The 115,343-nt window shown below is 67.9% G+C and carries 82 protein-coding genes and 2 pseudogenes (1 of these 84 running past the window's edge); 49 read left to right on the top strand and 35 right to left on the bottom strand.

The window, feature by feature from the left end; genetic code table 11:
- Positions 1–484: 484 nt before the first annotated feature.
- The 3 genes from ACYVLQ_RS20610 to ACYVLQ_RS20620 are packed head-to-tail and all read left to right on the top strand — an operon-like array spanning position 485 to position 19,211.
- Positions 485–8,845, top strand: coding sequence for an SDR family NAD(P)-dependent oxidoreductase (locus tag ACYVLQ_RS20610; RefSeq protein WP_460699146.1), 8,361 nt, complete (start codon positions 485–487; stop codon positions 8,843–8,845).
- Complete coding sequence (locus tag ACYVLQ_RS20615; protein WP_460699147.1) at positions 8,845–18,831, top strand: SDR family NAD(P)-dependent oxidoreductase; 9,987 nt, start codon at positions 8,845–8,847, stop codon at positions 18,829–18,831. Before ACYVLQ_RS20610 ends, ACYVLQ_RS20615 begins: the two co-directional genes overlap by 1 nt.
- Positions 18,828–19,211: a nuclear transport factor 2 family protein gene (locus ACYVLQ_RS20620; protein ID WP_460699233.1), complete on the top strand. Its 384-nt coding sequence runs from the start codon at positions 18,828–18,830 to the stop codon at positions 19,209–19,211. Before ACYVLQ_RS20615 ends, ACYVLQ_RS20620 begins: the two co-directional genes overlap by 4 nt.
- A gap of 480 nt (positions 19,212–19,691) precedes the next feature.
- On the opposite strand, the gene ACYVLQ_RS20625 is transcribed toward ACYVLQ_RS20620, so the two are convergent.
- Positions 19,692–20,861 carry a terpene synthase family protein gene (locus ACYVLQ_RS20625; RefSeq protein WP_460699148.1) on the bottom strand — a complete coding sequence of 390 codons (1,170 nt, stop codon included), beginning with the start codon at positions 20,859–20,861 and terminating at the stop codon, positions 19,692–19,694.
- 3 nt (positions 20,862–20,864) lie between these two features.
- Positions 20,865–21,659 carry a squalene/phytoene synthase family protein gene (locus ACYVLQ_RS20630; protein ID WP_460699149.1) on the bottom strand — a complete coding sequence of 265 codons (795 nt, stop codon included), beginning with the start codon at positions 21,657–21,659 and terminating at the stop codon, positions 20,865–20,867.
- An 809-nt stretch (positions 21,660–22,468) separates the two neighbouring features.
- Between ACYVLQ_RS20630 and ACYVLQ_RS20635 the strand changes: the two genes are divergently transcribed.
- Both ACYVLQ_RS20635 and ACYVLQ_RS20640 read left to right on the top strand, forming a co-directional pair.
- Complete coding sequence (locus tag ACYVLQ_RS20635; RefSeq protein ID WP_460699150.1) at positions 22,469–23,905, top strand: hypothetical protein; 1,437 nt, start codon at positions 22,469–22,471, stop codon at positions 23,903–23,905.
- 629 nt (positions 23,906–24,534) lie between these two features.
- Positions 24,535–25,071, top strand: coding sequence for a hypothetical protein (locus ACYVLQ_RS20640; RefSeq protein WP_460699151.1), 537 nt, complete (start codon positions 24,535–24,537; stop codon positions 25,069–25,071).
- A gap of 54 nt (positions 25,072–25,125) precedes the next feature.
- Here ACYVLQ_RS20640 and ACYVLQ_RS20645 read toward each other — a convergent pair whose 3' ends face one another.
- Positions 25,126–25,497, bottom strand: a complete 372-nt coding sequence (locus ACYVLQ_RS20645) for a transcriptional regulator (RefSeq protein WP_460699152.1) — start codon at positions 25,495–25,497, stop codon at positions 25,126–25,128.
- A 445-nt stretch (positions 25,498–25,942) separates the two neighbouring features.
- Between ACYVLQ_RS20645 and ACYVLQ_RS20650 the strand changes: the two genes are divergently transcribed.
- The 9 genes from ACYVLQ_RS20650 to ACYVLQ_RS20690 all read left to right on the top strand — a co-directional run bounded on the left by ACYVLQ_RS20650 (position 25,943) and on the right by ACYVLQ_RS20690 (position 36,703).
- The gene (locus ACYVLQ_RS20650) at positions 25,943–26,281 is read left to right on the top strand and encodes a histone-like nucleoid-structuring protein Lsr2 (protein ID WP_460699153.1); all 339 of its coding nucleotides are present in this window, start codon (positions 25,943–25,945) and stop codon (positions 26,279–26,281) included.
- A 1,106-nt stretch (positions 26,282–27,387) separates the two neighbouring features.
- Positions 27,388–28,062, top strand: a complete 675-nt coding sequence (locus tag ACYVLQ_RS20655; RefSeq protein ID WP_460699154.1) for an FAD-binding oxidoreductase — start codon at positions 27,388–27,390, stop codon at positions 28,060–28,062.
- A gap of 72 nt (positions 28,063–28,134) precedes the next feature.
- The gene (locus ACYVLQ_RS20660; RefSeq protein ID WP_460699155.1) at positions 28,135–28,812 is read left to right on the top strand and encodes a BBE domain-containing protein; all 678 of its coding nucleotides are present in this window, start codon (positions 28,135–28,137) and stop codon (positions 28,810–28,812) included.
- An 822-nt stretch (positions 28,813–29,634) separates the two neighbouring features.
- Positions 29,635–31,026 (top strand): protoporphyrinogen/coproporphyrinogen oxidase, encoded by a 1,392-nt coding sequence (locus tag ACYVLQ_RS20665; protein WP_460699156.1) that lies wholly within the window; start codon positions 29,635–29,637, stop codon positions 31,024–31,026.
- Between the two features lie 136 nt (positions 31,027–31,162).
- Positions 31,163–32,140: a hypothetical protein gene (locus ACYVLQ_RS20670; protein ID WP_460699157.1), complete on the top strand. Its 978-nt coding sequence runs from the start codon at positions 31,163–31,165 to the stop codon at positions 32,138–32,140.
- Positions 32,133–33,035: an SAM-dependent methyltransferase gene (locus ACYVLQ_RS20675; protein WP_460699158.1), complete on the top strand. Its 903-nt coding sequence runs from the start codon at positions 32,133–32,135 to the stop codon at positions 33,033–33,035. The genes ACYVLQ_RS20670 and ACYVLQ_RS20675 overlap by 8 nt, the downstream gene beginning before the upstream one ends.
- A 1-nt stretch (position 33,036) precedes the next feature.
- On the top strand, positions 33,037–34,239 hold the full coding sequence (locus tag ACYVLQ_RS20680) for a cytochrome P450 (protein ID WP_460699159.1): 1,203 nt from the start codon (positions 33,037–33,039) through the stop codon (positions 34,237–34,239).
- Between the two features lie 50 nt (positions 34,240–34,289).
- Positions 34,290–35,975 carry a flavin-containing monooxygenase gene (locus ACYVLQ_RS20685; RefSeq protein WP_460699160.1) on the top strand — a complete coding sequence of 562 codons (1,686 nt, stop codon included), beginning with the start codon at positions 34,290–34,292 and terminating at the stop codon, positions 35,973–35,975.
- Positions 35,954–36,703: an SDR family NAD(P)-dependent oxidoreductase gene (locus ACYVLQ_RS20690; protein ID WP_460699161.1), complete on the top strand. Its 750-nt coding sequence runs from the start codon at positions 35,954–35,956 to the stop codon at positions 36,701–36,703. Before ACYVLQ_RS20685 ends, ACYVLQ_RS20690 begins: the two co-directional genes overlap by 22 nt.
- Before the next feature lie 13 nt (positions 36,704–36,716).
- Here ACYVLQ_RS20690 and ACYVLQ_RS20695 read toward each other — a convergent pair.
- Positions 36,717–37,690 (bottom strand): annotated as a pseudogene (locus tag ACYVLQ_RS20695) (alpha/beta hydrolase).
- A gap of 259 nt (positions 37,691–37,949) precedes the next feature.
- On the opposite strand from ACYVLQ_RS20695, the gene ACYVLQ_RS20700 reads away from it, so the two are divergent.
- The 3 genes from ACYVLQ_RS20700 (at position 37,950) to ACYVLQ_RS20710 (ending at position 44,486) form a co-directional block, all read left to right on the top strand.
- A complete protein-coding gene (locus ACYVLQ_RS20700) occupies positions 37,950–43,076 on the top strand; it encodes a type I polyketide synthase (protein WP_460699162.1) in 5,127 nt (1,708 codons plus the stop codon).
- Position 43,077: 1 nt separating this feature from the next.
- Complete coding sequence (locus tag ACYVLQ_RS20705) at positions 43,078–44,172, top strand: thioester reductase domain-containing protein (RefSeq protein ID WP_460699163.1); 1,095 nt, start codon at positions 43,078–43,080, stop codon at positions 44,170–44,172.
- A 62-nt stretch (positions 44,173–44,234) separates the two neighbouring features.
- The gene (locus ACYVLQ_RS20710; RefSeq protein WP_460699164.1) at positions 44,235–44,486 is read left to right on the top strand and encodes a transposase; all 252 of its coding nucleotides are present in this window, start codon (positions 44,235–44,237) and stop codon (positions 44,484–44,486) included.
- Here ACYVLQ_RS20710 and ACYVLQ_RS20715 read toward each other — a convergent pair whose 3' ends face one another.
- Complete coding sequence (locus tag ACYVLQ_RS20715) at positions 44,487–44,960, bottom strand: DUF3592 domain-containing protein (RefSeq protein WP_460699165.1); 474 nt, start codon at positions 44,958–44,960, stop codon at positions 44,487–44,489. It abuts the gene before it with no gap.
- Between the two features lie 499 nt (positions 44,961–45,459).
- Here ACYVLQ_RS20715 and ACYVLQ_RS20720 point away from each other — a divergent pair, with 499 nt between their 5' ends.
- Complete coding sequence (locus tag ACYVLQ_RS20720) at positions 45,460–46,248, top strand: hypothetical protein (protein ID WP_460699166.1); 789 nt, start codon at positions 45,460–45,462, stop codon at positions 46,246–46,248.
- Here ACYVLQ_RS20720 and ACYVLQ_RS20725 read toward each other — a convergent pair.
- The 6 genes from ACYVLQ_RS20725 to ACYVLQ_RS20750 form a co-directional block, all read right to left on the bottom strand.
- Positions 46,223–46,447: a hypothetical protein gene (locus ACYVLQ_RS20725; protein WP_460699167.1), complete on the bottom strand. Its 225-nt coding sequence runs from the start codon at positions 46,445–46,447 to the stop codon at positions 46,223–46,225. The two genes, ACYVLQ_RS20720 and ACYVLQ_RS20725, sit on opposite strands and share 26 nt — an antisense overlap.
- 15 nt (positions 46,448–46,462) lie before the next feature.
- Positions 46,463–47,317 carry a tetratricopeptide repeat protein gene (locus ACYVLQ_RS20730; RefSeq protein WP_460699168.1) on the bottom strand — a complete coding sequence of 285 codons (855 nt, stop codon included), beginning with the start codon at positions 47,315–47,317 and terminating at the stop codon, positions 46,463–46,465.
- A complete protein-coding gene (locus tag ACYVLQ_RS20735; protein WP_460699169.1) occupies positions 47,314–49,812 on the bottom strand; it encodes an Hsp70 family protein in 2,499 nt (832 codons plus the stop codon). Before ACYVLQ_RS20735 ends, ACYVLQ_RS20730 begins: the two co-directional genes overlap by 4 nt.
- Positions 49,805–50,341 carry a hypothetical protein gene (locus ACYVLQ_RS20740; RefSeq protein WP_460699170.1) on the bottom strand — a complete coding sequence of 179 codons (537 nt, stop codon included), beginning with the start codon at positions 50,339–50,341 and terminating at the stop codon, positions 49,805–49,807. The genes ACYVLQ_RS20735 and ACYVLQ_RS20740 overlap by 8 nt, the downstream gene beginning before the upstream one ends.
- Positions 50,338–52,485 carry a hypothetical protein gene (locus ACYVLQ_RS20745; protein ID WP_460699171.1) on the bottom strand — a complete coding sequence of 716 codons (2,148 nt, stop codon included), beginning with the start codon at positions 52,483–52,485 and terminating at the stop codon, positions 50,338–50,340. Before ACYVLQ_RS20745 ends, ACYVLQ_RS20740 begins: the two co-directional genes overlap by 4 nt.
- Before the next feature lie 111 nt (positions 52,486–52,596).
- The gene (locus ACYVLQ_RS20750; protein WP_460699172.1) at positions 52,597–54,660 is read right to left on the bottom strand and encodes a tetratricopeptide repeat protein; all 2,064 of its coding nucleotides are present in this window, start codon (positions 54,658–54,660) and stop codon (positions 52,597–52,599) included.
- A gap of 391 nt (positions 54,661–55,051) precedes the next feature.
- Here ACYVLQ_RS20750 and ACYVLQ_RS20755 point away from each other — a divergent pair, with 391 nt between their 5' ends.
- From ACYVLQ_RS20755 to ACYVLQ_RS20765, 3 genes are all read left to right on the top strand, one after another.
- Positions 55,052–55,570 carry a type VII secretion system-associated protein gene (locus tag ACYVLQ_RS20755; RefSeq protein ID WP_460699173.1) on the top strand — a complete coding sequence of 173 codons (519 nt, stop codon included), beginning with the start codon at positions 55,052–55,054 and terminating at the stop codon, positions 55,568–55,570.
- Between the two features lie 37 nt (positions 55,571–55,607).
- Positions 55,608–56,531, top strand: coding sequence for a hypothetical protein (locus tag ACYVLQ_RS20760; RefSeq protein WP_460699174.1), 924 nt, complete (start codon positions 55,608–55,610; stop codon positions 56,529–56,531).
- A gap of 234 nt (positions 56,532–56,765) precedes the next feature.
- Positions 56,766–58,022, top strand: coding sequence for a serine/threonine-protein kinase (locus ACYVLQ_RS20765; RefSeq protein WP_460699175.1), 1,257 nt, complete (start codon positions 56,766–56,768; stop codon positions 58,020–58,022).
- 70 nt (positions 58,023–58,092) lie between these two features.
- Here the strand turns inward: ACYVLQ_RS20765 and ACYVLQ_RS20770 are convergent, their stop codons facing one another.
- Positions 58,093–58,458, bottom strand: a complete 366-nt coding sequence (locus ACYVLQ_RS20770) for a MerR family transcriptional regulator (protein WP_460699176.1) — start codon at positions 58,456–58,458, stop codon at positions 58,093–58,095.
- A gap of 144 nt (positions 58,459–58,602) precedes the next feature.
- Between ACYVLQ_RS20770 and ACYVLQ_RS20775 the strand changes: the two genes are divergently transcribed.
- From ACYVLQ_RS20775 to ligA, 5 genes are all read left to right on the top strand, one after another.
- Positions 58,603–59,055: an Hsp20/alpha crystallin family protein gene (locus ACYVLQ_RS20775; RefSeq protein ID WP_460699177.1), complete on the top strand. Its 453-nt coding sequence runs from the start codon at positions 58,603–58,605 to the stop codon at positions 59,053–59,055.
- A gap of 1,276 nt (positions 59,056–60,331) precedes the next feature.
- A complete protein-coding gene (locus ACYVLQ_RS20780; protein ID WP_460699178.1) occupies positions 60,332–62,119 on the top strand; it encodes a hypothetical protein in 1,788 nt (595 codons plus the stop codon).
- A gap of 591 nt (positions 62,120–62,710) precedes the next feature.
- The gene (locus tag ACYVLQ_RS20785) at positions 62,711–63,904 is read left to right on the top strand and encodes a cytochrome P450 family protein (RefSeq protein WP_460699179.1); all 1,194 of its coding nucleotides are present in this window, start codon (positions 62,711–62,713) and stop codon (positions 63,902–63,904) included.
- A gap of 22 nt (positions 63,905–63,926) precedes the next feature.
- On the top strand, positions 63,927–65,486 hold the full coding sequence (locus ACYVLQ_RS20790; protein ID WP_460699180.1) for an MFS transporter: 1,560 nt from the start codon (positions 63,927–63,929) through the stop codon (positions 65,484–65,486).
- A 123-nt stretch (positions 65,487–65,609) separates the two neighbouring features.
- Positions 65,610–67,601: an NAD-dependent DNA ligase LigA gene (ligA, locus tag ACYVLQ_RS20795; protein WP_460699181.1), complete on the top strand. Its 1,992-nt coding sequence runs from the start codon at positions 65,610–65,612 to the stop codon at positions 67,599–67,601.
- A gap of 52 nt (positions 67,602–67,653) precedes the next feature.
- On the opposite strand, the gene aztA is transcribed toward ligA, so the two are convergent.
- Entirely contained in the window at positions 67,654–68,352 is a 699-nt protein-coding gene (gene aztA, locus ACYVLQ_RS20800; RefSeq protein WP_460699182.1) for a zinc ABC transporter ATP-binding protein AztA, read from the bottom strand.
- A gap of 51 nt (positions 68,353–68,403) precedes the next feature.
- On the opposite strand from aztA, the gene aztB reads away from it, so the two are divergent.
- From aztB to ACYVLQ_RS20820, 4 genes are all read left to right on the top strand, one after another.
- A complete protein-coding gene (aztB, locus tag ACYVLQ_RS20805) occupies positions 68,404–70,404 on the top strand; it encodes a zinc ABC transporter permease AztB (protein ID WP_460699183.1) in 2,001 nt (666 codons plus the stop codon).
- Complete coding sequence (aztC, locus tag ACYVLQ_RS20810; protein ID WP_460699184.1) at positions 70,401–71,309, top strand: zinc ABC transporter substrate-binding protein AztC; 909 nt, start codon at positions 70,401–70,403, stop codon at positions 71,307–71,309. Before aztB ends, aztC begins: the two co-directional genes overlap by 4 nt.
- Before the next feature lie 30 nt (positions 71,310–71,339).
- A complete protein-coding gene (gene aztD, locus ACYVLQ_RS20815; protein WP_460699185.1) occupies positions 71,340–72,512 on the top strand; it encodes a zinc metallochaperone AztD in 1,173 nt (390 codons plus the stop codon).
- Between the two features lie 187 nt (positions 72,513–72,699).
- A complete protein-coding gene (locus ACYVLQ_RS20820) occupies positions 72,700–74,073 on the top strand; it encodes a lipase family protein (RefSeq protein ID WP_460699186.1) in 1,374 nt (457 codons plus the stop codon).
- 74 nt (positions 74,074–74,147) lie between these two features.
- Here the strand turns inward: ACYVLQ_RS20820 and ACYVLQ_RS20825 are convergent, their stop codons facing one another.
- From ACYVLQ_RS20825 to ACYVLQ_RS20835, 3 genes are all read right to left on the bottom strand, one after another.
- Entirely contained in the window at positions 74,148–75,140 is a 993-nt protein-coding gene (locus ACYVLQ_RS20825) for a HEAT repeat domain-containing protein (RefSeq protein ID WP_460699187.1), read from the bottom strand.
- Positions 75,134–75,820: a HEAT repeat domain-containing protein gene (locus ACYVLQ_RS20830; RefSeq protein WP_460699188.1), complete on the bottom strand. Its 687-nt coding sequence runs from the start codon at positions 75,818–75,820 to the stop codon at positions 75,134–75,136. Before ACYVLQ_RS20830 ends, ACYVLQ_RS20825 begins: the two co-directional genes overlap by 7 nt.
- A gap of 172 nt (positions 75,821–75,992) precedes the next feature.
- Positions 75,993–76,328 (bottom strand): hypothetical protein, encoded by a 336-nt coding sequence (locus ACYVLQ_RS20835; RefSeq protein ID WP_460699189.1) that lies wholly within the window; start codon positions 76,326–76,328, stop codon positions 75,993–75,995.
- A 618-nt stretch (positions 76,329–76,946) separates the two neighbouring features.
- Here ACYVLQ_RS20835 and ACYVLQ_RS20840 point away from each other — a divergent pair.
- Positions 76,947–77,438 carry a winged helix-turn-helix transcriptional regulator gene (locus ACYVLQ_RS20840; RefSeq protein ID WP_460699190.1) on the top strand — a complete coding sequence of 164 codons (492 nt, stop codon included), beginning with the start codon at positions 76,947–76,949 and terminating at the stop codon, positions 77,436–77,438.
- A gap of 58 nt (positions 77,439–77,496) precedes the next feature.
- Here the strand turns inward: ACYVLQ_RS20840 and ACYVLQ_RS20845 are convergent, their stop codons facing one another.
- Positions 77,497–78,573: a YihY/virulence factor BrkB family protein gene (locus ACYVLQ_RS20845; protein ID WP_460699191.1), complete on the bottom strand. Its 1,077-nt coding sequence runs from the start codon at positions 78,571–78,573 to the stop codon at positions 77,497–77,499.
- 166 nt (positions 78,574–78,739) lie between these two features.
- Here ACYVLQ_RS20845 and ACYVLQ_RS20850 point away from each other — a divergent pair, with 166 nt between their 5' ends.
- Positions 78,740–80,455 carry a DEAD/DEAH box helicase gene (locus ACYVLQ_RS20850; RefSeq protein WP_460699192.1) on the top strand — a complete coding sequence of 572 codons (1,716 nt, stop codon included), beginning with the start codon at positions 78,740–78,742 and terminating at the stop codon, positions 80,453–80,455.
- 22 nt (positions 80,456–80,477) lie between these two features.
- Here the strand turns inward: ACYVLQ_RS20850 and ACYVLQ_RS20855 are convergent, their stop codons facing one another.
- Positions 80,478–81,089 (bottom strand): TetR/AcrR family transcriptional regulator, encoded by a 612-nt coding sequence (locus ACYVLQ_RS20855; protein ID WP_460699193.1) that lies wholly within the window; start codon positions 81,087–81,089, stop codon positions 80,478–80,480.
- Between the two features lie 106 nt (positions 81,090–81,195).
- Between ACYVLQ_RS20855 and ACYVLQ_RS20860 the strand changes: the two genes are divergently transcribed.
- Positions 81,196–81,936, top strand: a complete 741-nt coding sequence (locus ACYVLQ_RS20860) for an SDR family NAD(P)-dependent oxidoreductase (RefSeq protein WP_460699194.1) — start codon at positions 81,196–81,198, stop codon at positions 81,934–81,936.
- A gap of 1 nt (position 81,937) precedes the next feature.
- Here ACYVLQ_RS20860 and ACYVLQ_RS20865 read toward each other — a convergent pair whose 3' ends face one another.
- The 3 genes from ACYVLQ_RS20865 to ACYVLQ_RS20875 are packed head-to-tail and all read right to left on the bottom strand — an operon-like array spanning position 81,938 to position 84,641.
- Positions 81,938–82,195, bottom strand: coding sequence for a helix-turn-helix domain-containing protein (locus ACYVLQ_RS20865; protein ID WP_460699195.1), 258 nt, complete (start codon positions 82,193–82,195; stop codon positions 81,938–81,940).
- 9 nt (positions 82,196–82,204) lie between these two features.
- Positions 82,205–82,759 (bottom strand): hypothetical protein, encoded by a 555-nt coding sequence (locus ACYVLQ_RS20870; RefSeq protein WP_460699196.1) that lies wholly within the window; start codon positions 82,757–82,759, stop codon positions 82,205–82,207.
- Position 82,760: 1 nt separating this feature from the next.
- Positions 82,761–84,641 carry a DEAD/DEAH box helicase gene (locus tag ACYVLQ_RS20875; protein ID WP_460699234.1) on the bottom strand — a complete coding sequence of 627 codons (1,881 nt, stop codon included), beginning with the start codon at positions 84,639–84,641 and terminating at the stop codon, positions 82,761–82,763.
- A gap of 115 nt (positions 84,642–84,756) precedes the next feature.
- Here ACYVLQ_RS20875 and ACYVLQ_RS20880 point away from each other — a divergent pair, with 115 nt between their 5' ends.
- Positions 84,757–85,509: a TetR/AcrR family transcriptional regulator gene (locus ACYVLQ_RS20880; protein ID WP_460699197.1), complete on the top strand. Its 753-nt coding sequence runs from the start codon at positions 84,757–84,759 to the stop codon at positions 85,507–85,509.
- Between the two features lie 100 nt (positions 85,510–85,609).
- Here the strand turns inward: ACYVLQ_RS20880 and ACYVLQ_RS20885 are convergent, their stop codons facing one another.
- Complete coding sequence (locus ACYVLQ_RS20885; protein WP_068028733.1) at positions 85,610–85,804, bottom strand: DUF7455 domain-containing protein; 195 nt, start codon at positions 85,802–85,804, stop codon at positions 85,610–85,612.
- A 374-nt stretch (positions 85,805–86,178) separates the two neighbouring features.
- Here ACYVLQ_RS20885 and ACYVLQ_RS20890 point away from each other — a divergent pair, with 374 nt between their 5' ends.
- From ACYVLQ_RS20890 to ACYVLQ_RS20900, 3 genes are read left to right on the top strand one after another with little or no spacing between them, the layout of a single operon-like run.
- Positions 86,179–86,562, top strand: a complete 384-nt coding sequence (locus ACYVLQ_RS20890; RefSeq protein WP_460699198.1) for a DUF952 domain-containing protein — start codon at positions 86,179–86,181, stop codon at positions 86,560–86,562.
- Between the two features lie 57 nt (positions 86,563–86,619).
- Positions 86,620–87,102: a cation:proton antiporter regulatory subunit gene (locus ACYVLQ_RS20895; protein ID WP_460699199.1), complete on the top strand. Its 483-nt coding sequence runs from the start codon at positions 86,620–86,622 to the stop codon at positions 87,100–87,102.
- 4 nt (positions 87,103–87,106) lie between these two features.
- A complete protein-coding gene (locus ACYVLQ_RS20900; protein ID WP_460699200.1) occupies positions 87,107–88,291 on the top strand; it encodes a cation:proton antiporter in 1,185 nt (394 codons plus the stop codon).
- A 12-nt stretch (positions 88,292–88,303) separates the two neighbouring features.
- Here the strand turns inward: ACYVLQ_RS20900 and ACYVLQ_RS20905 are convergent, their stop codons facing one another.
- The 4 genes from ACYVLQ_RS20905 to ppgK all read right to left on the bottom strand — a co-directional run bounded on the left by ACYVLQ_RS20905 (position 88,304) and on the right by ppgK (position 93,736).
- Positions 88,304–89,065, bottom strand: coding sequence for a rhomboid-like protein (locus ACYVLQ_RS20905; RefSeq protein ID WP_460699201.1), 762 nt, complete (start codon positions 89,063–89,065; stop codon positions 88,304–88,306).
- A gap of 353 nt (positions 89,066–89,418) precedes the next feature.
- Positions 89,419–90,999, bottom strand: coding sequence for a Na+/H+ antiporter (locus ACYVLQ_RS20910; protein ID WP_460699202.1), 1,581 nt, complete (start codon positions 90,997–90,999; stop codon positions 89,419–89,421).
- 412 nt (positions 91,000–91,411) lie between these two features.
- On the bottom strand, positions 91,412–92,794 hold the full coding sequence (locus ACYVLQ_RS20915; protein WP_460699203.1) for an RNA polymerase sigma factor: 1,383 nt from the start codon (positions 92,792–92,794) through the stop codon (positions 91,412–91,414).
- Positions 92,795–92,977: 183 nt separating this feature from the next.
- On the bottom strand, positions 92,978–93,736 hold the full coding sequence (gene ppgK / locus ACYVLQ_RS20920; RefSeq protein WP_460699204.1) for a polyphosphate--glucose phosphotransferase: 759 nt from the start codon (positions 93,734–93,736) through the stop codon (positions 92,978–92,980).
- Between the two features lie 153 nt (positions 93,737–93,889).
- Between ppgK and ACYVLQ_RS20925 the strand changes: the two genes are divergently transcribed.
- Entirely contained in the window at positions 93,890–94,813 is a 924-nt protein-coding gene (locus ACYVLQ_RS20925; RefSeq protein WP_460699205.1) for an inositol monophosphatase family protein, read from the top strand.
- A gap of 276 nt (positions 94,814–95,089) precedes the next feature.
- Here the strand turns inward: ACYVLQ_RS20925 and cei are convergent, their stop codons facing one another.
- Entirely contained in the window at positions 95,090–95,767 is a 678-nt protein-coding gene (cei, locus tag ACYVLQ_RS20930) for an envelope integrity protein Cei (protein WP_460699206.1), read from the bottom strand.
- Positions 95,768–96,236: 469 nt separating this feature from the next.
- Here cei and ACYVLQ_RS20935 point away from each other — a divergent pair, with 469 nt between their 5' ends.
- Positions 96,237–96,539, top strand: a complete 303-nt coding sequence (locus ACYVLQ_RS20935; protein WP_068028760.1) for a DUF4193 domain-containing protein — start codon at positions 96,237–96,239, stop codon at positions 96,537–96,539.
- Positions 96,540–96,683: 144 nt separating this feature from the next.
- Here ACYVLQ_RS20935 and ACYVLQ_RS20940 read toward each other — a convergent pair whose 3' ends face one another.
- Complete coding sequence (locus ACYVLQ_RS20940; protein WP_460699235.1) at positions 96,684–97,175, bottom strand: DUF3093 domain-containing protein; 492 nt, start codon at positions 97,173–97,175, stop codon at positions 96,684–96,686.
- A 190-nt stretch (positions 97,176–97,365) separates the two neighbouring features.
- On the opposite strand from ACYVLQ_RS20940, the gene dut reads away from it, so the two are divergent.
- The gene (gene dut, locus ACYVLQ_RS20945; protein ID WP_460699236.1) at positions 97,366–97,860 is read left to right on the top strand and encodes a dUTP diphosphatase; all 495 of its coding nucleotides are present in this window, start codon (positions 97,366–97,368) and stop codon (positions 97,858–97,860) included.
- A 2-nt stretch (positions 97,861–97,862) separates the two neighbouring features.
- Positions 97,863–98,861, top strand: a pseudogene (locus ACYVLQ_RS20950) (DUF3710 domain-containing protein); the annotation flags it as partial.
- 827 nt (positions 98,862–99,688) lie between these two features.
- On the opposite strand, the gene ACYVLQ_RS20955 reads toward ACYVLQ_RS20950, so the two are convergent.
- Together ACYVLQ_RS20955 and ACYVLQ_RS20960 are read right to left on the bottom strand one after the other, a co-directional pair.
- Positions 99,689–100,129, bottom strand: a complete 441-nt coding sequence (locus ACYVLQ_RS20955; protein WP_460699207.1) for a nuclear transport factor 2 family protein — start codon at positions 100,127–100,129, stop codon at positions 99,689–99,691.
- A gap of 36 nt (positions 100,130–100,165) precedes the next feature.
- On the bottom strand, positions 100,166–100,894 hold the full coding sequence (locus tag ACYVLQ_RS20960) for an alpha/beta fold hydrolase (protein WP_460699208.1): 729 nt from the start codon (positions 100,892–100,894) through the stop codon (positions 100,166–100,168).
- A 367-nt stretch (positions 100,895–101,261) separates the two neighbouring features.
- Here ACYVLQ_RS20960 and ACYVLQ_RS20965 point away from each other — a divergent pair, with 367 nt between their 5' ends.
- The 3 genes from ACYVLQ_RS20965 (at position 101,262) to ACYVLQ_RS20975 (ending at position 103,343) form a co-directional block, all read left to right on the top strand.
- Complete coding sequence (locus ACYVLQ_RS20965; protein WP_246011626.1) at positions 101,262–101,687, top strand: OB-fold nucleic acid binding domain-containing protein; 426 nt, start codon at positions 101,262–101,264, stop codon at positions 101,685–101,687.
- 9 nt (positions 101,688–101,696) lie between these two features.
- Positions 101,697–102,416 carry a DUF3159 domain-containing protein gene (locus ACYVLQ_RS20970; protein ID WP_460699237.1) on the top strand — a complete coding sequence of 240 codons (720 nt, stop codon included), beginning with the start codon at positions 101,697–101,699 and terminating at the stop codon, positions 102,414–102,416.
- Between the two features lie 273 nt (positions 102,417–102,689).
- Positions 102,690–103,343: a sigma-70 family RNA polymerase sigma factor gene (locus ACYVLQ_RS20975; protein WP_460699209.1), complete on the top strand. Its 654-nt coding sequence runs from the start codon at positions 102,690–102,692 to the stop codon at positions 103,341–103,343.
- Between the two features lies 1 nt (position 103,344).
- On the opposite strand, the gene ACYVLQ_RS20980 is transcribed toward ACYVLQ_RS20975, so the two are convergent.
- A complete protein-coding gene (locus ACYVLQ_RS20980) occupies positions 103,345–104,028 on the bottom strand; it encodes a potassium channel family protein (RefSeq protein ID WP_460699210.1) in 684 nt (227 codons plus the stop codon).
- Complete coding sequence (locus ACYVLQ_RS20985) at positions 104,025–104,696, bottom strand: potassium channel family protein (RefSeq protein ID WP_460699211.1); 672 nt, start codon at positions 104,694–104,696, stop codon at positions 104,025–104,027. Before ACYVLQ_RS20985 ends, ACYVLQ_RS20980 begins: the two co-directional genes overlap by 4 nt.
- Positions 104,697–104,935: 239 nt before the next feature.
- Here ACYVLQ_RS20985 and ACYVLQ_RS20990 point away from each other — a divergent pair, with 239 nt between their 5' ends.
- Together ACYVLQ_RS20990 and ACYVLQ_RS20995 are read left to right on the top strand one after the other, a co-directional pair.
- The gene (locus tag ACYVLQ_RS20990; RefSeq protein ID WP_460699212.1) at positions 104,936–106,924 is read left to right on the top strand and encodes an APC family permease; all 1,989 of its coding nucleotides are present in this window, start codon (positions 104,936–104,938) and stop codon (positions 106,922–106,924) included.
- 365 nt (positions 106,925–107,289) lie between these two features.
- Positions 107,290–108,753: a class I SAM-dependent RNA methyltransferase gene (locus ACYVLQ_RS20995; RefSeq protein ID WP_460699213.1), complete on the top strand. Its 1,464-nt coding sequence runs from the start codon at positions 107,290–107,292 to the stop codon at positions 108,751–108,753.
- 47 nt (positions 108,754–108,800) lie between these two features.
- Here ACYVLQ_RS20995 and ACYVLQ_RS21000 read toward each other — a convergent pair whose 3' ends face one another.
- Complete coding sequence (locus ACYVLQ_RS21000) at positions 108,801–109,475, bottom strand: SIMPL domain-containing protein (RefSeq protein WP_460699214.1); 675 nt, start codon at positions 109,473–109,475, stop codon at positions 108,801–108,803.
- A gap of 318 nt (positions 109,476–109,793) precedes the next feature.
- On the opposite strand from ACYVLQ_RS21000, the gene dxs reads away from it, so the two are divergent.
- Together dxs and ACYVLQ_RS21010 are read left to right on the top strand one after the other, a co-directional pair.
- Positions 109,794–111,683 (top strand): 1-deoxy-D-xylulose-5-phosphate synthase, encoded by a 1,890-nt coding sequence (dxs, locus tag ACYVLQ_RS21005; protein ID WP_460699215.1) that lies wholly within the window; start codon positions 109,794–109,796, stop codon positions 111,681–111,683.
- A gap of 252 nt (positions 111,684–111,935) precedes the next feature.
- Positions 111,936–112,739 carry an enoyl-CoA hydratase gene (locus ACYVLQ_RS21010; RefSeq protein ID WP_460699216.1) on the top strand — a complete coding sequence of 268 codons (804 nt, stop codon included), beginning with the start codon at positions 111,936–111,938 and terminating at the stop codon, positions 112,737–112,739.
- A 6-nt stretch (positions 112,740–112,745) separates the two neighbouring features.
- Here ACYVLQ_RS21010 and ACYVLQ_RS21015 read toward each other — a convergent pair whose 3' ends face one another.
- Both ACYVLQ_RS21015 and ACYVLQ_RS21020 read right to left on the bottom strand, forming a co-directional pair.
- Positions 112,746–114,032 (bottom strand): HRDC domain-containing protein, encoded by a 1,287-nt coding sequence (locus ACYVLQ_RS21015; protein ID WP_460699217.1) that lies wholly within the window; start codon positions 114,030–114,032, stop codon positions 112,746–112,748.
- A gap of 22 nt (positions 114,033–114,054) precedes the next feature.
- Entirely contained in the window at positions 114,055–114,606 is a 552-nt protein-coding gene (locus tag ACYVLQ_RS21020) for a DUF3000 domain-containing protein (protein ID WP_068028839.1), read from the bottom strand.
- Between the two features lie 219 nt (positions 114,607–114,825).
- Here ACYVLQ_RS21020 and hemE point away from each other — a divergent pair, with 219 nt between their 5' ends.
- Positions 114,826–115,343, top strand: the beginning of a protein-coding gene (gene hemE / locus ACYVLQ_RS21025) for a uroporphyrinogen decarboxylase (RefSeq protein ID WP_460699218.1). Its footprint extends 559 nt past the window's final position; 518 of the gene's 1,077 nt are visible here — the first part of the coding sequence; its start codon is at positions 114,826–114,828; the stop codon falls past the right edge of the window.

A 115,343-nucleotide genomic window follows, 5' to 3' on the forward strand; every position in this document is an offset into this window, starting at 1 on the left:
ACCGGACGCAACCCGGTCCCATGCTCATGGCAAACCGGTGGTCCCTTCAGGCTGGCAGCCGACATGCCAGATCCAGGGTTCGACCGGAGTTGACACCTCGTTCGACCGCCGCCGACGGGCTGTTCACCGACCATGGTGCTGTCTGCGGTCGATCGCACCGGAGCAACCTTCGTCGATATGCGACGTCGGCATAACAATGATGCGCCGAAAGAGATTCCGTGTATCGAGTGCTTGTCCAATGCTGTTTACAACCGGCTTCGATCCCTTCGTGTCTCGGCTTCCTTCTCCGACGCCGCGACATATCTTCCCCACGGTGTAGAGCCGGCCCAGGTCCCCACTCTTTCGGCACAGCAGGGGATTCAGCTGCGACCACGTGGCCGGCCCTACGGACGGCCCCGTAACCGCGGAGTAGGGCGCCCGTGCGCTGGTGCGGTTTCGATCTCCGGATCAGGGGGGCGGGCCCGAGGAGAGGTGATGATTCACTGTGTGCAGCACCACCATCGCGGTCAGTAGCGCTGACGTCGCGCTGTTCGCCGAAGCCAGCGGCGACCGCAATCCACTGCACTGCGATCCTGCCTACGCGCACGCAACCCCCTTCGGCCGCCCGATAGCGCACGGGGTGCTGGTCTTGCTCGCGGCGCTCGCAACATTGCCGGCAGGTCCCCATCGAATTCGTCGCTTGGAGTGCCGTTTCGACGGCAGCATGAACCCCGATCAGCAGTATGAGACAACACTGCGGGACGACGGCGACCGAGCCACCATACAGGTTCGGGACGGACGTCGTGTGTTGCTCACTGCCGTGGTGTATTACGCCGCCACCGTTGCAGACAACGGAGGCCAGGAACCGGTGGCAGGCGAACCGGAAGACGTGAGCGACATCGGCGCACCTCGTGCACAAGCCGCCGTGGTTCCACTGGCCGAGATCACGACCGGGTGGCGATGCGCGGTCGATTTCCCTTCCGGACATCCGAAACTCGACGAGCTCGGTGCGCGTTGGGATCTCCGCTCTCGCGGGCTCGGCGCGGCGGAACTCGCCGCGCTGGGTTGGTGCAGTTACCTGGTCGGAATGGAACTGCCGGGACGATCGGCGTTGCTGGCGGGGATCGACATCGACTTCGATGTACACGGCGGGCGGTCGGTGCCTGTGTTCCGCGGGCGTGCCGAATGCGCCGGGGTGGATGCGACTTTCCGGATGGTCCGCCTAGCCAGCATCGCAGAGTTCGGCCGTACCCGAGCACACATTCGGCTGCAGGCCCGTGTACGCCACGACGAGATCGATGCTCCGTCGGTGACGATGACTGCCCAGCTGAACGGCACGGGGCCCGTCGTCGGAAACAAGGTGGCTTTGGTGGTCGGGGGCAGCCGAGGACTGGGCGCGGCTGCCGTGCACGCCTTGGCCAGTCGCGGATTCGTCGTCTATGTCGGGTATCGCTACAGCACGCCGGCCGCAGAACGCATGCGTTCGGCATTGGGCGACGGTGCCGAACGGGTCGAACTGCTGCCCGGCGACGCCGCTGATCCGGAGTGGAGTGACAGTGCGGCCGAGCGGATCCGGAGGGAGCACGGAGGCCTTGACGTGCTGGTGCTCAACGCTGTCGAACCTCCCCCTCTGCTGCCGTTGGCCGCGTGTGCCACTGATCGGGCCACCGACTATGTCAGCCGCGCTGTCGCGCTCGCTCAAGCGCCCTTGGCCGCTTTGCTGGACATGGTCGCTGATCGTGCCGGACGGATCATCGCCGTGTCATCCAGTGCCATCACAGATCCGGTGGCAGGATGGGCCCACTACACGGCAGCCAAAGCCGCGGTCGAGGGTCTGGTCCGGTCGGCTGCGATCGAGCGGCCCGAGGCCGGGTATCTGGTTGTCAGACCGCCACGAATGCAGACTGCTCTCACAAGTGCAGCCTCGGACGCCACCAGCGCGCTGCGGCCCGAATCGGTCGCTGCGGCAATCATGGAATGGATCGAGGCCCCATGCGCCCACGGCGAAGTCGCCATCGTCGATACATTCACCGACGCGCTGCGACGGGTAGCCGTTGCTGCGACCTTTACCGCCGACACCGTCGCCGAAGTCGCCCGCGAAAAACTGCTGAGCCTCGACGGCACTGATATTCAACCGGCTTTCGCGCCTTATGGTCAGGTTATCCAGACGCTTCTGGACGCGACCAGCGTGCTGGCTGTCAACCGGCGCGGTATCAACTGGATCCTGCTTCGAGTCGAGGATTGGCTCGCCGATGACAAGCCCGCATCGTCGCGACGCGAAACCGACGACTTCTGCGATGCGGTCGCACAGTTTCAGCGACACGATGGCGATCGCCCGCCGCTGCTTATCCAGATCTGCCCCCCGTCACCTCGAACAACAGTGTCAGCTGAGCGGGCGCGCAACATCGAGGACGCGACCAGCCATGCGGTCGAAAGACTGATGGAGATCAGCGGAGTTCACGTTCTCACGGGGGAATCGTGGTACGGAAGCTACCGGGTCGCCGGAGATTACGATCCGATCCGCGACGAGCTGGCCGGAATTCCGTACTCCCCTGATGTGGTCGACCTGCTGGGCACCGCCGCAGCACGCGCGATCCACGCCCTGGCGTACACACCACGCAAGGTCATGGTGGTCGACGCCGACCACACACTGTGGCAGGGGGCGGTCGGCGAAGACGGCGTCGACGGCGTGACCATCGGCCCCGGCCACATGTATTTGCAGCGACGGATCGCGAGTTGGGCTGCCGAAGGCGTGCTCGTGTGCGTGTGCAGTAAGAACGAACTGGCCGATGTACGCGCGGTGTTCGATCGGGCTGATATGCCACTCGACGCGGATTCGGTCGTCGGATGGCGCGTGAACTGGCTGCCCAAGCCGGAAAACTTGCGGTCCTTGGCCACCGAGCTGAATCTGCACCTGGACAGTTTCGTGTTCGTGGACGACAACGAGGTGGAAGTCGCAGCGGTGCGAGCAGCACTGCCCGAGGTCCTAGCGCTGACCGTGCCTGCCGACGAGTCTCGTCTGCCCGGCTTCGTCGACGATCTGTGGGCCTTCGATCGAATGAAGGTGACCTCCGAGGATCGGCGCCGGGTGGCAATGTACCGCGACGAAGCTCGACGCGCCGCTTACCGCCAGGAGACCATGTCGTTGGAGAGTTTCCTTGCCGGACTGGATCTTCGCGTGACGGTTCGAGATGCCGACGAGCCCGACATCGCCCGCCTCGCACAGTTGAGCGTCCGCACAAATCAATTCACGTTAACCGGACGACGTTACGCCGAACAAGAATTGCGGGACCACCGAGAGGCCGGCGCCACGGTGCTGGCGGTCGAGGTTCGCGACCGGTTCGGTGACTACGGGCTGACCGGTATGATTCTTGCCCACCCTGACGGGGACTCGTTGGTCGTCACCTCGATGGCTCTGAGTTGCCGCGTTCTCGGCCGCGGTGTCGAGGGTCAAGTCCTCGCCGCCCTCCACCGGCGTGCACATGAACTACGCCTGACGCACATCGATTTGCAGGTCCGCCGCACCGCGCGAAACCAGCCCGCGCGGGAGTTCGCGGCAGCGATCGACGCGATCGAACACACTACCACCGGCGGCCTGGTCGTCTATCGCACGGCGGTCGCGGAAACCACGAAAACCTCCACCGCGCAGGAGGATCCGTCGCCGGCGCCAGACGACGACGCGACACTGCAGGCTCTTCGCGAAGTGCTGGCGGTCGTCGGATCGGTGCCCGCCCAGCAACTCACCGCCGATACCCGGCTCGGTGATGTGCTGCACTCGTCGCTGGCGATCGCAGAAGCAACCGCTCAGCTCATCGAGAAGATCGGTCCGGTCCCGAAGACCGTACTGTTCGACAACACAACCATCGGCGCGGCCGCGCAAACTCTCGCCGGAAAACATGCCCAACCCCGCCGGCCGCTCGTACCTGCCGAAACTCCCGCCGCCGCCGACGACCCGATAGCCATCGTAGGCATCGCGGGCCGATATCCCGGGGCAGCCACCGTCGAGGACCTGTGGCCGGTCCTGAGCGAGGGGCGCAGCGCGGTGACGACCCTCCCGCCCGAACGCTGGCAGCACGCCCGCTTCTACGCCCGCAACCCCCAAGCGCATCAGACGAATTCGCGCTGGGCGGGACTGCTGACGGAGATCGACCGGTTCGACCCGGAGACCTTCGAGATCTCACCTCGCGAGGCCGACCAGATGGACCCCCAACAACGGTTGTTTCTCGAAGTTGCCTATGAAGCGGTGCAGAACGCCGGATACAGCCGGCGCAGCGTCGACCGGCGCAGCGGTGTCTACGTCGGCGTCATGGCGCACGACTACGGCACATACCTGAATTCCGGCGCGCTCGTCGGCACGGCGTCGCATCCGTATGCCGAGCACTATCAGGTGGCCAACCGGGTGTCGTACTTTTTGGACCTCACCGGACCGAGCATGGCGGTGGACACCGCCTGTTCGAGCTCCGGCACAGCCCTGGCACTGGCGTGCGAGGCTGTCCGAGCCGGCACCGTACCGATGGCGGTCGCCGGCGGGGTCAACCTCCTGGTGCATCCGGCTCGTTTCGTCCAATACACGCGGATGGGCATGTTGTCGCCGCGCGGCCGCTGCCGTGCCTTCGGCGTCGGCGCCGACGGCATCGTGCTGGGCGAGGGCGTCGGCGCGGTCGTCCTCAAGCGACTGAGCACGGCGTTGGCCGACGGGGACACCGTCCGCGGTGTCATTCGCGGCTGGAAGACGAATTCCGGTGGCCGGACCAACGGGTTCACGGTGCCCAATCCAGCAGCGCAAGCCGCGCTGGTCCGCGATGCGCTGGCACATGCCGGGTGTCCGCCCGACACCATCGGCTACGTGGAAGCGCACGGAACGGGGACTCCCCTCGGCGACCCCATCGAAATCCACGGCCTCGCCGACGCATTCGCCCCGACGGATCCCACGACGCACCGGTGCGCGGTCGGAAGCGTCAAGACCAACATCGGACATCTCGAATCGGCCGCGGCGATCGCTGGTCTCAGCAAGGTGCTGCTGCAGTTCGAGCACGGGATGATCGCCCCCTCTCTGTATGCTCGTCGCGCCAACCCGGACATCGACTTCGCCAGTACTCCCTTCTTCGTCCCGGACCGGCCCCTGCCATTCCCTGACAGCCATCCCCGCCGGGCCGGTTTGAGTTCCTTCGGCGCCGGCGGAGCCAACACGCACTTCGTGGTCGAAGAATTCGTACCACCCCCGGGTGCCCCGCTTCACGCCATCGACACCGAACAGCCGCACCTGTTCGTCATCTCCGCACCGAACGAAGCCTTGCTGAGCCGGTACGCGCGCAGGCTCCGACACCGACTGCGGGAGCATTCCTACGCACTCCGCGACATCGCTTACACGCTGAGATCCGGCCGCGATCCCCGGGCGAGACGTGCGGCTGTCATCGCGGCCGACACCACCGAACTGCTCCCCGCGCTCGACCATCTCGCCACCACGCCCGCAGCCGGCCAGATCATCATCGGGGGATCGAATGATGCGACGCCCCGATCGGAGCACGAACGCGGCCTCGCGGACCTGGCGCAACGCTGGATCGACGGCACCGACATCGACTGGGACGCCGAACTTCCGCGAGAGCACGCCGAGCGCGTGCCGCTTCCCTCCTGCCCGTATCGGCGAACACGCCACTGGCTACCCGACGCGTCGGAAACAGCCGACCAGGTTGCCGCCGCATCGGTGGTCCCGTGGTTGTTGACCGGTGAAGACCAGCACGAGCTACAGCGACGCTGCGGCGAGCTTCTTTCCGAAACCGACCGGGCTACCTCGTTCGACGCCGTGCGGACCGGACATCGCCTCGCCACCACACAACCACGCAGGCATCGTGCCGTAATACTCGGACAGGCACACTCGGACTTCATCCACGACCTGCAAGCCCTGCGATCGGGTGCTTCAACGCCCGGAATCATCCGCGGTGTCGCAGTCGAGGGAGCGACCGCGTTCCTGTTCTCCGGCCAAGGCTCACACCGCACCGGAATGGGACGCGAACTTTACGACGAATTCCCGGACTTCGCCCGGATATTCGACGACATTTGCGCGCAGTTCGATCCTGAACTGGATGTGCCACTGCGAGACGTCGTATTCGCCGACTCTGCCGGCCCCCATGCGGCACTGCTCGAGCAGCAGACATACACACAACCCGCATTGTTCGCCCTCGAGGTCGCTCTGTGCCGTCTCCTGCTGGCCTGGGAGTTGCACCCGCAGTTTCTTATCGGGCACTCGCTGGGCGAGATCGCCGCTGCGCACATCGCGGGGGTCTTCGCACTGCCGGACGCGTGCCGCCTGGTGCTCGGTCGCGGCCGACTCATGCACGCGCTTCCCACGGGCGGCGCGATGCTGGCGGTCCGGGTGCCGGAGGATTCGCTGCCCCCATTGCTGGCGGGACGGGAACACCGTATCGATGTCGCGGCGGTCAACGGCCCGGACGCCGTCGTGTTGTCCGGCGACGACGACGAGATCACCCGTCTCGCCGAAGAACTCGCCGACCACAAGCCGCGGCGGTTACCGGTACCTCTTGCCATGCATTCGGCGCACATCGACCCGATACTGACCGAGTTCGAGCGGATCGCCGCCGAACTTCACTACACGCCACCGCAGATTCCCCTGGTATCCAACGTGACGGGTGAACTGGCCGTCACCGGCGACATCGATACCCCGCAGTACTGGGTCCGCCACGTTCGCCGGACCGTCCGATTCCGGGCCGGCATCGAGACCCTGCACCAACTCGGGGCCACCCGCTACCTCGAACTCGGGCCCGACGGTGTCCTGACCGCGCTGGTTCGCGAGTGCAGGAAACCGACGCCATTGGCAGTACCGGTGTTACGCCGTAACCTGCCCGAACCACAAACATTGCTCACCGCACTGGCTCAGGCCACCGTCGACGGTCACAGCCCAGACTGGTCGAGGATATTCGGCCAATGGTCCCCGCATCAACCGAGCGGGAATGCCAAAACTGCGACCGGCCAGCAATACCGCGTGGAATGGCGGCCATCAACCGTCGAACCCGCGCCACCTCCGGCAGGTCCCACGCTGCTATTGCGCCCTGCTGAATGCGGCAACAACCACGATCTCATCCGAGTCTGCCGCAGCGGGCTGAGGGCCCACGGTGTACAAACCGTCGAACTGGCAATCCGGCAGGACGAGGACCGGGCCGCCATCGCCGAACGACTGACCGCGGTGGCCGCCACGCATCCGGAACCGGCGACCGTGCTGTCGCTGCTATCGATGGCCGACAACGCCGACTCGCCGGGGGACCCATCGGCACCTGCGGTGTCGACGCTGACGACGCTGCAAGCGCTCGGCGACGCAGAGATCGCTGCTCCGGTCTGGTGCGTCACCAGAGGGGCCGTACCGGCCGGCACGTACGGTGCCGAGGACCCCCTTCAAGCTCAGGTATGGGGGCTCGGCCGAACCGCCGCGCTGGAATGGCCGCGCCGGTGGGGTGGCCTCGTCGACGTGACGCCATCACTCGATGAACACGATATCGGGGACCTCCTCGCCGTCGTATCGGGCACCGCCGGTGACGATGAGTGGGCAATCCGCCCGGATGGCATCTTCGTCCGGCGGTTGCTGCCCGTCGATGACGATCGTGACGACGACGGCACCTGGGATATTCGGGGAACCGCGCTGGTCACCGGCGGTACCGGCGCGCTCGGTTCCGCGACGGCCCGGTGGCTGGCAGGCCGCGGCGCCGAGCATCTGGTGCTGGTAAGCCGCCACGGTGGTAACGCGGCGCAGGCCGCCGAATTGAAAGAAGAACTCGGCCGGCTCGGCGTCGCAGTCACGTTCGCCGCATGCGACGTCGCCGACCGTGCGGCCCTGGCCGCTCTGTTGGACTCGATCCCCTCCGAGCCGCCGCTCACCACTATCGTGCATGCTGCTGGACTGGCCGAAGAGTGTGCTCTCGATTCGCTCACCGCCACCGACCTCGCGCGAAATCTGCGCCCCAAGGTGCACGGCGCACTTCACCTACACGACCTGACCCGAGATCGGAATGTGTCCACGTTCGTATTGTTTTCGTCGATCACCGGCGTCTGGGGTGGATCCGGATACGGCGCCTACGCGGCGGCAAACAGCTTCCTGGATGCGTTCGCCGCGGCCCGCCGCGCACACGGAATGCCCGCCACGGCAGTGGCCTGGGGTCCGTGGGACGGTGCCGGTATCAGCGCCTATCCCACTGTCCGGGTCGGATTGGACCGGGCGGGATGGATCCCGATGCCACCAGAATCCGCGCTCGACGCGCTCCAGCGCACCCTTGATCACCACGAGACATCGGCAGTCGTCGCGAATATCGACTGGCACCGCTTCGCGGGACTTCGGGCAGCGATCCGCCCCACTCGGTCGATCGATGAACTCCCGGCGGCACGCGACACCCGTACGAGGGAGGTCCCCTCGCCTTCTGCACCGCCGACGTTGCCGCCGGGTTTCGAGCGGTTGTCCGAACCGGGACAGCAACGCACAGTCCGGGATCTGGTGCGGCGCCAAACGGCTGCGGCTCTCGGCCACCCAGATATCGGAGCGATTCGCCTCGATGTGACCTTCCGGGAGCTCGGCCTGGATTCACCGGCTGCTGTCGAGCTGTGCGATCGGCTCAACACGGCCACCGGGCTGCAGTTGCCGGCATCGACGGTCTTCGACCACCCCACCCCTGCCGACCTGGCCATACATGTGCGGAACCAGTTGTGCCCCGCGTCGGAACCGGAACTGGCACGACCAGAATCGGACATTGCTGGGGATCACCGTGGGATCGACACGATGGATACCGACGATCTCGTGCGCCTGGCGCTCGGCGAGGACCCCACGCCGCCGACCGGGCCGGCATTCGAAGAAAGGGACATGTGATGTCGGATTCACATGATCAGCTCGTCGACGCGCTTCGCATGGCGCTCAAGGATCGACAGCGCCTCGAACACGAGAACCAGCGACTGCTGGACCGGTCTCGGGAGCCCATCGCGATCATCAGCATGGCCTGCAGATTTCCGGGCGGGGTGCAGTCACCGGAGGACCTGTGGCAGGTCGTCAGTGGCCGCCAAGACACCATTTCGCAGTTTCCCACCGATCGCGGCTGGGATTTCGACGCGCTCCGTGGCCGCGACGGCATCGGAAAGGTGACCACACGCGAAGGCGGATTCCTCTGCGACGCAGCTGAATTCGACGCGGACCTGTTCGGTGTCTCGCCGCGCGAGGCGCTGGCGATGGACCCACAGCAGCGGCTGCTGCTGGAAACATCGTGGGAGGTGTTCGAACGAGCAGGCATCATGCCGGCGTCGCTGCGCGGCTCGGCGACAGGAGTCTTCGCCGGGATCTGCTATCAGGACTACGACCCGCGTTCCTCCGAGGAGGTGGACGTCGGCGGCTATGTACTGACCGGTATCTCACCAAGCGTGGCATCGGGCCGTATCGCCTACACATTTGGGTTCGAAGGCCCGGCGGTGACGATCGATACGGCGTGCTCGTCGTCGCTGGTGGCTGTGCATTCGGCCTGTCACGCCCTGCGTGCGCAGGAGTGCACGCTGGCGCTGGCCGGTGGGGCGACGGTGATGGCGACCCCGGGATCGTTCGTGGATTTCGCCCGGCTGGGCGGGTTAGCCGCGGACGGGCGTTGTAAAGCGTTCGGCGCGAGTGCGGACGGCACAGGTTGGGCGGAGGGCGCAGCCCTGATCCTGCTGGCCCGCTGGAGCGACGCGCGCCGGGCAGGATGGCCCGTGGTGGGCCTGATCCGGGGTTCTGCGGTGAACCAGGACGGGGCGAGCAACGGACTCACCGCCCCGCACGGCCCGTCCCAAGAACGGGTGATCCGACAGGCGCTGGCCGATGCCGGGCTGTCGCCGGGCGATATCGATGCTGTAGAGGCGCACGGCACCGGAACGGCCCTGGGAGATCCCATCGAGGCACAAGCGCTGATATCGGTGTACGGACAGGGCCGAACCGCTGCGAATCCGCTGTGGCTGGGATCGGTGAAGTCGAACATCGGACACACGCAAGCTGCGGCAGGTGTTGCGGGGCTGATCAAAATGGTCGAGGCGATGCGGCAGGGAGTGCTGCCACCGACGCTCCACGCCGATCCGCCCTCGGCGCATGTCGACTGGTCGTCAGGGATATCGTTACTCACCGAGCCCCAGCCGTGGGACCGTGGCCCGAGCCGCCGAGCAGGCATATCGGCATTCGGCATCAGTGGCACCAACGCCCATGTGATCGTTGAAGAGCCACCACCCAGCCACGAACCGGCACCACGTACAGCCGACTCCGACCAGCCGATCGCCTTTACCCACCGCGAATCCGGCCGACAGATAGTCCCATGGACCGTCTCCGGCCACACCCGTGCCGCGTTGCGCGCACAAGCGGCACGAGTCCGAGACTGGATGGCGTCCGATGTGCGAAGGCACCCGGGCGAGGTCGCGATATCCCTTGCCACCACCCGAGAGCACCTCGACCACCGCGCCGTCGTGTTCGGCACCCTGTCCGACGACTTCGCAACAAGACTGGACGCACTGAGCGCCGGGAACGAGGCCGCAGGAGTGGTGACCGGGACGGTGCGGCACGGCGACGGCCCGGTTTTCGTGTTCCCCGAACAGTTCCGGCCCGATGACACGCCGGCGTGGACACGGGCGGTCGTCGAGTTGCTCGACGACTCGCCGGTATTCGCTGAATCCATCACCGAATGCGAGGAAGCCCTGGTCGAGCACACCGGCTGGCGGCTCGGAGCGATCCTGCGCGGACACCACGAGGCACCGGGCGCTGCCGAGCCCCGAGTCAACCGACCGCTCGCATGGGCAGTGACAGTGTCGCTGGCGCGGCTGTGGCAAGCCTGCGGAGTACACCCGGCGGGCGTCATCGGCTATCGTCGCGGTGCGATCGCGGCCGCTTGTATCTCCGGCGAGACATCGATCGCTCGAGGCGCACAAGACATTACGGCAGATGACCGATGCGGCGCCGACGAAGCCGAGACCGATCGTTCAAATGATTTCGACGCGGCGATCGCACGATACCTGGACGGGGGCTTCGATACCTTCATCGAATGCTCGCCGTGCCCGGTCCTGTCCGGCGAGATAGCGCAGACCGCCGCCAGTGCCGGTCACGACGCATCCGTCGTCGACATGTCGAAACGACAGGCAGAAGACGGCATCCCGAGTTTTCTCGCAGCAGCCGCCGAAGCGTACACATGTGGAGTCGACATCGACTGGCGGCGCGTCATCGAGCCCGCTCGACGCCTCGAACTGCCAACCTACGCATTTCAACGGAAACGGTATTGGGCGCCCGGCCTGCCACCCAGTGGCCACAGCCGAGCCATCGACACCGGCCATCCTTGGATCGACACGGTCATAGACCTCCCTACGGACGACACCCGGGTCTTGACCGGCCATGTCTCCCTGCGAACCAGCCCCTGGCTGGCCGGCCACACAATCCACGGCGTGCCGCTGTTACCGGCCACGGCCTACATCGATCTCGTGACCGATGCCGCGCGGCGAGTGGGAAGTTCCATGGTCGCGGAACTGACCCTGCACAAGCCATTGATTCTTCCCAATGACGATGAGATCGAACTACAAATCGTGGTCGGCGGCCCCGCGGAAACCGGTCAACGCCCCGTGAGCGTCCACGCCCGGACGACCTCTGGAGCCGACACCCCGCCCTGGACCCGCCACGCCAGCGGCGTCCTCGGCTCCGGCACCTCCGATCCGGATCAGCCGTCCCCCGCCGACTGGGCAGTGGCCTGGCCGCCGCCGGAAACACAGCCGGAGGATGTCGAACAGATCTACGCCACCCTGGCCGGTCAAGGATGTGAATACGGTCCGCTGTTCCGCGGCATTCTTGCCGCTTGGCGCTGCGACGACACCCTGTTCGCCGAAATCACACTGCCCGAAGATGATCGCGGCCACGCACAGTCGTTCGGAATCCATCCCGCCGTCCTCGACGCGGCCCTGCAACTGATCGGAGTGAGCGGACCGGTTTCCATCGCACATTTACCGTTCGCCTGGAACGGCCTGACCCGCACCACAATCCGGACCACCACATTGCGGGCCCGGCTGACGCGCCTCGGAGAACAAAAATTCCGGCTAGACACGACTGACCAGCACGCGGTGCCGGTCCTGTCGGTCGACACATTGTCCGTGCGTCCAGCCGACCCGGCGGCACTCCATCCCACCGGTGCAGAAGCAACGGATACGGACACCGCGGCCATGTATCGGCTGCGGTGGGACCCGATACGGGAAGCCGTCGACGAATCCGTGTTCGCCCGGCGCTGGGTACTGGCGGGCGACCACACCCCCCGGCTCGCAGAGATACTCCGGACGCTGGGTCATCAGGTCGAATTCTGTGCCGCGGCAACGGAACTCGCGACCTCCGCCGCATCAGACACCGCCGCACCCGACGTCGTGATCGTCGACCTGCCCCGAATCGCAGACAGCGTGGCCGACGTCGCGGAACTCGTGCAGGACGAGGCCGCTGCGGTCCTCGAGTTGCTGCAGTCGTGGATCGGCCACAGCCGGCAGCAACACCTGCGGCTCGTCGTTCTCACCCATGGTGCGGTGACCGTCGACACCGATGAGTCGCCGGATCTGGTGCATGCGCCGATCTGGGGAATGGTGCGCTCAGCTCGAGCCGAGCATCCGGGGCGGTTCGTACTCGTGGATCTCGACAACCATGAGGATTCCGTCCGCAGTCTCCCGGCCGCACTGACCGGCGAGCACGAACAGATCGCGATCCGGCGCGGTGATCTCCGAATACCACGACTGGACAGATGCAGCAGTGACGATCTGCTGCCCGTCCCCGCCGACGCACCGCAGTGGCGGCTCGACACCACCCGGCCGGGCACCATCGACAGTCTGCGGTTACTGCCGCACCCAGGCGCCCGGTCCGATCTCGGCGACAACCAGATCAGAGTCGAAGTGCGCGTTGCCGGAATGAATTTTCGTGACGTCATGACCGCCTTGGGCATGATCGGACCCGACGCCGAGATGGGAAGCGAAGCCGCCGGCGTCGTCACCGAGGTAGGCGCTCGAGTTCGTGACCTCGCGCCGGGGGACAGGGTATTCGGTCTGATCCCCCGCGCGTTCGGTCCCGTGGGAGTGACCGACCACCGCATGGTCGCGAAAATTCCGGATGCGTGGACCTACGCCGAGGCCGCCGCCGTTCCCGTCGTCTACATGACCGCCTACTACGGTCTGGTCGACCTGGCAGCCGTACGGCCTGGTCAGCGAGTTCTCGTGCACGCCGCGACCGGCGGAGTCGGAACAGCCGCGGTGCAGTTGGCCGCTCACCTCGGCGCCGAGGTGTATGCCACCGCCAGTCCGGTCAAGTGGGAAATCCTGCGCGAATGGGGCTTCGGCGACGACCGTATCGCCTCCTCGCGCACCCTCGATTTCCGGGAACAGTTCGCGACCGCCACCGCCGGGCAGGGCGTGGATGTCGTTCTCAACTCCTTGACCGCAGACTTCGTCGACGCCTCGCTGGACCTGCTCCCCCGCGGCGGGCATTTTCTCGAACTCGGCAAAACCGATGTGCGGCAGTCCGCCGACGTTGCCCGCGACCGTCCCGGCGTGGACTACCGAGCGTTCGACCTGGCCGATGCCGAGCCGGACCGCATCCGGCAGATCCTCGCCGACCTCATGGCGCTGTTCGATCAGAGAGTCCTGCGCCTGCCGCGGGTGACAACTTGGCCCATCCGACGCTCGCACGAGACATTCCGGCACATGTCGCAGGCCAAGCACATCGGCAAACTCGCGCTCACCCTTCCCACATCCCTCGACGAGCACGGAACCGTGGTTGTCACCGGCGGCACCGGAGGCTTGGGCGGTCTACTCGCTCGCCATCTGATCACCTCGCATGGGGTGCGACACCTGGTCCTGCTGAGCCGCCGCGGCATGCGGGCTCCCGGCGCACCCGCCCTGCGCCAGGAACTGGCCGCGGCGGGCGCTGACGTCCGCATTACCGCATGCGATGCCGCGGATCGCGCCCAGTTGGGATCAGCGCTGGCCGAAATACCCGCCACACACCCGGTGACCGCCGTCGTTCATGCCGCCGGCGTCCTCGAGGACGGAACCCTGACCTCACTGAGTCCCGACGGACTGCGGCGGGTACTGCGCGCCAAGGCCGACGCGGCGTTGAACCTGCACGAAGCGACCATGAGCTGCGACCTGTCGGCATTCGTGCTGTTCTCGTCGGCGGCAGCATCGACCGGCGCCCCTGGGCAGGCGAACTACGCGGCCGCCAACGCATTCCTGGACGCACTGGCCGTTCACCGCCGTGCCCGGCATCTCCCCGCCGTCTCGATCGCCTGGGGTCTCTGGGCCCACACCAGCGCAATGGGGGGTCGGCTGACCGAGCAGGACACCGCGCGGATCGCCCGATCCGGGTACGCGCCGATGTCCGACGCTGAAGGGCTCGCACTGTTCGACGCCGCCCTGGAATACGACGCTCCGCACATCGTCGCTGGGCGAACGACCCGCACGAGTGTTCACCGGCGCCGGCCTGGAATCGCCCGCCCTCGCGCCGTCGCCGGACCACCCACGGACAACCGCACAGCCTCTTCCGGAGCACCCACGCCGACCCAGAAGTCGCCTGGGCAGTCGCCGACAGAGCAGACCTCGGCTCTCTCGGAGTTGATCCGCTCACACATCGCTGTCGTACTCGGCCACCGGTCCACGGTCGACATCGATGAACAACGGACTTTCGACGACCTGGGTTTCGACTCGCTGTCGGCAGTCGAATTTCGCAACGCCCTCAGCGACGAGCTCCGGCTGGAGTTGCCCAGCACGCTCGTGTTCGACTATCCCACGCCTGCCGCCCTGGCACGCCACCTGGCGGCCACGAGAAGCGGCGATGCCTCCGATCGTGAGCAGCCGCCGCCCGAACAGCCCGCAACAGCAACACCAGCACCACCGGTGACGGTTGCGACCTCCGACGACGAGCCCATCGCCGTCATCGGAATGGGCTGTAGGTATCCGGGCGGTATCGAGTCACCCGACGACTTGTGGCAGCTCGTGGCCAACGGCGACGAAGTGGTCAGCGACTTTCCCGCAGACCGCGGATGGGACCTCGGAAATCGGCACACCGACGTTGGGGCGGTGCCCGTCACTCCGCGAGCCGGCGGGTTCCTCCCCGACGCCACCGGATTCGATGCCGAACTATTCGGTATCTCGCCGCGTGAGGCGCTCGCGATGGATCCGCAGCAACGGCTGTTGCTGGAGACCGCGTGGAGCACCTTCGAGCAGGCACGGATCGCCCCACTAGCAGTACGGGGAAGCACGACCGGTGTGTTCGTCGGGATGGGGCTACCGGACTACCCCATGCTTCTCGCTGATGCCGACGATCTCCGCGGCTTCGTCCTGACCGGTACCTCACCGAGTGTGGCCTCCGGGCGCATCGCTTACACGTTCGGACTGGAGGGTCCGGCGATGACAGTTGATACGGCCTGCTCGTCGTCGCTGGTCGCGATCCATCTCGCATGCAGAGCACTCCGCGCCGGAGAATGCTCACTGGCGCTGGCCGGGGGCGCGACGGTGATGTCCACACCGGCCGCCTTCCGCGAGTTCGCACGCTTGGGCGGGCTGGCCGGGGACGGCCGATGCAAGGCCTTCGGTGCCGCCGCCGACGGGACCGGGTGGTCGGAGGGCGCAGGTCTGGTGCTGCTCGCACGCCTCGACGATGCGCGTCGCGATGACCGGCGCGTCCTCGGGCTGATCCGTGGGTCGGCAACGAACCAGGACGGCGCGAGCAATGGGCTCACGGCACCGAACGGCCCCGCTCAAGAGCGCGTCATCCAGCAGGCACTCGCCGACGCCCGGCTGTCGCCCGCCGACATCGACGCGGTGGAGGCCCACGGCACCGGGACCGTGCTCGGTGACCCGATCGAGGCACACGCCCTCATCTCGATCTACGGGACCGACCGTCCCGCGACGCGGCCGCTGTGGCTGGGTTCTGTCAAATCCAATCTCGGCCACACCCAAGCCGCAGCCGGCGTGGCGGGAGCCATCAAGATGCTGCAGGCGATGCGGCACGGCGTACTGCCGCCGACCCTGCACGCGGACCCACCATCCGACCATGTCGATTGGTCGGGCAGAGGTGTCGCTCTCCTGACACGCCCGCAGCCCTGGTCCGCGACAAGGACCGTCCGGCGCGCCGCGGTCTCCTCCTTCGGTGTCAGCGGTACCAATGCACACCTGATACTCGAACAGGCACCACCCGCCCCGCACGATCGCGACCCCGAGGACAAGGATTCCCCCTCGGCGGCTACCCCGGCACCGGTCGCGTGCCTTCTCTCCGGCCGGACGAACCAGGCTCTGCAATCGATCGCCTCAGCTCTCGCCGACCACGTGCGCCGAACACCTGACACCAACGTTATGGACATCGCGTACTCGCTGGCGACGACACGATCGACGCTGCAGCACCGGGCCGTCGTGGTCACCCGTGATCGGGAGCAATTGTTGTCGGGACTCGACGCCGTCGCGACGGACCTGCCGGCCGCCCATGTCGTGACCGGCATGGCGTCGAGACGGCCCCTGGCGTTCATGTTCACTGGGCAGGGCAGCCAGCGGCAGGGAATGGGCCGAGGACTGTACGAGCACTATCCGGTGTTCGCCGGAGCCTTCGATGCCGCGTGCGCCGAACTCGATAGCCGGCTCGGCGATGAACTGGCAGCGCACGGTATCCGTGAAGTAGTCCTCGGGCCATGCGACAGCGACCTCATAAACTCGATCGTTTATGCCCAAGCCGCCATGTTCGCCTTCGAGGTGGCTATGTTCCGGTTGCTGGAGTACTGGGGTATCCGACCCGATTTCATCATCGGGCATTCGATCGGTGAGGTCGCCGGCGCGCACGCCGCAGGCATGTTGTCACTGCCCGACGCCGCTGCGTTGGTAGCCGCACGCTGCCGATGCCTGGCCCGGACCGACCCCGACGCCGCGATGATCGCAGTAGAGGCGACCGAAGACGAAGCACGAGCAGCTATCTCCGGCCAGGAAAGCCTGGCAGACGTCGCAGCGGTCAATTCCCCACGCTCTACAGTGATATCAGGAGCGCACGGCGCCGTCGCGGCGATCGCACGCCAATTCCGAACCCGTGGTCGAAGAACGGCGCACCTGCGGGTCAGTCGCGCCTCCCATTCCCCGCTCATGGCCGACGCCGCTGACCAATTGCGCGCCGCGATCGCTTCACTGACGTTCAAACGACCCGTCATCCCGATTGTCTCCGGCCTCACCGGCGAAATCGCCGAGCCCGACGCTATCGCCAGCCCCGAATACTGGGCACAGCAATTGCGTGGCACCGTCCGATTCGCCGCCGCCGTCGCGACAGCGCGTGCCAATGATGTCGCGACATTCCTCGAACTCGGCCCCGACGCCGTACTCGCCGTGCTGGGTCGAGAAGGATTCCCGGATGAGGCCGTCTTCGCCGCAGGCCAACGGGGCAACGAGAACGAGGCGTCCGACTTGCTGACGGCGGTGAGCCTCGCCCATGTTCGGGGTGTCAGCGTGGACTGGAAGACGGTATTCGCCGACGGCCACCCAAAGGTTGTCGACCTGCCCATCTATCCGTTCCAGCGACGCCGTTTCTGGCCCGGCCGCGCGGCCGCACCGTCCTCACCGGCTCCTAACCTCGACACGCACACGAGGCAAACCAGCACCGACCCGCAGGAAAGCGGCGTCATCGCGCCCCCGTCCGCCTGCCAGCGGCTGATGGAAACACCGGGCCCGGCGCGGCACCAGCGACTCCTCGACATCGTCCGCAGTTGCGCCGCCGCCGTTCTGGGTCACTCGTCCGCGGACGAGATCGGGCCGGAGCAGACCTTCACCGAGCTCGGCGGTACGTCACTGACCCTCACCGAACTGCGAACAGAGCTGGCTTCCAGAACAGGGTTGCCGCTGACCGCCGCCGCAGTGTTCGAGCACCCCACACCACAGGCGCTGGCTCATCACCTCGACACCGCAGCGAATACCGACACCGCGACACCCGAGCTACACGGCCATGTGACCGACAACTTGGGCGGCCAGTTCGAACGAGCGGTCATGAACGGGCATGCCATGGCAGGATTAGACGTCCTGCTCGCCGCAGCCCGACTACGAAGAACGGTCGCCGATACCAGCGACCGACCGACGCCGCCGGATCCGATCCGATTCTCCCACGGCGATACCGCTCCGAAACTCATCTGCATCGACACGTTCGCGCCACTGATCGGCGGTATCGGATACGCGCGATTTGCTGCCACATTCCGGGACCATCGTGAACTGGTCGTCATTCAGCAACCCGGATTCCGGGAAGGTGAGTTGCTTCCAGCCTCCGCGGAGGATCTCGCGGAGATTCTTGCCGACGCAGTCCTCCGCTGCGCCGACAGCGCCGATTTCATCCTCATCGGATACTCCTCCGGCGCCTGGCCCACCGCCGCGACAGCCCACCGCCTCGAAACCATGGGACGAGCACCAACAGGAATCGTGGCCATCGACCATCCCCTCCCCGCACGCATGCGCTCCGCCCTGATGGAGCCGATCATCCGTGGCATGCTGGAACATTGGGGCGATTTCGCCTCGAAGAGTTACCCCAGCATGACGGCCTTCGCCTGGTACATGAATACCTTCGTCGAATGGTCACCCCCTCGGACCGATATTCCTACCCTATTCCTACGGTCGAACGAACCATACCCGCACATGACTACCAGCGAGTGGGACGAATTCAGCCGATACTGGGACGAAATTCACGGAAAAAACCAGACGGTGACACCGATACCGGGAAATCACTTCACCGCAGCCACCGACCACGCCGACCGCACGGCCCGTGCCGTAGCCGACTGGCTGGATCGAACAGAACCGAAAAATAGGGAAGGAAAGTGGATACGATGACCCGAGCGAACAACCTCCAAACAATCAACCAATGGCTGGATCTCTACAACAACGACATCCATCGACTGATCGATGAATTTTATACCGAAGAATTCGTCGTCCTGTGCCCCGGACTACTGGAGATCAAAGACCGCAGGACATTCCACGAAGTCGAACAAAGCGTCCTCGACGCCGCCCCGGACCGGCGTATGCGCATCACCAGAACCATCACCTCGGGCGACGACGTCATCATCGAGGCCGTTTTGTACGGACAGCACGAAGACGGAACCGGCTGGGAGAGCCCGCTCTGCGAGATCTTCACACTCGTCGATGGCAAGGTAGCCCGTGAACACGCCTACATCGACGCGGCAACCTGGCCAGGACTACCCACTTCCACATAGCCTCCCGCTGTGGGTCTCCCCAAAGTTTCCGGCCCGGCGACATGTCGCGCGAGGTTGCCGATCTGCTGCAGGTCAGCAGACCCACGCATTTTCTCGCTGCCATACCGGCACGCGCCCACCGAGCCTTGATACGGGACCTACTGGAGGCCTCCAGCTTCAACGAGGCCATCGGCGCGAAGGCCGTGCCGCCCAGCACTTCCGCCGTGGCGGCCAGATACAGGCGGCCCGGCTCGAGCACGACACCGTCCGGGGGCAGGGCGATCTCGGTGTTCGGGTTGTCGCACCGGGCGTCGAGTTCGGGGCCTGGAAGGATGTTCACGTACCCCAAGCCGTATCCGCAGGAGTTCCGCGAGGACGTGGTCCGGGTCGCTCGTAACCGTGAGGACGGGGTGACGCTGGAGCAGATCGCCGCCGATTTCGGTGTACATCCGGTGACGCTGTCGAAATGGATGCGCCAGGCCGGGGTCGTTCGCTATCGCATCAACGCCGTTTCACAATCAGTCGCGTTGTTTCGTGGTTCGCCGATCGAGTTGAATGTATTGTGCTGGAACAACTCTGGGAGATCGCCGAACCACTGCTGTGTAATGTCACGTAGTCTGCGGGCATTGCCTCATCGCGACGGCTGTGCCCTGCGCGTCCTGTGCCGCGTATGTGGCCGGTCGGCGGGCTGCCCTCGAACAGGAGGTTCTCGTCTCCGTGGTAGCGGGCGGAGGTTTTGCTCCATTCGTAGACGGCTCGGACGAAATCCAGGCAGCCGCGGGCATATCTGTGGACGTGGTCCTGTTGCGCGGTGGGTAGGCCCAGGTGGGTGCCCAGCTCGTCGACCCGGACGGTGAGGTGGGACAGTTCCTGCAGTTTCCGGTTGAGCATTTGTCTTGCCAGAGCGGCGGTTTCGGGGAGCTCACACCCGTGCTGCCGGCCGAGGACGGTGAGGATGTTGAGTTCATCGCGGTCGACGTCCTGGGTGTAGGAGTAGAGGTCGTTGCAGAGGACGGCGAGTTGGCCGGTCACCGAGCGCAGGGTGCGGAAGGGCTGGCAGTGGTAGGCGATGACGGGCAGGTCGAGGCGGTTGCATCGTTCGAGGAGATCGACGGTGATGCGTGTGGCCGCCGGGCCGTCGGCCCGTAGTTGCAGGTAGCGGTCCGCGGTCGGTTCGGGGTCGGTGGTGTGGGCGTGTGCCTCGTCCAGGTGGCCGGCGAAGAAGTGTTCCCAGCTGACCGCGGCACGTGCGGTGAAGGATCGGCTCATGTCCGCGCGCTGCCGTTCCCAGACCTCGGTGAGGGCGACTTCGTGCGCTACGCCGGGGTCGGCGCGACGGGTGCCGTGTAGCACCTCCACGAGGTGGGCGCCCGCTTCTGCCGTGCGGGCCATAGCCTGTCCGCGAGCGCCCTCGAGGAAATCGTCGAACAGCGCGATCACATACAGGGTGTCGCAGGCCAGCACGATGTCGTCGAGTTCGGCGTCGGGTAGTAGTCGTGCCGCGAACTCGGCGATTCCCACCGACGCGTATCTGTCGGCGTGCCGGTCGTCGAGCAGGCGGCGGGAACGTAGCCAGGCCACGTTGCGCCGTTCGACCTCACGATGGTGCGGGCTGATCCGGGCCGGGAACCGAAACGGCTCGGCGTCGATTTGCGGCTGTGGTTCGTGCACGTCCTACCCTTTCGCCTCGATACCGGCCGCCGGAGCGTTGCGGGCCTGCTCGATCTGGGCCCAGGCGATCTCCATGGCGCGGCTGCACCAGATGCGGGCGGGGCTCGGGTCGGGCAGTGCGGCGACCATGTCGTCGGCGACGGCCAGTTCGGTCAGCGTGTAGTCCAGCAGATCGGCGACGGTCCAGCCGGCGGGCCGGAAGTCGACACCGCGTTCGCGATCGACGGCCTGGTCGGCCACGATGTTGGCGGCCTGGCATCCGCGGGCGTAGCTCATCATCGCGGTGCGGTCGACCTGGGTGCCGTCGTGCCAGGCCCACATGTCGCACAGCAGCGTGGCCACGACCCCGGCGACGGAGAACGCGTATTGGTCCAGATCGTCCACATCGCGGATGCGCCAGTTGTGCCGGGACCACACCGCCATCCGGTCGGCCATCGCGATGGCCGCGTCCACGATCCGCGGCGCGATGAACCGCGGCGCCAGCGCACACCAGTGGGCCAACCGCAGCGACACGGCCGGCAGTATCTGCCGGTACGGCGCGAATGCAGTGTCGAGACGGCCGTCGATAGTGCGGGTCTGCAGTGCACAGGACACGTCGGTGAGCAGCCTGTCCTTGACCGGCGCGGTGAGCTCGCCGTGGTCCTCGATCTCGTCGATGCCACGAAACAGCAGATAGAACGAGACCTTCGCCTCCTGCAGCCCCGACGGCATCTGTGTAATGGGCCGGTAGTAGGTGGTGGACCAGCGGCGTACCTCGGTCAGCGCCTCGTCCAAGGTGGGGGTTACAGCGGCGGCCATACATGCCTCCACGACATTGGGTAACAGCACTCGCCGGGTAGCGACGACGTATCAACTCTCACCCCTGCACTCGTGGTAACGACACCGCAGTCAACGCATGAAGGCCATGTACGTGGCGCATACTCGCACCGACTACGGGGCGGGCCACTCCGGCGGCACCTCAAGCGCTCACAGTCGTATCGAGTCCTGTTGCGCGCAAGCAAATTTCAGCACATCGCGCAAGCAGATTTCAGCAAGTAAGAACACCCGCTGGCCCTAGTTAACTCTGCTCTGTTGCCCGCTGTCAGCGTGAGTCATGCGGGGCGCGCATAGGAATCATGCGAGGCAAGCGGCACCGCAACCGCTGGTGCCCCGCAATACTCGGGACCATCAGGGATCGCCCTGCTATGTCCTCAATAGGTGAGATCACAGTGGGCTCGGCAGGGCGACACGATGACCACAAGGCCGAACCTGTCCTGTGTACGTGGTCCGGCAGATGTCGTCGGGGAATCGACGGCCATCCGTCCACCCCGGTCCGGCTATCGGAGGATAAGTTGGCTCAACTCCCCATCGCGGCACACAACGTGGCGCAAAACTCGAAAGGTGAATCCGATACTCCGGTGACGAGACTGCGCGATCTTGTTCACACCCATGTGCAGCCTCCGATGGAGGGTTATCGAGACCGTGAGAGCCAGGCGCTGACGCGCCTACGGCCAGTCGGTGACGCATGCACGCGATTGCGCCTCGACGATATCCTCAGCACCACCTCCGGGCCGGGCTGTCGGCTCGATGAGACCGGTGCCATCCGGCTCCGATCATTGGACGCGGAGTTGACCGGGATTGAGGAGAAATTCCCCGCCGTCGCCACCGATGTCGCGATATGCCGGTCGGCGTGCGAGCTGTTGGAACACGCGTGGATCGGCCGGCGCACGACACGGCCCGATGCGATCGAGGACTGCGGTGAGGCGACCGGGCGAGACCGCGACTGCTCGTGCGCGCTGTGCGCATACCTGCCCACACCCGTGCCGCGCAAACATGGAGACTATCGGTGGCGCAGGAGCCGGGGACGACCGCTGACCGTCAAGACCTGGCCGTACACCAGCGAACTCGACAGTGTGCTGACCGGCGGCTGGGTGTGGACACGGAAGCTGAACGACTCCAACATCAATGCGGCGCTTCGCTTCCGCTACCACGACGACATTCTGATGTTTCCCGAATACAAGCGAGTTATCGCCAACCTCGACTCCACGGCAGCCACCCGGAAAGTCCGAGACGCGCTGTCGGTCGACGAGGGGGTCAACGGGGCTCGCGCACTCGTCGTCGGCCTGTACGCCCGGTACAAGCGGTCGGTCGACGAGCACCGGCTGTCCGAACACACCAGTGGACGAGCCGCCGTATCGCAGCGCAGCCCACTCGACCTGGGCTCCTACACCCTGTTACAGCTGTTGGACAACCTGTTCTGGCACGCCGCGCCGGACAACGAACTGTGGCAAGCCCAGCACCTTGCCCCTCTGGTGCTGTGCCGGGTGCTCGACGATATGGCTGACCCGCGAGCCGACGCGCTGACCGGGGAGATCAGCAACTTCTGGCTGACACAGATGTCGACCCACCACAAGAGCATGCTGGCTGCCAGCGCCATCGCGCAGATCAAGTACGGGTGTATGCCAGAGGCTCACGGCCTGGTGTGGGAGAGCTGGCTGCTGCCGGCCACCATCGTCTGGATGGGCCTAGCCGGTCGCCACTCCGTGTGGTTCGACGGCATTACCCGCACTCTGCCGTCCTCACCGGACTGTCCGCTGTGCGGTCTGCGTCCTAACGCCTGCATCGACCTGCTGACCAGCGGAGTAGGGCTGGAAATCGGTTGCCGGGTCATCGCCGACCGCCTCGGCCGCGCCGCAACACGACTGTCGAACCGATGCCGCGGCGAATTCCCCCAGCTCGCGGCGATGTTCCACACCGAACTGTCCGCGTTCGAAGCCCTGCACGGCCCGTGGCGGGGCAATGTCGACATCGCCTGGCAAATCCTGCGCCGCACCTACCTCGCTGCCGCGGCGGCCTGCCTGCACGGCGGCGCGGGCGCCGAAGCGGTCCAGATCGAGTCCGGTGTCGTCGGGGCCGACCTGTTCTACCTGCTCAACCAGCCGCCCACCTGGACAGAGGACACGGCACTGCTGGCGTTCATGTTCGGCTGCGCACACCCCCACTTCGTGTGGAATGCCCAGGACTACATCCCATCGCGAGTCATCGGCGATTGGGTCGACGGATAACAATCGACGCCCCAACGCTTTTCGGCGGCGTGCCGGTCGAGGAGGATCCGGTGCTGCATGTGCTGGCTGGGGTGTTGGGGTCGGGGGGGTGCTGGCGTCGCTGGTGCGGGAGGAGGGGTACGGGCGTTGTCGGATCCGGTCGGATACGGTCACTGCGTTATCCAATATCACGGCGTCGGCGGCAGCACCGCAGCGAAATTGCGCGCGATGAGAGGCTCGTCGAAGCGAACGATCTCGCATCTGACACGATAGCGCCGCCGGTCGTCAAATGCCGCCGGGACCCGTTGCTCGAAGGCAGTTGTCGCGGATGGTGTTCGCTGTCTGGTCGGGATATTGCGTTCCGTGCGTGTACAGATAGGACGGCCAGGCTGTACGATTCTTGAGGATCATTATGACTGCTGAACCGGGCACCGGAGCGCCATTTTCGTGCCATTTGAACGGAATGCCCGAGACGGATATGGGAGCGTTGGACATGCTGACCCATGATCCCGGCGCACTCCGTGGGCCTTGCGGAACAGGCAGATACTCGGAGGCGGTGTTGGTCAGAGCATTCTCGGCCGCCTCGGCGAGATCGCGGCCGAGACCGGCATTCCCCAGATCTCGCCGCACCGCTACCCGGCGGTGGTCTGATGTATGACGCCGAAGCGAGGTGCGCCGCCGACTTTGCGCGGCTGATCCGCGAGCAGCAACTCGACGATCTCGACGGCTTCCTCGAACCAGTCGAACTTTTCGACGAACCACCGCTCTATTCTCGGTTCGATCAACTGGCTTTCCTCGACGGCCTACCCGTCGAACAGAAAAACCGACTGCTCATCCGCGCCGCAGCCGCACATCTGTACCAGATCGTCGAGCATGGCCGTGAGCACGACTTTTACTGCATGCTCTGCATCCTCGTCGACGTCGACGGCGACGACAGTGGCCTGTTCACCCCGGCGTTCTGGTACACCAACCCCAGTACCCGACCCGATCCCGCAGACCCGCGCGGCATCCTCGACTACCTCATTTTCCATCCGCCCACCAGCCGCTACAGCAAGGTCGTGGCCGACGCCCTCGACCACGACCCTGCCTTCTTGATCCAAGACGACGAAGGAACAGATCCATGGAAGAGACGGGTCTACGTCCGGCTCGGCCGGTACTGGTCCGACACCTACCAAACCCTGCGGTGAGACTCCGAGTGTCCCATCGGTTCCACCGACCACGTGCCTCTTGAACGAATTGCCTCACCATCCGGTGGAACCGAGCTCTTCCGCTCTGCGCAGGTGTAGGGCGGTGGAGTACAGCAGATGCTGGGATTCCGGGGACAATCCGTCAGCGAGTCGCAACAGTCGGCGGAATCTCGGGTCGGAGAATCCGCTGACGATGCGGCCTTGTCCCGCCATCGCCGTCGGGTTGTCGAAGTACGGCGGGGTGACTCCGAAGAATTTCGCCAGTGCCTCGACCAGATCTTCAGAAGCCTCGTCGTCGCCGTGGCGCAACCGTGCCAGCCGATGTGCGGACATCGGGTGCCCTGCGGCGGTGAGCGCCGCCGCGACCTCCTCGTCGCGGAGGACTCGGCCGTTGCTGGCGGCTCTTCCCGCCCACAATTTGGTCAATCTGGCGGCGAACCACCGCACGCGCGAGTCTCGATGCGCCATTCGTCCCCCGAACACGATCAACTACCAAGGCCGACGCGGCCCTACCGCAGTTCAGTTAACCATAAGGTAACTCAACCTGGTTGGACGTCCAACCAGTCGGCATGTTCGATTGGCCATCGAGCGTTGGCACTGTGATGCCTCGATATCGGTGACACGACGTCGAACAGGACAATATTCGCTATCGGAAGTTAGCTGGAGAAGGGGTCAGTCGAGGCGGAATCTATTGGGCCAGAGCCAGTTCGAGGCCGAGCCGGTTCCGCCGCACCGGGCGATCCGGCGCAGGGGGCACGTGCTTGTCCTCTCGGCTCGGCCGCGGCCGCAAATAGACTGAGACACCGAGGAAGCTGCGGTAAATGTGTCAGGGGGAAGTCAGCGATCGTTCACATCTGTGGAGGGAATGTCGGTGGTGCGCAGGGTGACCGTGGAGATGATCGACGATTGCGACGCGGAGTCGGTGGCCGCGGAAACGGTGGCCTTCAGATTGGACGGTGTTGCTTACGAGATCGATCTGTCGGCGGTGAACGCCGACCGATTGCGGGAGCATTTCGCGGAATGGGCTCGGCACGCTCGGAAGGTCCGCGGCAAGTCGAGCGGCAAGAGGAGTGTGGTGGCCCGGTCTGCCGCGGAGAAGCAACAGACCCAGGAGATTCGGGAGTGGGCCCGGAGAAACGGGCATTCGGTGTCGGGTCGTGGCCGTGTGGCGACAGCGATTGTGGAGGAGTATCGGCGGGCGACCGCATAAGCGGGCTACTGCTGCCCGGGGCCCGACTCCGCACCGGACGTTCGCGCTGTCAGCTGCGAGACAGCGACGCTGATCCGGGTGAACAACACAGGGGTATCGAGCGTGAGAGAGGAAGCGCTGATGGCGCCGAGCAAGGCTGTGACGTATATGGTGGCCGATATCGGGGCCCGGTACGGATCGCTGGATGCGTTCTGTGGGCGTTGACGTGGTGACGTCTGCTCAGCTGCGGGCGATTCTCGCGGTATTGCATATCGAGGCCGTGAGTGGGAGCGACAGCCTGGGTTCGCCCGATTCGGGTACCGAACACGCTGAGCTGCTGGGTTTGTTGCACGGAATTGTCAACCGCGAGTTGCGAACAGCGGTTACCACCGCCCCGCTCGGCGAGTCGGTACAACGCTGGATGTCTGCTGCGACGTGTGCCGATCGCGTAACGGGGCATGCGGCGATGTGTGAACAGGCTCAGTTCGATGCGCAATGGTTGCGGCACCAGATCGCCACTTTGACCTCTCGTGGAGAACCGGCGCCGGTGCCCGCTTTGCTGGGTGCCGCCGCGCAGGCTGTCGATGCCGTCACCACGCTGCTGGCATTGGCTCGTCACCCCGCGGCTATGCCAGTGACTCGGCGTGGCAGTCGGCCATCAACGATCTGGCCATCGCCTTCCACTTGGTCAACGACGAGCGCAACTGCACAACCCAGCCGATTCACTAGGTGCGCCGTCACGTCGGATCTGGCTGGGGGAGCCGAGACGGCGGTTCGCACCCGCACCCGGCGGCCCCATCCGAAATCCATCACACGGTCGTCAGTTCCATTGCAGGAAGCGTCTTCCCCGGCACCTGGCTTTCACCTGTACCCTACGTCCTGTCCTTGCGCGGGCCGCTGATCTGGGACCCTGCAGGGGTTTGCTGGGGATCCTCTCGAGCTCGGCAGATCGCTCGAGTTAGGTCTAGGCCACCGAAATCGGCCACACACAACGGTCTGGGGCGTGTATTGATCTATGCCGATGTGGAGACCGTCGTCCGATATTTCCGGACTTCCGAAACCTCCGCTCGGCGAAGGTGTTCTCTCGCTACGATCGACCCTGTACCGAGAATAGGCGGGGGTACACCATGGGCAATCCGGCTCGAAGTCTCGCACGTGTCACCAGGTCGGATCACGCGTTCGGTCGGTTGTGCGGCGGATGGAACGAACGGTTTCACACCAACCCGCTGGAGATCGTCTTTCCCGCAGATGCTCAGCAAGTGTCCATCGCCCTGCTGGATGCCCGCGCTCGAGGCATTCCTGTGCGTCTGCGTTCCGGGGGACACTCGGTCGACGGGTTCTCCGCCGCCGACGACACGATGGTCATCGACCTTCGAGGTCTCGACCACATCGACATCAGCGCCGACGCGGCACACGCCACCATAGGTTCCGGCGCCAGGGTCCAGGCGGTGTACGAGTCTCTGGCGGCGATCGACCGAGTCGTGCCGGGCGGCGTCAGCCACACGGTAGGACTGGGTGGTTTCATCACCGGCGGTGGTCTCGGCGCTTTGGCGCGCTGGCTCGGCGCGATGGCGCACAACGTGTCAGCCCTCGAAATCGTCGATGCCCAAGGCGACATCAGACTGGTCACGCCGAGCGGCGAACCCGATCTGTTCTGGGCCTGCCTCGGCGCCGGAGGAGGAAACTTCGGGATCGTCACCAACTTCACGCTGCGCCTCACACCGCTGGCTACCGCGGTCTCCTACCTCGTGTCATGGCCGTGGGATCAGTTCGAACACATCTACGACACCTGGCAGCGTTAGGCGCCGACCGCCGACACACGACTCACACCGTTCCTGGCCATGTGGCCCCGAACAGCCGCTGATCGCATCGACGTGGGAGGCATCTTTCCCGGCACCGAACAAGAATTGGCGGCCACACTTCGTCCGCTACTCGATCTCGTCCCGCCGCCGACTCAAAGCAGTATTGTGGCAACGACATTTACCACCGCGACGGCAGCTCTGCTGGCGAAGATCGCCGACCGGTCCTTCGACTCCGGCACCAGGGCAGCCACCGCGTCACCGTTCTTCGGCGAACCGCTGTCTGCTGACGCCTTCGCTGCACTGCGTCAATGGCACACCACCACCCCGGGCAACTCGTTTGTGTGGTGTCTGCCCGGCGGGGGAGAACTGGCCATCGCGGCCGATCGCGCAACAACGTCGTTCGCCCACGGCCGCACCGGGCAACTGATGATGATTCGATCGGACTGGACCGATCCACACCACGATGAAGCATGCGTCACCTGGGTGGACGGCCTCTACCGGCAAGTGGCGCCACAAACGAGCGGCGCTTACCTCAACTGGACCAATACCGGCATCGAGTCGCGGCCGCACCTGCTCTACGGCCACAGCTTCCCCAGACTGGTCGAGGTAAAGCACCGCTACGACCCCGACGGCGTATTCGGCTTCGACCATGGCATACCCGGTTCGGTCTCACGAGCGCAGGCGCGACGACTGGAGCTACCCGATTCCACGATCTCGGAGTTACGCGACCGCGGCCGGCTCGTCGAATAGCCCGCATTCCGCTCCATGCAATGCAATTCGCTCCAACGGGTGAGTGCGTGGCTACCGCAACGGGTCACCGCCCACCCAAGATCGGCACAACAGTACGCACCCTCCGGGAGCTTGCAGGGGCGATCTTCGTCTGGTATTCCACCTTGGGTGCAGAGCCCGACTGGGAGATAATTCCACCGGATATCACGTCGGATACGGCTGATGACGAACGGGCGGTGGAATGGATGATGGCGCATGCGAAATTTCCGTTTTTATATGGATGCCAAACTAGATATTCCCATATGGGGATAATAAGAAACTACTTGTAGAGCCCAGCGTATGTCGCGGAGATGGGCCGATATAGGAATTCCGGTGCTGGGGCGAGCGAGTGTTCATGTTCTCGGCCCCAACCGGTATGGGAATAGCCATAGCGACCAACTGGCCGGCGTGCCGGCAGGATCGGAGCGAGTCGGGAGAACAAGACCACATCCGGCACCTTCGCCCGGCGGCCGAGTTCACCGGTCGAGCCGCTCGATCCGATCACAGCAAGGCACCGCGACATCTGGGATTTATACATGTCGCGCATTCAGATTATGCGGGGAGGTGGCTTCCGTGCGGTTGGCAAACCAGTGACGCTGAACGGGTCGTCCCCGGCGATCTCCGGGAACCGATGTTGGGAGAACCCGATGCGCACATCGACGCCGGTACCGGGATCGGTCGAGGGCCGGTACGTCTCTGCAGTTGCGTCGGCGCCGCGGGAGTTCCTGGAGGGCGGCAAATGCCTGCGGCCGTTGTCGTGTCGCTACGGGTGGCCCGCGACCTCCCGTCACCCGGGGCGGCAATATGTTTGAAAACTCATCCAATCCGTACGTCCCGGATGATGCGGCGATTGTCGTGGTGGGGGCGGGGATTGCCGGGTTGTCCGCTGCGTTTCGGTTGCAGCAGGCCGGGTTGCCGGTGGTGGTGTTGGAACGTTCGTCGCGGGTTCGTGTGGGGGGACGCATGGCCAGCATTGATCAGGGTGGCTTTTATATCGACCTGGGCGCCCCACTGCTGGCGATGCGATACGGGCAGATGTTCGGGCTGATCGCCAACCTCGGTGTCTCTGGTCAGGTAGTGGCGGCCGCTGACACGGTGGCGATCGCTCATGGCGGGTCGATAGACCGAGGGCGTACTGGGCGACCGTTGCGTCTGGTGACCGGTGGCTTGCTCGAATCGATCCGGTGGACCGACCGGCTCAGGCTGGCAACCGACTTTGTACGGCGCCAGCGCGCGCTGCATCCGGCAGACATGACGAGTGCGGCACGTTGGGACACGGAGTCACTGGCTCAGTACGCAGACAGACGAGGGCTGCGCTCGAGCACCGTCGAGTGCTTGCTCGACCCTTTGGCGACCATTTTGAGTCTCGACGATCCGGACAGCACCACGGCGGTGACTCCGATGCTGTTTCTGGCCTTTGTGCTGTTCAACGGAGGCCTGTTCACGTCCAGTAAAGGCAGCGGATTCCTGCCGCAGGAACTCGCTGCCCGCCTGCCGGTGAACTACCACAGCGACGTCGTCGACGTGGAACAGCGGCACGACGGTGTCTACGTCACGTATGGCAGCTCAGGTCAGCCGGATCGGGTCCGCCGAGCGCCGGCTGCGGTCCTTGCCGTTCCGCCCCCTTCTGCGGCGGCGATCTGCCCGCAGCTTCCCGCCCCGCTGCGGGATACCTTTGCCGCTACTGCCTATTCGCGGCTTATCCAGGTCACCGTCTGTCTGGACGAGACCACGGTCGAGCGTGCTGTCCTGGTGTGCGTGGCGCGCAGCGACGAGCCCGACCTCGCCGGGTTCGTCCTCCAACACAACCTGGCGGCGCAACGCGTACCGGATGGGTGCGCCATGATCACCGCCTATTTCCGTGGCGACGCATCCAACAGGCTGTGGGGCGACGATAACAAAGCAATCATCGATCGCGCACTGGCAGGGCTTCGCCGAGTACGGATATCGCCCGATGCCGATCAGCACATACTGCAGACGCGAGTCGAGCGGATCTCCCCGGGCGTAGTCCGCCGCCGAGTGGGAGATCTGCGCGCCCTCGCGCAGGTCGCACGCTTCGGCGGCCGACCTGACCGAATCTATCTGGCGGGTGGGGACAACCTGGGCTATTCGTCCACCATCGGCAGCCTGACAAGCGGTCAGCACATCGCGGACCAGATAGTCGCACGCCATCCGGACGGGATTGCGAGGCCGTGAACCGATGACGACTGCCCATGTCGACCGCACCCGACAGACCGTGTGTTCCGCGGCACGGGATGCAAGTAACGCCCGGACACCCCCATTTCTCCCGAGCCCGCCAAGACCCTCAACCCGTGACAAGGATGGTGTTCTCGTGGCCGCAGCCGCATTGTTCGATAGCTCGACGTGGCAGGATCTCCTCGGCCGGACCCGCCGTGCCCACAGGCAGGAGCGGATGAAGCGGCGTTGCTGGATCGGCACGGATGACGAACAGCCCTGGATCAGCCGCGAAGTGGACCGCGAGTGCTTGGAAATGGCCTACGCATTGCTGGCGATCATCTCGCCGGTCACAGCACCCGGACGTGACCGCGAGGCGATGATCGTCTACGGCGCGATGTCTGCCGTATTCGACACCGCGGCAACCAAGATGAAAACATTCACCGGCGAAGATCTTCTGGCGAGAGCATACCGGGGTCGCCCGATCCGGGAGTGGGCGCGGCGGGCAACGGCAAGTCTCGACGAATGGACAAAGAATCTTCTTTTGGAAGGATTCCACCGGCAGATTTCCCAACTCACCGAAAACCGAGTCGAACGCGGAATTGAAAGCAGCCGAGTACGCAGCGAGACGAACGGCAAAGATTACCGCCAATATCTGCGCTGGCGCAATCGCGAAGGCTGGTATTACGGCGGGCTTCTGGCCTGCGCCATCATTTCCGGTGTCGACCTCCGCGACATCCCTCAGCCGTGGATAGAGGAGACCCTGGAGGCGGCCATACTCGCCTTCGACATCCACGGATCGCTGCGGCATGCCTACGAGAAGGAAATCGGGCACACCTTCAACTATTTGCCCGGAACGCAGCACGAAAAAGTCTCCGCGTCGCTGGCCGCGTATTCGGAGATACTCTTCCGAATCCAGGACACCGATGAAATCGCGCCCCACGACAAGGAATATCTGATGCGTTTCATCACGGGCCTCGTCGTGGTCTCCTACGGATGCAGTCGCTACAACAGGACTACGGCCCTGCATATCGCCAGACCCGAAGACGTCGCCATCGCGTGGACCCACATTGACGAGCCCGGCGACTACCGCTACACCTACACCCAGTTGAAAAAGGAGAGGGAAAGTGACTGAAATCACCCTTCTCGAAGAGATCAGCCTGACATCCGAATCGCGTACAACACACAATTCCGAACTTCTGCAGTCATTTTACGAGGTGGCTACGCATCCCTACATCGACAACTGGGGGTACTCCTTTCATCTACCGCCGTTCGCATCGGGCCAGACCCTCGAGCAGGCTTGCGTGGAGCAGGAGCGACAGATCGCCCGGATTTTCCGGCCGGGACAGTCCATTCTCGATATCGGCTGCGGTGTCGGCGGTCCTGCTCGCACCATTGCCGCGATTGTCCCCGGGTTGCATATTACTGCGATAAACATCATCGCAGAGCAGCTCGCGATCGCCGAGCACCTCACGCGAGAGGCTGGGCTCGACTCGCAGATCGACTACGTCGCGGCGAATTTCGCAGCCGACCTTCCGTTCAGCACCGGCGAGTTCGATGGCGCCTACAGCATCGATGCGCTGTGTCACAGCCCCAACAAGGCGGCCACGTACCGTGAGATCCACCGCGTGCTCAAGTCGGGCGCGGTATTTACCGGTACCGACTGGATGTGCTCGGATAACCTGAGCGCTGCCGATTACAGCAGGTGGATCGAGCCGGTATGCCATTTTGCGGCATTACCGGAGATAATCGGGCCGAGCGAGGCCGCCTGGCTGCTTACCGAGGCTGGATTCGCCGTCGAGTCGTGTCGGGATATGGCGGAATTCACGAACCTCGGACCGAATTGGGACTTGTTCGACAATGCCGCGGCTGGAATTGCGAACAGGGCAGACCCGGCGGGCAGGTTCATGTACTACCACTGCACCACCACCGCCGCAGCCGGACGCGTCGGAAAATTCACGATAGGCGCCTGGATCGCTGCCGCTGTAGGCAATGCCGTTCGGCCGGCACGGCCCTCCGGGGAGTCCTGAAATGAACGCTGTCGACGCCAGCGCGTACTTGAGGCTCGATCCCGACGCCCACCGCGACCCACGTCCGCTTTTCGACGCCCTTCTTGCCGAAGGGGGTATTCATAGAGACCTATCCACGGGGTTCTATCTGATTGCCGATCCGCGCACGGTTCGAGCAATCCTGGGAGATCCGGAGATATTTTCGTCGGCTGACGCCTTCAGCCCGGCGCTGACCGAAGCGACCCGAGCGCTCGTTGGCCACCTTACCGAGGAGCAGCGCAAGTACTACGTTTCTCCGGTCGAGTCGATCATGACTAGTGACGGGGCCCTGCATCAACGTCTGCGGAAGGCCGTAACTCCCTTCTTCACAAAAGCGGCGGTAGAACGACGACGCAAAACCCTTCAGAAAAAGGCGGCTGTCATTTTGGCGGCGCTCCCGCGCGAATGCGACTGGGTGCAGGACTTCTGCGTGCCATATACGGTGCGGATAATAGCCGACATTATCGGGGTGCCGGAAACCGAGTTGGACACCATTACCCGATGGGACGCACTTCTGGGTGCACTGGCCACGGGTGCCGAACTGCCCTCCGACGCTCTCGGGACGTATCTCGATTTCACCAAGGAATTCACCGGTTACTTCCTGGAGCAGGCTGGGCGCTTGGCGAACCGGCCTGACGACAGCCTGCTCAGTCACCTCGTCCAACAAGGCGACATGCTCACCGACCACGAGCGCATCCAGTTCCTGTTGATCCTCTTCCCCGCAGGCAGCGCCTCGACGGTCATCCTGCTCACCCACATCGCGGTCCGACTTGCGCAGAATCCCGAGCTGATCGACCAGTTGCGCTGTCAGCCCGACACTGTCGCGTCCTTCGTGGAGGGCTGCGTGGTCGAACGAACGCCATCGGCCAACATCTTCCGCACCACAACCCGAGAAGTCACGTTGTTGAACCGAGTTGTCCCCGCAGGTTCGCACCTACTGTTGGTCCTCGGTGCCGCCAACAAGGCCATCCATGGCCAGGCAGGCCATCTGTCCTTCGGATACGGTGTCCACCGTTGCCTGGGCGCCAGCCTCGCGCGTGCCGAAGGCTGCGCGGCCGTCGAAGAAATCACCCACCATTTCCGGCGTATCAGTTTGGCCCGACCACTGGAAACCCTGCCGGTACGACCGCATCTGCTGATACCTACGCACCCCCATCTGCCCGTCCAACTCGATCGCGCTGGGTAAGGAGGTCAAGGGCCCTACAGGGAGTTGTCGGGGCAGTCTGAATGCATCCAATGGCGTGGTTGGCGTGGTCCGGCATTGCGGCTGACAGCCGAGGACTCGCTCAGGGCTGTCACCCGAACACCGAGCCACTTTCTTGGCTGACGGACCAAGAGGTACTGAACGTGATATCCAATTACAAGCATGGTTTGAGCATTAGCGTTGGGTGGCCCGGCCACTCCAATACCTCACAGTGGGACCAGAGTTCACCCGCCCGACGTCTCAGGGTTGCCGTAATCGGCGCCGGAGTTTCGGGACTGTGTCTGGCCGTCCAGCTCTCGCGAATGACGGAAGTCGACTTCACGGTGTACGAGCGGGCATCCGACATCGGGGGCACGTGGCGTGACAACACCTATCCCGGCCTTACCTGTGACGTGCCAGCGACGCTGTACTCCTATAAATTCGCCCAGGATTCGTCGTGGACTCGGCTGTTCCCGTCCGGCAGCGAGATCCATCGTTACCTGCACAAAGTGTCCGCCACCTACCAGCTCGAATCACACCTGAGATTAGATGCGGAGGTAACCAAGGCGCAATGGGATGGCGCGCAATGGCAGCTGTCGACGACCGACGGTTGCGCGACCGCCGACGTTCTGGTGACGGCCACCGGATTCCTTCGACACCCGGTCGAACCGAATCTCCCCGGCCTCGATACTTTCGAAGGCACGATTGTCCATTCGGCCCGATGGAATGTCGCGGCAGTCCGGTCTGCCCGGCGGGTGGCGGTTATCGGTACTGGCGCGAGTGGCACCCAAATCGTCTCGGCCATGGCCGGGTCGATCGACACCTTGTTCGTATGTCAGCGCACCCCGCAGTGGATCATGCCGATAGCCAATCCACCGACGACCCGTATCCGCCGTGCCCTCGCTCACCGGTGGCCGAAATCCGGTCAAGTGAGCAGACTGTGCTGCCGAATCGTGTTCGAACTACTCACCGGGGCTGCTGCGCTGCGGCCGGGGCCCGCGCGGCTGCTGATCTCGTGCGCCTGCCGAGCCCATCTGCGACTGGCAGTCCACGACCCCGACCTGCGCGACAGGCTGCGCCCCCCGGACAGGATCATGTGCAAGCGGATCCTGGTTTCGAGCAGCTACTACCAGGCACTGCAACGCGATGGCGTCGTTCTCGTCGACCTGCCCATCGCCGAGATCGCTCCCGACGGATTTCGAACAGCCAACGGCACCTTCCATTCTGTCGACACGATCGTCCTGGCCACCGGTTTCGACGGCCGGGCCTTCGTGCGACCGCTGGAGGTAATCGGTTCCGGCGGGAAAGATCTCGCCACTACCTGGACCAATGACTTCAGATCATACCGTTCGGTAGCTGTTCCAGGGTTCCCGAACTTCTTCACATTGATCGGCCCGTACAGCCCGATCGGAAACCAGTCACAGGTGATGACCGCCGAGACGCAAACCCACTACGTCATCAAGTGGATCCGACTTCTCACTCGCACAAAAGACCGAATCGCGGTGATGCCGACCGACCGGGCTACCGACCTTTTCATGGTCGAAACCTACGCTGCCCTTCGTCGGACCGCCTGGGCAAGCGGATGCCGCAGCTGGTACACCGAGGGCGCCCAAACTCCACTGCTGTGGCCCTGGAACCCCCGCCGATTCCGGAGGGCCTTACATCGTCCGGTTCTGGCCGATTTCGAATACACCACCGTTGAGAGGATGACCGAAACATGTCGCTCCACGAACAAGTAGTCATGATCACCGGCGGTGCGTCAGGCATCGGCGCGGCCTGCGTACGCGCCTTTACCGCTTCAGGTGCGCGCGTCGTCAGCGCCGACATCAATATCGACCAAGCCAAGGAAGTCGCGGCCCAGACCGGTCCTTCCGTTCGAGCCGTGCAATTGGATGTCACCGATCCTGCCCAGACCCGTGCCTGTATCGACGAGATCCTCCACATAGAGGGCAAATTGGACATAGCCGTCAACAACGCCGGAATATCGGGCGATCCGGCTCTGCTGCACGAAATAACTCCAGAGCTGTTCCAGCGAGTCGTGAGCGTCAACTTCTTCGGAGCCTTCAACGGAATGCAGGCGCAGGTCCCACCGATGTTGGCCGCGGGCCGCGGCGTGATCATCAACACTGCCTCGATAGCAGGCATCGTCGGCCTGCCGTTCGCGGCCGCCTATACCGCGACCAAGCATGCCGTCATCGGACTGACCCGCAGCGCGGCCGCAGAATATGGCGGGACTGGCCTCCGAGTCCTCGCTGTAGCCCCCGGCGTGATCGACACACCGATCACCGCGCACCTGCCTGCCCAGATCGCCGAACTGCACCTTCAGGCCGCCATCGCGACCCAATCCATCAAGAGGGCAGGCAAACCCGAAGAAGTAGCTTCGCTCATCCACTTCCTCGCCTCACCCGAAGCGTCTTTCATCACCGGCAGCGTGCATCTGGTTGACGGCGGCTACACCACCACGTGACGGGCAACCTGGCTCAGCCCCGTATGAGTGCCGACGCCAAAGCGTGGGTCTGGGCAGCTCGGAACTCCCGAGACACCGCGAGATCCGGACGGATCACGTCGAATCCGTGGAAAGCGCCGTCCACGACGAGCAGGTCACAGGGCGTTCCGGCGGATGTGAGTCGGTTGGCGAAGGCGACGTCCTCGTCATGGAATAGATCGAGGGTGCCGACACCGACCCAGGCGGGAGGTAGGCCGGACAGGTCGGCAACGCGGGCGGGGACTGCAGGTTCCGGGGGCTCGGCGCCGTCCAACGGTCGGCCCAGGTACGACTGCCAGCCGAAGTGGTTGGATCTTTTGTTCCACATCGCACCTTCGACTCGTCGAGGCCTTGCCGCAGCGCGGTGCGGTCGTCGAGCATGGGGTAAGTCAGCAGTTGCAGGGCCGGGCGGAAAGCACCGCGGTCGCGGGCGAGCAACGCCAGAGCGGCGGCCAATCCGCCGCCGGCGCTCGCGCCGCCGACCGCAATACGTGCGGAGTCCACGTCGGCGCGGGAGGCCAACCAGGTCAACGCGGTGTAGCAGTCCTCCAGCGGGACAGGGAACGAATGCTCCGGCGCCAGACGGTAGTCAACCGCTGCCACCAGGATGTCCAGTTCCCGTGCGAAGTGTCGGCACACGTGATCGTCCTGTGCGGCCACGCCGAACACATATCCGCCACCGTGCATCGATAGCAGTCCCGGCCGCTTCCCGGTCACGATTGACGGACGGAATACTCGGGCGGTGACCGGACCAACCTTCTCGACAGTGACATCCTGTGGCACCCGATGTTTCAGTACCGAGGTGAGTGCACGCAATAGTGGCAGGCTACGCCTACCGACGACACTACGTGGCAGCACTCGCGCCGTCGCGCGCAGTTCGTCGTGGAAGTCGCCGGCCCTCATACGAGCGGGTTCCTTCTCTCTCTCGAATCCCGCATGCTGGCAGGGGACAGGTCCGGGTGCGCGCATGCCTGGCCAATTATGCCTGAGCCTGGCTGGCCGGTGTCTGTCCGGTTTGCTGTTTCGAGTGGTTGGAGTCGGACCTCGATGACAGACGACGAGTACAGGCCAGCGCGGCACCTATCGGCGCGAAGATGCGTGGCGCGCATATCCGACATGAGACATGCGACATGGAACGCCGCGAACAGTTTGCGCAAACTGAGGACAACGCCGGGATAAGCGGATTGCGGAAACTGTTGTGCGACAACATGGTGAAGGGTGATCGCTGATGGACGAGCCGATCGCGGTGGTGGGCTTGGGTTGCCGATTCGCCCCGAATGTGGAAACACCGAACGGTTACTGGGCGATGCTTACCGCGGGCCGCGACGGCATTGGTGACGTGCCACTGGCGAGATGGGGAATGGATGCGCCGGCCGATCCGCGGTCCGTGGCCGCCGTCCGGCGCTGCCCGCCGTCCGGTGCCTATATCCAGGATGTGGCGGGATTCGATGCAGCGTTCTTCGGTATCTCTCCGAGAGAGGCAGTGTCTGTGGATCCGCAGCAGCGGATGATGCTGGAGTTGGCGTGGGAGGCGTTGGAGCGAGCCGGGATTCCGCCCACCGACTTGCGCCGCACCGAGACTGGCGTGTTCATGGCGGCGACGTGCCTGGATTACGGAGGGCGACTCATGGCGCACCTACCCGATCTGGAACCCTGGGCCGTCAACGGGAGTCTGGCCTTCGGCATCTCGAACCGAATCTCCTACGCCCTCGATCTGCGCGGGCCGAGCATGACGGTGGATACCGCGTGTGCGGGTTCTTTGACCGCGATTCATCTGGCATGCATGTATTTGTGGCGGGGGGAAGCCTCATCGGCTCTCGCCGGCGGCGTGAATGTCGCCTCGTGGCCCGGCCCGGCAGTCGCCCTGGCGGAGGCGGGTGCGACCGCGGCCGATGGGCGCAGCAAGGCGTTCGACTCGGCAGCCGACGGCTACGGTCGTGGCGATGGCGCGGGTGTCGTCGTGCTGAAACGGCTGTCCGACGCCGAGCGGGACGGAGACCAGATACTGGCACTCGTCCGCGGCAGCGGTGATTTCCATGACGGCACGGGTGCGGGCTTCATGGTGCCGAACGGTGAAGCGCAGGAACATATGTTGCGGCAGGTGTACGCGCGGGCCGGAATCACGCCGGAGTCGGTGTCGTATGTGGAGACGCATGGCACCGGTACCCCGGTGGGCGATCCGATCGAGGCGGAAGCGTTGTCGAGATTCTTCGGCGCAGGTCGGCTGCCACACCGGCCGTGCCTGATCGGTTCGGCCAAACCGAATATCGGGCATCTCGAGGCCGGGGCCGGTGTCGCTGCATTGATCAAGGTGATACTGGCATTGCGGCACCGCCAACTGCCGCCCAGCTTGCATACCGAAATCACACCGGCGGTGGATTGGGCGACTTCGGGATTGCGGTTGGTGCCCGAACTCATGGACTGGCCCGAGCAGGATGGTGCCTTACGTGCCGGAATTTCGGGCTTCGGAGTCGGCGGATCCTTGGCGCATCTCATCGTCGAGCAGCCCACCGTTACCGAAACATGGTCCGCGCCTTCGCTTTCGAATCCGAGGCTGTCGGTCTTTCCGCTGTCGTCGCGCTCCGAGGCGGGTACACGCGAACTGGCCGGCCGCCTGGCCTCGTGGCTCGATGACCATCCGGATGCGCCCACGAATTCAATCGGTGCGACATTGGCGCGACGGCGGTCACATTTGGAACAGCGTGCGGCCGTTGTCGCGAGCGATGCTGCCGGACTCGCCCGGTCCTTACGCGCGTACGCGAATGGGTGCGACGAATTGTCCTCCGCGTGGTGTGCGCCAGTGAGTGGGGAGAACCCCGTATGGGTGTTCTCCGGTCACGGTGCGGAGTGGGAGGGCATGGGGCGCAAGCTACTCGACGACGAGCCCGTGTTCGCGGAGATCATGGACCGGCTGGCACCGATTTATCAGGATGAAATCGACATTTCCCCGCGCGAGGCGATCGCCGACGGCGACTGGACAGCGTTACCGCGCGTCCAGGCCATGATCTTCGCGATGCAGGTCGGTTTGGCCGAGGTATGGGCGGACCACGGTATGAGACCCGGGGCGGTTATCGGTCACTCCCTGGGAGAAATCGCGGCGGCGGTGGTGTCCGGCGCCTTGGAACTGGACGAGGCCGCCCGGTTCGTATGCCGCCGTGGCTCTATCCTCGCATCGGCGGCGGGGCCGGGCGCCATGGCGATGGTCGACATGCCGTTCGCCGAGGCGACTGCGCGTGTGCCCGTCGGAGTGACCGCGGCGATCGCGGCCTCCCCGACGTGGACGGTCGTCTCGGGCGATACCCTGCCCGTCGAGCAAGCGGCTGAGTCGTGGCGGCAAGCCGGGCACGTGGTCCGACGTGTCGACACCACAGTCGCCTTCCATTCCTCGCACATGGACGCCTACCTCCCCGAAATAGTCGCGGCCGGCGAGGAACTGCTGACTCCCCGTCCTACCGTGCTTCCGCTCTACAGCACTGTCACGACCGACCCGCGCTCGGAGGTCGTCCGCGACGGCCGCTATTGGGGTGAGAACACGCGCAATCCCGTCTTGTTCGCGAACGCTGTCGCCGCGGCCGTCGACGACGGCCATCGACTGTTCGTGGAAGTATCCAGCCACCCGATCGTCGCACACTCCATCGAAGAGGTCCTCGACAGCGCGGGAATCACCGACGCGCTGGTCGCACACAGCTTGCGCCGCAACAAACCCGAGCTCGAGATGCTATTGGAAAACCTCGCATCGTTGCATTGTCACGGTGCCGCTGTCGACTGGACGCGGATGTTCTCCGAGGATGCCGTGCTGGACCTGCCCACGATGGCGTGGCAACGTCGGCCGTACTGGCTTACCGCGAAGGCGCCGAACGCGCCGCAGGGTGGGCACAACCCGGACAGCTGCACGTTGGTCGGTGCGCCGGTCACCGTCCACGGGCACGAGCCACTGTGCCTGTGGCAAACGCGGCTCGATTACGAGACCAGGCCTTACCCCGGGCAACACCGGATCCATGGTGTCGAGATCATGCCCGCAGCCGTGTTCCTCGCCTCCTTCATGGCTGTCGGCCGGGCGGAGTCGGCGGATGCCTTGCCCGCCTTGGCAGACGTCGACCTCCGCATGGCGCTGACAGTCGACGATCCACGCGCCGTCCAGATCGTGCTGCAGGACAACGTGGTTCGACTGGCGAGCAGAGCCGCCGCGGAAACCGGCGATGAACTCTGGACGGTCCACGCGAGCGCTCGGATAAGCTCGCGGAGTGGGCATTTCGACGCTGAGACGCGAGATTCAGCCGCGGCCCGCTCCCGTTGCCGGTCAGCCGTCTCCTGGACCGAAATAGAACAAAGCATCCGGCGGCGTGGGCTGGCAGGATACGGTTTTGGTTGGCAGCTCAGGGGGCTGTGGAGTGGGACCGATGAATTCGTCGCGACAATCACCACCGTGGCGGAGCGGACTCCGCCGTTGTCTCGCTGGGCGTCGTTGCTCGACGGCGCACTGACGGTACTGCAGACGCTGAATCCCGACGACGATTCGACGCGCGTTCTAGCCGGAATCGAGTACGTCGGACTGAGCGCTGAGCCGCCGGATACGATCCGGGTCCACGGCACTCTCCGTGCCCCCGATCGGGTCGATATGCGGCTCGTCTCCGCCGATGATGTCCTGCTCGGAGAACTGACCGGTATCCGCCTGGCGGATCTGGAAGGTGACCCGAGCGCACCGAAGGACCCTCGCGACTTTGTGCACCGCCTCGCCTGGCGCCCACGCGCCTCGCCCACCACAACCGATGCGGCAGCCGACGTCGCCCTGATCGGCGATGATCACCGGACACTCGCCGCCCTCCGACAATCCTTCGCCGAGAAGGAGATTCGATGTGTACTCGGGTCGGCACCCGAGATTGCTCTCGAGCAGCGATGCGAAGCTGTCCTGGTCGTGCCATGCGATGCCGGCTCCCTTGCCGCAGCCGCCGAAAGCAACGCCTGGACGTTGATACGCGCGGCGCAAGCCATCACCCGATCGGACACGAAACCGAGGTTGTGGTGTGTGACCCGAGGTGTGCGGACCGGAGTGAACCTGGCGCACGCCGCCTTGTGGGGAGTCGCCCGCATCATCGCCGGCGAACACCCGGAATTCTGGGGTGGGTTGGTCGACGTCGACCCCGACGAGCCCCTCGACCGCATTGTCGACATGGTCGGCAGCGCGTCGGGCGAGGACATCATCGCGGTGACTGCTGACGGGCAGTTCGTTCCGCGTCTGGAATCGGTCACCCAACCGGCCCGTCCAGCGCTGCGATGTGGACCTGACGCCACTTACTTGGTCACCGGGGGCCTCGGGACGCTCGGCCTAAAGACCGCTGGATGGCTCGCGGATCGGGGCGCACGCCGGATAATTCTCGCTGGAAGACACGGGCTACCTTCCCGCAAGGAGTGGGATACGCAAGCGGATGAGACAGTGGCCCGCCGCATAGCGACCGTTCGCGCGCTGGAAGCCAGAGGAGTGACCGTCCGTCCCGTCCAGGTCGACGTCACCGACGCCGACGCACTCGCCACCACGCTAGAAGCACTGGACCTTCCCCCGGTGCGCGGCGTCGTCCACGCCGCGGGCGTCGTCGGCGCCTCGATGCTCATGAACACCTCGCGGTCGATGCTGGCAGAGGTCATGGGGCCCAAGGTGCGTGGCGCATTGGCCCTCGACCACGTTTTCCCCGCCGGCACGCTCGACTTCTTCGTGCAATTCTCATCTGCCGGGCAGTTGGCTCGCATCACCGGGCAAACCGCGTACGCCGCGGCGAACGCGTTCCTCGACACGTTCGCCGCACACCGCCGCGTGGCCGGTTGCCACGGGGCGACCAGCATCGCCTGGACCAGTTGGCTCGGCGACGGTATGTCCGCACATCTCGAGGCGGCGCTGCTCGAGGCCGAGGACCGCGGGTTCGGCACCGTCACCCCCGGCCAGGCCCTGCAAGCCTGGGAGCACGCCGCTCGCTTTCCCGACACTCACCTCGTCGTGACTCCGGTCCTGCCGCTGCGTCCGGGCGCCACCTCGCTACCCGTACGCGACGATTTGTCCGCCGATGTCGTCGCGGCCCATGACGATACGACGATCGACCGCGACTGGCGAGCATTGCCTGACGACGAACGGTTTCCCGCGCTCGTCGCCGACCTGTGCCAGACGATAGCGGCCGAATTCAAAATCGATCCCGACCATCTCGACGTGCATCGCCCACTCGCCGAGGCGGGCTTGGACTCAGTTCTGATCGTGCGAATCAGGACACGCCTCAACCGGGCCTACGGGGTAGAGTTGCCGCCTACGCTGATGTGGGAGCGGCCGACCGTCCACACGCTGGCCACCTACCTGAACGCCCAATCCTGATATGGAAGCCGAAAGTTCACCGCAACAATCGACAATGCTCACCGGCGCCACGGGCTTCGTCGGCATATTCCTTCTGGCCGAGCTCCTGCGACGCCGACCGGGGCGGGTGTACTGCCTGGTACGCGGCGACGACGCCGACCATGTCATGCGCCGCCTCGAGGCGACTTACCGCGCGTACAACCTGCGCCTCGACCGATACCGAGACCGCATCGTGCCGCTCGCGGGAGACCTCGGTAGAGCCCATCTCGGCTTGGGCACACGCGGTTTCGGGAGTCTCCATGCACGGATCGGCGGAATCGTCCACTGCGGGGCCACCGTGAACTGGGGCGCGTCCTACGATGATCTGAAAACGGTCAACGTCGGCGGCACCGAACAAATACTGCAACTCGCAGCACGGGGTCCGAATGTCCTTCCGGTGCACTATATCTCGACAGTCGGCGTGTTCTCCTCCCATGCCTCGTCTTCCGAGGCGGTCACCGAACGCATCGACATCGGTGACAGCGGTCCCCTCGACAACGGCTACGCACGAACTAAATGGGTCGGCGAACACATGGTCGGCAGGGCGCGCCGCCGCGGGCTCCCCGTTGCCATCCACCGCATCAACACCGGCGCCCACAGCATCACCGGTCAATTCAACCGCCGTGACTATCTGGCCATGATCACCAGAGGATGCATCGAAAGCCGCAGTGTCCCCGACAAGTTGGGCTTGCCATTCCAGCCTGCCCCCATCGACTACGTCGCGCAAGCGATCGTCCACCTCGCGATCACCTCGGCAACGGGTACCTACCATCTGGTCAACAAGACGATGACCTGGCCGTGGTATTTCAGCTGCCTACGAGCCCGTGGGTACACCTTCAGAACATTTCCGTTCGAGACTTGGCGGCAACACCTCAAATCCTTCCGAACCGCATCCGCACCGGTGTGTGAACTGGTCGACGTCCTACCGCGCGAAGGGGCCCGCCTCCCCCCGGTCGCCGCGAACCGCACCCGCGACATCCTCGCCGCCGCCGGCATCCACTGCCCGCCACCTACGCCTCAACTCGTCAACACCTTTCTGGACGCACTCGTCGCTACGGGATACATACCGGCCCCCTGATTCGAAGGACTGTAAGAACAACGGTGTAACTCCGAATCAAGGAGTGGCACAAGGACTCTGATGTGAAGGCGCTCGAGGTGACCGATACTGAGATCTGCGCGCATCTGCGCGAGGCTTATGGCGCTGACGTCTCGAAATCGACTATCTCGACGATTACCGACAAGGTGATGGACGGGATGGCCGAGTGGCAGAACCGGCCCCTGGACAGGGATCTGGGGCCACAGGCCCAGGCCCGGCCGCGCAGGCGGCCCCGCGGAGATCGGCGTCGCCCGCATGGAAGTGGCGCTCACTCGACGGGGACTTCGCCGAAGTGATCAACCCCCACCTGGACTGGGTCGCCCGCGCTCGAAACGGCGGAGTAGCCACCAAACGATGAAGGCGCAACCTGCCCCGAACCCGATACTTCCCATGAGTACGGAGTACAACCGATGCGGTTTCTCCTCCGTCCGAGGCTCGTCGAACATCGATTCGTACGGATTGCGCTTCGAGTAGACGACGGTGAGCTGATCGCCGACGGCCGGGTCACCGGTCAAGCGCGTGGTTCGCGTCTGACCGACGTAGCTCTTGCCATTTACGTCGAAATGGTATTTGACGTAAGCAATGGATTGACTTCGGTTGATCTTATAGATCGTCGCACTCGTCCGGGCTGCGTCTCGATAGGGCTGGTTCTCCAGCGTACCGCTCAGTATCAGAATCGATAGAACCAGCGAGAAGCCGACGGCTCCCGCGGCTGCGACGACGGCCGTCCGGGCGATACGTGGACGTTGTAGCCACCAGGCTGAGGTCATTCCTCACCGGCCTTGCGCGCCGGGAGGACGGTTCGCGGCCGACCCGGACGCGCCGCGTGGCTCATTGGGTGTTTGCCCAGCACTCGGCACACCCTCCCGCACTGTGAAATGCCATCGCCTTCATTTATTCTGCTGTCTCCCCGGATGCTTGCGATCGGAGCGGGCTCCAAGTCTAGTCGTGGGTCCGGCAAGCTGAACCATCCGCAGAATGCCACGCCGCGGCCGCTCACTTCGGATGCTCCAGCGCATCGACACCTGGGTGGTGGAGGTATGCACCGGGGCCCAAGGTCTTTTCAAGAGGAGGGCCGCTGACGCGTGCCTGTCCAAAGGAGTCCGCCACGGTTTGTGATCATGGTGGTCCTAACGATGTTCGGCGCGGCCGGGGGCGGCCTACGGTGAGACGCCAGGCCCGTCGACAGGCGCTCCAACGGCTTTCGGGCCGCGCCGCACCGAGTCTCCGCCGTCGGGATCCCTCCTGGCTCCCCTCGACGAAGTGAGCATGATCGTGCAGCCAACGCCCTGGCAGGAGAACAAGTTTCGGCACAGTCCGGTGGCGGCGCACGGCAACGCCGGGCGCGGGAGGCCCGGATTACGCGCCGCGTGGCGGGCCATCCGGTCGGCACTGGCCGGGCAGTGGGGCTACCTTGGCGCCGCGGTGGGAAGCGCGGCCGTACTCGCGTTGCTGTTCGAGCCGTGGTTGATCGCAGGGGGATTCGACGGCAAGGTTCGGATCGACGCCTTCGGTCGCATGGACGCGACCACCCTCTTCATGAACTCCTGGGCGCACTCGCCGCCGGATCTCGCGAGGGTGCACGGGTATTGGGGCATCCTCACCGCCGCCGCCGGTACCCACACGCTTCTCGTCACACTGGTCAATCTGCGGCTCCGTACGGCGCCGCTGGCCCGCCTGGTGACGATTTCCGCCGGGGCGACGTCGGTTTCGGCGCTCACAACCCTGATCTACCTGAACAGCAAGGCTCCCGAGGTCAAGGCCATGGTCGGGTTGAGCGGCGGCCTCGGCGGTCAGATCGGCTGGCTGATGAGCGACTACTTCGGCACCAGTACATACGCACTACCGGGTAGTCAGCGGATGTCCTACGCCAACGCCGGTCTCACGTCATGGGCACTGGCCGCCGCGGTCGTTGCGGTCGCCTCGTCCGCGGCAGCGACGACCCAGTGGATACACGGAGCGCGCGACCGCTCGGACCGATCCTCAGCAGGCCGTGTGCGTCCCAGGTTGCCCTCGCTCACGCCGAGACCGATCAGATCGAGAACGCCTGCCCGGTAGCGCTTTCGATCGCATCGGCGAGGTAGTTCGGGCGCACCTGCCGCGACTTACCCGCCTGGACCAACGGTTGATCGGCCAGCGGCAACAGATCCTCGACCTGATCTCCCGGACTGGTGAGCTGCCGAGAAGGCCGCAGGCCGCCGACGGTTTCGATGTGCGATTCGACGAGGTGATCTCCCGGACCGTCGTGGAGCGGCACCGCGTTCCACTCCCGTTACGGTGTCGGTCTCAGCAGAACTGTGACGGTGCGGTTGCGGGCGGGATCCGGATGCGGTGCGTCGCGTTGGTCGGCACTGGTCAGGGTGAACGCCGTGAGCGGCCGTCCACTGCCCTGGGCGAGGTAGGTGGCGGCGACGGCGGCGCGCTCCCAGGCGACGGTCGAGCCTCCTGTCTGCGGGCCGCCCGCGACGGCGACCGTATGTCCGGTCACCGTGATGCTCACCGGCAGTGCGGCCGTGCGTGATCCGATCTCGGTGAGCAGGTTCGCTGCGGTCGTGGTGATCGCTGTGTCGGATTCGAAGGCGCCGGCGTCGAGGATCGCCTCGACATCGCCGCCGCGGCGATGGGGCGTGACGCCGGCTAGGGTCGTCGCCGCGATGATCGTGTCGAGATCGTGGTCGGTGCGGCTGCCGGGCGCCAGGTCCGGGGCCGGGGCCAAGGCCGCGGAGACGGCGCGGGTCTGCGTCGGCCCGTCCGCGGTGAGTACCCAGGCGCCGGCCGCCGCGACGATGGCGACAGTGACAGCGGCGATGGCCGGGCGTGGTTGTACTCGGGGCCGGATCGACTTGCGGCCCTGGGTGATTCGAGAGATGAGGGCGCGGCCGGTGCGGGCGGGCGCGTGATCGGGTGCCGTGTTCAGCACTCGCGCCCAGCAGCGGTCGGCGGCCGCGAGGTCTCCGTTTTGAGCGTGGATGCGGGCGCGCAGGTCGAGGACGGTGACGTCGGCGGCGGCGTGGTCGTCGAGGCCGTCGAGCAGTTGCGCGGCGTGGTCGAGGTCGCCGTCGCGGGCGGTCGCGGCGGCGCGGTTGATTGTCAGCCGCAGGTTCACCACGGCGTGGGCGGTCGTCATTCGAGGATCCCTATCGAACTGGTGCGGATGTCCGCTGGCAGCAGCTGCCGCAGGCGATGGTTGACCGACATCAGCGCCGGCATGTCACCGCGGTCCGCCGCCCGGCCGCCCTCGCGCAGCAGCGGCCCGGCGGTAGGCGTCGTTCGGAGCCGGTCCTGCAGTGCGTTGAATACCAGCATCGGGAACTCCGGCTGCCGTCGCAGCAGATCGACCAGGAATTCGCCGGCGCGGTCGAGCTGGCGGCGCAGGGCGACCGAATCGCGTGCCCGCGTGGCCTCGTCGGCGCGTGCCCGCAGCTCGGTGTAGGTGCGGCGGTCATCGGTGGTGCCCGTCTGATCGATCAGCGTCGAGATGTCGGCGAGGGTGGTGTCCAGGTCGCGGACGAGTTCGGGGACGGCAAGCGCATCGGCGATGTCGTCGAGCGCGGCGTGCAGGTCTCGGAGCCGGTCCTCGGCGGCGACCGCGGCGGCGGGATCGGCGGCCGCCGCCTCGACCTTGTCCCGCGCAGCGGCGACGGTATTCTCGTCGTCGATTCGACCGCGCACCTGCGCGGCTTGCGACGGCATCCGGGATCGGTCGGGCAGTACGGAGAGTCGTTGTTCGGCCTCGCGCAGCTGATCGAGCAGATCCTGATGCGTGGCCGGGGCGAGCGCGGTGAGATCGATGACGGCCTCGACTTGGAGATCGGCGCCCGGCAGGTCGGCCACGGCGGTGACCATGCCCGACTCGTTCACCTCGAAGGTGACGTCCACCTCGCTGCCCGCGGGCAGATCGACACGGATATCGGCGGAACGGATCTCCAGCACACCCACCCGCCGGTTGCGTTCCCCTCGGCCGCGGTCACCCTCGGCGATCGGGATCCGCAACACGCTGTCGAGATCGGCGCGACGTAGCGCATCGGAGGTCTTGAACGGTTTGTGCACGGTGGCGGGCAGTGTCGCGCCTTTGCGCAGCAGCACCGTGAATCCCTCGTCGGCGCGTTGCACGCCCAGCGAATCGGCGAGACGGACACCGCCGAGCTCCGGACCGGCGCGATGGGTCAGCGTGAACGTGTCCGGTGCGAGCGCACAGGGTGTGCCGGTGGCGTCGGTGAGTTCGATTCGGAACCGCGATGTCCGGTGCGTGTCGAGATCGACCATCGTGCTGAAGGCGCCGTTGTCGTTCAACGGGATTCGCGCCGACCGGAACGGCACCGCCGAGTCGGAGTTGCTCAGCGCCACCGAGTATCCGGGCCAGCCGTCGGCTGCCGTGCCACGCACCCGCCCGGCGATGACCGCGGTCGTGGTGGTCACCGTCGGTTCGTGGGTGAGTTCGAGGACGAAGCTTCCTGCCGTTGCCGCGGGTGTGGCCCGGCGGGGACGCCGGAGGGTGGCGGCGAACAGGGCCGCGCCGCGCGCGACCACGGTGGTCGGGTCCACGCTGAAATCCAGGTCGATACCGAGGCCGTGCCGTGGGTCGGCCAGCCGTTCGCGCAGTCCGGGCGACAGCGTGGTCCCGCCGACCAGCAGGACGCGGTCGATCTGTCCGGCGTGGAGCGCGGCATCGGCGATCGCGGTGCGCGCGAGGTTGATCGCGCGGGTGTAGAACGGCTCGGCGAGCGCGTCGAGTTCGTCTCGCCGCAGAGTGATGTCGAGCATCTCCTCGCGACCGTGGAGTCTGCCGTCGATATTGAGCTCGGCCAGCAGGTCGGTCGAATCATGCTGGGACAGATCTATTTTCGCCTGCTCGGCCAGGGATTTCAGGCTGCCGAAGACGCCGCTGAACCGGCGATCGCCACGATCGAGGTCGCGGAGTCCGAATCGACGCGCCGTGGCCGGGGCGAGGATGTGCTCGACCACCGCCCAATCGATGTCCTTGCCGCCCAGGCTCCGGTCACCGGCATGGGTCAGCACCCGCAGTTCCTCGTCGCTACGGTCCACCACCGCGGCGTCGAAGGTGCCGCCGCCGAAGTCGAAGACCAGCCAGTACCCGCGACCGGTGCCTTCGTTCAGGGCGTAGGCGAACGCGGCCGCGGTCGGTTCCTGTACCAAGGGACAGCCTCGGCCCAGACCGGCGAGTTCGGCCGCGTGCAGAGTGGCGTTGCGCTGGTTGAGGGCGAATGCCGCCGGAACGGTGATCACCGCGACATCCGGTGCGCTTCCTTGTGCGCGAGCGACGTTCTGCCGCAACGTTTTCAGGATCTCCGCCGACAGCTGCTGCGGTGTCATCGTGATCCCGGCTTTGGCGAAATTCCACGAGGCCCCCTCGTAGCCCATCATCTGCTTGAACTCGGCGGCCGTATTCTGCGGATCGGATTCGGCCCGTTTGCGCGCCCGGTCCCCGACGTACACCAGATCGGGGCGCGGAATCCACACCGCCGACGGTGTGACGTCGATGTTCTCGTTGTTCTTGACCACGGCGGCAGCACCGTCCGCCGCGACCGCCACGGCGCTGTTGGTGGTGCCCAGATCGATCCCGACATCGATGGTGTCGCTGCTGGGTGCGGGGTCACTCATGGATTCCTCGATTCGCCTCGGTCGTGCCGGATACTTCCTCCGTCGGGCAGCCGACGATCACCTGCCCGGTCTGGATTCGCCTGTCGCGGAAATAGACTGTGGGACGGACGGTTTGGATAACGGTTTCCGCCCGCAGCGCCTGATCGTCTTGGAACGCGAGCACCTCCAGCGAACGGCCGGGGTGGAACAGGTCGCCGTCATGGTCGTACACCGTCAGCTCGGCGCCGGTCAGCGCCTGTCGGCAGCGGTCCAGGTAACGCCGTGCCTGGCGGGAACGCGCAGCGGCATCCCCGCCGTCCCCGCGCAGTTTGCGCTCGGCACGCCACAGACTCGTCGCGGCCTCGGCGAGGGACCGCTCATCGATGAGCGCGGGCGGCGGCTCCGGGGCAGGCCCGGCGGAACCGATGTCTGCCAGCAGCAGCCGCAGTCGGTCGCGGCCGCGTTCGTCCCACTCCGGCGGTGCGATCCGGAAGGCGCGATGGTAGCGCCGCTGCCGCAGGTCCTGTCCGATTCGACCCAGCCAGCTCACCGCACACCTCCGACAAACGGTTTTCCATCGACACGCCGCGCCAGGCACGTGGCGTACTTGCGCGATCCGGGGTGGTTCCACCAGTCGCCCGCGGGCGAGATCACGTGTAGTTGAAAGTCTTTCGGCACGGACCTGGTTCGGGTGCAGGCGGCACTCGCCGCGTCCTGTGTCGCGGTATCGCCGGGCCAGGGCGTGCCCGGCTCGTACAGCACCGGATAACCCACCACTTCGGCCCAGTGCGCGACATCGCAGTCCACCATGGCGACGTCCTTCACCGAGGCGCTGAACTCACGCTCCTCGGCGACGCAGCTACCCACGGGCGGGTTCAGGGCGATCGAATCGGCGAACAGGCTCATCCGCACATAGGCGGGTAGTCGCCGAGCGGGATCCACCAGTTGCCCGCCGGAGATCGGCGCGTCGTCGCGACGGTGCACAACGCACGTCGCGTAGTTCTCGAAGTGCGTGGCGCCGGTGTTCCACACCCGCGCATCGGGGTCGATGCGCGAACTCTCGAATACCGCCGCGGACAGGCCCTGCGCCGACAACCGCAGCCCGCACTCGAATCGTGCCAGCGCCACGACCTGGTCATCCCCGGGATACGGCGACGGTGACGATGCGAGCTGCGGATACCCGAGCACCTCACCCCAGTGCGGCCGACCGCAATCGGCCACGCGCACCGTCGTCTTCGTCGCCGACCAGTCGGTCTCGGCGCCGATACACCGGCCCACCGCAGCGTTGGCTGACGCGTGCTCCGCCCACACCGTCGCCGTCTCCGGCTCGCTGCCCGCCTGCCACGCCGCCACGACCACCACACCCAGCGTGAAAACCACGCCCGCGATCACCGTAATCAACGCGCGCCGCGCCCCTATCGCCGAGATACTCAGGAGGTAGAGATTCGCGCGCAGGCCCGAGAGCGCGGGCCCGGGAGACGATGATCGCGCCCACCGCTGGCGAAACCGGGCCCACAGCTCCCGCCGCCGCTCGGCCCGCTGACGGCGTTCCTGCTCGATCGCCTCGAATTCCTGCCGCCATTCCGCACGACGCTGCTGCGCTCGCCGTCGGCGTTCGGCGCGTTGCCGCTCGATGAGCCGCCGCGACTCGGCCCGCTGACGCACGGGGGCGAGATTCTGGGTGATGGCGTGCCGGATCTCCGCGTCGACGACCAGTTCGAGGGCAGTCAGCATCCAGCCCTCGGCCCGGTCCAGCAGCGTCTCGTCCTGCCCGTCCAGGACAGCCAGGGCACAGTTGTTGAGTATGACGGCCGTCTGATCGCGCAGGGCCCCCGTCCGGCGGAACCGCTCCGCGGGCACCAGGATCTCCAACCTCCGAAGGTCGTGTGCCATATCCCCCGCACCGGTTGCCGCGGCGGCGAACTCGTTCTCCCGAAGCAGCCCGAACGCCTCGTCCAGCACTGTGTCCAGCCGCCCGTACAGCGGTTCGGTCGCCTGTTCCAGCAGATCGTCCACGACCCGCTCGGGAACCGGCCAGTCCCGGGCGATGCCGATCAGCCGCGCCGGATCCGGTGCCGACAGCGCCAACTCGACAAGCGGTTTCACCAGCGTCGCCGGGACCGTGTCGCGCAGCGCCTCGACCGTCGAATGATCGAGTGCGCGATCGTCCAGCGCGTCGGCGCGATACCGCAGATGCTCCCAGAAATCCGTGCGCCGCAGCGCCTGCCGCCAATGCCGCGCGGCCCTCGACCACAGCTCTGCCACCCGCGCGGCCGGCGCCTCCGGGTCGGCCTCCGCATCCAGCGCGGTGCTGTGCGCGCGGACCGCCGCGTCGTGATCGCGATGAACGCGCGGCGCGCAGCCGCATATCTGTTCCGACCGACCCCACACCCAGAACACCTCATCGGCCAGCCGTCGCCGCGAATCACCCAGGAGCACATCGAATGCCGCGCGCACCTGCGGCTCGTTGACAACCTGCCCGTGCCCGAGATCGATATCGGCACCCGCGGCGACTGCCGCCACCACCAACTGCCGACGCTGCCGCACAGCCGATCGACCGGCATCGGTCGCGACTCCCGTCACCCGGAAAGCATTGCGCCGATACAGATCCGGCCCGGCAACCTCCCGCAGCCGGGTCACCGCCGCGTCCACCACCGATTCCACCTCGCCCGAGGTCGTACCCGCCTGTACCAACCGACAAGCGACAGTACGTACGGATGCCCGGGACCGGTCCCGGACGCCTCGTGCCTCGACAGCTGGATTTCGTGGAGGAAGCCTGGGCCGCCAGCGCCGCCGCGTAAGCGGTCAACCTCGATCGAGTCGAGCCCGGAGCCAATCGGGAATGTGCTGTTCGCTGCGCGGGAACATTTGCATCTCCTGCCGGAAATGGTCCGGGTCGGGTCGATGGTCCCAGTCGGGCTCGTTGTCCCAGTCGTATTCCGCGTTGTACTTACCGTTCACCACGAGGTGAAACTTGATGGCGGTCCACGTTCCCTCCCACGGCGTGTACATATCGCGGCGCAGCTCGCTGAAGAACGAGACCGCCTGCGGAGGTTGCCATTCGATCGACTGACCGTACACGGTGATGATGTTCGCCCGCGTCTCCACGTACTCCCCGACCGACCGGAATTCGACGAACAGCTGCTGCCAATCGATGGGTAACCGGTGCAGCAGATGATCGCGGTAACTGTCGAACACCATTCCGACGAGCTGCACATTCAGCGGTATGTGCTCGGTGATGTCGGAGTCGGTGTGCCGGGACCGCCCCTGCCATTTCGGCAGCCGGTCCAGCAGCCATTCCGGGGTGTACTCGAGTTCGCGCGGGAACGCCTCGAGTTCGTCGATGTAGTGCGCGTCCTCGATGGCGAACGGCCAGTCCGGTTCGTAATCGGTGTTGTACGAACGGAAGAACGGACCGGTGGAGTCGATGAGGAATCTGGCGGACAACCAGGCGCCGCGCTCGGGATCGCGCCGGTAGTGGGCGATCTTGATCGCTTCGAGCAGCGGCGCGAGTCCGGTCGGCGGCGCGAGCGCGGCGGCCGGACCATTGTCGGGGAGTACCGTCAGCGACAGGTCATGGGCCCGCCCGGCCGATCGCGCGATCAGATCTATTCGGCGCCAGCCGGTTTCACCGATCAGGTTGACCAGCCGATTGCCGAGCTGTTGGGTGAGGCCCTCGAGGTCGGTATCCGGGGCGGCCGCACCGCCGTGCGCCGATCGGAGGAGTTGGCGGAGTCGGGCGCGCACCCGTTCCGTCAGGTCGTGCTCGGCGCCGTAGATGCGTTCGGAGTCGACCAGCACGCGCTCGTAAGTGGTTGCGGCGTCATCGATCCGACCGGCGTCTTCGTAGACGCCCGCCAGGCTGTTGCGCATGGCGAGCGGATCGGGATGGTCCGGCCCGGTCAACCGGGTGTACTCCTCGATCGCGGCGGTATGCGACGCGATCGAATCGTCGAATCGTCCGGCCGAGCGGTAGGCACGCGCCAGGGTGTAGCGGACGAGGATGGTGTGCTGGTGCGCCGCGCCGAGTACGCGTTCATGTTCGGCCAGGGCGGTCTCATGGGTGGTGACCGCCTCCGCGATGCGCCCGGCCAATTCGTAGGTGCGCGCGATACGCCGGTGCGTCATAAGCGTGTCGGGGTGGTCGTCCCCGAGTTCTCGACGGCGCATCAGCAGATTGGTTTCGCGCAATGCGAGGGCCTGGGTGTACCGATCGGCCGATTCGTAGGCGTCGGCGAGGAAGTCTCGATAGGCGACCGGGTTGGCGTGAGCGGGACCGAAATATCGTTCCCGAGCGGCGAGGACGGCCTCATCGAGCGGGATCGCGTCATCGACCCGCCCGATCTCCCGATAACAGTTCGCGAGGCACGTGCGGGTCGTGATGGTGAGTTCGTCGCCGGGACCGAGCACGCGTTCACGGCCGGCCAGCGTCGGGACGAAATGCGCTATGGCCCGGTCGATCTCACCGAGAGAGTGATAGGTCTGGGCCAGCTCGTGCCGGATCATCAGAGTGTCCGGATTGTCGGCGCCCTGCGTCTGCTCGGCACCGGCGAACAGCACCTCGTACAGGATCGCGGTGGTGCGATCCGCGGCCGGGTTGGAGAGCGCGGTATCGACGAATTGCTGTGCGGTGTAGAGCAATTCGGAATCCGCCTCGGCGTGGTGTGCGGCGAGGGCGGCAGCCAGGTCGGCGCGGGCGACGGCCGAATCCGGAGCCGCCGCTACCTCCCGCAGCTCGATTCCGGGATAACGCTGATCGATAGCGGCCCGCAAGGCGCCGTAGGCGTCGATTACAGCCGGCGTGGTGGTGCCGGGCTGTCCGGCGGCCCCGGCGGCCACGGCGGTCGTGATGATGTCTATGGGTTGCACGTCTCGGGTTCGAACCTTCCAGCGATAGCGGTCGCAACCGGGAACACTACTCCAGGCCGTTGCCGAAATCTGCGGTCAGCGCCATGACCTGCTGCGACGTCCGCTACGCGGTGAGCCTCTCGGCTACCCGCGCGGTAGGTCGTGACATCGAAGTCGTACCGGGGTAGGGGCTCTTCGGCTTCCTTCACCGACCCGATGAGAACAAGCTGGCTGCCGTGGCGGCGGCAATTCTGCAAACGAACTAAGCAAGAAGGTTCTTTCTGCAATACTATTTGCAACGAGCGGTGGCTGACGTCGCAGACCGAACTCGCCGGACACTCGCGTCCCGACGTGGTCGCCGCTCAGGGCTCGGCAATCGCTACCTGTCGAGCCGCCAGTCCCGGGAGGTCCTATGCACGAGCCGCCGACAGGCATGATCCGGTTGGACAACTGGATGGTCCTGCTCGATCCATCCTGGGTTGCGGCTACACCGCGGGCTCGCCCCGCTCCCGACCTCATCGTCGGGGGATGGCTGCTGGATGACAGCGGGAGCCCCGGCCTCTTCCAGCCGAATCCGACGTACCGACCCCGGGCCGCATCGACACCCACCGACCCGACCGACGCCGTGCTGCGGCTGATCGCGACCGGCGACTCGCTGGCCGAGGAACTGATCGCGTGCGTGCGGGACTCACTGCTGCAGATCGGTTGCGACAGTGCCGGTGTGCCGGTGATCGGGGAGGCGCCCGACGGCGTCGCCTGCGTGCCCGTGGTGACGGCCGAGTTGCACAAGGCCCGTGTCGAGGTGGACCGCTGGCGGACGGTGCCGGGCAGCGAGCTTCCGGCGGTCGTCCCGGTCGGTGCGGATGTTCTTCTCAACCCGGGAGCGCCCGCGCAGTTCCGTCTGGTTACCGATGTGCTGCGCGAAGCCTGATGAGGTTGCGGTGTGCCGACGCACGGAGGCCGGGTAGATGCATGCGGCACTGGGCCGGATCTTTCATCGGATCGATGAACTGGTCGGCCGCGGCACCCGCGCGTTGAGCGATGAACTGACCCGAACCGGACGTGGACTTCGTGCCGCCGTCGACAACAAGGCGTCGGCCGATCAGGTTGCGGGCCGGACGATCTCCCGCGTGAACACCCACCCCGGCGGCCCGTCGGCGCCACCGCCGAGCGGGATGCTCCGCGGCCGCGATTCCTCCGGCAACGACCACGACTTCTCGGCCCGGGACGTGAAGAACGTTCCGCTCCGGGACTCCCGCGGCAGAGCCATCGGAGTGTCTTTCCCGACCAAGGACGCCGACGGCCCAACCGAACCAGGCGACATCGAGACGCTGCGACGTTTCGCCGGCGCGCGCTACCGCTCCAGCGACGAGATCCTGTTCCCCATGCACCGCACCGAGCGCACCGAGCCCTGGATCGTCGGAGAATCCGGACCGGCGCCCTGGTTCGATTCCGGCAACCCGACGCGTGTTCCCGTCTACGTGCACGCGCACGGCAGCGTTGATTCGGTCAGCATCAAAATCAACACCGGGTCCAGGCTCCGACCGAGGTGGATCGAGGTGCAGGTGGACGGCCGGACCTTCGGAAACGTACTCCTCGCCAATCGTCACTTCCATCGGGCAGCACAAGCGAACCCCGAGAGCCCACTGGTCATGCTGACATGTGACGGCGCATTGCCGGGTCCCGGCGACAACCGCAGCCAGCTCGAACAGATCGCCGAACCCCTGCACCAAGCCGGGATGCAGCGTGACGTCTATGGCACCGTCGGCAGCAACGCTGTCGAAACCCTCGACGACATGTCATATCTGGCTGTCGAGGAGTTCCGTGACGCCGCGGGCAACCGGCTCCCCGTACCGCCACTCACGGTCATCCGGCCACCCCCCACCACCTGACCACGGCGTGCACCGTGTCCGCGCGATGACGTTCGGCGAGTCCCGAGTCACCCGCACCCCGTAGGAGCATGCGAGCGTCGCGTCGAATCTCATCTACACCGCACCGATGGTGCTTGATACCGGATGTATTCGCCTCGAACGGGTTTCGAACCTGATGCCGTCTCTGTAGCCGTGGTGCGACTCACTTCGATTTCACAATGAGTGGGATTCGGGTTCCCGCTCTACTATGTCGCGATGTTCGAGCGGGCAACGGGTGCAACGGCTTCGGGGGACGGGAAGTGGCTGGGGCACTACCGGCTGGACAGATTGCTCGGGGTGGGCGGCACGGGCTCGGTCTGGCTGGCGCACGACACCGTGCACGGTCGTGACGTGGCGTTGAAGGTACTGGCCGCGCCGCTCGCGGTCGATGCGACGTATCGGCAGCGGTTCACGCGAGAGGCGCGCATGGCGGCTCAGGCGCGAGGGTCGCACCTGGTACCGATTCACGCGTTCGGTGAAATCGATGGCCGTCTCTATCTGGATATGCAGTACATCGAGGGCGCCTCGGTCGCGGAGCTGCTGCGGCTGCGAGGGCCGATGCCCGCGGCGAGGGCGGTGGATGTCATCGCGCAGACCGCCACCGCTCTCGATGCCGTGCATCGGGCCGGGCTGGTGCATCGCGACGTCAAGCCGTCCAACATCATGGTGGATGGCAGTGGGTTCGTCTACCTGATCGACTTCGGCACCGCCAATCGAGGCGACCAGCCCTCGATCACAGCCACCGGTGATGTGGTCGGCACCATGGCCTATATGGCGCCGGAACGGTTCGACGGGGTCGCCGACGCCCGGTCCGACCAGTACTCACTGGCCTGTGTGCTCGTCGAATGCCTCACGGGGCAAAGGCCTTTCGGCGATATCGATTCCGCCCGGCAGTTGCGTGCGCACCTGTCGGCCGCACCGCCCCGCCCGAGTGCGGCCGATCCGGCCATCCCCGCCGTGCTGGACGATGTCGTGGCGCGCGGCATGGCGAAGGATCCGAGTCGGCGCTGGCCCAGCGCGGGCGAACTGGGCCGCGCCGCCCGCGCCGCCGTCGATGCGCCGCCGGCCGGGACCGCGGTGCCCTCCGGGTCCTCCGCGCTCCGGCGACTACCGGCTCCGGCGGCCGCCACGGTCGCCTTCGGCGCGCTGGCCGCGACGATCGGCGCGATACTGTGGATCGGTGAGCCCACGGGTCCGTCCGGCCCGCCATCGATCGCCGTACCCGTCCCCGCGCCGCGCGAATCCGGCCCCTCGACCACGGCGCCGCCACCGACCGCCGCGGCCGCCGTCCAGGGCGGCGACATCGGTCAGGGGAGCGGCACAGTCGATGCGGCCGCGGATTACCCGGCCGTCGACGACCCGAATCCGCCCGCCCGCCAACCGATCATCGACATCCCGAAACCGGAAGGCAACAAACACGGCAACGGGCACGGCAACGGCGGCCGCGGCAAACCGCCCAAACCACACAAGTAGTGGCGCCCGGGAGCGCGCGAGGTATTGGGTACGGCCTTCGGTTTTCCTGCCTGGCCAGGTCTGCCGAGCCTCAACGGCCCTTTGGCGTCCGGATGTGGTGGCCGCGGAGCCGGTCCCGCTCGGCGGTGAGCGCGGCGTTGGTGTCGCGCAATTCGGTGTTGGCGTCCTCCAGGTCGAGGATGCGCGCGATCGCCGCGAGGTTGATCCCCTGCCCGGCCAGGGCCGCGATCCGCGCCAGGCGAGCCAGGTCGTCGTCGCTGTAGCGGCGGGTGCCGCCCGCGCTGCGGGCCGGAGTGAGCAGACCGTGCTGCTCGTACAGGCGCAGCGAATGCGTTCCCATTCCGGCCAGTTCGGCCGCCACCGATATCCCGTACACCGCCTGCCCCGGGCCGGGCCGGTGGTCGGTCGCGTGGTGGTCGCGTCGATCTGGTGGCATCGATCCCCTCTCTCGTCGTTTCAGATTACCTCGGTGGCATGCTTGCACTCTATTGGGTAGAGTGCTAAAACAAATCTAAGTCAGATGACAGAGGTTATCTGATCCCCTTCGATTGAGAATGGAGTGAGCAGGGAGGTGGCGACCATGTTGATGCGCACCGATCCGTTGCGAGACCTGGATCGCTTGACGCAGCAGGTGTTCGGCACGCCGGCGCGCCCGGTGGTGATGCCCATGGACGCGTGGCGCGAAGGTGACGAGTTCTTCGTGGAGCTCGATCTACCCGGTATCGATCCGGAGTCGCTGGACCTCGATATCGAGCGCAACGTGGTGACCGTGCGGGCGTCGCGCCCGCAGCTGGACCCGGACCGGGCGATGATCGCCGCGGAACGCACCCGCGGCGTGTTCTCCCGTCAGTTGTTCCTGGGGGAGAACCTCGATACCGACGCCATCCGCGCCGACTACCGCGACGGAGTGCTACGCCTGGTCATCCCCGTGGCGGAGAAGGCCAAGCCGCGCAAGATCGAGATCACCCGCCACGACCGGCACCGAGCCCTGGACGAACAGTCCGGCAACGACCGTGAGGCGCTCAACGCCTGAGGCGACCCTGTCGCAGGTCAAGGACCGCAGGCAGAGTCGTGAAAGCGAGGTGATGCCCCCGGCGGACCAGCGAAGACGACACGAAACATGCTCGCACAGAAGAGTTCTCGCGACAATCAGGGGTGGTGGCCGACCACGGCCACCACCCCGCTCAACCCTCGACCACACCACAGCACGATGACGACTGCCACCATCCCACCCGCTGATCACACCCCCGAACCGGACCACTGCAGCGCCTCGCCCGTCGTCCACTGGCCCGTCCCCAGCGGCCTCGAGCATTGGTGGACCGAGGTCATGGACGGCGCCGTCACGCCCCCTCGACTCGGGCCGGGAACCCCGGGCCTCGGATGAGGACTACTTCGACTATTTCAGGAGCACCGGCATACGGTCGTACCCGTTGGCGATGAATCCGGGTGCGGTGCCCAACTCGTCGGCTGCGACGGCGAGTTTCATGTGGGGGAACCGCTCGAAGAGCATGGGCAGCGCCACCTGCGCCTCGAGTCGGGCCAGTGGTGCGCCGGGACAGTGATGGGCACCGTACCCCGAACGCCATGTGGTCCTTGTTCGTTCGTGTCGCTCGGGGGCGCGAGCTGGGCGGATGTGTTCAAATACCAAGGGGGAACAAGGCATTGCCGACTGCCCGGGATGTGTGACCATGAGCCTCGGTGGTGTGGGAATCGATTCGGCGTCGGCCCGTGCCCGCCGATCGATCCGGGCTGCGCCCACTACCACCAAGTCCGAAGCCCGGTGTGAAAACAACCGGATGTCTGGATCGTTCCACATGAACCGAATGCCGGATTGTGCGACACTACAATTCGTGGTCACAGTCGATCGAACGCAACATTGCGACATCGCCGATGTCGCGGATCGGCGCGACCGTACCGTCGGCTCGGTAGCAGGCGCACGCCGCTGCCCGTCCGATTCGAACCGCGCGCCTGCCGCTGCCGAGCATGCAACGGGCGGCCGTGCCGAAGGATCGTCGGACGTGGTCCCGCGATTATCCGAAGGCCTGGATCGGCCCGCGACGACTCCATCCGCATAGCGCGCGGCGTCCGGGAGCGGGCAGAGCAGCGGAACGAACTTCACGCGAAGGTGAGTGGTGCATTGAGCTTTGACAGGTGATCCTCCAGCTCCCTTCGACCTGATCCCCGGCGGTGTCCGCGTCAGCCTGCGGTCACGACGGCGTCCCGGTAGATCGAAGCTGCGCAGCGATGGCCTCGGCATGCCTATCGGGTGACCCAGGCCCGATGGGATCGGAAATGAGTAGGAGGCGGTTATGACCACGCACGGGTACACAGGGGACACATCGCTGGCGGAGGTGCTGCGGCACGGCAACGTGGAGTTCCACCGGCAACTGCAGCAGGTTCTGACCAACCCGGACTTCACCGTCACCGAACAACAGAGTCAGGAACAACGGCGCGAGAACGCCTACGCGCACCTGCGGTATCTGGTCAAGGAGATCGGCAGCACGCGCGATATAGCGACGGATCTGCCCCGCCTGTTCGCGGTCTTCGACTGGTCGGCGGTGCTGGCGACCGACCTGATTCCGCTCATCTCCGGCCACTACAACCTGGCCTCGGGCAGCCTGGCCACCCTGACCGATCCCGACTCCGCCGCACCGTATCTGCACGACCTCGACGACGGGTCCAGCATCGGCGTCATGCTGCTGACCGAGTACGGATGCGGCTCCAACATCCAGTTCATGCAGACCACCGCCACCTGGGACGGGGACGGGTTCGTACTCAACACCCCGAATCCGCGCGCCCGGAAGTTCATGCCCAGCGTCGGCATCCCGGTCGCCCGGGTCTGCGTCATCGGCGCCCGGTACATCGATACGGCGGGCGTCGACCAGGGCGTGCATCTGTTCACGGCGCGGCTGCGCGACACCAACGGCGACCCCGCCCCCGGCGTCACGATCACCCAGCTCGACCATCAGCCGCTGGTCATCATGGACAACTCGGTCATCTCCTTCGACAACCTGCGGGTCGAGCGAAGCGCCTGGCTGAGCAACGATCTCGCCACCATCGACGACGCGGGCGTACTGACCTGGCGCGACGAGAACAGCCGGAAGCGGGCGTTCGCCTCGGCCATCAGCCAGCTGACCGTCGGGCGGTTGGCGCTGTCGTCCTGCCTCAACGCCGCGGCCCGCGCGTCGCTCTACATCGCGCTGAGCTACGCCAGGAAACGGACGGTGCCGCTGACGCCGGTCGACCGGCCGCTGATGTTCGACATCCCGCACGTGCGTGACACCCTGCTCACCGACCTGGCGGGCACCATCGCGCGCACCATCTACGGCAACGCGATCAAGACCGACCTCGCGCACAGCGATCCCACCGAACGCGACACCGTCGTATCGGTCATGCTCGCAAAGCATTTCATCCAGGAGCATGCCCTGGCCGCCGTGACCCATGCCCGCCAGAAGATGGCCGCGCAGGGGATGTTCAGCGCGAACCGGGTCGCTCCCTACATCGGGGTCTGCCACGCGGCCATCACCGGCGAGGGCGACACCTACGTCCTCGGGTCCGTGGCGGGGCGCGTTCTGGCCAAACAGTATGCCGGGATACCGGCGCCCCAGCCCACCCCGCACGATCCGGCCGATCCGGCGGACCGCGCGCGGTTACTGCATGCCCGCGCGCTGACGATCGCGCAGGAAGCGCAGCCGCTGCTGGGTGACCCGGCACTGGAGGCCCGACTGGGGGTCATTCCGGACGCGCTCGACCTCGCGGGGGCCTACTGCGCCGACCAAGCCCTGCGACTGCTCGACCGATACGCCGCCGACCATCCCGAAATCGCCGCTGTGCGTGACGTTTTCGCACTGGATCAGATCAACGAACACGCCACCTGGTACCTCACCCACGGGCTGCTGGACATCCCCGCGGTGCGGGCCGTGCGGCAGCAACTCCGCAGCGGGCTGCTCCCCGAGGCCATCGACCGCCTCGCCGACAACCTGCCGACGCTGCTGGATGCTCTCGGCCTCGATGACGAGATCCTCGCCGCACCGGTACTTTCCGAGGATTTGCCGGGTGCGTGGGACGCACGCTGTCACGATCCGCTCCGGCGCTGACCCTGCCCGGCGCACCGCTCGGCCAGGCCTGCCCTCGATAGGGGCGGGCGGGCCCGGCTCGGGAGGCGCCTGTACATGATCCCCAGGCCGTCGGCGAGGTGCCGACGGCCGGAATTCGCCGGTGCCGGTCGGCTCGTTCGGCCTGCACGCGGCGGTTGCTGGTGGGTATGCTGAGGGCCGTTCGGTCACAGGGAGATCGGCTGTGGTCGAACGGCTTTCACGTACCGTCCGGTTGGTCGGAGTTGAGGGCTCAGCGAGCGTGCCGATCACCCGGCTAGACGCGTCCTGCACCCGAAGGGGGCCACGTGGCGACGACAGGGCTTCCGCCACCGGCGAGCCGGTCGTGCGCCCGCGACGGCCGAGATCGACAGCGGCCCACCGCGGCGAGAGCCTTCGCGCCCGATCAGTCCACTCCCGCTACAACCAGAGTCGGCAACCCATCAGTAACATGCCGCCCAACAGCGTCCCGGCCTGCGCGGGTGACGTATTCAGGCTGGCCACCGGTGGCGTTCGCGTTGGGTACTATGCTGCCGCAACCGATTTCAAGGAGACTACGTGTATCCGCAGCACCCGGGTGCTACTGCCAGTCCAATGCCGTCGAACGAGGGCCCTCGCGTCGCGATCTACAGTGAAGAGTTCGCGGCCGATCCCCATCGGGCATACCGCGAGATGCGCAACAAGTACGGGGCGCTGGTGCCGGTCGAGATGTGGCCGGGAGTCCCGGCAACCCTGGTTGTCAACTACCGAACCGCGGTCCGCATCCTCAACGACCCCGACCACTTCCCCGCCGATCCGAGCAAGTGGCAGCAGAACGCACCGGCCGACATCCCGATCATGCCGATGATCGAGTACCGGCCCAACGCGATTCGCACCAGCGGCGCCGAACACGCGCGCTACCGCGAGACGCTGAACCAGGCATTGGCGGGTATCGACACGTACGCGCTGCCGTCCATGGTGGAGAACACGGCCATTCCCATCATCAACACCTTCTGCAGCGACGGGCACGCCGATGTGCTGAACCAGTACATCCTGCCGGTGGTCTTCTCGGTCTTCTGCCAGGTGCTCGGCTGTCCACCGGAAATCGGTGAGCAGGTCGCCAAGGCCAGTGCCGCGATGTTCGACGGGGTGGACACCGCCACCGTGAACGCGATCATGGGCGACGCGCTGCTCGACCTCACCACGCTGAAACGGGAGCACCCCGCCGACGACATCACCACGCGGCTGGTCCAGCATTCTGCCGGGCTGACCGACGAGGAGATGGTGCATCAGTTGGTGCTGCTGTTCGCGGCCGGTGTGGAACCTCCCACGAACCTCATCGCCAACACCCTGCTGCTGATGCTGACCGATCCTCGCTTCACCGGCGAGGGCAATCGGCTCCCCTTGTCGACGGAGAACGCCCTCGACGAGAGGCTGGCGACCGACCCGCCGATGGCGAACTATTGCATCACCTATCCTCGCCAGCCGATCCTGATCGAGGACGAATGGCTGCCGGCGGATCAGCCGGTGATCATCAGCATGGCCGCGTGCAACACCGATCCCGACATGAACACCGGTGAATTCGTGGAGAGCCGATGGAACCTGACCTACAGCACCGGCGCGCACGCCTGCCCCGCGCACGCCAGGCCGTACGGTCGCATCCTCGCGCGCGACGCGATCGACCAGCTCATGGACCGGCTGCCGGAGATGAAGGTGGCGGGCGATCTGGTATGGCGTCCCGGCCCGTTCCACCGGGCGCTGACGGCGTTGCCGGTGGTGTTCAATCCGGCCGCGCCGTTCACGCTCTGACGCTGACGGCTCCGGTGGATCGGTGAACAACGCACCGGGCACGGCGGCGCGTCCGGGTGTCGCGCTGGCCGTGGTCACGACCGTCCTGTTCGTCACCTTCCTCGACACCACGGTCGTCAGTGTCGCGCTCGGCGATATCCGGCGCGAGCTGGGTACCGACGTGGTGCTGCTGCAGTGGGTGGTGAACGCCTACACCGTGGTCTTCGCCAGTCTCATGCTGGCGGGCGGCTCGCTCGGTGACCGGTGGGGCCGCAAGCGGGTCATGATCGTCGGACTGGTGATCTTCTGCGCCGGATCGGTGATCGCGGCGGTCGCGGGCAGCGTCTCGATGCTCATCGCCGGTCGCGCGATCATGGGCCTGGGGGCGGCCGCGTCGGAACCGGGGACCCTGTCGATATTGCGGCACATCTTCCCGGACGAGCGGGCCCGCGCGCGGGCGGTCGGCGTGTGGGCGGCGGTGTCGGGACTGGCGCTCGCGGCCGGGCCGGTGCTGGGCGGGGTGCTGGTGCACGCGTACGGGTGGCGCTCGATCTTCTGGTTCAACCTGGTGATCGGGGCGGTGGCGCTCGTCGCGGCGCTGTGGTCGGTGCCCGAGAGCGCCGATCCGCCGCGCGGGCCGGTCGACTGGGCCGGATTCGCGCTCGGCGCCGCATTTCTCGGATCGGTGATCTACGCCGCGATCTCCGGCGAGGAACGCGGCTACTCCGCGCCCTCGGTGATCGGGCTGTTCGTGTTCGGCGGTCTGGCGCTCGCCGGTCTGGTCGCCGTGGAGTCGCGGGCCCGCGCGCCCATGGTCGATTTCCGGTATCTGCGGCCGCCCGCAGTGCGGAGCGCGCTGGTGGTCGCCTTCGCCGTGTACTTCGGCGTCTTCTCGATCTTTTTCTTCACGGCGCTGTATCTGCAAGTGATGCAATCGTATTCGGGCGCGCGAACGGCCGCGGTCTTCGCGCCGATGGCCGCCGCGATCACGGTCGGATCGCTGGCCGCGGGGTTCTGGGTGGCGCGCCGGGGTGCGCGCGTGCCGATGGTCATCGGCTGTGTGGTCGGCGCCGTCGGGGTGCTGCTGACTCGTCACGCCCTGTCCGGTCCGCTGCACGACGGACCGCTGGCGGCCGCGATGGCGGTGGCGGGGCTCGGATTCGGAATCGCCGTGGTGCCGTTGACATCCGCCGTACTGTCCGGGGTACCGGCGCAACATTCGGGGATGGCCGCCGCGGTGACGAATACGATGCGCCAGGTCGGCTCGGCGGTCGGTGTGGCCGTGCTCGGGGCGCTGGTGCACGCGTTCCTCACCTCGGATCTGCGGGCGCGGATGGACGAACTGGGGCTGCCGACCACATTGCAGCCCGATGCCGTCGAGGCCGTCGAACGCGGCCGGATTCCGGAGGGCGTCGACATCGGCCCGTATCTGCGATACCTGTCGAAGGTGTCGGAGGTGTTGAACACCGGAAAGGCGGCATTCCTGCACGGCCTGGACGTCGCGCTGCTGGTTTCGGCCGTACTGATCCTGGCCGCGGCCGCGTTCGCCGCGGTCGACGGCGCGTGGCGCCGACCGGGCGCCCGCCCGACAGCCACGCGCTGACGTCGCCGACATCCTGACCTACACCTCACCCTGACGACCGCCGCCCTGGCCGGGCCGTAACGCACAGGGGGAGATCGGCTCTACCGCACCGCGTTGTCGGTGGGTGTCGGTAGCGTCTGTGCTGTGGAAACTGGGGAACGCATCCGGGAACTCGCGGACCGCATCGTGGCGCTGCGCGATGCCTACTATCGGGGCTCGCCGCTGGTAGCCGACGCGGAGTACGACGCGATCGAGGACGAGCTGCGCGGCCTGATCGAGGCGCACCCGGAGCTCGCGCCGGATCCGAATCCGCTGGAGCAGGTCGGCGCGCCCGCCGTGCTGCACGCGCCGATCCGGCACGCGCGCCCGATGCTCTCGCTCGAGAAGGCGACCAAGCCCGAGCAGGTCGCGGCGTTCTTCGACCGCTTTCCCGGCCAGTCCGTGGTGGTGATGCCGAAGCTCGACGGCTTGTCGCTGTCGGTGGTGTTCGAGGAGGGGCGGCTGGCGCGCGCGGTGACCCGGGGCGACGGCACCACCGGCGACGACGTGACGATGCTGGTGCGCGCGCTCGTCGACGGCGTTCCGGAGCGGATCGATGTCCCGGGCCGAGTGGAGGTGCGCGGCGAGGCGGTGATGCTGCGGTCGACCTTCGCCGCCTACAACACCGCGCATCCGGACAAACCGCTGATCAACCCGCGCAACGCGGCCGCGGGCACGCTGCGCGCGAAGGACCCGGCCACGGTGGCCGAGCGCCGGCTGCAGTTCTACGGCTTCGACCTGGACACCTCGGGCGGCGAGGCCGCGGTCGACCTGGAGGAAGGGCTGGCGGCGCTGCGGATCACCGGCGCGCGGATGCGGCACTGCTCCGACGCCGCGCAGGCGCAGGCGGCGATCACCGCGATCGAACAGGGCCGCAACGATCTCGACTACGACCTCGACGGCGCGGTGCTGCGGCTGGCCGACCGCGACGCCTACGCGGCGGCCGGGACACGGTCGAGTTCCCCGCGCGGCGCGCTGGCGTTCAAGTTCGCTGCCGAGGAGAAGACGACGCTGCTGGCCGACGTGGTGTGGGACGTCGGCAAGACGGGCAAGATCGTCCCGGTCGCGTGGCTGGAGCCGGTGTTCGTGGGCGGCACCACGGTCACGCGGGCGACGCTGGCCAACCAGGAAGTGATCCGCGCCCGCGACATCAAGGTCGGCGACACCGTGCTGGTGCGCCGCGCGGGCGATGTGATCCCGTTCGTGGCCGGTGTGCTCGACGCCTCCCGGCGCACGGGGGCCGAGCGCGAGATCGTGCCGCCGACGGCCTGCCCGTCGTGCGGGCACCCGGTGACGGAGCAGGGCAACAGCCGGGAGTTGTTCTGCACCAACGTATCCTGCCCCGCGCAGACGGTGCGCAGGCTGATCCACTGGGCGTCGCGGGCGGCCGCCGATATCGACGCGGTCGGCGGGGTGTGGATCGAACGCCTGGCGGAGGCGGGCATTCTGGAGCATCCGTCGGACTTCTACCGGTTGACCAAGGAGCGGCTGCTCGAGTTCGACCGCATCGGCGAGGTCTCGGCCACCCGCATGATCGACTCGATCGACGCGAGCCGCGGGGTCGGCCTGCGCCGCGCGCTGATCGGCCTGGCCATTCCGATGGCCTCCGACGGCACCGCCGCCCGCCTCGCCCGCGCGGGTTTCGGCTCCCTAGAGGAGATCGCCGAGGCGGGCGAGGAGAAACTCGTCGCGGTGGAGGATATCGGCCCGAAGGTCGCCGCCTCCCTGGCGGCGCATCTCACCCGCCTCCGCCCGGAACTGCAGCGGCTGCGCGAGGCGGGCGTATCCCTGGACGTCCGCGAGGAAGATCTGCCGCCGGTCGTCGCGGCGGGCGCTCCGCTGGCGGGCAAGTCGGTGGTGATCACCGGAGCGATCAGCGATCCGCGTTCCGGCGAGAAGGTGGCGCGCCCGACCTTCCAGCGCCTGTGTGAGAAGGCGGGCGCCACGGCCGCGTCGTCGGTCTCGGCGAACACCGACCTGCTCATCACCGGCGCGGGCGTCGGCGAGAGCAAGCTGACCAAGGCGGAGAAGCTCGGCGTGGAGGTCGTCGACCAGGGCGAGATCTGGAAGCTCCTGATCGACTCCAAGGTCGTCTGACGTCGACGGCGCAGTGTTGCCTCGGAGGGTCGCTGTCGCATTTGTCGCTGCCTCACGGATTCACGCGGACCGATGTCTCGCCGAACAGCACGTCCGCGGGCGCACCCGCGCCGACGAGGCGGCCGGTGTCGAGCTGTAGGCAGTGGTCGGCGCGCAGGGCCTCGCGGTGATCGTGGGTGGCCTGGACGACGGTGACCCCGTCGGCTGTCAGCTCGCGGAGCGTGTGTGAGATCTGTTGCTGGGCTTCGGGATCCAGTCCGGTGGTGGGTTCGTCGAGCAGGAGCAGGTCCGATTGCTGCGCCAGGGCCTGGGCGAGGAGGGCGCGCTGCCGCTGGCCGCCGGAGAGGATGGTGAGTCGGCGGCGGGCCAGGTCCGCGATGCCCATGCGTTCCATGCAGGCCCGCACGATGGCGGTGTCGGCGCGCGTGAGGCGTCGCCAGGGGCCGCGGTGTGCCCAGCGGCCCATCGCGACGGTCTCGCGGACGGTGAGGGGGAGGGTCGCCGGGACCGCGCTGTGCTGGACCACGAAGGCCGGTCGCCGGTCGCTGCCGCGTTCGACGGTTCCGGTCGCCGGGGCCACGACCCCGGCGACGACGCCGAGCAGCGTGGACTTTCCGGACCCGTTGGGGCCGACGATCGCGGTGACCCGACCGGTGGGGATGTCGGTGGTGATCGCGTGCAGCACGGTCCGCGAGTGATACCCGGCCGTGAGCGCGTCGATCCGGACCGCCGGGGTCTTCCGTTCGTGCACTACATCACCTAACTTGTATTGAAAATCATTTCCATTATAAAGTGTGGCGCCATGGATGTCCTGTTTGCCCCGTTCGAGGTGTCTTTCGTGCAGAGAGCGCTGTGGGGCGGGTTGCTGGTGTCCTGCGTGTGCGCGCTGGCCGGTACGTGGGTGGTGGTGCGCGGTATGGCGTTCCTCGGTGACGCGATGGCGCACGGGATGCTGCCGGGGGTGGCGGTGGCCTCGCTGCTCGGCGGCAACCTCCTGGTGGGCGCGGCGTGCAGCGCGGCGGCGATGGCACTGGGTGTCACTGCGCTGCAACGCAATCCGCGGTTCACCGCCGACACCGGGATCGGGTTGGTGTTCGTGGGGATGCTGGCGGCGGGTGTGATCATCGTGTCGCGGTCGCAGTCCTTCGCGGTCGACGTGACCGGGTTCCTGTTCGGCGACGTGTTGGCCATTCGAGACCGGGACCTCGGCTATCTCGCCGTGGCGCTGGCGGTCGCGGTGGTGATCGCCGTGCTGGGGCACCGGGCGTTCCTGGCGCTGGCGTTCGATCCGCGCAAGGCGCACACCCTGGGCCTGCGGCCGCGGTGGGCGCAGGTGGCGCTGCTGGGCCTGCTGACCCTGGCGATCGTCGCGTCCTTCCACGTCGCGGGCACCCTGCTGGTGTTCGGCCTGCTCATCGCGCCACCGGCGGCGGCGACCTACTGGGCCGACCGGGTGCCGGTGATCATGGCGCTGGCGGCGCTGTTCGGCGGGTTCGCGACAGTGGTGGGCCTGCTGGTGTCCTGGCACGCGGGCACCGCGGCGGGCGCGACCATCGTGGCGGTCGCGGTCGCGGTGTTCTTCGCCTCGGCCGCGGCGGCGTGGTTGCGCGACCGGATGCGCATGCCGGGAGCGCACGCGCTGGCGCTGCTGGGCGCCCTGATCGCCGTGCTGCCGCTGGCCGGATGCGGTTCGGACACAGGCGATTCCGCGTCGGTCACGGAGACTCCGCATGGTTACGTGGAAGGCGCGGAGGAAACCGACGCGCCGCAGACCCGGGTGGTGGCCGCCGACGCCGGGGGATCGGTCCGGGTGGTCGATCTGATCGAGGGGGCTGTCACCGACGGCGGCCGGGCCCCGGGCCCGACCGGGATCTCCGGCGACGACCGATTCGCCTATCTCGGGAGCGGCGCGGCGGTGCGGATCGTCGACGGCGGCGCGTGGACCGTGGACCACGGCGACCACATGCACTACTACCGGGCCGCGATCCGCGAGGTCGGCACGCTGGCACGCGGCGGGCTCGTCGCGGCGCACAGCGATCCCGTCGTCACCGCCGTGGTCACCGATTCCGGGACCACCCTGCTGGACCGGGCCGCGCTGGATGCGGGCCGGATCACCGAGCGCGGTGTGACCGGCGACGCCGTCGCGGTGCCCTATGCCGAACATATCGCCGTGGTCGCGAAGGGCACCGGCCGCGCGGAGGTCCGCGACCGGGACGGGGCGGTGGTGGCGCCGCTGACCGAGACATGCGCTGCACCAAGGGGTTCCGCGGTCACCCGGCGCGGGCTGGTTGTCGGCTGCGCAGACGGCGCCATGCTGGTCACCGCTGCCGAAGGGCGGTTCGACGCCGTGAAAATTGCCTATCCGCAACCGGTTTCGGAGCCGGAGCGCGCGATCGAGTTCACGCACCGGCCCGGCAGCACCACGCTCGTCGCGCGGGCCGGTGAGCGCGGCGTCTGGGTGCTCGACATCCGCACGCGCACATGGCGGCTGGTAGAGACGGGTCCGGTGGCCGCGGCCAATACGGCGGGGGAGGGCAGCGTCCTGCTCACCCTGACCCGCGACGGCGTGCTGCACGGCCACGACCCGAATACCGGGGCGCAGACGGCCCGGACACCGCTGCTCGCGGCCCCGGTCCCGGACGGCGCGCCGCCGCCGACGATTCAGATCGACACGGGCCGCGCCTACGTCAACGACGCCGCCGCCCGCGCGGTGTACGAGATCGACTATCGCGACAATCTGCGTCGCGCACGTACTTTCGCCCTCGACATCGCGCCCGACCACATGGTGGAGACGGGCCGATGAGAACCGTGATCCGAGCGTGTATCGCGCTGCTCGTGCTGGCCGTGGCGCCCGCCTGCGCGGACCGCGCCGGCGGCGGACCCGAGATCGTCGTCACCACCAATATTCTCGGCGATGTCACCCGCGCGATCGTCGGGGACACGGCGGAGGTCACGGTGCTGATGCCGCCGAATGCCGATCCGCACCAGTTCGCGATCTCCGCGCAGACCGCCGCGCGCATCGAACGCGCCGCGCTGCTGGTGCACAACGGTCTCGGTCTGGAGGAGGGCGTGCGGCGGCACGTGCACGCCGCCGAAGAGGCCGGGGTGACAACGATTTCCGTCGGCGAGCAGGTGGACCCGATCCGGTTCCGGAGTGCGGAAGGCGGCGCGCCGGATCCGCACTTCTGGACCGATCCCGCGCGCATGCGCCGCGCGGTGGAGGTGATCGGCGCCCGGGTCGCCGGGATCGCCGGGGTCGACGCCGACACCGCGCGGGCCAATACCGCCCGGTACCTGGCGGAGTTGGACCGGCTCGACGGGTGGATGACCGAACAGTTCGCAACGCTGCCCCCGGACCGGCGCAAGCTGGTCACCAACCACCACGTATTCGGTTATCTGGCACAGCGATTCGGATTCGAGGTGATCGGCGCGGTCGTCCCGAGCGGCACCACGCTCGCCTCACCCAGCGCTTCCGACCTGGCCGGGCTGGCCGAAACCGTCCGTGCGGCGGGGGTGCCCGCCGTCTTCGCCGATTCCTCCCAGCCGGACCGCCTGGCCCGCGTCCTGGCCGAGCAGGCCGGCCTGCGGGTGCGGGTCATCGCCCTGTACTCGGAATCGCTCACCGAGCCCGGCGGCGGCGCCCCCACCTACCTCGACATGATGCGCGCCAACGCCGAGGCCATCGTGCGCGGCCTGACGGCGCCCTAGCTCGTCGAACAAACAGAAATGGAGTAGCACATGCGGTTACGTTCCCGCGCGGCCCGATCCCTGGCCGCGTCCGCGATACTGACCTCCGCGGTGGCCCTGAGCGGCTGTGGCGCAGGAGATTCGGATGCGGAGCGACATTCCGACCACGCGGCGATCACCGATCCCGTCGCGGTCACCTACGACGGCGGCATCTATCTGCTGGACGGGAAGTCCCTGGTGATGGCGGACGAGGTGAAACTCGACGGCTTCAACCGCCTCAACCCGGCGGGCGACGACCACCACGTCATGGTGTCCACCAAGGACGGCTTCCAAGTGCTCGACGCCGTGCACGGCGAGCTGACCGACACCGCCTTCCCCGCCGCGAAGCCGGGGCACGTGGTGCGGCACGCCGGGCGCACCGTCCTGTTCGCCGACGGCAGCGGCGAGGTGACCATGTTCGACCCGCACCGGCTCGCGGACGGCACCCCCGAGACCGAGCACTACAAGGCGACCGCGCCGCACCACGGCGTCGCGATCCAGCTGTCGAACGGGGAACTCGTCGTCACCCTCGGCACCGAGGAGAAGCGCACCGGCATCGTCGTGCTGGACCGCGACCGTAAGGAGATCGCGCGCAACGAGGATTGCCCCGGCGTGCACGGCGAATCGACCGCGCAGGGCGAGGCCGTGGTCATCGGCTGCCAGACCGGCGCCCTCGTCTACCGCAACGGCGCCATCACCAAGGTCGCCAGCCCGGATCCGTACGGGCGCATCGGCAACCAGGCCGGTACCGACGCCTCCCCGATCGCGCTAGGCGACTACAAGCGCGACAAGGACGCCGAACTCGAACGGCCGCAAGAGGTCTCGCTGATCGACACCCGCGACGGCAGCCTCCGGCTGGTGCCCCTCGGCACCAGCTACACCTTCCGCTCGCTGGCCCGCGGTCCGCAGGGCGAGGCGCTGGTGCTCGGCACCGACGGTCGCGTCCACGTCATCGACCCGGCGGCCGGGACGGTCACGCGGACCATCCCGGTCATCGGGCCGTGGGAGGAGCCGCTGCGGTGGCAGGATCCGCGGCCGGCGATCTTCGCGCGCGGCAACGACATCTACGTCTCCGACAACGCGACCAAGAAGATCCACCGCCTGGATCTCGCTACCGGCGCCGTCGCCGCCACCGCGACGCTGCCCGAGGCGCCCAACGAACTGAGCGGCATCAGCACGCACTGACACCGAGCGCGTAGCGGGGCGCGCCCCACTCGCTGGCAAAGGTCATAGTCCGGGGCCGTGCTGGTTGTGCACCTGCGGAAACCTCGTCTGCCGGGGTGTCGGATCGGTGTGCGCGGGCTGATACTTCCGGTGCTGGAGCAAGCCCGCTCGGGATTGTCGGGGTGTCGTGAGATCGCTACGCGCAGTTGTGATTCTGGGATTGGTCGGTTGGCTGTTCTGCGGGCAGCAGTTGGCGTGGGCGGACGACCTGCCCGGCGGGCCGTCGCCGATGCAGGACTGGATCGACAGAACCGTTCCGGCGCCGGCGTTTCCGGCCGCGCCGTCACCGCCGTCCGCGGAGCTGCCGCCGGATCTCGCGGCCCTGTGGCGGTCCGTGCTGTCGCCACCGGCGGGTGATCCGCTGTTCGACGCGTGGCCCGTCATGCTGGACCAGCTCAGCCCCGGCGATCTCGTCGAGTGGCGCGATGTGACGGCGACGGCCGCGCCGCTGGCGGCGGTGCCGATCCGGCGGGCGCTGCTGCTGAAGTTCCGGACGACCGCCGCCTCGGGCGTGCCGTCGTTCGGCACGGCGACGCTCGTGATCCCGGCGGCGGAGTGGACCGCTCCCGGAGGGCGGCCGGTGATGGTGAACGCGCTGCCGATCAACGCGCTCGGTCTGCGCTGCACGCCGAGTTACGCGATGGCGCACGGGATTCACAGCAAGTTCAACAGCGGTGACCTGTTCCCGCCGACGACCTGGTGGGGCCTCGGTCGCGGATACGCGGTCCTGATTCCGGACCACGAGGGTCCGTGGATGGCCTATGCCGAGCCGACGGTGGCCGGGCGCGTGGTGCTCGACGCCATCCGCGCCGTGCGGTCGGTGTCGCCGGTCGAGTTCGCGGACAGCCGTTTCGCGGTCGCCGGATATTCGGGCGGGGCGATCGCGTCGTACGCGGCGGCCATGCTGCTCGGCGATTACGCACCCGAGTTGCACGGCGTTCTCGTCGGCGCGGCCACGGGCGGTCTGGTCACCGACTATCGGGCCGTGGCACGCAAATTCGACGGCAATGTGGCGTCAGGCATTCTGCTCGCCGTCTCGCTGGCGATGGCGCGCGAGCATCCGCAGTTGCTCGCGAGCATGAACCATCTCGCGCGGTGGGTGGCGTCCTCGCCCGTGAAGGACACCTGCGGCGACAGCAACGGACCGCTCGGCGTGGTGGGCATCCCGATCGCGATCGCGACGAATACCGCCGATCCCCTCGACAGTCCCGCTGCCGACGAGGTGCTGCGCCGGTCCGACCTGCGGGACCGGACGGCGGGCGCCCCGCTGTTCGTCTACCACGGCGTGCACGACATCTGGATTCCCATCGAGGGCGCTCGGGACCTGTACCGGCAGCAGTGCGCCCGCGGCGTTCCCGCCCTGTACCGCGACGAGCCCGGCGAACACGTGACCGCCGCACTCGCCGGATATCCGGAGCTCATCGGCTGGCTCGACGCCCGCCTGCGCGGGGAGCGGGCGCCGAGCGAATGCCCGCCCGCCGCGACCGAACCCCAGGCCTCGCCGGTCGCCACACCGCGATGAGATCGCCGCTCCGCCAGCCGATCTCGACGATCGCTCGTGCGTGGCCGAATACAGCATTGTGGGCGAGGCGTTGTTCACCCGAGGGCCTGTACCAAGCTCGACGCGAGCAGGGCCACGGCGCGGTCGTCGTCCTCGGTGAGCTTTCGCAGGGTGTCGAGGGCGCGGGTGCCCGGTATTTCGGCGAGTGCCTGGGTCAGTCGTACTCGCGTCGCCGAATCGGCTGTGGGGGAGGCGAGTTCGCCGGTCAGGGCGGTCATGATCCGGTCTGCCCACTCCGCTTCTCGCGCAAGCGTTCCCAGGAGTTCGGCCGCTTCGACGTCGTGGGGGCCGTCCACGACCGTGGCGACGAGGACCGGGACGGCTCGATGAACTCCCCGAGCGCCGAGTGCGAGCGCGGCACGCGTGCGGATCGCCGTGTCCGCGTCGTCGAGGGCGTCGGTGAGCATCGCGGTCGCCTCGTCGCCGGGTAACTCGGCGAGGGCCAGGATCGCGCGGCGCCGGATCTCGGGGTCGTCCGAGCGCAGGCCGGGCGCCAGGCTCGCCGCGGCGTCGCCGCCCGCGCGGGCGAGGGCCCAGCGCAGGGCCCCGGCGACATTCGGATCGGATTCGGTGAGGACGGCCTCAGCGAGCAGTTCGGCGGGCATGTCCTCGGCCGGGCTCAGGACCGCCTGCTGCCGCCGGGCGGCGTGCCGCGAGCCGAGCCCGCGCAGGAGTTCGACCAGGCGCAGCACGCCGGGCCAGCCGGAGGGCTCGGCCGCGCCGACCGCGCGGAGCCGCTCGAGCAGTTCCCGGTCTCGGCGCAGCCGCTGTTCGGTGTCTCGGATCAGGTCGCCGACCAGCGCGGACGGGGTGAACCCGGGATCGTCGAGGGCGCGCCCGATCTGGTTCAGGGACAGTCCCAGCGAGCGCAGGCCCTCGACGTGGAAGATCCGCCGAATGTCGTCGGGGGAGTACTCCCGGTAGCCGCCCACGGTGCGGCCGGTCGGCCGCACCAGCCCGAGGGAGTCGTAGTGCCGGAGCATGCGGGCGCTCACCCCCGAGCGGCGCGCGACCTCACCGATCAGCACTCGGTTGCCTCCTTCCGGTCCGGTCCCAGCGCGGCGGCTCGCTTCGCCGCATCGACGGCGAGACCGAATGCGGCGTCCGGATCGCGCAACAGCCGCTCCGTGGCGTGGGCATGCGCCCGCACGGCCGGGTCGTGGCTGGTCGTCGCCGTCCGCAGCACCCGCTCGACCGGCTCGCCGAGCGCTACGAGGGCACTGCTCAGACTCAGTTGTACCTCCCGGTCACCGCGGCCGAGTTGGGTGGCCAGCTCGGCCGCCAGTGGCGCCCGCTCCGCATCGGGTGCGAGGACGACGGCGGCGCGCCAGGCGCTGCGCGCGACCTCGTCGTCGGAGTCGCGCAGCAGCGACCGCGTGATCGCCGGGTACACGCTGCCGTCCCCGATCTTGGACAGCGTGTGCAGCGCCTGGCTGCGGGCCTGGGCGCGTCCGGACAGCAGTTCCGCCCGCAGTTTCGGCACCGTGATCTGCGCCGGATGCCGGGTCAGCGCCCAGGTGAGCATGTCGCGCACGAAGAAGTCCGGCTCGATCGCGCACCGCTCGATGAGCGCGTCGACGAACCCGGGCTCGGGACGCGTACCGGCCACCAGTGCCGCTTTCAGCCGTGTCGACGAATCACCAGCCGCCAATGCGCGCAGCATCCGCGCCTCGTCCGGGTTGCTGTGTGTCGAATTGATGGGAACCACCTCCGACAACCAGTGAACGCCTTGTCACAGTGACAAGGTCAAGTCGTGGCCGAGACAGCTTCCGCGGCGACGTCGAGGATCCAGGTGATGCCGAAGCGGGGTCTTGCCGCGCGAGCCGAGCCGCCGGCCTCGGCTGATACGACGGGTCGATTCGAGCGGCGACCGCGCGGCGTCAGCTTCCGTCCAGATGGGGTAGTTCGCCGGTCGGCCACCGGGCGTAGGTGTGTTCCGGGGCGATCGTGATCACGTCCGTCACCCGGACCAGATCGGCGGGGATCCGGTTGCCGTCGAAATGGTCGGTGCTGGGGACGATGACCGCGTCGGCGGACAGCGCGGTCACGGTGGCCGCCAACAGGTGTATCGGATCGGCGGTGTGTTCGCCGAAGGTGATCGTTTTGCGCAGGTTGTATCCCAAACGTCGTGCCAGGGCGCGTATTTGGGCTTCGTCCCACTGTTGACGCTGCCGGGATACATCTTTGCGTAGATATCCGAGTGCGTCGAAGGTCATCGGCGTCCGTCCTCGAGTGTGGCTCGCGGGTGGGGATTCCGGCGCATCGCCGGTCGCGCGGCGTGCCGAGGCCGGGGGCGAACGGGGACGGATGCCGTTGCCGCTGGCCGGATATCGGCGTTCGGCGGCGACGGCCGCCGGTGCGTGGAATGCCTGGATCGCTCGAGGCCGGGGCGTGGTGATGGTGAAATCGCCTCCTTCTCGTCGTCGCACACTGCCGCGTGCGGCCGATGACTGCGTGCTGAGTTGCCAAGGCGATCAGCATCTTTCGGGCAAACCCGAGTTTAGGGCGGTGCCCGCGTGGTGGCGACCCCGCGCCGGTGCCCCGAGGCGGCGCCGGTCCCGAAGTGTTTGCTGGCAGACCGGGCGGTGTGAGCCCGGTGGCCGGGGTGATTGCCGGGACGGCGGTGGCGCTCGGAGAAGCGAGGGAGGACACCTACCGGTCAACTGGATCGCCGCTGTGACACCCGCCCGCGGCGATACCGCGCGCGGCCCTGAGCCTCGCCGTTCCCGCGGGCGCGCGGTAGTCGTCGAAACGTCTCGAAGTAGTTGCACCCTGCAATCGGAGCCCTGCCCCGGTAGGTGATAGTAGAGTGCAACTACTTTGGAGGAGGCGTGATGGAACCCCGGTCCGGATGTCCGATCAATGCCGCGGTCGAGGTGCTGGGCGACGCGTGGTCGATGCTGGTGCTGCGCGATGTCATGTTCGGCAACCGGCGCTACTTCCGCGAGCTGCTCAAGGGATCGGAGGAGGGGATCGCCTCCAATATTCTCAGCAGTCGGCTGCGGCGGCTCGTGGCGGCGGGCCTGCTCACCAGGGTCGAGGCCGGACGCGGGCGGCGGGCGGAGTATTCGCTCACCGAGGCGGGCATCGCGACGCTTCCGGTGATGGTGGCGCTGGGCAACTGGGGCCTGGACCACCGCGACGGTACCCGGGAACTGCGGGTGCGCGCCGAACTGCTGCGCGACGGCGGCCCGGAGTTGGTGGAGCGATTCATGGACGAACTGCGCGCGATCCATCTCGGCATCGCGCTACCGGACCCCGACGCGCCGACCGCGAGCGCCCGCCTGCGGGAGGCCTACGAGCAGGCCCTCGACTCGGCCGAGTAGCCGCCCGGCCGGTCCGGACGGCGAAAGTCGTTACCTACCTTGACCTTACGGACGGGCGCTATGACGTGATGCGTAACGGCCGGGGCTCGTCGGACTGCGAAGCGCCCGGCGCTCGGTCCGGCTCGGACGGCGGCTTCTCGTGTCGCTCCGGCGCGTTGCCCCGCAGCTGCCGAGTGAGCCAGCGCCGCATGTGCTCGAACCGGGTGGTGCGGGCGGGCCAGAACTCCTGCACGGTGGCGTTGAACTCGGCCCCCAGGATCACCGCGAAACCGAGGAAGAACGTGAACAGCAGGAACGCGATCGGGGTGGCGAGCGCGCCGTAGCTGATCCCGGTCCGGGTCACCCAGGTGAGGTAGCGCCGCAGCCCGTCGCTGGCGGCCATGAAGAACACACCCGCCACCAGCGCGCCGCCGAACAGCCGGTGCCATGGCAGCGAGCGGTGCAGCGCCAGTTTGTACAGCGTGGTCAGCCCGACGATGAGCAGCAGTCCGGTGCCCGGGTAGTAGAAGCCGTCGAGAAGCCGCAGCCCGGGTTCGCGCCAGCCATCGGGCAGCGCGCGGCCGATCAGCGTCGGGCCCAGCGCGACCAGCGGCAGCACGAATACCGACACCACCAGGAACAGCACGTACAACAGCAGCGCGAAGATGCGCTGCCATACCGGGTGCCGGGCGTCCTGTTGGTTGTGCGCGGCCACGATGGCGTCGACGAACGTCGCCATCGCCGACGATCCGGCCCACAGCGACAGCACGAACCCGACCGACACCACCGCACCGCGCCCGCGCCCGAGCACATCGCCGACTGTCGGGGCGATCAGATCGTCGACCACTGTCGGGCTGAACAGGTTCCGGCTGAAACTGATGATCTTGCCCTCGACGATCTCCACGGTGTCGGGACCGAACCAGCCGCCCACATAGCCCAGGCTGCCGAGCAGTCCGAGCAGCAGCGGCGCCAGCGACAGCGTCTGCCAGAAGGCGGCGGCGGCCGATTTCGCGAAGATCGAGTCGTCCCACGCCTTCACCGAGACGCGGGCGACGAGCTGCCAGATCCGGCGAGCCCCGTACCGGACGCGCACCTGCCCGCCCGCACCCGGACCGGGGGCGGCACTGTCGGCCGGAGGTGGTTCGTGTGCGTTCATCCTGCCTACAGGATTACCTACCGACGCACCGAATACGCGAACGGCCGGAAAACGTGTCGCGCGGTACCGTCCCGGTCGTGGGGGACGTCACACGCGGCGGCCTAATCGCGCGGAAACCCCGCGTCGGATTCGCTTCGTGTCGGTGCGGGTCGCTAATCTCTGTCGAGTGACTTCGGGTGGTGGTGGTTCGTTACGTGCGTGGCAGCGCAGGGCTCTCACCAAGTATCTGACGACGAAGCCACGCGACTTTCTCGCGGTCGCGACGCCGGGCGCCGGTAAGACCACGTTCGCTCTGCGGCTGGCTTCCGAGCTGCTCGCCGACCGCACGGTGGATCAGGTGACGGTGGTCGCGCCCACCGAGCACCTGAAACATCAGTGGTCGGCCGCGGCGTCGCGGTTCGGCATCGCGCTGGACTCCAACTTCTCCAACTCCACCGGCGGCACCTCCGGCGACTATCACGGGGTGGTGGTCACCTACGCGCAGGTCGCCTCGCATCCGTTCAAACACCGCGTCCGCACCGAGAACCGCCGCACCCTGGTGATTCTCGACGAGATCCACCACGCGGGCGACGCCAAGAGCTGGGGCGACGCGACCGCCGAGGCCTTCGACGAGGCCACCCGCCGCCTGGCGCTGACGGGCACGCCGTTCCGCAGCGACGATTCGCAGATCCCGTTCGTCACCTACGAGCCCGACGAGTCCGGATTCCCGCGGTCGCGCGCCGACTACGCCTACGGCTACTCCGAGGCGCTGGCCGACGGCGTTGTGCGGCCGGTGGTGTTTCTCGCCTACTCCGGCGATGCGCACTGGCGCGACAGTGCGGGCGAGGAGTACTCCGCCCGGCTGGGCGAGCCGCTGAGCGTCGAGCAGACGGCACGGGCCTGGCGCACCGCGCTGGACCCGGCGGGCGACTGGATGTCGAAGGTGCTCGGCGCCGCCGACACCCGCCTGCGCCAACTGCGCGCGACCGGCATGCCGGACGCCGGCGGCCTGGTGATCGCCACCGACCAGGAGCGCGCCCGCGACTACGCCGAACTGCTGGAACATATTTCGGGTTCGCGCCCGACAGTGGTGCTGTCGGACGACCCGGGCTCCTCGGAGCGGATCGGCGAGTTCGCGGCGGGCACCGAGCCCTGGATGGTGGCGGTGCGCATGGTGTCCGAAGGCGTGGACGTGCCGCGCCTGGCCGTCGGCGTCTACGCGACCAGTGCCTCGACGCCGCTGTATTTCGCGCAGGCGATCGGCCGGTTCGTGCGTGCCCGCCGCCCCGGGGAGACGGCCAGCGTCTTCCTGCCGTCGGTGCCGGTGCTGCTGGATCTCGCCGCGCAGCTCGAGATTCAGCGCGACCATGTGATCGGCAAGCCGCACCGCGAGCAGAACGGTCTCGACGACGAACTGCTGATCGAGGCGAACAGGCAGGAGGACGAGCCGGGCGAGGAGGAGCGCAAGTTCGTTGCCCTGGCGGCCGATGCCGAACTGGACCAGGTGATCTACGACGGCGACTCCTTCGGCACCGCGACCTTCGCGGGCAGCGACGAGGAGGCCGACTACCTCGGCATCCCGGGCCTGCTGGACGCCGAGCAGATGCGCGCGCTGCTGCGCGACCGCCAGACCCGCCAGGTCCAGGAGCGCAGCGCGGCCGCCGCCGGGGGGTCGGACCCGGGCCCGAGCGTCGCCGCGTCCGCCGAGCGCGTCGCCACCGCCGACCGCCTGAGCGAGCTGCGCCGCGAACTCAACAGCCTGGTCGCCATGCACCACCACCGCACCGGCAAGCCGCACGGCGTCATCCACGGCGAGCTACGCCGCGAATGCGGCGGCCCCCCAACGGCTCTCGCCACCGCCGACCAACTCTCCCAACGCATCAGCGCCCTGCGCCGCATGTAGGCGTCGGGCCTGCTCGGTCGGCTCAGGAGACGGCGGGCTCCCTGGTGGGCCAGGCCGCCAGGGCACGGTCGATCGAAGAACTCAGCTGGGGTAGATCCGCGCCGTCGCGGGCCTGGACGGACAGGCCGAACAGGACGGTGGCGTAGAAGTGGGCGAGTTCGGCGGCGTCGGTGTCGGCGGGCAGGTCGCCCTCGGCGATGCCCCGTTCGATCCGACGGCGGATGTCTTCGGCTGTGCCCCTGCGCTTCTCGATGAGGAAATCGCGGATCGCGGCGTTGCGGGTGGCGTAGGCGGAGCCCGCCAGCACCACCATGCAGCCGCGCGGCGTGGTGCCGTCTACGTAGGCGACGGCATTGTCGCGCAGCATGGCCTCGATGGATTGCCGCGCGGTGGGTTCCTCGCGCAGGGCCCGTTCGGTACGGCTGCCCTCGGTGCACCCGTACAGGCCCACCGCCTCGCGGAACAGCTGCTCCTTGCAACCGAACGCCGCGTACAGGCTGGGGGAGTTGATGCCCATGGCGGCGGTGAGGTCGCTCATCGAGGCGCCCTCGTAGCCGTGCTCCCAGAACACCTCCATGGCGCGCCGCAGGGCGAGCGCGCGGTCGAAGGTGCGGGGTCGTCCGCGTTCAGCCACGATCGCTCCTTTCTGTGTCGATCGTTAAATATACCTATTGACGCGGACGGGCGGCATCTGGTTGAGTCATTTATGTACTGATCGACACAAAATTGGGAGCGCAGAGATGAACGACCTGACCGGGACCGTGGCACTGGTGACCGGAGGCAGCCGCGGCATCGGCGCGGCGATCGCGCGGCGGCTGGCCGCGGCGGGCGCGGATGTGGCGCTGACCTATCGCAGCGGAGAGGAGAACGCGCGCAAGGTGGTGGCCGAGATCGAGGCGCTGGGCCGTCGCGGGCTGGCCGTGCGGGCCGACAGCGCCGACGCGGGGGAGACCACGGCCGCCGTGCGGCGCGTGGCCGAGGAACTGGGCGGTCTCGACATTCTGGTCAACAACGCGGGTATCTTCCCGGCCAAGCCGTTCGAGGAGTTCACCCTCGACGACGTCGACCAGGCGCTGCATATCCACGCGCGGGCGCCGTTCGTCGCCGCGCAGGCCGCGGTGGCGCACATGGGCCAGGGCGGGCGGATCATCAGCATCGGCTCGAACCTGACCGACCGCGCGCTGTTCGGCGGGCTGGCCCTGTACAACCTGAGCAAGTCCGCGCTCAACGGCTTCACCAAAGCCCTTGCGCGCGAGCTGGGTCCGCGGGGAATCACCGTGAACCTGGTGCAGCCGGGCTCCACCGACACCGATATGAACCCCTCCGACGGCGACCACGCCGGGCAGCAGCTGCAGTTCAACCCGCTGGGCCGGTTCGCCGGACCCGACGAGGTCGCCGCGCTGGTGGCCTTCCTCGCCGGCCCGGACGGCCGCGCGGTCAACGGCGCCATCATGACCATCGACAGCGGCATCAACTCCTGAGCTACCGGGCGAAGTACCGGCCCGGCGGCACCCCGACCGCCCGCCGGAAGGCGGCGACGTAGGCGCCGGGCGAGGCGTAGCCGATCCGCTCGGCGATGCGGGCCGCCGGGAGCCCGCTCGCCGGCAGCGGCAGCGAGGCCGCCAGCCGGATCCGAGTTCGCCACTGCCCGAAGGTGATTCCCGTCTCGGCGAGGAACAGCGGGGCGAGCGTGCGCGGGCTGGCGGCGGCATCGGGGGCGAATTGCGAGAGGGCAGACAACCCAGTTCCTTATGTGGGGTGGGCGAAGAAGGTGGCGGGGGTGAGGGTGTTGAGGGGGGTCCAGCGGGGTGGTGGGGCGTCGGTGGCGGTGGGGGGCGTGTCGGTGTCTCGGTAGCCTTGGAGATCCAGTGCGAGCCAAGGGTTTTCGTCGATGCGGCGGGCCAGGGCGTAGCAGGTGGCGAGGAGGTGGAGGCAGCGGGGCTTGCGGGCCGAACAGGAGCAGTCGGTGGAGATCAGGTGCGGGGCGGCGGACCGCCCCGCGGCACGGATCGACTCGTGGACGCTGTCGGCGAGTTCGACCGCATCGGCGGGGATCAGGGCCGCGAGGGCGGTGATCGTGGCGGCGGGCAGTCGTGCGACTTCCAGGCGGGTGACCGAGGCCTGTCCGCCGCGGTGGATGGCCGCGCGCACCACGCCGCCCTCGATCTCGAGCTGGACGCCGTCGTTGCGGGCGATGCTGCGGGCCCGCGGAAGCAGCGGCTCGGGGCGCGACACCCGCAGCGGCTCGGCCAGTCGCACCCAGTCCATACCCCAGGCCGTGTAGCCGAATTCGTTGTCCGCCAAGTCAGTTCCCTCGCTTCCGGCGCAGGATCTCGAGCAGGTGCTCGTCATCGAGGCGGGCCAGCGCGGCCACGCCCGAGCCGGAGCCCGCCGCGTCGGTATCGGTGAGGTCGGCCAGCGCGGACTTGCGGCCGTGCATTCCGGCGATGTGCTCCTCCACGGTCGTGCCGGTGGTGAGGGTGGTGATGGTGACCGGCCGGGTCTGCCCGATCCGATGCGCGCGATCCGAGGCCTGCGCCTCCACCGCCGGATTCCACCAGCGGTCGTAGTGCACGACATCGGCGGCCCGGGTCAGCGTCAGCCCGGTCCCCGCCGCCCGCAGGCTCAGCACCAGCACGGGCGGGCCGCCGGGTTCCTGGAACCGGCGCACGATATCGGCGCGCTCGGCGGTGTTCAGGCCGCCGTGGAAGAACGGCGCCGCCACGCCGAACCGTTCGGCGCAGTGCCGGACCAGCAGTTCGCCGGTGCGCCGGTACTGCGTGAAAATCAGTGTGGGGGAGTCGATATCGAGGTTGTTGGCGAGAATGTCGGCGCAGACGTCGAACTTGCCGGATCGCCCCGCCAGCTCGTCCAGCTCGCCGGTGATCAGGCCGGGATGGTTGCAGACCTGCTTGAGCGCCGTCAGCGCGGCGAGCACCCGGCTGTGCCGCTGCGCGCCGCTGCCGAACCCCTCGGCCTCGGCCTTGTCGAGCATCCGGTCGTAGAGCCGCTGCTGCTCGTCGGTGAGATCGCACACCAGGTCGGTGTGGATCTTCGGCGGCAGCGCGGCCGCCACCTGGATCTTCTTGCGTGCCAGCACGATCGGTTCGAGCGTATCGCGCAGCCGGACCGCGGCCCGCTCGGAACCCTCGTGGATGGGCCGCACGAACCGGCGCCGGAACTGCGCCTTGTGCGTGAAGGCCCGGGGCACGACCAGATTGAGCAGCGCCCACAGCTCGTCGAGGTGATTCTCCACGGGCGTGCCGGTGAGCGCGATGCGGGCGTCCGCCCGCAGTGTCCGCGCCGCGCGCGATACCTGGGTGCGCGGGTTCTTCAGCACCTGCGCCTCGTCGAAAACGGCCGTCGCCCAGTGGTGTTCGGCGGCCTTCTGCCCGTGCCCGCGCAGGGTCGGATATCCGGTCACCACGACCGTTCCCGGTGTGGTGAGGTCGAGATCGCCGCCGCGCCACATGGTCGGGCGCAGGCCCGGGGCGAACCGTTCGATCTCGTGCGCCCAGTTGCCGACCAGCGAGGTCGGGCAGACCACCAGTTGCGGGCCCGTATCGGCCCGGCCCAGGAGGTACCCGATCGCCTGGACGGTCTTGCCCAGGCCCATCTCGTCGGCGAGGACCGCCCCGCCGTGCTGCGCGGCGGTCTCGCGCAGCACGGCGATGCCGCGCGCCTGATAGGGCCGCAGCTCCGCCTCGAGCGTCGTCCGCAGCTCCGCCGCGACGGCCGCGGTCGCCTGGCAGGCCCGCACCGCCCGTTCGGCCGAGACGATCGCGGTGCGTGCGGCATTGGGCACCGCATGTCCGGCCGGTGGCAGATCGCCCAGGCTGTCATGGGCCCGCGCATCCGCTCGCCGAGCCGGTGCGGTGGTGGGAGTTGCTCGTCCGGCCAGGGCGGCATTCTCGGAGTCCGCCGCCGCGCTTCGGGCGGTGGGGGCCGCATCGTCGGCCTCGGCGGTATCGGCGTGCAGAATCGCGCGCCAGGCGAGGACGGATCCGCCCGCATCGGCGATCGGCAGCGACGCGAACCGCTCCGGCTCGGTCAGTGTGCAGTCCACGGTGGTCGCCGCGATCGCGGTGCCGTCCGGTGTCGGGATCGCGAGCGGAATCGGCTCGCTGTCCCCGGGGTCCGGCGCGGGCCCGGGGGCGGAACCGGCCCATGTCCACAGCGCGAACAGGTGCCGGTCCGGTAGATAGGTGGCCTGGGTGGGCAGAGCGGAACCTCCAGATCTACGTACGGTGTACGAGGTGCTATAACTTCGTACATCGTACTGATATTCCCCGAGGAGTGCCATGGTCGAGGATTCGACCGTCGAGCAGGCGAAACGGCTGATGACCCTGCTGTGGCGAGAAGAGTTGCCGCCCCGGCCGGGCGCGCGCGGGCCCAAGCAGACGGTCAGCGTCGACGAGGTGGTTCGCGCCGCGGTCGCGATCGCCGACCGCGACGGGTACGACCGGATCTCCATCCGCGCGGTCGCCGCCGAGCTAGGACTGGGCCCGATGACCCTCTACACCTACGTGCCCAGCAAAGAGGCGCTGATCGTCCTGATGGTGGATGCCGTCGCCGCCGAGGACCCGCCCATCGACCCGGCGCTGCCGGTGCGCGAGCGCATGGCCGCGATCGCCGGGCGGGTGCGCGCCGAGCTGCTCGCCCACCCCTGGCTGCTGGAGGTGCCGCCGTGGCGCCTCGTGCTGGGCCCGGGGCGGATGCGCCGCTACGAGCGCCAGCTGGCGGCGCTGGAGGGCGTCGGGCTGACCGATGTCGAGATGGATCGGGTGATCGCGGCGCTGTCGGAGTTCGCCACGGGCAACGCCCGCATGGCGGTGGCCGCGCGGCGCAGCGCGCGGGAGATGACCGACGCCGTGTGGTGGGAGGTCCACGGCCCCTTGCTGACTCGGGTGATGCCCGCTGCGGACTATCCGCTGTCGGGCCGGGTCGGCGCGGCGGTGAGGGAGAAGTATCAGGCGCCCGGCGATCCGGACGGCGCCTTCGACTACGGGCTGGACCGCTTGCTGACCGGCATCGTGGCCGGGCTGCCCCGCTAGGCGCATCTCCGCATTCGCACGCGGAACGGGCGGCCACCGGGCCGCCCGTTCCGAATGTTCGATTGGAGGGTTCAGTTGTCCATCGGACTGAAGGAGCTGTTCACAGCGCCGGTGCCGACTCCGTGTCGATCACGGCCTCGAGCTCTTTGAGGCGATCCATGTGCTCGTTGGCGTGATGCTGGCAGAAGAGCAACTCGCCACCGCCGGGAAGGGTCGCGCGCACGCGTGCGGCCGCCCCGCAGCGGTCGCAACGGTCGACCGCGGTCAGTGGGGTGCTAGTCAGTGTTCCTGGCATGACTCCTCCGTCCTGGCTCCCGGCGCAGAAGACCGTTCGCCTGGGTGTGGGGCTCGCGGTCCCTTCCGCGAGCTCGCTACCGCTACTTCCCAGCAGTGGTGTATGACTACTCTGTCAGACGTTCGGGACGGGGGCTTTGTTCCCGGAGATGTTTCTTTGTGTTTTCCCTAACATGACCAGGTGTTTCGCCGAAAGCGAACAGCCGGTCAGCGCGGGGCGAAGCGTAGCAACCACTTCCGTGAACAGGCCGATCCAGTTGTCTATCGGGAGACTACCCCGCGGCACCGACAATCACACTCCGCTTACGGCAAACTCCGAGGCCACCGGCCTGCCCGCGGGCGCGGTTGCGGGCCCGCGGCGGATAGGGTCGAGCGATGGACGACGACGATGCCCGAAAGGCCAAGGCGGACACGCTGGTTCACATGTGCACCCGCGCGGAGTGGCAGGTCGCCCGGGCAACGGGCCAGCGCCGCCCGCTCTCGCTGGACGAGGCCGGGTTCGTGCACCTGTCCACGCCGCGGCAGGTGCACCTGCCCGCCAACCGCCTGTTCGCCGGTCGCCGGGATCTGGTGCTGCTGTGGCTCGATCCGGATCTGCTGGCCGCCCCCGTGCGCTGGGAGCCCGGCGTTCCCGGCGATCCCGAATCCATGCTGTTCCCACATCTGTACGGGCCGTTGTCGTTCGCGGCCGTGACGGCGGTCACCGACTACCGGCCGGGTCCCGACGGTGCGTTCGACGAGCCTTTGCCGCCCGTCTGAAGGCCCGGGTCCCCGCCTTCATTCGGTCACGGCGCGCCGGCCGCCTAGGCTGGACATGTGAACGTCGACGTGACAGCGCTGCCCGGGATCGGGGTACGCAAGGACTTCGAGGTGCGATCGGGTCGCCGGGTCGGTGTCGTCGCCCACCGTGACGGCGGCCTGGACCTGATCATCTCCAAGTCCGACGACCCGGACGCCTGCGCCGCCCAGGTCCCGCTCACCACCGACGAGGCGGCGGCCCTGGCGAATCTGCTCGGCGCGCCGCAGTTGGTGGAGAAGCTCAACGCCGACCACCGGGATATGCCGGGCATAGTGACGCGGCAGCTGCCGATCGGCGAGCGGTCACCGTATCAGGGCCGCATGCTGGGCGAGACGCGGATGCGCACGCGCACCAAGGCCTCGATCGTCGCGGCGATGCGGGCCGGGCAGGTGCATCCGTCACCGGGTCCCGACTTCGTGCTGGCCACCGGCGACGTGCTGGTCGTCGTCGGCACTCCCGACGGGCTGGACTCGGCCCTGGCGATCCTGACCGACGGGTGAGGCGGTGGGCTCCACCGCATTAGCTCTGGTTCAACTCGGTTCGATCTTGTTCGCCCTGGGCGTGCTCGGCCGGGTGGCCGGTCGTTTCGGGATGTCGCCGATTCCGCTGTATCTGCTGGGCGGCCTGGCCTTCGGCCAGGGCGGTGTGATCAAGCTCGAGTCCGCCACGGAGTTCGGCCATATCGCCGGGGAGATCGGCGTGGTGCTGCTGCTGTTGCTGCTGGGTCTCGAGTACACCGCGGCGGAACTCGTGACCGGGATGCGCCGCTCCTGGCTGGCCGGTCTGCTCGATATCGTCGCCAACGCGACCCCGGGGGTGGTGGTGGCGCTGCTGCTGGGCTGGGGGCTGGTCGGCGCGGTGACGATGGGCGGGGTCACCTATATCTCCTCGTCCGGAATCGCGGCGAAGGTGCTCAACGACCTCGGGCGGCTGGGCAACCGCGAAACGCCGGTGGTGCTGTCGATCCTGGTGTTCGAGGATCTGGCGATGGCGGTGTATCTGCCCATTCTCACCACCCTGCTGGCCGGGCTCGGCTATCTGGCCGGGCTGCGTTCCCTGGCCGTCGCCATGCTGGCGATCACCTGTGTACTGGTGGTGGCGCTGCGCTACGGCCGGTACGTCTCGGCGATCGTGGACTCGGCGGACAAAGAGGTGTTCCTGCTCAAGTTGCTGGGTGCGGCCCTGCTGGTGGCCGGGATCGCCTCGGCGCTGCACGTCTCGGCCGCCGTCGGGGCGTTCCTGCTGGGCATCGCGATCTCCGGCTCCACCGCCCAGAGCGCGGCCAAGCTGCTGGAACCGCTGCGCGACCTGTTCGCGGCGATCTTCTTCGTGGCCTTCGGGCTCAACACCGATCCGCAGGCCATCCCGCCGGTGCTGGGCTGGGCGGTGGTGCTGGCGGTGGTGACCGTGCTGACCAAGATCGGCACCGGCTGGTACGCGGCACAGCGGCAGGGCATCCGGCGGATGGGTCGTGCCCGCGCCGGGGCCGCGCTGGTCGCCCGCGGCGAATTCTCCATCGTCATCGCGGGTTTGGCGGTGACCATGGGCGCGGTCGACGGCGACCTGGCCGCGCTCGCGTCGGCCTACGTACTGCTGATGGCCATACTCGGCCCGGTCGCGGCGCGTGTGGTCGAACCCGCGGTGCGGTTGGTGCAGCGCGCACGGCGACCCGCGCCCGCCAACGGCTGAGGGGGGCGCTCATCATCCGGGCGCCCGGGTGGTAGCGGCAGACCGCGCCCGTCGCTCCAGCCGCAGCGAAACGCCCAAAGCTATTGTGCCGACCAGGAATCCGAGCAGGACGGCGGTCAGGTGGCCGTAGTCGGTGAAGGTGCGGCCGTGCCAGGCCGCCAGCCCGGACCAGGCGAGCAGCCCGCCCGCCCACGCCAGCCGCGCGCCGCCGGGCAGATGGAAGGTGAGGGCGGCGAGGATCGCCGAGAAGCCGTAGGACGCACCGACATCCGACACCACCGCCACCTTCAGCGGGAGCAGCCCGTGGTCGACGGCATAGGCGATGCCGGTGACCGTGAGCAGCGTCGCGCCGACGTGGCCGATGGCGAACACCAGCACCCAGCGCACCGTGCCCAGCCAGCGTTCGGCGAAGGCCATCGCGGTCAGGAAGCCGAGCACGATCGCCCACGGGAACCCGCCCTCGGTCCAGAACGCGGACGCCACCAGCACCTGCACCGGATCGCGCTGCATATTGTGCAGGTTGGTGGAGGCCGACAGGATCAGCCGATGCCCGGCGATATCGCTGATGCCGCGCAGCGTCCACCAGGTGACGAACAGCGTGAACGCGTAGGCGCAGCTGGCGGGGGCGCCGCCCGGAAAGTCCCGCACCGCCCGCGCGGCCCGATACACCCGCTCGGGCCCGTGCCACCAGTCGCGCACCGCCCGCAGCCCTTCGCGAACTTCGATGGTCCGCGTCCAGGGGGAGCGGTAATGATGCAGGACCGAGGCGGGCACGCCAGTAAGTTTCGCCCGGGATCGGCGCGCCCGCCCGCCGACGCGCCACGGGACTGTTCCGGCCCCAACTCTCTCGGACGTCTTGCGAGTGCCGCGCGGGGTGCGGGTGCGGTAACCAACCCGGGTGTTCGCTGGCGGACATGCGCTCAGGTAGATGACGCGCCGATGGTGCTTCGCGGCGGCGTGGGTCTGTGTCGACTCCGCTCGACACACACCGACTCGTCGGACATCGGCAATCGAAGAGATTCTCGCGCAACATATTCCGTGCCGACCGGTTGCGTGGACCCGTCAGCGACTCTCCGGCCGGTGCAGAGGAATGCACAGATCCAGGAGTAGAGCGGTGTACGTCCCCCTCATGTCGGCCGCAGATCCAGCCTGCGCATCAGCCGGTCGACCACATCGGGCGGAATGCCGGGTTCGCGGCGAGCGGCCAGCGCCTCGGTGCGCCCGGCCTCGAGCACCTCGTTTCTGATCGCGCCCATCCGGCCGGTGAAACGCAGCGCCTTGTCGACCGATTTGGCATCGTCGGCGGCCTCGGCCGCCTCCGGGTCGGCGCGCGAGAGTCGGCGTTCGAAACCCTCGCGCATGCGCTGGTACACCTCGTCGGGCAGATCCTCGCTGTCGGCGATCTCCTCGAGCCGCGCGAGTTCGGCGCGCAGGATCCGCGTCCACAGCCCGCGCTCGAGCGCGCGCTCGTGCTCGGTGTCGGCCTGCACGTGGGTGGCGCGCACGACCGCGGGCAACGTCGGTCCCTGCAGCAGCAGCGTGAACAGCACGACGGCGAAGGCGATGAACAGGATCTCGGCGCGCCCCGGGAACGCCTCCCCGGCATCGGTGGTGAACGGGATGGCCAGTGCCAGCGCGACGGTGACCACGCCGCGCATCCCCGCCCACCAGGTGACTATCGACTCCCGCCAGGTGTAGGGCTCGTCGGCGTCGCGACGGCGCCACCAGCGCTGGAAGACCTCGGTGGTGAGCAGCAGCCAGACCAGCCGCAGGAATACGACCACGGCGACGACCGCGCCCGCCACGCCCAGCAGCCGCTGCCAGTCCGGTCCGGTCGCGGCGAGCACGTTGGTGAGCTCGAGGCCGATGAGACCGAAGGCGACACCGGTCACCAGCATGTCGATCACGTCCCAGAACGAATCGCCGACGAGGCGGTAGGCGCTGTCGCTGAAATCCGTTGCGGCATCGGTCAGATACAGCGCGCAGACCAGCACGGCCAGCACCGCGGAGCCGTGCCAGAGCTCGGCCAGGCCGTAGGCCGCGAACGGCAGCAGCAGCCCGAGCGCCACCTGCCAGGCGGCCTCGCCGAGATTGCGCATGAGCCGACTGCCCGCCCACCCCAGTGCGAATCCGACCGCGAAGCCCACCACCGCCGACACCAGGAAGTCGACCGCCATGTGCCAGGCCGAGAAGCGCCCGGTGACCACCGCCATGACCGCGACGTTGTAGAGCACCACGGCGGTGACGTCGTTGAACAGTCCCTCGCCCTCGAGTACGGAGACCAGGCGGCGGGGCAGCCCGAGCCGGTCGGCCAGCGCGCTGACCGCGACCGGATCCGGCGGCGCCACCAGGGCGCCGAGCGCCAGCGCCGTACCCAGCGGCACTCCCGGATACCAGGCGTGGAAGACCGCGGCGACCGCGACGGCCGTCGCCACCACCAGACCGACGGCACGCAGCAGGATGGCCCCCGCGTTGTCGGCGAACTGCTGCCAGGAGGTGCGCCGCGCCGAGGCGTACAGCAGCGGCGGCAGCACCAGCGGGAGGATCAGCTCGGGGTCGATATCGATGTTCGGCACGAACGGAACCACCGCGAGAATCAGCCCGAACACGGTCATCAGCACAGCGGGCGCCAGCCCGGTGCGTCGCCCCAGCGGCTGCGCCAAGATCGTGGCGAACGCCAGCACGAACACCAGAACCAACTGATCCACGACTGCTCAGTCTGCTGTCGGGACGAGTGGAACCCCGGTAACCCTCCCCGGCGAGTCGGTGATCCCGGCCAAAAGCGCGCCGGGAATGGAAAGGCGGGGTACGCACGGTGCGGGGACGGGAAGGCGGGGGTATGCACGGTGCCGGGGACGGGAAGGCGGGGTATGCACGGTGCCAGGGATGGGAAGGCGGGGATGCACGGTGCTGGGGATGGGAGGGCGGGCCGACGAACGGTGCCGGGGATGGAAGGGCGGGGCGACGAACGGTGCCGGGGGAGGTCCCGGATAGCGACCCGGGAGTGGAGGGGCGGGGAACGGTGCCGGGGGGAGGGCCTGATAGCGGACCCGGGAGTGGAGGGGTGGGACGACGAACGCCGCCGGGAATATTCCCGGCGGCGTTTGTACGGTGTTCGGCTCAGTCCAGGTAGTCGCGCAGGACCTGGGAGCGGCTGGGGTGGCGGAGCTTGCTCATCGTCTTGGACTCGATCTGACGGATGCGCTCGCGGGTGACGCCGTAGACCTGGCCGATCTCGTCGAGGGTGCGGGGCTGGCCGTCGGTGAGGCCGAAGCGCAGCCGCACCACGCCCGCCTCGCGCTCGGACAGCGTCTCCAGCACCGACTGCAGCTGATCCTGCAGCAGGGTGAAGCTCACCGCATCGACCGCGACGACCGCCTCGGAATCCTCGATGAAATCGCCGAGCTGTGAATCGCCCTCGTCGCCGATGGTCTGGTCCAGCGAGATGGGCTCACGCGCGTACTGCTGGATCTCCAGCACCTTCTCCGGCGTGATGTCCATTTCCTTGGCGAGTTCCTCGGGCGTGGGCTCGCGGCCCAGGTCCTGCAGCAACTCGCGCTGGATGCGGCCCAGCTTGTTGATGACCTCGACCATGTGCACCGGGATGCGGATGGTGCGGGCCTGGTCGGCCATGGCGCGCGTGATGGCCTGCCGGATCCACCAGGTGGCGTACGTGGAGAACTTGTAGCCCTTGGTGTAGTCGAACTTCTCGACCGCGCGGATCAGGCCCAGGTTGCCCTCCTGGATCAGGTCCAGGAACGCCATGCCGCGGCCGGTGTAGCGCTTGGCCAGCGAGACCACCAGGCGCAGGTTCGCCTCGAGCAGGTGGTTCTTGGCGCGGTTGCCGTCGCGCATGATCCAGTTCAGGTCGCGGCGCTGTTGGACCGGCGGCTTGTCGCCCTTCTCGGTCAGCTCGCGGTACTTCTCCGTGGCGTAGAGCCCGGCCTCGATCCGCTTCGCGAGCTCGACCTCCTCCTCGGCGTTGAGCAGCGCGACCTTGCCGATCTGCTTGAGGTAGGCGCGCACCGAGTCGGCGGAGGCGGTGAGCTCGGCGTCCTTGCGGGCCTGCCGCAGCGCCTCGGACTCCTCCTCGTCCCAGACGAAGTCGCCGGAGGCCTTGTCCTTCTCCGTCGGCTCGTCGGCCTCCTCGGCCTCCTCGTCGTCGGCGACGGTCACCTCCTCGACGACCTCGTCGTCGGCCAGGTCGTCCTCGGAGACTTCGAGGTCGTCGAGGTCGCCCTCGAGTTCGATCGACTCGTCGTCGAGGTTCTCCTCGCCCTCGCCCTCGGCGCCGGGCGCGGCCTTCTTGGCGGCCTTCTTGGCCGGCGCCTTCTTGACCGCGGCCTTGGCGCCTGCCTTCTTGGCGGGCGCCTTCTTCGCGGCGGCCTTTTTGGCGGGAGCCTTCTTGGCGGCAGCCTTCTTGACCGGCCGTGCCGCGGCGCTGTCGGTGGAGTCGGCGGCCTCGGCCGATTCGGCGGTCTCTCGGGTATTCGTGGCTACCACGTACGCCCTTTCGTGACGGTCTCGTGCGGCGTCACGCCAGATTGATCTTCCGGCGGAGCGGTTCTGTCGGGGTTAACCCGGCTCTCCGGCCGGGGTCGGTTTCCGGCTCACCGCCGGTCATGCGTTCCATTGTAACGATCCGGACGGAGTGCTATGCCCCAGCCTCGCAGGTTGTCGGCTCGATCATGGCGCGATACCGCCATCGACGGCCATGGCGGCGCCGACGATGCCCGCGGTATTTCGCAAATGCGCGGCCACCACCGGAGTCCGGTTGCCCAGCAACGGGATCCAGTGCTCGGCGTCGCGGCTGATGCCGCCGCCCGCGACGAAAACGTCCGGCCAGAGCAGGTTCTCGAGCGTGACCAACACCTTGGTCACCTGATGCGACCATTCCTTGTAGGACAGCTTCTTTCGCTCTTTCACCGAGGACGCGGCGCGGTGCTCGGCCTCCTTGCCGTCGACCAGGATGTGGCCGAATTCCGTATTCGGCACCAGCGTGCCGTGGTAGAGCAGCGCCGAGCCGATCCCGGTGCCGAAGGTCAGCAGCATGACGAGCCCGGCCGTGTCGCGGGCCGCGCCGTAGCGGTCCTCCGCCAGCCCGGCGGCGTCGGCGTCGTTGAGCACCACGACCTCGCGCCCGCCGAGCGCCAGGGAGAACAGCTGCCGGGCATCGGTGTCGATCCAGGACTTGTCGATATTGGCGGCGGTACGGGCGATGCCGTTGACCACGACGCTGGGCAGGGTGAGTCCGACCGGGCCGTCCCAATCGGCCTGGGTGACCAGTTTCGCGACCGTCTCGGCGACCTCGTTCGGGGTGGACGGCTGCGGCGTGGGGATCTTGATGCGTTCGTGCGCGAGTTCGCCGGTGGCCAGGTCCACCACCGCGCCCTTGACGCCGCTACCCCCGATATCGATACCGAATGCTTGCCCCCGAGCGGACATTGACAGTCTCCTCGTTTCCCTGTGGTGCCGACCTGATCACAGTGCGCGCGGCACGATACACGGCATTGTGTGACGGGTTGCCCGACAACCGATGTGTGTCGTGCCCGACAAGCCTAATGCGCCCCGCGGGCGATCTGTGTTGCGATGGGAATCGTGCGCGAATCGAACTCATCTGTCACCGCCGCCGCAACCGATCCCCAGCGGGCCGACCCGGCCCCCGCGGACCCCGGCGAGATCGCCGAATTGCGCCGTGTCGCAGTGCATCTCGCCCAGACCGCGGCGGCGCACGTGCGCGTCCGGCGGCCCGAGGTGTTCGGCGGCGGTGAGCCAGCGCGCGACGCCGTGCAGGCCAAGAGCTCGCCCACCGACCCGGTCACGGTGGTCGACACCGAGGCCGAACAGCTGATCCGGCGGCTGCTCGCCGAGTTGCGGCCGGGCGAGCGGGTGCTGGGCGAGGAGGGCGGCGGCAGCCTGGGCGACGATTCGCAGGTCGTGTGGGTGGTAGACCCGATCGACGGCACCGTGAACTTCATGTACGGCATCCCCGCCTACGCCGTCTCGGTGGCCGCCATGCGCGGCGGGCGCTCGCTCGCGGGCGCGGTCGCGGACGTGGCGGGCGGGCGCACCTACAGCGCCGGGCTGGGCGCGGGCGCCACCCGCACCGAGCCGGACGGGACGGCAATCGCGCTGCGCTGCAACGAGGTCGGCTCGGTCGGCATGGCGCTGCTGGCCACCGGATTCGGCTACGGGGCGGCCCGGCGCGCCCGGCAGGGGCAGCTGATCGCGGAGTTGCTGCCGCACGTGCGAGACATCCGCCGGATCGGCTCCGCGGCCCTGGATCTGTGCATGGTGGCCGCCGGGCTCGTCGACGCCCACTACGAGCACGGGCTCAACACCTGGGACTGGGCCGCGGGCGCCCTGATCGCCGCAGAGGCGGGCGCACGGGTGGTGTTGCCCCGGGCCGGGACGATCAGCAAGACCGGCGAACTGGTCGTCGCCTCCGCCCCGGACGTCGCGGACGAATTGCTCGAATTGCTCGACCGGCTCGGCGTGTCGGAGGCGATCCCGGAGAACTAGCGCCCGGCATCCGAGTCTGCCACCCCCCGCCATTCCGGCATGCTTTTGGCCGGAATCTCCCCTCGGCGGTGTGTGGATCCCGGCGAAAAGCATGCCGGGACGACGGTGCGAGAGGTGAGCGCTTCGACGATGGTGCGGGAGGTGAGCGCTTCGACGATGGTGCGGGAGGTGAGCGCTTCGACGATGGTGCGGGAGGTGAGGGCTTCGACGATGGTGCGGGAGGTGAGGGCTTCGATGACGGTGCGAGAGTCAGCGTTTCGATGAGGGCGGGAGAGGTCAGCACTTCCCCTGGCGGGCGGCGTCGAGGAGGGTCGAGTCGATCTCCGGACCGCCCGGTGCCGGGTTCTTCAGCGCCCGCAGCACCTCCTCGGCGTCGGTGGACGGCCGCAACTCGTTGCCGAACAGCGAACCCAGCGCCAGGTCGACGGTGTCGTCGCCGCGCTTGTCCTCGATCAGCTCGGCGCACGGCGCCACCAGTTGCACCGCGGCGGCGGCCGGGCGGCCGTTGACGCCGAAGCGGACCTGTCCGGTGCACTCCAGATCGCCGTTGACGTATACCGGATCGTTGGCGAACTGTGGCGCGGGCGGGCTGGCGAACCCGAGATCGCTCAGGCGCGACGCGATGTGCTCGCCCATGCCGCGCTGACCGGACGCGTTGTAGACGCGGACCTTGGACTGCGCCAGCGGCGCGGGCTCCACATCCTGCAGCCGCGACGAGGACACCCGCTCGCCCAGCGGCGCCGGCTGCGGCGCGTTCGGGTCGGCTGCGGATTTCGGCGAGTTGCAGGCCATCGCCGTGCGGCTGGCGTCCTCGGTGGTCAGCGCCTTGATCCAGACGATCGCGCAGATGAGTGCCAGGATCGCCACCAGCGCGACCCAGGGCTGATACCGGCGGCGCAGGAACGGGCGACCCTGGTCGTCGACGGGGCTGCCTTCGGTGAGCAGTGAAACCACACGCACACCTTACGAGTTCGCGCCGGACAATCCCGCATGCGGACACCGGCGCGTGGCGGCCGATCGCTTCCGGGACTTCGCTGTGCGAGAGATATCGCCCGGGTAACGATTCGCTCGACGGTCGGACACGGAATCGGGGTTCGTTCCCCGGTCGCGATGACGATTGCCGGTCAGTTTCGACGCGCTCGGGTTTTGATTGCGACTTTTGCCTCGGTGTCCGCTATTGTCTGGCGGCCGATTCGAATCGACCGATGTGAATCAGGGCCGAGATTTCGGGAACAACCAGGGCATGTCCTGCGTTGACCGAGCGCGATCCGGTACAGATCTGCCAGGTCTGGCCCGGTCGGCGACAGGTGTACACGTGACGTACACCACCGGCGGGACGGATCTCGCCGAGTCGATTCCGCAGGGAATCGGCAGCGGTGGGGCCGGTCCGGGATATACGGAGTGAGGACGAGGGGAAGACGACATGGCAACCGACTATGACGCACCGAGGCGTAGCGAAACCGACGAACCGTCGGAGGACTCGCTGGAGGAGCTGAAGGCTCGTCGCAACGAAGCCGCGTCCGCCGTCGTGGATGTCGACGACAGCGATACCGCGGAATCGTTCGAACTTCCCGGTGCGGACCTGTCCGAGGAAGTGCTGTCTGTTCGGGTGATCCCGAAACAGGCCGACGAGTTCACCTGCTCGAGCTGTTTTCTGGTTCATCACCGCAGTCGGCTCGCCACCGAATCGGGTGGCCAGCTGATCTGCATGGATTGCGCGGCCTGATCGCCAGGCGCCGGGGTAATTTAATCGGCCCGCGCTCGGCTCGCCGAGCGCGGACAGTACTCGTTCGCGCCCGATCCGCAGCCTGATCACCCGCCGCGCACAGCCACGCGGTCGGTCGGCTCGCGTTCCGGGCGTCGAGCGCCCTCAGGACCCGCTCTTGTTCGGAACTCCTAGCGCTTTCAGGACCCGGTCCGGGTGGCGGGTACTGACCAGCCAGTACGGCGCCGGATCGTCCGGATCGTCGAGGACGAGCAGGACCAGCGGCCCGACCCAGGGGCGATGCTGGACGTAGGCGGCGGGGTCGAGCTGTCTGCCCAGTGCCGCGCTCTTCGCGCTGGCCGGGACCGTCGCCGCCCGAGCTATGTAGGTTACCGGCAGATGGGCGCGATCCGCTCGTAATTCGCTGGTTCCGTGCGCATCCCGCCCGACCTCCACGCGATGGCGGCTCAGCCACACCAGCGCCCACACCGGCACCGGCAGCAGCAGCACGTACGGCAGCCAGGCCCGGACTCCCGGTGCGCCCATGTGGATCTCGGCCGCCAGCAGGCCCGCGATGGCCAGGCCCACCGGCCACCACCACAGCGGCACCCACAGCCTCTCGGAGTAGGCGGGGGTCTCGGTCGCGGGTCGGCTCATGGTCTCGGGCCCCGGCGCGGAGGGGACGGCATCGGAGTCTGCCGTGGGCTGGTCGGACACGCTATCCAGACTAAGTCAGCGCATGTCGCCGGATCCCGGCGGGCAGCAGGTCGTCGCGTTGTCGCGAGGCGGCCCGTTTCCGGCCACGTCGCTGCCATGGCGCGCGGGCAACCGCGTAGGCTCGCTGTACGTGACCGGTATTCCACCTATCCCCCTGCTGCGGCTCGATCCCGGCATCCCCGTTCCGACCCGTGCGCATCCGGGCGACGCGGGCGTGGACCTGTGCACCACCGAGGACGTCATCCTGGAGCCGGGGGAGCGGGTGCTCGTCGGCACCGGTGTCGCCGTGGCCCTTCCGGTCGGCACGGTCGGGCTGATCCACCCGCGCTCCGGGCTGGCGGCCAAGACCGGGCTGTCGATCGTCAACACCCCGGGCACGGTGGACGCGGGCTACCGCGGGGAGATCAAGGTCTGCCTGATCAACCACGATCCGCGCACCCGGATCGAGCTGCGGCGCGGCGACCGGATCGCGCAGCTGCTGGTGCAACGGGTGGAACTGGTGGACTTCGTGGAGGTCGATCGGCTCGACGAGACCGCGCGCGGCGCGGGTGGTTACGGGTCCAGCGGCGGGCATGCGAGCCTGGCCGCGCAGACGGCCGGTGGGGCGTCCGGCAAGGAGGCATGACGATGTTCGGGCGAAAGCGGAAAGCAGGGGACGACCTCCCCCCTGGACGGTCCTACGACGAGGACGACTACGGCTACGACGAGGCGGCCGAATACGACGAAACCCCGTACGCGGCAGAAGAATACGACGAGGACGACTGGTACGAGGAGGAGGAGCCCGCCCGGGGCCCCGGCCGCTACGACTTCGAGGGGCCCGAGTCCGCCGAGCGGACCGGGCCGTACGACTACGACGACGTCGCCGACCTGCTGGAGGACGTCGCCGATCAGCGCTTGGATCTGGGGTCGGTGATGCTGCCGGTGCCCGAGGGCGGACAGCTGCAGGTCGAGATGACCCCGGAGGGCACGCCGCAGGCGGTGCACCTGGCCACCCCGCACGGCCGCCTCACCGTGGCCGCCTACGCCGCGCCCAAGTCGCCGGGGCAGTGGCGGTCGGTGGTCAACGAACTGCGCGATTCGCTGCACAACGACGGCGCGCAGGTGTCGATACAGACCGGTCCGTGGGGGCGGGAGCTGCATGCCGTCACCGAGGGCGCCGATCTGCGCTTCATCGGCGTGGACGGGCAGCGTTGGATGCTGCGCCTGGTCGCGGCGGGCCCGTCGGGCGCCGCGGACGAGGGTGGTCCGCTGGTGGCCGCGGCCCGCGCGCTGCTCACCGAGACCGTGGTGCGGCGCGGCGACGAGCCGCTGCCGGTGCGGGAGCCGCTGCCGGTGGTGCTGCCGCAGGAATTGGCCGACCAGCTGATGGCCGCCCACGAGCAGCAGATGCGGGCGCAGCAGCAGGCACAGGAGGCCCAGGCGGCCGCCGCGCGGGCCTACGCCACCGGGCAGCAACAGGCTTACGCCACTGGTCAGCAGCAGGCTTATGCCACCGGTCAGCAGCAGGCCTACGCGACAGGGCAGCAGCGGGCCTACGCCACCGGGCAGCATCCCGCTGTCCCCGCCGAGATGCCGGAGCAGCCGCGCAGCGGCACCGGAGGCTCGGCGATGCAGCAGCTGTCCACCGGCCAGTTCCCCGCGGTCACCCCCGACCAGCGGCCGCCGCAGCCGAGGACGCAGCCGCCCCAACCGCGGCAGGCGCCGCAACATCAACCGCCCCAGCAGCGGCACCAACCGCCGCAACAGCAGCCGCCCCAACAACAGCAGCCGCCGCAACAACAGCCGCCCCAACAACAGCAGCCGTCCCAACAGCGCCAGCAACCGCCCCAACAGCGCCAGCAGTCGCCGCAACAGCGCCAGCTGTCGCCCCGCCAGCGCCAGCAGTCGCCTGAGCAGCACCGTCCGCAGCCGCCCCAGCAGCGACCGCCGCAGCAGCCGCAGTACCAGCCGCAGCCGCCGCAACACCAACAACCGCCACAGCCGCGGTACCGGCCCCAGCCAGCGCAGCAACAGCAGCCGCGTCCGCCCCAGCAGCCACCACCGCAGCACCGCCCGCAGCCGCCGCAGCAGCGTCCGCCCCAGCCGCCGCGCTACGGCACCGACGGCCCGACCATGCACCCCCTGGGCCGGGGCTAGTCGCGCCGCAACAACACCCAACGTCGCCTCGGTCGCCCTGCAACGACACTCATTGCCATTCCGGTCGCGGCGCTACGGCGCCCATCGCCGTTCCGGTTGTGGCGCTACGGTGCTGATCGCCGTTCCGGTTGTGGCGCTACGGCGCTGATCGCCGTTCCGGTTGTGGCGCTACGGCGCTGATCGCCGTTCCGCTTGTGGCGCTGCGGTGCTGATCGTCGTTTCGGTTGTGGCGCTACGGTGCTGATCGCCGTTCCGGTCGCGGCGCTCCAGGGGTGGAGGGCTGTGTTCGGGCGCGAGTGGTTCGGTAGCCGCTTCGCTCAGGGGTTTTCGTTGAAGGCCTGGGCTACGGAGAGGCTGTCCTCGTAGACGTGGTGGCGGGTGATCAGGCCGTTCTCGACCGTCACGTGCAGGGCGAAGCGGGAGCGGTAGGCCCGGCCCGTGGCGCGGGCGGTCTGCCGAATCTCGCCCAGCACCACGGCATCCGGGCCGTCGACGAGGATTCGCTCGACCTCCGTGCCGACGGCTGCGGTGACGTGCTGCTCCGCGAGCTGCCGGTAGTGCCGGGCCGCGTCGGCGCGGGTCTGGCGATGCACTATCCACGGCGTGGCGGCGCGGCCGTGCTCGGTCTCCGGCCAGTCCAGCTTCCAATCGATCTCCGGCGCGTACAGTTCGGCGACGCGCTCGGGATCACCCGCGGCGATGCGATGCAGCAGTTCCTCGACGACGGCGCGGGTGGCGGGCGCGGTATCGGTGATCATGCCCCTCACCCTGCCGGGGCAGGGGAGCCCCGTCGATTACCTCCCGGGTAATGAGCTGGTGACATGACGCCCGGCGAGCCGAGCCAGCCCGCGGGCGCCCAGAATCGCGGGATCGGCGCCGAGGTCGGCGAGCGTGATGCGGTGCAGCTCCGCACGCGGGATAAGCTCGGCCCAGCGCCGGGCCACCGGGAGCGGATGCACCTGATCGTCCACGGCGGCCACGATGGTGGCCGGAACACTCAGTGCGGCAAGGGTTTCCGGGGTCGGCCAGGGGTAGGCCGCGGCCTCCTCGAGGGCGTCGGGCAGGTGCGGCCACTGGGCCGTCCAGGATTGCGTGAGGGCCGCGGCCAACCAGGCCGGGCTGCTGTCGCGCATGCGCTGGACGACCGCGTCCAGGCCGTCGGCGCGCAACTGCGCGGCGGTGGTGGCGGCACTGAGCGCCGCGGGGCAGTCGCCGGCGTCGGCGCCGGTCCAGGCGGGCAGCGCGGCGATGACGCCGAAGGCGGAATCGGCTCTGGCGCGGGCCCATTCGACGGCGATGGCGCCGCCCAGCGAGATTCCGGCGGCCAGCACGGGTCCGGAGCGGGCCGCGGTGTCCAGCGCGGCCCGGCAGCTGGCCACCACCGCGCGCGGATCCGGCTCCACCGCGAGGAACGGCAGATCCAGTGCGGCGCAAGCGGGTCCGAACGCGCGGCGGGCGAAGTCGGCGTCGGAGCCGGTTCCGGGCAGGGCGACGACGAGCGCCGGGCGGGGTAGATCGGGCACGGGCCGAAGCCTACGCGGCGGGGACGCCGGATCCGGTGAGGGTGACGGGCATGGTCGCGGAAAACCGCCACCGGCTCGGTGCTCGTCCCGGCCGACGGCGTGGTGCGTCGCGCGGTGGCCGGTTGCGGTCGGCGAGTCGGGATCGCGACGCGGCGGCGATCGCCGCGCGGTTGCGGGCGCCGCCGGGCCGGGTCGAATCGGTGGTGCAAAACCGTCGTGTATTGGGTACTCAACCGACCGTGGGCGGCCTCGCATAGCGAGGGTGGAAATGCCCATCTACAGTGGCGATGAGCGGCCAATCGGTCGTTCGTGAGGGACCCCGACGACGTGTGATCCACGCCGTCTGCAGTGCAGGAAGTGTTGCAAGATGCCTTTCACAGGCGGTAACAGGGCAGGATCCGGGGTTGCCGGGCGCAAGGCGGGGCCCGACAGCGGGTATTTCCGGCGCCTGGGTCGTCGGTTGACCGCCGATCTGGATCACCTCGATGCCGAGGAACTGGCCGAGACGTCCGAGGCGTCAGGGGCTTGCCGGGCCGATAAGTGCCAGCGTGGTGAGGAGGTCACCATGCTCGGGAAATTGCGCAGCGTGGAAGCCTGCCCCAAGGCCGCCGGCGCGAATCTGCAGGCCGAATTCTTCGACGGCACGGATGCGGTCACGCTGGTCTGGATCGGGCGGCGCCGCATCCCCGGTATCGACCCGGGACGCCGTATCCTGGTCCGCGGCCGCATCGGCGAACGGGATGGGGCCAAGGTGATCTTCAACCCCTACTACGAACTACGTGAGAATTCCTGACGCATGCCGATACCCAGCAGCGACGACGGGGCCGAGCGCTTCGCCGTAGTCGAGAGCGAGCGCGCCGCCGTGCCTGCCGACAACCGCGCCGACGATCGTGAGCCCGAATCCGAGCCCGAAGAAGCGGTGGAGCAGACCCTGCTGGAACAGCTGGGCGGCTTCAGCGGCCTGATCTACTCCACACTGCCGGTGCTGGTGTTCGTCCCCGCCAACTCGGTGTGGGGGCTGACCACTGCCATCTGGACGGCGCTGGGCGTGGCGGCGGCGATCCTGGTGTGGCGGCTGGTGCGGCGCAATCCCGTACAGCCCGCGATCTCCGGATTCCTCGGTGTCGGCGTGTGCGCCTTCATCGCCTACCGGATGGGAGAGGCGAAGGGCTTCTTCGCCTTCGGCATCTGGGCCAGCCTCGTGTACGCGGGGGTGTTCCTGGCGTCGCTGCTGGTGCGCTGGCCGCTGGCGGGCGTGATCTGGGGGATGCTCAACGGCCACGGCACCGACTGGCGTTCCGATCGCCGGGTACTGCGGCTCTACGACCTGGCCACCGCGGTGTGGGTGGTGGTGTTCGGCGCGCGCTACTTGGTGCAGTCGCACCTTTACGACGAGGACTCCACGGGCCCGCTCGCCGTCGCCCGCATCGCCATGGGCTGGCCGCTCACCGCGCTCGCCCTCCTGGTCACCGTGTGGGCAGTCCGCAAGGCCGGTCACCTGCCCCGCGCCTCCGCGGCCTGATACGGCAGGGATCCCGGCCGACAGCGTGCCGGGAACGGATGCCCGGCTGACGCCGCCTTGGCTGTCCGGCGTGCTTTCGGCCGGAATCGAACCGGCGTGCGGTGGTGGCCGTAGGACCTCGTGTTCCCGGGGACGGCTCCTCGTGCGCCCGTACCTTTGGGGGCGCTGGAAAGGCGCAGGTGGGGATGAACCCACCCCTGGGGTATCTATTTCGGAGGTCCGGATCGACGCAGGATCGTTGGTGAGATCAGCGATCGGCGAAAGGATCCGCCAGTGGGTACCGAGAACAGCACGGTGGCGTGGCAGGAGCGGCCGAAGGGCCGCGGAACCCGGTCACCCAAGACCGCGGCCGCGGGTTCGGAGAGCCGCAGGGCCGCGGCCGAGCTGGACCGGTTGATCGGACCGGCGGCCGCGGGGGATCGCGACGCCGTCACCGACATAATCCGGATCGTCCATCCGCTGGTGCGCCGCTACTGCGCCGCTCGAATCGGCGGCGGGGGGCATCTGCACGTCACCGCCGAGGACATCGCGCAGGAGATCTGTATCGCGACCGTCCAGGCCATCCCGCGCTACCGGGATCAAGGCAAGTCGTTCCTGGCGTTCGTCTACGGCATCTCGGCGAACAAGGTGGCCGACGCGTTCCGCCGCGCCCAGCAGCACCCGTCCTACCCGGTCGCGGAATTCCCCGACGAACCGTCCACGGCGGCGGGCCCGGAGGAGATGGCGCTGATCATGGAACGCCGTCGCGCCACTCGCGAGCTGATGAAGGTGCTGGCGCCCGCGCACCGCGAGGTGCTGGTGATGCGGATCGTGCTGGGCTGGACCGCCGCGCAGACCGCCGAGGCCATCGGCACCAGCCCCGGCGTGGTGCGGGTGATGCAGCACCGCGCGCTCAACAAGCTGCGCGCCCAGCTGCAGGCCGCTTGACTCAGGACCCGGCGGGGTCACCGAAGCCGTTGATCCCCAGCGCCTTGCGCAACTCGTCCTCGGCCTCCAGCGAGGCCACGAACAACAGCTCGTCGTCGCCCTCGAGCGGATCGTCGCCCTGCGGCACGATCACCCGCCCGCCGCGCAGAATCGTCACCAGCGCGACGTCGCGCGGCAGCGCGAGGGTCCGCACCGCCTTGCCCGCGAGCACGGTGTCGGCCGGGAGCGTGATCTCCACCAGATTGGCCTGCCCCTGCCGCAGCGTCATCAGCCGCACCAGGTCGCCCACGGAGACGGCCTCCTCCGCCAGCGAGGCCAGCAGCCGCGGCGTCGACACCGCCACGTCCACGCCCCACGAGGTGTCGAACAGCCACTCGTTGCGGGGATCGTTGACCCGGGCCACCACGCGCCGCACCCCGAACTCGGTCTTGGCGAGCAGACTGAACACCAGGTTCGCCTTGTCGTCGCCGGTGGCCGCGATCACGACCTCGTAGTCCTGCAGCCGAGCTTCCTCGAGCAGTTCCAGCTCGCACGCGTCGCCGTGCACCCAGGCCGCGGCGGGCGCGACGGACGGATCGACGTGGTCGACGCGGCGCTCCAGCAGTGTCACGTCGTGGCCGCCGCGCAGCAGTTCCTGGGCGATGGATCGGCCGACGGCGCCGGCCCCGGCGATCGCTACCTTCACGACTTGTCCTCGCTAGCGGGTGGATTGGCGGCCAGCGCGGCGGCGGCGCCGACGCTGCCCGAGGTGGCCGCGACGTAGACGGTGTCGTCGGCCTGCAGCACGGTCTTGTTGGTCGGCAGCACGCCCTGCCCGAAGCGGATCAGGAACGCCACGCGGGCCCCGATCGCGCCCTCCAGATCGCGCACCGTTCGGCCGTACCAATCCTCGTGCAGCCCGAGTTCGGTGACGGCCACGGTGCCGGTGGGGTCGCGCCAGGTGGTGCTGGCCTCCTCGCCGACCAGGGTGCGCAGGAAACGGTCGGTGGTCCACGGCACGGTGGCGATGGTGGGGATGCCCAGGCGCTCGTAGACGGCGGCGCGTTTGGCGTCGTAGATGCGCGCGACCACGCGCTCCACGCCGAAGGTCTCGCGGGCCACGCGGGCGGCGATGATGTTGGAGTTGTCCCCGGAGGAGACGGCGGCGAAGGCGCCCGCCCGCTCGATTCCGGCGCGTTGCAGCACATCCCGGTCGAAGCCGACGCCGGTGATCCGCTCGCCGTCGAAGTCCTTGCCCAGGCGCAGGAAGGCGCTGGTGTCCCGATCGATCACGGCCACCTCGTGGCCGACCCGGACCAGGGCGCGCGCGAGCGCGGAGCCGACGCGGCCACACCCCATGATCACTACGTACACCGTGCCAACCCCAATTCCCGGAAACCGTGGTGTGCGGTCTGGTTCCTGTGCTGACGAACCGTACCCGCTGGCCGCCACAGCAGCCACGTTCCCCCTCCATCCTCGTCCGAAACCCGGATGTGCTGCGCGAAACCCGGGTACGGGTGTTGCCTCCGGGAATGCGAAACGTGGTTCCGGGAACGCGAAACCCGGGCCTCCGTGCCGTCGCGGGGAAACCTGGCGGCCGTATGCTGTGCCGAGTGTCGAAGTTGACGACGGCCTTCAAACGCATGGTGGTCGGCCGCCCTTTCCGCAGCGATTCCCTGGGACATACGCTGCTGCCCAAGCGGATCGCGCTGCCGGTCTTCGCCTCCGATGCGCTGTCATCGGTGGCGTACGCGCCCGAGGAGATCTTCCTCGTGCTGTCGACGGCGGGGCTGTCGGCGTATGTGTACGCGCCGTGGGTCGGGCTGGCGGTCGCGGCGGTGATGGCGGTCGTGGTGGCCAGTTACCGGCAGAACGTGCACGCCTACCCTTCCGGCGGCGGCGACTACGAGGTCGCCACGGTCAACCTCGGTCCGACAGCGGGGTTGACGGTGGGCAGCGCGCTGCTGGTCGACTACGTGCTGACCGTCGCGGTGTCGATCTCGTCGGCGGCGTCCAACATCGGCTCGGCGGTGCCGTTCGTCGACACCCACAAGGTGCTGTTCGCGGTGGTGGCGATCGTCGTGCTGACCGCGCTGAACCTGCGCGGGGTCCGGGAGTCGGGCACCATGTTCGCCATCCCGACCTACGCGTTCATGATCGGCATGTTCGTCATGCTGATCTGGGGCGTGGTGCGGATCGAGGTGTTCGGCGACGAGGTGCGCGCCGAGTCCTTCGGATTCGGCCTGGAGGGCACCGACTCCCATCTGCAGGGGATCGCGTTCGCCTTCCTCATCGCCCGCGCCTTCTCCTCCGGCTGCGCGGCGCTGACCGGTGTGGAGGCCATCAGCAACGGCGTTCCGGCGTTCCGGAAACCCAAGTCCCGCAATGCCGGCACCACGCTGCTGATGCTCGGCCTGATCGCGATCTCGCTGCTGATTGGGATCATTCTGCTGGCTCGCAGGATCGGCCTGGTGTACGCGCACAATGCCTCGGAACTGGTCGGTGCGCCCCCGGGCTATCAGCAGAAGACGCTGATCGCGCAGATCGCGCAGGCGGTGTTCCAGGGTTTCCCGGCCGGGTTCTACTTCCTCACCGTGGTCACCGCGCTGATCCTGGTGCTGGCCGCGAACACTGCCTTCAACGGTTTCCCGGTGCTGGGTTCGATTCTGGCGCAGGACCGGTTCCTGCCGCGGCAGCTGCACACCCGGGGCGATCGGCTGGCGTTCAGCAACGGCATCCTGTTCCTGTCCGGTGCGGCGATCGCGTTCGTGGTGCTGTTCGGGGCCGAGGTGACGCGGCTGATCCAGCTGTACATCGTCGGCGTGTTCGTCTCGTTCGTGCTGAGCCAGACCGGCATGCTGCGGCACTGGACGCGGCATCTGCGCACCGAGACCGATCCGGTGGTGCGGCGGCGGATGCAGCGGTCGCGGGTGATCAACGGCATCGGTCTCACCATGACCGCGACCGTGCTGATCATCGTGCTGATCACCAAGTTCCTCGCCGGCGCGTGGATCGCCATCGTCACCATGGCGGCGATCTTCCTGCTGATGAAAATGATTCGGCGGCACTACGATTCGGTGTCGCACGAACTGGACGAGCACGAATGGGACGGGGTGCTGCCCAGCCGCACCCACTCCATCGTGCTGGTCTCGAAGCTGCACCTGCCCACGCGCCGGGCCATCGCGTACGCGCGGGCGACGCGGCCGGACGTGCTCGAGGCGGTCACCGTCAACGTGGACGAGCACGATACCCGGCAGCTGGTGCGCGAGTGGGAGAAGAGCGATATCCCGGTGCCGCTGAAGGTGATCGAGTCGCCGTACCGCGAGATCACCAAGCCGGTGGTGGACTACGTCAAGCGGGTGCGGAAGGATTCGCCCCGCGAGGTGGTGACTGTGTTCATCCCCGAATACGTCGTGGGGCACTGGTGGGAACAGCTGCTGCACAACCAGAGCGCGTTGCGGCTGAAGGGCCGCCTGCTGTTCGAGCCCGGCGTGATGGTGGCCAGCGTGCCGTGGCAGCTGAGTTCGTCGGCCAAGGCCCGCCAGTCCGATATCGCGAACGCCCCGGGCGCGGTACGCCGCGGGTACGAGGAGCGGTCGTGAACCGAAGCCACAGCGCCCCGGGCGTGACGGAGCCGAATGTCGGCGGGCGAGCCGCGGGTGAGGGTGCGAGCGAACCGATGTCGCGGCGTGCTCTGGGTACGGCCGCGCCGCGTGTCGACAGGTGCTGTCGTGAATAGGCTTGCGCGCGAGGCGATGACACAGTGTGCGGCACGAGCTGGGCGTGGGGCGGCGGAATTGTGGGTGGGAGTACCGGCGAGCCTCGGGGCGACGCACCGGGGACACGGTGGAGCCGGATGGCGGCGATTTGTGAGTTCGATGCGGCGAATCCGCTGGGTGGGAATCGTTTTCGGCGGTACGGCGGTGGGCGGCGGGACGGGGCGCTCCGGCATGGTTGCGGGGGCGCGATGAGTGCTGTCGCCGGAAGCGGGTGGGAGGGCTCGGTTTTCGAGATCCGGCTGGGTGCGCCCGGGCACGGTGGTTTCTGTGTCGGGCGGCACGAGGGCCGGGTGGTGTTCGTGCGGCACGGGCTGCCCGGTGAGCTGGTGCGGGCGCGGGTCACCGAGGATCGGGGCGGATCGTTCTGCCGGGCCGACGCGATCGAGATCTTGGAGGCATCGGCGGATCGGGTACCGCAGACCTGCCCGGTGTCGGGACCGGGCGGGGCCGGGTGCTGTGACTTCTCCTTCGCGACGCCGCAGGCGCAGCGGGGGCTGAAGGCGGCGGTGGTCGCCGAGCAGTTGCGGCGGCTCGCGGGCTGGGAGACCGAGGTGGTCGTCGAGCCGATTCCGCTGGCGGGCAACAGGTTCGGTTCGGGACCGGGTGGCGCACGGGGCGTGGCCCGGGGGCACTCGACAACCGACGGCGCGGAGCGGCGGCTCGAGGCGGCCGGTGGGATGTCGGGCGGCGACGACCCGCGGCCGAACGAGGCTGCCCGCGCTGGCACCGGGGCGAGCGAATTGGTGGTCGGCGGGTGGCGCACCAGGATGCGGCTTGTGGTCGACGCCGAGGGCCGAGCAGGTGTGCATCGGTACCGCAGCACCGACGTGATCGCGGATCTGCGGTGCCCGCAACCGGTTCCGGGTGCGATGGACGGTATCGCCGACAGGACGTGGACACCCGGCGCCGAGTTGGTGGTGGCCGTGGACGGCGACGGCTTGCGGCACATCGTCGAACTCTCCCCGCCGATGCAGGGAGCGGGGCCCGGGACCGGGCGGCGTGCGGGTGACCGGCGCGCTACGGCGGCGCGGCGGGCGGCGGCGCACGCCGCTCGGCAGGAACGGGTCGTCGAGGGCAGCGGACGTGCCGTGCAGTATGTCGGCGGGCGGCGCTGGGAGGTGTCCGCGACCGGCTTCTGGCAGCCGCATCGCGGTGCGGCGCAATGCTATTCGGATGTGATAGCGGAGTGGGTCGACGCCTCGACCGGGGCACTTGCCTGGGATCTCTACTGCGGCGCAGGGGTTTTCGCCGCTCGCCTGGCAGAGCAGATCGGCCCCACCGGTTCGGTGCTCGGCGTCGAGTCCGCGCGGACCGCGGTTGCCGACGGTGCCGCTGCCCTGCGCGACCTGCCCCGGGTGGAGCTGACGGCACAGCGCGTGGAACGCTGGCTCGGTGACCGAACCGGTTCGGCCGCACCGCAAGTCGTGGTGCTGGACCCGCCCCGCGCCGGGGCGGGCAAGGACGTGATCGGCCCCCTGACCGCGTGCGCACCGGATCGCGTCGTCCACATCGGCTGCGACCCCGCCGCGTTCGCCCGCGACATCGGCCTCTACCGCACGGCGGGCTACCATGTCACCCGCCTGCGCGCCTTCGACGCCTTCCCCGCCACCCACCACGTCGAATGCCTCGCCCTCCTGGAACGCACCTCCTGAACCAGGGCGGCGATCCCACGCCCCGAACCCATCGTGCGACGCGCGGGTCAGTCCAGGAGCCAGGTGGCGCGGATGGTGGCGGAGAGTTCGGATTCGCCGTATTCGATGGGGACGGGGGAGGCGGAGGCGGCTATGGCGACAGAGCGGAACTCGGGGCCGCTGGACGGCGTGGGCGGTGCGGCGATGTTCTCGGTGATCTCGAGCACCGCGCCGAGGTTGCGGGAGGCGCGGGCGGCGTACTGGGCGGCCGTGGCGTGGGCGTCGTCCCACGCGGCGTCGCGGGCGCGGGTCAGCAGCGCCTCGGTATCGGCGAAGGTGAGATTCAGCCCGCCGAGGCGCACGTCGTCACCGCCCGCGTCGACGGCGTGCGCGACGACCGTCGCCGGGTCCGGATCACCGGCGTCGACACGGTCGGTGCGCAGCGAGACCGTCAACGCCGTCGTGGCCACGTACCCGGTGATACGGGTGCCGCTGTCCTCGGTCCAGGTCGTCTCCGTGCGCACCGAGAGACCGCTGGTACCGATATCGGCCGTCCGCACGCCGTCCGCCCGCAGCGCCTCGGTGACGGCGGTGGTGCGCGACCCCGCCTGACCGTAGGCGAGCGCGACCGTGCTCGCGCGGGTCTCGATGGAGATCGACACCTGCATCCGGTCCGGTGTGCCGGTGGCGGTGCCGCGGCCGAAAGTGGTCACGGTGGCGGGGCGGATCGGTTCGTCGGTCATCTGGGTCTCCTGCGGGTTGGATCCGGGGGGTTGTGACCCGAGCTGTGCCCTCGATCCTGCCTGCTCTCCCGAGTCTTGCCCAGCAGCCCGCGTCCCGGGCACGTCGACAGGTACGTGGCCGCCGCGGTGGCGCGACAGGAAGTGACGTCGAGAGTGCTTGCGGCACAGTGCCGTGTCCCAAATTCCGCGCGGCCCCCTATGTCGCGAATCACACCGGATAGGGGTGTCGGTGGCCGGCTTTGCATTCTGGTCATCGGGGGTCTGGACGCCTCCGTAGACTGTCTGAAACAGACGAGCCATCCAGAGGGAGTAAAAGCGGTGGGAGTTCTTTCCCGGATCGATACGCCCGAGGACCTGCGCCGGCTGACGGTACCGGAGCTCGAGGAGCTGGCGGAGGAGATCCGCGAGTTCCTGGTCCGCAAGGTCGCGGTGACGGGCGGTCACCTGGGACCGAACCTCGGCGTCGTGGAGTTGACGATCGCGCTGCACCGGATTTTCGATTCTCCGGCCGACCCGATCATCTTCGACACCGGCCACCAGGCCTACGTGCACAAGATGCTGACCGGTCGCCAGGACGGATTCGACACGCTGCGCAAACATGGCGGGCTGTCGGGCTATCCGAGCCGGTCCGAGAGCGCGCACGACTGGGTGGAGTCTTCGCACGCCTCCGCCGCGCTGTCCTACGCCGACGGGCTGGCGAAGGCGTTCGCGCTGACCAAACAGCGGCGGCACGTGGTCGCCGTGGTCGGCGACGGCGCGCTCACCGGCGGCATGTGCTGGGAGGCGCTGAACAATATCGCCGCCGGACCGGACCGCTCGCTCATCGTCGTGGTCAACGACAACGGCCGCTCCTACTCGCCGACCATCGGCGGGCTCGCCGACCGGCTCGGCGCGCTGCGCATGCAGCCGGCCTACGAGCAGGCGCTCGACGCCACCAAACGGTTCGTGCAGGGCATCCCGCGCGTCGGCGGCTCGGCGTACTCGATGCTGCACGCGCTCAAGGCCGGGATCAAGGACGCGGTGGCGCCGCAGGAGCTGTTCAGCGATCTCGGCCTCAAGTACGTGGGTCCGGTCGACGGGCACGACACGGCCGCGCTGGAGGCGGCGATGCGCCGGGCCAAGGACTTCGGCGGTCCGGCCATCGTGCACGTGGTCACGCAGAAGGGGCGGGGCTATCAACCCGCCGAGGACCACGAGGCCGACCAGATGCATTCGATCGGCGCCATCGACCCGGAGACCGGGCAGCCGCGCGGCGGCAAATCCGTGGGCTGGACCTCGGTGTTCTCCGACGAGCTGGTCCGCCAGGGCGAACAGCGCGACGATATCGTCGCGATCACCGCCGCCATGCCGGGCCCCACCGGGCTGACCCCGTTCGGAAAGCGCTTCCCGGACCGCATGTTCGACGTCGGCATCGCCGAACAGCACGCGATGACCTCCGCGGCGGGCCTGGCGCTGGGCGGGCTGCATCCGGTGGTGGCGATCTACTCCACCTTCCTCAACCGCGCCTTCGACCAGTTGCTGATGGATGTGGCACTGCTGCGGCTGCCGGTGACCCTCGTGCTGGACCGGGCCGGGATCACCGGCGACGACGGCGCCAGCCACAACGGCATGTGGGATCTTTCGGTGCTGGGCATCGTGCCCGGCATCCGGGTGGCCGCGCCGCGTGATGCGGTGACGCTGCGCGAGGAGCTGGCCGAGGCGCTGGCGGTCACCGAGGGGCCGACCGCGCTGCGGTTTCCGAAGGGCGCGGTCCCCGAGGACATCTCGGCGGTGGAGCGGCTGGACGGCGTGGACGTGCTGCGCATGCCCGAAGGGGGCGCGGCGCAGACGGTGCGCGGCGACGTGCTGCTGGTCGCGGTGGGCCCGTTCGCGCAGAACGCGGTGCGGGCCGCGGATCTGCTGACCGCGGAAGGGATTTCGGTCACCGTGGTGGACCCGCGCTGGGTGCTGCCGGTCTCCGACACCATCGTCAAGCTGGCCGAGAACTACCGCATGGTGGTGACACTGGAGGATGGCGGCATGCACGGCGGCATCGGCTGCACGGTGTCCTCGCGCCTGCGGGCCGCCGGTATGGACGTGCCGACGCGGGACCTCGGTGTGCCGCAACAGTTCCTGGACCACAGCTCGCGCGCGCAGATCCACCAGGAGCTGGGCCTCACGCCGGAGGACATCGCCCGGCGGGTCACCGCCTGGCTCGCTGGGGTCTGAAGCCGCACGCGCTCCGCCATCCCCGACGTGGTGTGTGCGCTCGGTGTCGTGCCGGGGTGGTGTGTGTGCGCTCGGTGTCGTCCCGGCGTGGCGTGCTTGCACCCCTCGTCATCCCGGCATGCTTTTGGCCGGGATCTCGCGGTGGATCCCGGCCAAAAGCATGCCGGGATGACGAGAAGAGCAGGCTGTCGACTTTCGCGTAGATTCTGTAACCGGTTACAGTTTTCTCAGTCGCCGACGGTAGGAGTCCGCATGTCGTTCGTGCTCGTCGAGAAACCGCGTCCGCAGGTCGCCCTGGTCACCCTGAACCGGCCGGAGCGGATGAACGCGATGGCCTTCGACGTGATGGTTCCGCTGCGCGAGACGCTGGAGTCGGTGGCCGCCGACAACGAGGTGCGGGTGGTGGTGCTCACGGGCGCGGGGCACGGGTTCTGCTCGGGCGCGGACCTGCAGGGTGCGGGCCCGATTCCCGGCGTCGCGGGCCTGACCAAGACCAGCGTGGCGCGCCGCTCCATGGACCTGCTCAACAACGTGATGCTCACGATCCGCCGCATGCACCAGCCGGTCATCAGCGCCGTCAACGGCGCGGCCATCGGCGGCGGATTCTGCCTGGCGGTCGGCACCGACATCCGGATCGCCTCGGGGGACGCCTACTTCCGCGCGGCGGGCATCAACAACGGCCTCACCTCTGCCGAACTCGGCATCAGCTACCTGCTGCCCCGCGCGATCGGCACGACCCGCGCCTTCGAGATCATGCTCACCGGCCGCGATGTCGACGCCGCCGAGGCCGAGCGCCTCGGCATAGTCTCGCGAGTCGTCCCCGCCGACAAGCTCCTCGAAACCTGTTACGACACAGCGGAACAGATCATCCGCTGGAGCCGCGTCGGCGCGGAACTCACCAAGCGCATGCTGTGGAGCGGGCTGGAAGCGGGCAGTTTCGAATCGCATATGCAGCACGAGGGCATGTCGCAGCTCTATGTGCGGCTGACCACCGAGAACTTCGACGAGGCGATTCGTGCACGGCGGGATCGGCGGCCACCGGTGTTCGAGGACTGAGCGAGGTCAGCTCTGTTGGTCGAACAGCGCTGCTGCCAGTGGGGGGACCGCCAGTTCGCGTTGCCAGGGGCGGGCGCCGCCCGACTTCAGGTAATCGTCGATCGCCTGGGCCGGATCGTCGGGGACCGTGCCGGAGCGGAACTCCGGCAGGCCGTCCCAGCACAGGCGGCGCAGCAGGTCGGGGGTGAGCAGGTTCTCGACCGGGACCGCGTGCTCCTCGGACAGCTCGGTCATCGCCGCGCGGGCCCGGGCCAGCCGGGCGGCGGCGACGGGGTCGCGGCGCTCCCAGCGGTTCACCGGCGGCGGTCCGTCGTAGGGCTGCGCCAGGCTCGGCAGCTCCGAATCCGGCAGTGTGCGAGCGCGTTCCACCGCGGCCAGCCATTCTCGCGAGTACCGGCGCTGGCGCGGGCCGCCGAAGATCGGCAGGGCGCGCAGTTGGCCGACCGATTTCGGATCGGCCTGTGCGGCGGCGATGATCGCCGAATCCGGCAGCACCCGGGCGGGCGCCACATCGCGGTGGCGGGCCAATTGGTCACGGGCGGACCAGAGTTCGCGGACCACCGCGAGCTGCCGGGCCCGGCGCAGGGTGTGAATGCCGGAGGTGCGGCGCCAGCGATCGGCTTTCGGCGGCGCGGGCTCGGTGGTGCGCACGTGCTCGAATTCCTGTGCCGCCCAGTCGGTCTTGCCCTGTTCGTCGAGGGCGGCGGCGACCTCGTCACGTAACTCCAATAGCAGTTCCACATCGAGGGCCGCGTAATTGAGCCAGTCGGCGGGCAGCGGGCGGGTCGACCAGTCGGCGGCCCCGTGGCCCTTGCGCAGTTCGCGGCCGAGCAGCTTCTCGACCATGGCAGCCAGGCCGACCCGCTCGAATCCGGCCAGCCGCCCGCCCAGTTCGGTATCGAACAGCTCCCTCGGCCGCAGGCCCAGTTCGGCCAGCCCGGGTAGGTCCTGATCGGCGGAGTGCAGCACCCACTCCAGGTCGTTGATCGTCTCCGCCAGCGGGTCCAGCGCCCCGTCTTCCAGCGGGACAGGATCGATCAGGAAGCTGCCGGACCCGTTGCGCCGCAACTGGATCAGATAGGCGCGGTTGGAATAGCGGAAGCCCGACGCGCGCTCGGCGTCCACGGCCAGCGGCCCCGTTCCGGCGGTGAGCCGGGCCGCGGCGGCGGCGACGGCGACGGCCGTGTCCAGCACCGGTGGCACGCCGTCGGCGGGCGCCAGCAACGGGACGGCGGCGTCGTCGTTCCCCCCAACCCCACTCACGGGATTCTCTGATTCGTCGGCAACGGGCATAGCCCCGAACTTTACGCGGCGGTCAGAACTGGTCGTCGGCAATCTGCGGACCCGGCCGCAAATGGGTAACGCCGGCCGGTGGCAAACCGGCCGCATAGGCCAGTACCTCGCAGAAAGCCTCCACGTGCGGTCCGAGCTCCGTGGAGCCCACCGTCCACGAGGCCCGCAGCTCCAGCTGATAGGCCCGCGGCGGTCCGGCGATGTCGCCGTAACGGACCGAACTGGTGGAGGTGACGGTGCCGCCCAGCGCCGTGAACGGTTCGCCCCGTGATTCCAGCGCGTCGACCAGCCAGCTCCAGGCCACCTCCGGCAGCAGCGGGTCACCCGCGAGCGCGGCGTCGATATCGGCCTGGATGTAGGCCACGAGCCGGAACACCCCGTTCCAGGCCTCGTGGCCGTTGGGATCATGTAAGAGGATCAGCCGCCCGAACGCGTCGCCCTCCGAGTCGACCGGGACCACATTCGTGTCCGGAGGTTTGACTTCGGCTCCGATGGCGTATGAATAAGGTGCCAGGCGTTGCGGCGGCCGGATCGGTGCAAGCTCGATCCGGGGGTGCACGGAGGCGGTGCCCATCGCATCGACCGCGGCGCGAAACTGGGCTGGTTCGCTGTCGGGGCCCGGGGTCGGTGCGGCGCCGTCGCGGAAGTCGAGCGGTGTCACGAATGAGACGGTAGACCGGAAGGGCCCGGCGCGGTCGGAGGCGCGCCGCTGCGCGCATTCTGGCGTTCGCAGTGACGGTGTGCCCCGGGCGTGCCGACCGCGTGGGGGAGACCGATCACACGCCCGCATACGATGGCGGGGATGAGCACACCTACCCGCCGCCGGTTGTCCGATGCGCCGTTCCTCGCTGCCGCCACCGGCGGCACGCCGAGCCGGCGCCCCGTCTGGTTCATGCGTCAGGCCGGGCGGTCGCTGCCCGAGTACCGCGAGTTGCGCGCCGGGATCGGGATGCTGGAGTCCTGCTTCGATCCGGAGCTGGTGTGCGAGATCACGATGCAGCCGATCCGCCGCCACGGGGTGGATGCGGCGATCCTGTTCTCCGACATCGTCGTTCCGCTCAAGGCGGCGGGGATCGACCTCGATATCGTCCCCGGGACCGGTCCCGTGGTGGCGCGGCCGGTGCGCACCGTCGACGATGTGCGCGGCCTGCCGCGGCTGCGCCGCGAGGAGGTGGGCGCGGTCACCGAGGGGGTGCGGCTGCTGCTGGACGAACTCGGCGACACCCCGCTCATCGGATTCGCCGGTGCCCCTTTCACTCTCGCCTCCTATCTGGTGGAGGGCGGGCCGAGCCGCAATCACGAGCACACCAA

It is taken from the genome of Nocardia thraciensis, from assembly GCF_054782435.1.

What these genes read in the sequence shown, in the direction of transcription:
- ACYVLQ_RS20615 (WP_460699147.1), top strand. Translation starts at nt 8,845, where the DNA reads ATGTCGGATTCACATGATCAGCTCGTCGACGCGCTTCGCATGGCGCTC.
- ACYVLQ_RS20620 (WP_460699233.1), top strand. Translation starts at nt 18,828, where the DNA reads ATGACCCGAGCGAACAACCTCCAAACAATCAACCAATGGCTGGATCTC.
- ACYVLQ_RS20630 (WP_460699149.1), bottom strand. Translation starts at nt 21,659, where the DNA reads ATGGCCGCCGCTGTAACCCCCACCTTGGACGAGGCGCTGACCGAGGTA.
- ACYVLQ_RS20640 (WP_460699151.1), top strand. Translation starts at nt 24,535, where the DNA reads ATGTATGACGCCGAAGCGAGGTGCGCCGCCGACTTTGCGCGGCTGATC.
- ACYVLQ_RS20655 (WP_460699154.1), top strand. Translation starts at nt 27,388, where the DNA reads ATGGGCAATCCGGCTCGAAGTCTCGCACGTGTCACCAGGTCGGATCAC.
- ACYVLQ_RS20665 (WP_460699156.1), top strand. Translation starts at nt 29,635, where the DNA reads ATGTTTGAAAACTCATCCAATCCGTACGTCCCGGATGATGCGGCGATT.
- ACYVLQ_RS20680 (WP_460699159.1), top strand. Translation starts at nt 33,037, where the DNA reads ATGAACGCTGTCGACGCCAGCGCGTACTTGAGGCTCGATCCCGACGCC.
- ACYVLQ_RS20685 (WP_460699160.1), top strand. Translation starts at nt 34,290, where the DNA reads ATGGCGTGGTTGGCGTGGTCCGGCATTGCGGCTGACAGCCGAGGACTC.
- ACYVLQ_RS20690 (WP_460699161.1), top strand. Translation starts at nt 35,954, where the DNA reads ATGTCGCTCCACGAACAAGTAGTCATGATCACCGGCGGTGCGTCAGGC.
- ACYVLQ_RS20700 (WP_460699162.1), top strand. Translation starts at nt 37,950, where the DNA reads ATGGACGAGCCGATCGCGGTGGTGGGCTTGGGTTGCCGATTCGCCCCG.
- ACYVLQ_RS20705 (WP_460699163.1), top strand. Translation starts at nt 43,078, where the DNA reads ATGGAAGCCGAAAGTTCACCGCAACAATCGACAATGCTCACCGGCGCC.
- ACYVLQ_RS20715 (WP_460699165.1), bottom strand. Translation starts at nt 44,960, where the DNA reads ATGACCTCAGCCTGGTGGCTACAACGTCCACGTATCGCCCGGACGGCC.
- ACYVLQ_RS20720 (WP_460699166.1), top strand. Translation starts at nt 45,460, where the DNA reads ATGATCGTGCAGCCAACGCCCTGGCAGGAGAACAAGTTTCGGCACAGT.
- ACYVLQ_RS20730 (WP_460699168.1), bottom strand. Translation starts at nt 47,317, where the DNA reads ATGACGACCGCCCACGCCGTGGTGAACCTGCGGCTGACAATCAACCGC.
- ACYVLQ_RS20735 (WP_460699169.1), bottom strand. Translation starts at nt 49,812, where the DNA reads ATGAGTGACCCCGCACCCAGCAGCGACACCATCGATGTCGGGATCGAT.
- ACYVLQ_RS20755 (WP_460699173.1), top strand. Translation starts at nt 55,052, where the DNA reads ATGCACGAGCCGCCGACAGGCATGATCCGGTTGGACAACTGGATGGTC.
- ACYVLQ_RS20760 (WP_460699174.1), top strand. Translation starts at nt 55,608, where the DNA reads ATGCATGCGGCACTGGGCCGGATCTTTCATCGGATCGATGAACTGGTC.
- ACYVLQ_RS20765 (WP_460699175.1), top strand. Translation starts at nt 56,766, where the DNA reads ATGTTCGAGCGGGCAACGGGTGCAACGGCTTCGGGGGACGGGAAGTGG.
- ACYVLQ_RS20770 (WP_460699176.1), bottom strand. Translation starts at nt 58,458, where the DNA reads ATGCCACCAGATCGACGCGACCACCACGCGACCGACCACCGGCCCGGC.
- ACYVLQ_RS20775 (WP_460699177.1), top strand. Translation starts at nt 58,603, where the DNA reads ATGTTGATGCGCACCGATCCGTTGCGAGACCTGGATCGCTTGACGCAG.
- ACYVLQ_RS20780 (WP_460699178.1), top strand. Translation starts at nt 60,332, where the DNA reads ATGACCACGCACGGGTACACAGGGGACACATCGCTGGCGGAGGTGCTG.
- ACYVLQ_RS20785 (WP_460699179.1), top strand. Translation starts at nt 62,711, where the DNA reads ATGCCGTCGAACGAGGGCCCTCGCGTCGCGATCTACAGTGAAGAGTTC.
- aztB (WP_460699183.1), top strand. Translation starts at nt 68,404, where the DNA reads ATGGATGTCCTGTTTGCCCCGTTCGAGGTGTCTTTCGTGCAGAGAGCG.
- aztC (WP_460699184.1), top strand. Translation starts at nt 70,401, where the DNA reads ATGAGAACCGTGATCCGAGCGTGTATCGCGCTGCTCGTGCTGGCCGTG.
- aztD (WP_460699185.1), top strand. Translation starts at nt 71,340, where the DNA reads ATGCGGTTACGTTCCCGCGCGGCCCGATCCCTGGCCGCGTCCGCGATA.
- ACYVLQ_RS20835 (WP_460699189.1), bottom strand. Translation starts at nt 76,328, where the DNA reads ATGACCTTCGACGCACTCGGATATCTACGCAAAGATGTATCCCGGCAG.
- ACYVLQ_RS20840 (WP_460699190.1), top strand. Translation starts at nt 76,947, where the DNA reads ATGGAACCCCGGTCCGGATGTCCGATCAATGCCGCGGTCGAGGTGCTG.
- ACYVLQ_RS20845 (WP_460699191.1), bottom strand. Translation starts at nt 78,573, where the DNA reads ATGAACGCACACGAACCACCTCCGGCCGACAGTGCCGCCCCCGGTCCG.
- ACYVLQ_RS20860 (WP_460699194.1), top strand. Translation starts at nt 81,196, where the DNA reads ATGAACGACCTGACCGGGACCGTGGCACTGGTGACCGGAGGCAGCCGC.
- ACYVLQ_RS20880 (WP_460699197.1), top strand. Translation starts at nt 84,757, where the DNA reads ATGGTCGAGGATTCGACCGTCGAGCAGGCGAAACGGCTGATGACCCTG.
- ACYVLQ_RS20885 (WP_068028733.1), bottom strand. Translation starts at nt 85,804, where the DNA reads ATGCCAGGAACACTGACTAGCACCCCACTGACCGCGGTCGACCGTTGC.
- ACYVLQ_RS20890 (WP_460699198.1), top strand. Translation starts at nt 86,179, where the DNA reads ATGGACGACGACGATGCCCGAAAGGCCAAGGCGGACACGCTGGTTCAC.
- ppgK (WP_460699204.1), bottom strand. Translation starts at nt 93,736, where the DNA reads ATGTCCGCTCGGGGGCAAGCATTCGGTATCGATATCGGGGGTAGCGGC.
- ACYVLQ_RS20935 (WP_068028760.1), top strand. Translation starts at nt 96,237, where the DNA reads ATGGCAACCGACTATGACGCACCGAGGCGTAGCGAAACCGACGAACCG.
- ACYVLQ_RS20940 (WP_460699235.1), bottom strand. Translation starts at nt 97,175, where the DNA reads ATGAGCCGACCCGCGACCGAGACCCCCGCCTACTCCGAGAGGCTGTGG.
- ACYVLQ_RS20955 (WP_460699207.1), bottom strand. Translation starts at nt 100,129, where the DNA reads ATGATCACCGATACCGCGCCCGCCACCCGCGCCGTCGTCGAGGAACTG.
- ACYVLQ_RS20965 (WP_246011626.1), top strand. Translation starts at nt 101,262, where the DNA reads ATGCCTTTCACAGGCGGTAACAGGGCAGGATCCGGGGTTGCCGGGCGC.
- ACYVLQ_RS20995 (WP_460699213.1), top strand. Translation starts at nt 107,290, where the DNA reads ATGAGTGCTGTCGCCGGAAGCGGGTGGGAGGGCTCGGTTTTCGAGATC.
- ACYVLQ_RS21000 (WP_460699214.1), bottom strand. Translation starts at nt 109,475, where the DNA reads ATGACCGACGAACCGATCCGCCCCGCCACCGTGACCACTTTCGGCCGC.
- ACYVLQ_RS21010 (WP_460699216.1), top strand. Translation starts at nt 111,936, where the DNA reads ATGTCGTTCGTGCTCGTCGAGAAACCGCGTCCGCAGGTCGCCCTGGTC.
- ACYVLQ_RS21015 (WP_460699217.1), bottom strand. Translation starts at nt 114,032, where the DNA reads ATGCCCGTTGCCGACGAATCAGAGAATCCCGTGAGTGGGGTTGGGGGG.
- ACYVLQ_RS21020 (WP_068028839.1), bottom strand. Translation starts at nt 114,606, where the DNA reads ATGGGCACCGCCTCCGTGCACCCCCGGATCGAGCTTGCACCGATCCGG.